General features: G+C 35.9%; 115 protein-coding genes, 3 tRNA genes, 1 other RNA gene and 4 other annotated features. Of the genes, 18 read left to right on the top strand and 101 right to left on the bottom strand.

Annotated elements, in window-relative coordinates; genetic code table 11:
- The 8 genes from ACFSW4_RS01915 to sigK form a co-directional block, all read left to right on the top strand.
- Positions 1–192, top strand: a 192-nt coding sequence (locus ACFSW4_RS01915; protein WP_377327115.1) for a hypothetical protein, incomplete at its 5' end; no start/stop codon positions are given.
- Positions 193–216: 24 nt separating this feature from the next.
- Positions 217–2,553 carry a Na+/H+ antiporter subunit A gene (locus tag ACFSW4_RS01910; protein WP_377327113.1) on the top strand — a complete coding sequence of 779 codons (2,337 nt, stop codon included), beginning with the start codon at positions 217–219 and terminating at the stop codon, positions 2,551–2,553.
- Positions 2,554–2,889, top strand: coding sequence for a Na(+)/H(+) antiporter subunit C (locus tag ACFSW4_RS01905; RefSeq protein WP_377327111.1), 336 nt, complete (start codon positions 2,554–2,556; stop codon positions 2,887–2,889).
- Positions 2,886–4,376, top strand: a complete 1,491-nt coding sequence (locus ACFSW4_RS01900) for a Na+/H+ antiporter subunit D (RefSeq protein ID WP_377327109.1) — start codon at positions 2,886–2,888, stop codon at positions 4,374–4,376. Before ACFSW4_RS01905 ends, ACFSW4_RS01900 begins: the two co-directional genes overlap by 4 nt.
- 6 nt (positions 4,377–4,382) lie before the next feature.
- A complete protein-coding gene (locus ACFSW4_RS01895; RefSeq protein WP_377327107.1) occupies positions 4,383–4,859 on the top strand; it encodes a Na+/H+ antiporter subunit E in 477 nt (158 codons plus the stop codon).
- Positions 4,859–5,164, top strand: a complete 306-nt coding sequence (locus ACFSW4_RS01890; RefSeq protein ID WP_377327105.1) for a Na(+)/H(+) antiporter subunit F1 — start codon at positions 4,859–4,861, stop codon at positions 5,162–5,164. Before ACFSW4_RS01895 ends, ACFSW4_RS01890 begins: the two co-directional genes overlap by 1 nt.
- Entirely contained in the window at positions 5,145–5,489 is a 345-nt protein-coding gene (gene mnhG, locus ACFSW4_RS01885; RefSeq protein ID WP_054755013.1) for a monovalent cation/H(+) antiporter subunit G, read from the top strand. Before ACFSW4_RS01890 ends, mnhG begins: the two co-directional genes overlap by 20 nt.
- Before the next feature lie 121 nt (positions 5,490–5,610).
- Complete coding sequence (gene sigK / locus ACFSW4_RS01880; protein ID WP_377327103.1) at positions 5,611–6,342, top strand: RNA polymerase sporulation sigma factor SigK; 732 nt, start codon at positions 5,611–5,613, stop codon at positions 6,340–6,342.
- 261 nt (positions 6,343–6,603) lie between these two features.
- On the opposite strand, the gene mtnN is transcribed toward sigK, so the two are convergent.
- From mtnN to ACFSW4_RS01790, 18 genes are all read right to left on the bottom strand, one after another.
- Positions 6,604–7,305: a 5'-methylthioadenosine/S-adenosylhomocysteine nucleosidase gene (gene mtnN / locus ACFSW4_RS01875; RefSeq protein WP_054755014.1), complete on the bottom strand. Its 702-nt coding sequence runs from the start codon at positions 7,303–7,305 to the stop codon at positions 6,604–6,606.
- A gap of 31 nt (positions 7,306–7,336) precedes the next feature.
- Positions 7,337–8,029, bottom strand: coding sequence for a YrrS family protein (locus ACFSW4_RS01870; protein ID WP_377327101.1), 693 nt, complete (start codon positions 8,027–8,029; stop codon positions 7,337–7,339).
- Between the two features lie 71 nt (positions 8,030–8,100).
- A complete protein-coding gene (gene greA / locus ACFSW4_RS01865) occupies positions 8,101–8,577 on the bottom strand; it encodes a transcription elongation factor GreA (RefSeq protein ID WP_377327099.1) in 477 nt (158 codons plus the stop codon).
- Positions 8,578–8,652: 75 nt separating this feature from the next.
- Entirely contained in the window at positions 8,653–9,276 is a 624-nt protein-coding gene (gene udk / locus ACFSW4_RS01860) for a uridine kinase (RefSeq protein ID WP_054755016.1), read from the bottom strand.
- Positions 9,277–9,287: 11 nt separating this feature from the next.
- Positions 9,288–9,926, bottom strand: coding sequence for an O-methyltransferase (locus tag ACFSW4_RS01855; protein ID WP_377327097.1), 639 nt, complete (start codon positions 9,924–9,926; stop codon positions 9,288–9,290).
- Positions 9,927–9,988: 62 nt separating this feature from the next.
- Positions 9,989–11,107 (bottom strand): endolytic transglycosylase MltG, encoded by a 1,119-nt coding sequence (gene mltG, locus ACFSW4_RS01850; RefSeq protein ID WP_377327095.1) that lies wholly within the window; start codon positions 11,105–11,107, stop codon positions 9,989–9,991.
- A 142-nt stretch (positions 11,108–11,249) separates the two neighbouring features.
- A complete protein-coding gene (locus tag ACFSW4_RS01845) occupies positions 11,250–11,528 on the bottom strand; it encodes a DUF1292 domain-containing protein (protein WP_377327093.1) in 279 nt (92 codons plus the stop codon).
- Positions 11,529–11,544: 16 nt separating this feature from the next.
- On the bottom strand, positions 11,545–11,961 hold the full coding sequence (gene ruvX / locus ACFSW4_RS01840) for a Holliday junction resolvase RuvX (RefSeq protein WP_377327091.1): 417 nt from the start codon (positions 11,959–11,961) through the stop codon (positions 11,545–11,547).
- 13 nt (positions 11,962–11,974) lie between these two features.
- Positions 11,975–12,229: an IreB family regulatory phosphoprotein gene (locus ACFSW4_RS01835; RefSeq protein ID WP_377327089.1), complete on the bottom strand. Its 255-nt coding sequence runs from the start codon at positions 12,227–12,229 to the stop codon at positions 11,975–11,977.
- 47 nt (positions 12,230–12,276) lie between these two features.
- Positions 12,277–14,922 carry an alanine--tRNA ligase gene (alaS, locus tag ACFSW4_RS01830; protein WP_377327087.1) on the bottom strand — a complete coding sequence of 882 codons (2,646 nt, stop codon included), beginning with the start codon at positions 14,920–14,922 and terminating at the stop codon, positions 12,277–12,279.
- Positions 14,923–14,983: 61 nt separating this feature from the next.
- Positions 14,984–15,191 (bottom strand) — a binding site (T-box leader).
- Positions 15,192–15,290: 99 nt separating this feature from the next.
- Positions 15,291–15,440 (bottom strand): hypothetical protein, encoded by a 150-nt coding sequence (locus tag ACFSW4_RS01825; RefSeq protein ID WP_377327085.1) that lies wholly within the window; start codon positions 15,438–15,440, stop codon positions 15,291–15,293.
- A gap of 18 nt (positions 15,441–15,458) precedes the next feature.
- A complete protein-coding gene (locus ACFSW4_RS01820) occupies positions 15,459–15,635 on the bottom strand; it encodes a hypothetical protein (RefSeq protein ID WP_279401584.1) in 177 nt (58 codons plus the stop codon).
- A 127-nt stretch (positions 15,636–15,762) separates the two neighbouring features.
- On the bottom strand, positions 15,763–18,072 hold the full coding sequence (gene recD2, locus ACFSW4_RS01815) for an SF1B family DNA helicase RecD2 (RefSeq protein WP_377327083.1): 2,310 nt from the start codon (positions 18,070–18,072) through the stop codon (positions 15,763–15,765).
- Between the two features lie 23 nt (positions 18,073–18,095).
- Positions 18,096–18,758 carry a tetratricopeptide repeat protein gene (locus tag ACFSW4_RS01810; protein ID WP_054753387.1) on the bottom strand — a complete coding sequence of 221 codons (663 nt, stop codon included), beginning with the start codon at positions 18,756–18,758 and terminating at the stop codon, positions 18,096–18,098.
- 128 nt (positions 18,759–18,886) lie between these two features.
- Entirely contained in the window at positions 18,887–19,999 is a 1,113-nt protein-coding gene (mnmA, locus tag ACFSW4_RS01805; RefSeq protein WP_054753389.1) for a tRNA 2-thiouridine(34) synthase MnmA, read from the bottom strand.
- A gap of 13 nt (positions 20,000–20,012) precedes the next feature.
- Positions 20,013–21,167: a cysteine desulfurase family protein gene (locus tag ACFSW4_RS01800; protein WP_377327081.1), complete on the bottom strand. Its 1,155-nt coding sequence runs from the start codon at positions 21,165–21,167 to the stop codon at positions 20,013–20,015.
- Positions 21,168–21,180: 13 nt separating this feature from the next.
- Positions 21,181–21,600 (bottom strand): cysteine metabolism transcriptional regulator CymR, encoded by a 420-nt coding sequence (gene cymR, locus ACFSW4_RS01795; RefSeq protein WP_054753391.1) that lies wholly within the window; start codon positions 21,598–21,600, stop codon positions 21,181–21,183.
- 156 nt (positions 21,601–21,756) lie between these two features.
- Entirely contained in the window at positions 21,757–23,052 is a 1,296-nt protein-coding gene (locus ACFSW4_RS01790) for a replication-associated recombination protein A (protein WP_377327079.1), read from the bottom strand.
- A gap of 190 nt (positions 23,053–23,242) precedes the next feature.
- On the opposite strand from ACFSW4_RS01790, the gene ACFSW4_RS01785 reads away from it, so the two are divergent.
- Positions 23,243–23,857 (top strand): RsfA family transcriptional regulator, encoded by a 615-nt coding sequence (locus ACFSW4_RS01785; protein WP_377327077.1) that lies wholly within the window; start codon positions 23,243–23,245, stop codon positions 23,855–23,857.
- 214 nt (positions 23,858–24,071) lie between these two features.
- Here the strand turns inward: ACFSW4_RS01785 and ssrS are convergent.
- The 10 genes from ssrS to ACFSW4_RS01735 form a co-directional block, all read right to left on the bottom strand.
- Positions 24,072–24,253, bottom strand: a non-coding RNA gene (gene ssrS, locus ACFSW4_RS01780) — 6S RNA.
- A 92-nt stretch (positions 24,254–24,345) separates the two neighbouring features.
- The gene (gene aspS, locus ACFSW4_RS01775; RefSeq protein ID WP_377327075.1) at positions 24,346–26,118 is read right to left on the bottom strand and encodes an aspartate--tRNA ligase; all 1,773 of its coding nucleotides are present in this window, start codon (positions 26,116–26,118) and stop codon (positions 24,346–24,348) included.
- Positions 26,119–26,130: 12 nt separating this feature from the next.
- On the bottom strand, positions 26,131–27,399 hold the full coding sequence (gene hisS / locus ACFSW4_RS01770; protein ID WP_054753393.1) for a histidine--tRNA ligase: 1,269 nt from the start codon (positions 27,397–27,399) through the stop codon (positions 26,131–26,133).
- Positions 27,400–27,468: 69 nt separating this feature from the next.
- Positions 27,469–27,694: a binding site (T-box leader), on the bottom strand.
- Positions 27,695–27,747: 53 nt separating this feature from the next.
- Positions 27,748–28,191 (bottom strand): D-aminoacyl-tRNA deacylase, encoded by a 444-nt coding sequence (gene dtd / locus ACFSW4_RS01765; RefSeq protein WP_054753395.1) that lies wholly within the window; start codon positions 28,189–28,191, stop codon positions 27,748–27,750.
- A 13-nt stretch (positions 28,192–28,204) separates the two neighbouring features.
- Complete coding sequence (locus tag ACFSW4_RS01760) at positions 28,205–30,400, bottom strand: RelA/SpoT family protein (protein WP_377327121.1); 2,196 nt, start codon at positions 30,398–30,400, stop codon at positions 28,205–28,207.
- 147 nt (positions 30,401–30,547) lie between these two features.
- The gene (locus tag ACFSW4_RS01755) at positions 30,548–31,060 is read right to left on the bottom strand and encodes an adenine phosphoribosyltransferase (protein ID WP_054753397.1); all 513 of its coding nucleotides are present in this window, start codon (positions 31,058–31,060) and stop codon (positions 30,548–30,550) included.
- Entirely contained in the window at positions 31,050–33,362 is a 2,313-nt protein-coding gene (gene recJ / locus ACFSW4_RS01750) for a single-stranded-DNA-specific exonuclease RecJ (RefSeq protein WP_377327072.1), read from the bottom strand. Before recJ ends, ACFSW4_RS01755 begins: the two co-directional genes overlap by 11 nt.
- Positions 33,363–33,427: 65 nt before the next feature.
- Positions 33,428–33,763, bottom strand: a complete 336-nt coding sequence (locus ACFSW4_RS01745) for a LapA family protein (protein WP_054753405.1) — start codon at positions 33,761–33,763, stop codon at positions 33,428–33,430.
- Between the two features lie 144 nt (positions 33,764–33,907).
- Positions 33,908–36,187, bottom strand: a complete 2,280-nt coding sequence (gene secDF, locus ACFSW4_RS01740; protein ID WP_377327070.1) for a protein translocase subunit SecDF — start codon at positions 36,185–36,187, stop codon at positions 33,908–33,910.
- Positions 36,188–36,220: 33 nt separating this feature from the next.
- On the bottom strand, positions 36,221–36,505 hold the full coding sequence (locus tag ACFSW4_RS01735; RefSeq protein ID WP_054753507.1) for a post-transcriptional regulator: 285 nt from the start codon (positions 36,503–36,505) through the stop codon (positions 36,221–36,223).
- Positions 36,506–36,624: 119 nt separating this feature from the next.
- Here ACFSW4_RS01735 and spoVB point away from each other — a divergent pair, with 119 nt between their 5' ends.
- Positions 36,625–38,169 (top strand): stage V sporulation protein B, encoded by a 1,545-nt coding sequence (spoVB, locus tag ACFSW4_RS01730; protein ID WP_377327068.1) that lies wholly within the window; start codon positions 36,625–36,627, stop codon positions 38,167–38,169.
- On the opposite strand, the gene ACFSW4_RS01725 is transcribed toward spoVB, so the two are convergent.
- Both ACFSW4_RS01725 and ACFSW4_RS01720 read right to left on the bottom strand, forming a co-directional pair.
- Positions 38,166–38,807 (bottom strand): DUF421 domain-containing protein, encoded by a 642-nt coding sequence (locus ACFSW4_RS01725; protein WP_377327066.1) that lies wholly within the window; start codon positions 38,805–38,807, stop codon positions 38,166–38,168. The two genes, spoVB and ACFSW4_RS01725, sit on opposite strands and share 4 nt — an antisense overlap.
- A gap of 71 nt (positions 38,808–38,878) precedes the next feature.
- Entirely contained in the window at positions 38,879–40,162 is a 1,284-nt protein-coding gene (locus ACFSW4_RS01720) for an ArsB/NhaD family transporter (RefSeq protein ID WP_377327064.1), read from the bottom strand.
- Positions 40,163–40,282: 120 nt separating this feature from the next.
- Between ACFSW4_RS01720 and ACFSW4_RS01715 the strand changes: the two genes are divergently transcribed.
- Positions 40,283–40,657 (top strand): TIGR04086 family membrane protein, encoded by a 375-nt coding sequence (locus ACFSW4_RS01715; RefSeq protein WP_054753407.1) that lies wholly within the window; start codon positions 40,283–40,285, stop codon positions 40,655–40,657.
- A gap of 43 nt (positions 40,658–40,700) precedes the next feature.
- Here the strand turns inward: ACFSW4_RS01715 and yajC are convergent, their stop codons facing one another.
- The 28 genes from yajC to ACFSW4_RS01575 form a co-directional block, all read right to left on the bottom strand.
- A complete protein-coding gene (gene yajC / locus ACFSW4_RS01710; protein WP_377327062.1) occupies positions 40,701–40,967 on the bottom strand; it encodes a preprotein translocase subunit YajC in 267 nt (88 codons plus the stop codon).
- Between the two features lie 15 nt (positions 40,968–40,982).
- Entirely contained in the window at positions 40,983–42,122 is a 1,140-nt protein-coding gene (tgt, locus tag ACFSW4_RS01705; RefSeq protein ID WP_377327060.1) for a tRNA guanosine(34) transglycosylase Tgt, read from the bottom strand.
- 19 nt (positions 42,123–42,141) lie between these two features.
- Positions 42,142–43,170, bottom strand: coding sequence for a tRNA preQ1(34) S-adenosylmethionine ribosyltransferase-isomerase QueA (queA, locus tag ACFSW4_RS01700; protein WP_054753409.1), 1,029 nt, complete (start codon positions 43,168–43,170; stop codon positions 42,142–42,144).
- Positions 43,171–43,186: 16 nt separating this feature from the next.
- On the bottom strand, positions 43,187–43,384 hold the full coding sequence (locus ACFSW4_RS01695; RefSeq protein WP_054753411.1) for a DUF2905 domain-containing protein: 198 nt from the start codon (positions 43,382–43,384) through the stop codon (positions 43,187–43,189).
- The gene (gene ruvB / locus ACFSW4_RS01690; protein WP_377327058.1) at positions 43,385–44,383 is read right to left on the bottom strand and encodes a Holliday junction branch migration DNA helicase RuvB; all 999 of its coding nucleotides are present in this window, start codon (positions 44,381–44,383) and stop codon (positions 43,385–43,387) included. It abuts the gene before it with no gap.
- 14 nt (positions 44,384–44,397) lie between these two features.
- Positions 44,398–45,006 carry a Holliday junction branch migration protein RuvA gene (ruvA, locus tag ACFSW4_RS01685; RefSeq protein ID WP_054753413.1) on the bottom strand — a complete coding sequence of 203 codons (609 nt, stop codon included), beginning with the start codon at positions 45,004–45,006 and terminating at the stop codon, positions 44,398–44,400.
- Between the two features lie 110 nt (positions 45,007–45,116).
- Positions 45,117–45,836 carry a YebC/PmpR family DNA-binding transcriptional regulator gene (locus ACFSW4_RS01680; RefSeq protein WP_377327056.1) on the bottom strand — a complete coding sequence of 240 codons (720 nt, stop codon included), beginning with the start codon at positions 45,834–45,836 and terminating at the stop codon, positions 45,117–45,119.
- 24 nt (positions 45,837–45,860) lie between these two features.
- Positions 45,861–46,619 carry a (S)-benzoin forming benzil reductase gene (locus ACFSW4_RS01675; protein ID WP_377327054.1) on the bottom strand — a complete coding sequence of 253 codons (759 nt, stop codon included), beginning with the start codon at positions 46,617–46,619 and terminating at the stop codon, positions 45,861–45,863.
- A gap of 53 nt (positions 46,620–46,672) precedes the next feature.
- On the bottom strand, positions 46,673–47,179 hold the full coding sequence (locus tag ACFSW4_RS01670; protein WP_377327052.1) for a YhcN/YlaJ family sporulation lipoprotein: 507 nt from the start codon (positions 47,177–47,179) through the stop codon (positions 46,673–46,675).
- Between the two features lie 52 nt (positions 47,180–47,231).
- A complete protein-coding gene (gene nadE / locus ACFSW4_RS01665; protein WP_054753418.1) occupies positions 47,232–47,990 on the bottom strand; it encodes an NAD(+) synthase in 759 nt (252 codons plus the stop codon).
- Between the two features lie 69 nt (positions 47,991–48,059).
- On the bottom strand, positions 48,060–48,623 hold the full coding sequence (locus ACFSW4_RS01660) for a LysM peptidoglycan-binding domain-containing protein (protein WP_054753420.1): 564 nt from the start codon (positions 48,621–48,623) through the stop codon (positions 48,060–48,062).
- Positions 48,624–48,755: 132 nt separating this feature from the next.
- Positions 48,756–50,048 (bottom strand): GTPase ObgE, encoded by a 1,293-nt coding sequence (obgE, locus tag ACFSW4_RS01655; protein WP_377327050.1) that lies wholly within the window; start codon positions 50,046–50,048, stop codon positions 48,756–48,758.
- 10 nt (positions 50,049–50,058) lie between these two features.
- On the bottom strand, positions 50,059–50,568 hold the full coding sequence (locus tag ACFSW4_RS01650; RefSeq protein WP_377327048.1) for a Spo0B domain-containing protein: 510 nt from the start codon (positions 50,566–50,568) through the stop codon (positions 50,059–50,061).
- A 130-nt stretch (positions 50,569–50,698) separates the two neighbouring features.
- Entirely contained in the window at positions 50,699–50,989 is a 291-nt protein-coding gene (gene rpmA / locus ACFSW4_RS01645; protein ID WP_377327046.1) for a 50S ribosomal protein L27, read from the bottom strand.
- Positions 50,990–51,003: 14 nt separating this feature from the next.
- The gene (locus ACFSW4_RS01640; RefSeq protein ID WP_054753424.1) at positions 51,004–51,336 is read right to left on the bottom strand and encodes a ribosomal-processing cysteine protease Prp; all 333 of its coding nucleotides are present in this window, start codon (positions 51,334–51,336) and stop codon (positions 51,004–51,006) included.
- Positions 51,337–51,348: 12 nt separating this feature from the next.
- Positions 51,349–51,657, bottom strand: a complete 309-nt coding sequence (rplU, locus tag ACFSW4_RS01635; RefSeq protein ID WP_377327044.1) for a 50S ribosomal protein L21 — start codon at positions 51,655–51,657, stop codon at positions 51,349–51,351.
- Between the two features lie 13 nt (positions 51,658–51,670).
- Positions 51,671–51,748 (bottom strand) — a sequence feature (ribosomal protein L21 leader region).
- Between the two features lie 187 nt (positions 51,749–51,935).
- A complete protein-coding gene (locus tag ACFSW4_RS01630; protein WP_377327042.1) occupies positions 51,936–52,781 on the bottom strand; it encodes a site-2 protease family protein in 846 nt (281 codons plus the stop codon).
- Positions 52,768–53,541, bottom strand: a complete 774-nt coding sequence (locus ACFSW4_RS01625; protein ID WP_377327040.1) for a peptidoglycan DD-metalloendopeptidase family protein — start codon at positions 53,539–53,541, stop codon at positions 52,768–52,770. Before ACFSW4_RS01625 ends, ACFSW4_RS01630 begins: the two co-directional genes overlap by 14 nt.
- A 129-nt stretch (positions 53,542–53,670) precedes the next feature.
- Positions 53,671–54,468 (bottom strand): septum site-determining protein MinD, encoded by a 798-nt coding sequence (gene minD, locus ACFSW4_RS01620; protein ID WP_054753434.1) that lies wholly within the window; start codon positions 54,466–54,468, stop codon positions 53,671–53,673.
- A gap of 1 nt (position 54,469) precedes the next feature.
- Positions 54,470–55,141: a septum site-determining protein MinC gene (minC, locus tag ACFSW4_RS01615; RefSeq protein WP_054753436.1), complete on the bottom strand. Its 672-nt coding sequence runs from the start codon at positions 55,139–55,141 to the stop codon at positions 54,470–54,472.
- A 36-nt stretch (positions 55,142–55,177) separates the two neighbouring features.
- Complete coding sequence (gene mreD / locus ACFSW4_RS01610; RefSeq protein ID WP_377327038.1) at positions 55,178–55,708, bottom strand: rod shape-determining protein MreD; 531 nt, start codon at positions 55,706–55,708, stop codon at positions 55,178–55,180.
- A 1-nt stretch (position 55,709) separates the two neighbouring features.
- A complete protein-coding gene (gene mreC / locus ACFSW4_RS01605) occupies positions 55,710–56,585 on the bottom strand; it encodes a rod shape-determining protein MreC (RefSeq protein WP_377327036.1) in 876 nt (291 codons plus the stop codon).
- Positions 56,586–56,603: 18 nt separating this feature from the next.
- Positions 56,604–57,638 carry a rod shape-determining protein gene (gene mreB / locus ACFSW4_RS01600; protein WP_377327034.1) on the bottom strand — a complete coding sequence of 345 codons (1,035 nt, stop codon included), beginning with the start codon at positions 57,636–57,638 and terminating at the stop codon, positions 56,604–56,606.
- A 204-nt stretch (positions 57,639–57,842) separates the two neighbouring features.
- The gene (radC, locus tag ACFSW4_RS01595) at positions 57,843–58,532 is read right to left on the bottom strand and encodes a RadC family protein (RefSeq protein WP_377327032.1); all 690 of its coding nucleotides are present in this window, start codon (positions 58,530–58,532) and stop codon (positions 57,843–57,845) included.
- Between the two features lie 149 nt (positions 58,533–58,681).
- Positions 58,682–59,527 carry an SPOR domain-containing protein gene (locus ACFSW4_RS01590; protein WP_377327030.1) on the bottom strand — a complete coding sequence of 282 codons (846 nt, stop codon included), beginning with the start codon at positions 59,525–59,527 and terminating at the stop codon, positions 58,682–58,684.
- Positions 59,528–59,667: 140 nt separating this feature from the next.
- Positions 59,668–61,383, bottom strand: coding sequence for a sensor domain-containing diguanylate cyclase (locus ACFSW4_RS01585; protein ID WP_377327028.1), 1,716 nt, complete (start codon positions 61,381–61,383; stop codon positions 59,668–59,670).
- Positions 61,384–61,422: 39 nt separating this feature from the next.
- Positions 61,423–62,709 (bottom strand): bifunctional folylpolyglutamate synthase/dihydrofolate synthase, encoded by a 1,287-nt coding sequence (locus ACFSW4_RS01580; RefSeq protein WP_377327026.1) that lies wholly within the window; start codon positions 62,707–62,709, stop codon positions 61,423–61,425.
- 54 nt (positions 62,710–62,763) lie between these two features.
- Positions 62,764–65,412, bottom strand: a complete 2,649-nt coding sequence (locus tag ACFSW4_RS01575; RefSeq protein WP_377327024.1) for a valine--tRNA ligase — start codon at positions 65,410–65,412, stop codon at positions 62,764–62,766.
- Between the two features lie 52 nt (positions 65,413–65,464).
- Positions 65,465–65,693: a binding site (T-box leader), on the bottom strand.
- 165 nt (positions 65,694–65,858) lie between these two features.
- On the opposite strand from ACFSW4_RS01575, the gene ACFSW4_RS01570 reads away from it, so the two are divergent.
- Positions 65,859–66,047: a hypothetical protein gene (locus ACFSW4_RS01570; RefSeq protein ID WP_054753452.1), complete on the top strand. Its 189-nt coding sequence runs from the start codon at positions 65,859–65,861 to the stop codon at positions 66,045–66,047.
- Here the strand turns inward: ACFSW4_RS01570 and ACFSW4_RS01565 are convergent, their stop codons facing one another.
- The 7 genes from ACFSW4_RS01565 to hemA all read right to left on the bottom strand — a co-directional run bounded on the left by ACFSW4_RS01565 (position 66,048) and on the right by hemA (position 73,885).
- Complete coding sequence (locus ACFSW4_RS01565; RefSeq protein WP_377327022.1) at positions 66,048–67,400, bottom strand: LysM peptidoglycan-binding domain-containing protein; 1,353 nt, start codon at positions 67,398–67,400, stop codon at positions 66,048–66,050.
- 280 nt (positions 67,401–67,680) lie between these two features.
- Positions 67,681–68,967: a glutamate-1-semialdehyde 2,1-aminomutase gene (hemL, locus tag ACFSW4_RS01560; RefSeq protein WP_054753459.1), complete on the bottom strand. Its 1,287-nt coding sequence runs from the start codon at positions 68,965–68,967 to the stop codon at positions 67,681–67,683.
- A gap of 15 nt (positions 68,968–68,982) precedes the next feature.
- Positions 68,983–69,960: a porphobilinogen synthase gene (gene hemB, locus ACFSW4_RS01555; RefSeq protein ID WP_377327020.1), complete on the bottom strand. Its 978-nt coding sequence runs from the start codon at positions 69,958–69,960 to the stop codon at positions 68,983–68,985.
- Positions 69,953–70,729: a uroporphyrinogen-III synthase gene (locus ACFSW4_RS01550; protein ID WP_377327018.1), complete on the bottom strand. Its 777-nt coding sequence runs from the start codon at positions 70,727–70,729 to the stop codon at positions 69,953–69,955. The genes hemB and ACFSW4_RS01550 overlap by 8 nt, the downstream gene beginning before the upstream one ends.
- Entirely contained in the window at positions 70,729–71,661 is a 933-nt protein-coding gene (gene hemC / locus ACFSW4_RS01545; protein ID WP_054753465.1) for a hydroxymethylbilane synthase, read from the bottom strand. The genes ACFSW4_RS01550 and hemC overlap by 1 nt, the downstream gene beginning before the upstream one ends.
- Positions 71,662–71,671: 10 nt before the next feature.
- Positions 71,672–72,499: a cytochrome C assembly family protein gene (locus tag ACFSW4_RS01540; RefSeq protein WP_054753467.1), complete on the bottom strand. Its 828-nt coding sequence runs from the start codon at positions 72,497–72,499 to the stop codon at positions 71,672–71,674.
- 15 nt (positions 72,500–72,514) lie between these two features.
- Positions 72,515–73,885, bottom strand: a complete 1,371-nt coding sequence (gene hemA / locus ACFSW4_RS01535; RefSeq protein ID WP_377327016.1) for a glutamyl-tRNA reductase — start codon at positions 73,883–73,885, stop codon at positions 72,515–72,517.
- A 196-nt stretch (positions 73,886–74,081) separates the two neighbouring features.
- Between hemA and ACFSW4_RS01530 the strand changes: the two genes are divergently transcribed.
- Positions 74,082–74,561, top strand: a complete 480-nt coding sequence (locus ACFSW4_RS01530; RefSeq protein WP_377327014.1) for a LiaI-LiaF-like domain-containing protein — start codon at positions 74,082–74,084, stop codon at positions 74,559–74,561.
- Positions 74,562–74,654: 93 nt separating this feature from the next.
- Here the strand turns inward: ACFSW4_RS01530 and yihA are convergent, their stop codons facing one another.
- From yihA to ACFSW4_RS01500, 6 genes are all read right to left on the bottom strand, one after another.
- Positions 74,655–75,239, bottom strand: coding sequence for a ribosome biogenesis GTP-binding protein YihA/YsxC (gene yihA, locus ACFSW4_RS01525; protein WP_377327012.1), 585 nt, complete (start codon positions 75,237–75,239; stop codon positions 74,655–74,657).
- 28 nt (positions 75,240–75,267) lie between these two features.
- Complete coding sequence (gene lon, locus ACFSW4_RS01520; RefSeq protein ID WP_377327119.1) at positions 75,268–77,526, bottom strand: endopeptidase La; 2,259 nt, start codon at positions 77,524–77,526, stop codon at positions 75,268–75,270.
- Between the two features lie 231 nt (positions 77,527–77,757).
- The gene (gene clpX / locus ACFSW4_RS01515) at positions 77,758–79,035 is read right to left on the bottom strand and encodes an ATP-dependent protease ATP-binding subunit ClpX (protein ID WP_377327010.1); all 1,278 of its coding nucleotides are present in this window, start codon (positions 79,033–79,035) and stop codon (positions 77,758–77,760) included.
- A gap of 233 nt (positions 79,036–79,268) precedes the next feature.
- Positions 79,269–80,555, bottom strand: coding sequence for a trigger factor (tig, locus tag ACFSW4_RS01510; protein ID WP_377327008.1), 1,287 nt, complete (start codon positions 80,553–80,555; stop codon positions 79,269–79,271).
- A 136-nt stretch (positions 80,556–80,691) separates the two neighbouring features.
- The gene (locus tag ACFSW4_RS01505) at positions 80,692–81,678 is read right to left on the bottom strand and encodes a hypothetical protein (protein ID WP_377327006.1); all 987 of its coding nucleotides are present in this window, start codon (positions 81,676–81,678) and stop codon (positions 80,692–80,694) included.
- 227 nt (positions 81,679–81,905) lie between these two features.
- Positions 81,906–83,363: an aldehyde dehydrogenase family protein gene (locus tag ACFSW4_RS01500; protein WP_377327004.1), complete on the bottom strand. Its 1,458-nt coding sequence runs from the start codon at positions 83,361–83,363 to the stop codon at positions 81,906–81,908.
- Positions 83,364–83,515: 152 nt separating this feature from the next.
- Here ACFSW4_RS01500 and ACFSW4_RS01495 point away from each other — a divergent pair, with 152 nt between their 5' ends.
- Positions 83,516–83,761 carry a DUF1450 domain-containing protein gene (locus tag ACFSW4_RS01495; RefSeq protein WP_377327002.1) on the top strand — a complete coding sequence of 82 codons (246 nt, stop codon included), beginning with the start codon at positions 83,516–83,518 and terminating at the stop codon, positions 83,759–83,761.
- Positions 83,762–83,782: 21 nt separating this feature from the next.
- Entirely contained in the window at positions 83,783–84,259 is a 477-nt protein-coding gene (locus tag ACFSW4_RS01490) for a DUF1189 family protein (protein WP_054753477.1), read from the top strand.
- A 130-nt stretch (positions 84,260–84,389) separates the two neighbouring features.
- Here ACFSW4_RS01490 and ACFSW4_RS01485 read toward each other — a convergent pair whose 3' ends face one another.
- The 6 genes from ACFSW4_RS01485 to ACFSW4_RS01460 all read right to left on the bottom strand — a co-directional run bounded on the left by ACFSW4_RS01485 (position 84,390) and on the right by ACFSW4_RS01460 (position 88,959).
- Complete coding sequence (locus ACFSW4_RS01485; RefSeq protein ID WP_377327000.1) at positions 84,390–85,997, bottom strand: DUF2326 domain-containing protein; 1,608 nt, start codon at positions 85,995–85,997, stop codon at positions 84,390–84,392.
- On the bottom strand, positions 85,981–86,214 hold the full coding sequence (locus ACFSW4_RS01480; protein ID WP_054753485.1) for an ABC-three component system middle component 7: 234 nt from the start codon (positions 86,212–86,214) through the stop codon (positions 85,981–85,983). Before ACFSW4_RS01480 ends, ACFSW4_RS01485 begins: the two co-directional genes overlap by 17 nt.
- Positions 86,214–86,969, bottom strand: a complete 756-nt coding sequence (locus tag ACFSW4_RS01475; RefSeq protein WP_377326998.1) for an ABC-three component system protein — start codon at positions 86,967–86,969, stop codon at positions 86,214–86,216. The genes ACFSW4_RS01480 and ACFSW4_RS01475 overlap by 1 nt, the downstream gene beginning before the upstream one ends.
- 566 nt (positions 86,970–87,535) lie before the next feature.
- Positions 87,536–87,709, bottom strand: coding sequence for a tyrosine-type recombinase/integrase (locus ACFSW4_RS01470; protein ID WP_377327117.1), 174 nt, complete (start codon positions 87,707–87,709; stop codon positions 87,536–87,538).
- A gap of 263 nt (positions 87,710–87,972) precedes the next feature.
- Positions 87,973–88,046, bottom strand: a tRNA-Arg gene (locus ACFSW4_RS01465).
- 49 nt (positions 88,047–88,095) lie between these two features.
- On the bottom strand, positions 88,096–88,959 hold the full coding sequence (locus ACFSW4_RS01460; RefSeq protein ID WP_054753487.1) for a fructosamine kinase family protein: 864 nt from the start codon (positions 88,957–88,959) through the stop codon (positions 88,096–88,098).
- Positions 88,960–89,053: 94 nt separating this feature from the next.
- Between ACFSW4_RS01460 and sda the strand changes: the two genes are divergently transcribed.
- A complete protein-coding gene (gene sda, locus ACFSW4_RS01455) occupies positions 89,054–89,200 on the top strand; it encodes a sporulation histidine kinase inhibitor Sda (protein ID WP_279401607.1) in 147 nt (48 codons plus the stop codon).
- Between the two features lie 146 nt (positions 89,201–89,346).
- A complete protein-coding gene (locus ACFSW4_RS01450; protein WP_279401608.1) occupies positions 89,347–89,469 on the top strand; it encodes a hypothetical protein in 123 nt (40 codons plus the stop codon).
- A 61-nt stretch (positions 89,470–89,530) separates the two neighbouring features.
- Here ACFSW4_RS01450 and ACFSW4_RS01445 read toward each other — a convergent pair.
- From ACFSW4_RS01445 to zapA, 22 genes are all read right to left on the bottom strand, one after another.
- Positions 89,531–89,607, bottom strand: a tRNA-Arg gene (locus tag ACFSW4_RS01445).
- Positions 89,608–89,627: 20 nt separating this feature from the next.
- Positions 89,628–89,701: transfer RNA gene (locus tag ACFSW4_RS01440), tRNA-Gly, on the bottom strand.
- 483 nt (positions 89,702–90,184) lie between these two features.
- Positions 90,185–90,775: an XTP/dITP diphosphatase gene (locus tag ACFSW4_RS01435; RefSeq protein ID WP_377326996.1), complete on the bottom strand. Its 591-nt coding sequence runs from the start codon at positions 90,773–90,775 to the stop codon at positions 90,185–90,187.
- A 13-nt stretch (positions 90,776–90,788) separates the two neighbouring features.
- Complete coding sequence (rph, locus tag ACFSW4_RS01430; protein ID WP_054753489.1) at positions 90,789–91,535, bottom strand: ribonuclease PH; 747 nt, start codon at positions 91,533–91,535, stop codon at positions 90,789–90,791.
- A gap of 127 nt (positions 91,536–91,662) precedes the next feature.
- Positions 91,663–92,466, bottom strand: a complete 804-nt coding sequence (gene racE, locus ACFSW4_RS01425) for a glutamate racemase (protein WP_054753490.1) — start codon at positions 92,464–92,466, stop codon at positions 91,663–91,665.
- Positions 92,467–92,468: 2 nt separating this feature from the next.
- Positions 92,469–92,945 carry a MarR family winged helix-turn-helix transcriptional regulator gene (locus ACFSW4_RS01420; protein ID WP_054753492.1) on the bottom strand — a complete coding sequence of 159 codons (477 nt, stop codon included), beginning with the start codon at positions 92,943–92,945 and terminating at the stop codon, positions 92,469–92,471.
- Positions 92,946–93,105: 160 nt separating this feature from the next.
- The gene (locus ACFSW4_RS01415) at positions 93,106–93,330 is read right to left on the bottom strand and encodes a helix-turn-helix domain-containing protein (RefSeq protein WP_091774439.1); all 225 of its coding nucleotides are present in this window, start codon (positions 93,328–93,330) and stop codon (positions 93,106–93,108) included.
- 105 nt (positions 93,331–93,435) lie between these two features.
- Positions 93,436–93,900: an acyl-CoA thioesterase gene (locus ACFSW4_RS01410; protein WP_377326993.1), complete on the bottom strand. Its 465-nt coding sequence runs from the start codon at positions 93,898–93,900 to the stop codon at positions 93,436–93,438.
- Positions 93,901–93,992: 92 nt separating this feature from the next.
- Positions 93,993–94,760 (bottom strand): succinate dehydrogenase iron-sulfur subunit, encoded by a 768-nt coding sequence (gene sdhB, locus ACFSW4_RS01405; RefSeq protein WP_054753496.1) that lies wholly within the window; start codon positions 94,758–94,760, stop codon positions 93,993–93,995.
- A gap of 15 nt (positions 94,761–94,775) precedes the next feature.
- A complete protein-coding gene (sdhA, locus tag ACFSW4_RS01400; protein ID WP_377326991.1) occupies positions 94,776–96,533 on the bottom strand; it encodes a succinate dehydrogenase flavoprotein subunit in 1,758 nt (585 codons plus the stop codon).
- A 47-nt stretch (positions 96,534–96,580) separates the two neighbouring features.
- Positions 96,581–97,201, bottom strand: coding sequence for a succinate dehydrogenase cytochrome b558 subunit (locus tag ACFSW4_RS01395; protein ID WP_054753498.1), 621 nt, complete (start codon positions 97,199–97,201; stop codon positions 96,581–96,583).
- A 151-nt stretch (positions 97,202–97,352) separates the two neighbouring features.
- Entirely contained in the window at positions 97,353–99,149 is a 1,797-nt protein-coding gene (uvrC, locus tag ACFSW4_RS01390) for an excinuclease ABC subunit UvrC (protein WP_377326989.1), read from the bottom strand.
- A 97-nt stretch (positions 99,150–99,246) separates the two neighbouring features.
- Entirely contained in the window at positions 99,247–99,561 is a 315-nt protein-coding gene (gene trxA, locus ACFSW4_RS01385; protein WP_054753499.1) for a thioredoxin, read from the bottom strand.
- A gap of 333 nt (positions 99,562–99,894) precedes the next feature.
- Positions 99,895–100,857 carry an electron transfer flavoprotein subunit alpha/FixB family protein gene (locus ACFSW4_RS01380; RefSeq protein WP_054753501.1) on the bottom strand — a complete coding sequence of 321 codons (963 nt, stop codon included), beginning with the start codon at positions 100,855–100,857 and terminating at the stop codon, positions 99,895–99,897.
- 29 nt (positions 100,858–100,886) lie between these two features.
- A complete protein-coding gene (locus tag ACFSW4_RS01375; protein WP_377326987.1) occupies positions 100,887–101,660 on the bottom strand; it encodes an electron transfer flavoprotein subunit beta/FixA family protein in 774 nt (257 codons plus the stop codon).
- A gap of 19 nt (positions 101,661–101,679) precedes the next feature.
- Positions 101,680–102,453, bottom strand: coding sequence for an enoyl-CoA hydratase (locus ACFSW4_RS01370; protein ID WP_054753503.1), 774 nt, complete (start codon positions 102,451–102,453; stop codon positions 101,680–101,682).
- Between the two features lie 12 nt (positions 102,454–102,465).
- A complete protein-coding gene (locus ACFSW4_RS01365; RefSeq protein ID WP_377326985.1) occupies positions 102,466–103,056 on the bottom strand; it encodes a TetR/AcrR family transcriptional regulator in 591 nt (196 codons plus the stop codon).
- 71 nt (positions 103,057–103,127) lie between these two features.
- The gene (locus ACFSW4_RS01360) at positions 103,128–104,837 is read right to left on the bottom strand and encodes a long-chain-fatty-acid--CoA ligase (protein ID WP_377326983.1); all 1,710 of its coding nucleotides are present in this window, start codon (positions 104,835–104,837) and stop codon (positions 103,128–103,130) included.
- A 284-nt stretch (positions 104,838–105,121) separates the two neighbouring features.
- The gene (locus ACFSW4_RS01355) at positions 105,122–107,464 is read right to left on the bottom strand and encodes an endonuclease MutS2 (RefSeq protein WP_377326981.1); all 2,343 of its coding nucleotides are present in this window, start codon (positions 107,462–107,464) and stop codon (positions 105,122–105,124) included.
- Positions 107,465–107,466: 2 nt separating this feature from the next.
- A complete protein-coding gene (polX, locus tag ACFSW4_RS01350) occupies positions 107,467–109,182 on the bottom strand; it encodes a DNA polymerase/3'-5' exonuclease PolX (protein WP_377326979.1) in 1,716 nt (571 codons plus the stop codon).
- 126 nt (positions 109,183–109,308) lie between these two features.
- The gene (locus tag ACFSW4_RS01345; protein WP_377326977.1) at positions 109,309–109,848 is read right to left on the bottom strand and encodes a CvpA family protein; all 540 of its coding nucleotides are present in this window, start codon (positions 109,846–109,848) and stop codon (positions 109,309–109,311) included.
- Between the two features lies 1 nt (position 109,849).
- Complete coding sequence (gene zapA, locus ACFSW4_RS01340; protein WP_054753505.1) at positions 109,850–110,113, bottom strand: cell division protein ZapA; 264 nt, start codon at positions 110,111–110,113, stop codon at positions 109,850–109,852.
- A 134-nt stretch (positions 110,114–110,247) separates the two neighbouring features.
- Here zapA and rnhC point away from each other — a divergent pair, with 134 nt between their 5' ends.
- Entirely contained in the window at positions 110,248–111,165 is a 918-nt protein-coding gene (gene rnhC / locus ACFSW4_RS01335) for a ribonuclease HIII (protein WP_377326975.1), read from the top strand.
- A 66-nt stretch (positions 111,166–111,231) separates the two neighbouring features.
- Here rnhC and pheT read toward each other — a convergent pair whose 3' ends face one another.
- Together pheT and pheS are read right to left on the bottom strand one after the other, a co-directional pair.
- Positions 111,232–113,658, bottom strand: coding sequence for a phenylalanine--tRNA ligase subunit beta (gene pheT, locus ACFSW4_RS01330; protein WP_377326973.1), 2,427 nt, complete (start codon positions 113,656–113,658; stop codon positions 111,232–111,234).
- A gap of 18 nt (positions 113,659–113,676) precedes the next feature.
- Positions 113,677–114,711 carry a phenylalanine--tRNA ligase subunit alpha gene (gene pheS, locus ACFSW4_RS01325; protein ID WP_377326971.1) on the bottom strand — a complete coding sequence of 345 codons (1,035 nt, stop codon included), beginning with the start codon at positions 114,709–114,711 and terminating at the stop codon, positions 113,677–113,679.
- Positions 114,712–114,843 lie beyond the last annotated feature (132 nt).

Here is a 114,843-nt window from a genome sequence, read left to right as displayed (position 1 = left end):
TTAAAATATTATAGTCCTAGCAAAAAAAGGCGCCAAACCATAAACTTTTCATGGTTGGTGCCTTTTTTACGTTATTTTAAGCTAGTTATGTCCCAGCCTCTTTTTTATAATTTAAATGAATGGTGGTTTTTCTTTTCATTAAGAGTTGAAAATCGTTATAATATTACTGTACCTTTAGAGAGATATACATAAACTGAAAGGATGGAAAACATACATATGGTTTATGCCGTTTTCGCACCACTTATATTTGCTATTATAATCCCTTTCTTAAGTCGACTTAAACATAAGATTCATACCGGCTGGTTAATCTTACCTATCCCCTTATTAATCTTTTTCTATTTTATCCAATTTGTTGGAGCAGGTTTTGAACCTGTCAGCCAATCAATTAACTGGATCCCATCACTAAATATTGCTATTGATTTTTATTTGGATGGGCTCAGTTTATTATTTGTCTTATTAATAAGTGGTATTGGAGCACTTGTAGTTTTATACTCAATCTACTATTTAAGTAAAGATGAGCAAATTGGTCATTTTTACACTTACTTATACATTTTTATGTCCTCTATGTTAGGGGTTGTCTTATCAGATAATGTATTCGTACTTTATACGTTTTGGGAATTCACCTCATTATCTTCGTTTTTATTAATTGGCTATTGGCATTATCGTGAAAAGTCACGTTATGGTGCTTTAAAGTCAATGCTTATAACAGTACTTGGTGGGTTTAGTCTTTTGGCTGGTTTAATTCTACTTACCCTTGAAACAGGGACTACTAGCATTAGAGGTATGATTGAACAAGCTGATGTGATTGTGAATAGTGAACATTTTATTTTTATATTAGTTTTTCTATTGCTTGGAGCATTTACGAAGTCAGCGCAATTTCCATTTCACATTTGGCTACCTGATGCAATGGAAGCGCCTACTCCAGTTAGCGCCTATTTACACTCTGCCACAATGGTTAAAGCGGGTATTTACTTAATGGCTCGTTTTTCACCTATTTTCTCTGAAGTTCCATTATTCTTTATCCTATTAAGCATATTTGGTCTTGTTACATTAGCATGGGCATCATATATGGCCGTTAGACAAACTGATCTTAAGGGAATACTTGCGTTTTCTACCATAAGTCAATTAGGTATGATTATGGCTATGCTTGGCTTTGGTACATCATACGCGGTATTTGCGGCTGTGTTTCATATCTTAAACCACGCAACATTTAAAGGAAGCCTATTTATGGTTGCTGGTATTGTTGATCATGAAACTGGAACTAGAGATATTCGTAAGTTAGGTGGGCTAATGACATTTATGCCAATATCGGCAACTTTAGCGATATTTGGTACTTTTTCGATGGCAGGCGTACCACTTCCATTTTTAAATGGTTTTTATAGTAAAGAATTGTTCTTTGAATCTTCACTACATTTAGGTGAGTATTCAGGAACCTTTGTTGAGACTTTAATCACTTATATTCCAATAGTTGCTGTGGTCGGTAGTATATTTACATTCATTTATTCCATGTATTTATTCTTCGGTACATTTAGAGGTAAATACCAAGAAGATGAATTACCTAAAAAACCACATGAAGCACCAATTATGATGTTAGTACCTCCAATGATTTTAGTTATTGGTGTCATTGTAATCGGGTTATTCCCAAACATTTTTAATCAGGCATTAATCTCACATTCAGCCGATGCTGTATATGGTAGTGACGTTGAAAAGCACGTTAAGTATTGGCATGGATTTGATAGTCCAGCATTTCAAATGTCATTAATTGTTGTTGGATTAGGTATTCTTCTATTCCTAACAAAAAAGAAATGGGAGGGTGTCTACCGAGTTCTTCCAGGCACTCTAAGCTTCAACAGAGTATATGATTGGACCGTTGAAAAAATAGAATCTGTTTCAAACAAGATTACAACTGCTTATATGACAGGGTCATTACGCTTGTATATGATCTTAATACTAACAGCGATTATTTCGATTACTGCTGGGACGATTTTAGCTACAGAAGGTTTTAATTTTAATATTGACGACCTAGCCCCTATTACAGCACCTGAAGTAATTGTTGCTGTCATCATGGCTGTAGCTGCTATCGGCACCACTATAGCAAAAAACAGAATTGCAGCCATATTAATACTAGGTGTCGTTGGTTATGGGCTATCTATTTTATTTGTTATGTACAGAGCGCCAGATTTAGCTCTTACACAATTAATCGTTGAGACCGTTACGGTCGTATTATTCTTATTATGTTTCTACCATTTACCTAATTTAAAAGCAGATACAAATTCACTTGCTAAAAGAGGTACGAATGTACTTGTATCTGTTGCTTACGGAGTTTTAATGTTTGTAATTGGTGTTACAGCTTATAACAGTCGTTTTGCTGAAACCATTGCAGACTTCTACATGGAAAACACTTATAAATTAGGTGGTGGTCATAATGCGGTAAACGTAATCTTAGTTGACTTCCGTGGTATTGATACATTGTTTGAAATAACCGTTTTATTCGCAGCAGCATTAGGTATATATGCTATGATCAAACTTCGCCGAAATAAGGGGGCGAAATAAATGGAAATTATTATGATTGTTTTAGCATCACTTCTATTTACAACTGGAGTTTATAACTTATTACAAAAACAGTTTTTAAGAATTATTATTGGTACGGCTTTAATTTCTCATGGTGCTCATTTATTTATTCTAACCATGGGTAAACTTAAACGAGGAGCCTCACCTATTGAGGCACATGGGGTTTCGAATTATACGGACCCCCTCCCTCAAGCTTTAATTTTGACTTCAATTGTTATTAGTTTTGGTGTTACTAGTTTTTTATTAGTTTTAGCCTATAGAACTTACAAACTAAACCACACTGACAATATGGAGAAATTGAGAGGTTCTGAAGAATGAATAACTTAGCTATACTTCCGATTGTTTTACCATTATTAGCAGGTATCATAGTAGCATTTATACCATCTAAGCTAAATTTGGTAAGAAAAATCGCTCAAACTTTAACCGTAATCTTTCTAGCTGTTGTTGGTTACATAGCCTGGACTGTTTTTAATGAAGGTATCATTGTCTTACAAGGTGGTGGGTGGGCTGCACCTTTTGGAATATCATTTGTTGCCGATTACCTATCCATACTACTAGTGTTAACGACATATTTAATCGCAACAGCAGCTGTATTTTATGCACCGCATTCATTGTCTAATGAACAAGAGACGTTTTACTTCTATACTTTTTATTTCATATTAATTTCTGGTGTATCCGGTGCATTTTTAACTGGGGATCTTTTTAACTTATTTGTATTCTTTGAAGTCTTACTTATGGCTTCATACGGCTTAATTGTACTTGGTAATGGTAAGGCACAATTAAGAGAATCATTAAAATACGTTCTAATTAACTTATTTTCATCCATGTTATTCGTTACAACAGTGGCATTCATTTACTCACTAGTTGGAACGGTTAACATGGCGCACATTGCTGAAAGAATTAATGATATTCCATCAGAACAACAAGGCATCGTAACTGGAATTGGAATTCTATTATTCTTTGTGTTTGCAGTAAAAGCTGCCGTATTTCCTTTATATTACTGGCTTCCAAATTCCTATGTTGTACCAAATCCAGTCGTATCAGCCTTATTCGGTGCGCTTTTAACTAAAGTAGGGATTTATTCAATCTTTAGAGTTTACACACTAATATTTGTTCATGATACGGGATTAACCCATAATCAAATTTTCATTTGGCTTGCCATGTTCACCATGATTTTCGGAGTTATAGGTGCACTTTCTACCAACAATGTCAAACTAATTGTCACTTATAACATCATTCCTGCAATCGGCTTTATTCTAATGGGAATTGGACTTTATTCAGAAGATGGTTTAGCTGGATCAGTCTATTATCTAATGCATGATATGGTTGTAAAAGCTGCACTATTTTTATTAATTGGAGCTCTAGTTGTAGCTGCAGGCACTAAGGATTTATCCAAAATGAGTGGCGTTATTCAACGATTCCCAGTCTTAGGTTGGTTATTTTTCTTAGGGTCCATAGTTCTTGCGGGAGTACCGCCATTTAGTGGTTTTATAGGTAAATTGCTTTTATTAAGAGGCGCTTTAAGTCAAGAGCAGTTCCCGTTAACCATCATCGCCCTGCTATCTAGTTTATTAATACTATTATCTATGATAAGAATCTTCATTCGCGGGTTTTGGGGCGAAAAGATGGAAGGCATGACCCAAAATAACCGCAAAGTTCACGCGTTAACAGTGCCCGCGGGACTACTTCTTACCGTTTCAGTATTCTTAGGTGTCGGAGCTGAATTTGTATTACCGTACGTGGACACCATCTCAACATATTTACTTGATCGTAGTGAATATATCTCTTCTGTATTAAAGGGGTGAACATAAATGGCTTTACAAATTTTATTAAACATCCTGATTGCTGTATTATGGATGTTTTTAACAGAATCATACAACTTCTTAACGTTCTTTACGGGTTATTTAATTGGTATGGCTCTTCTATTCTTTTTAAGACGTTTTGTCCCAGATGCTTATTATTTAGAACGAGTTTGGAAAATCATCAGTCTCATTCTTTTATTTATAAAAGAGTTAATCATTTCAACTTGGAACATTGTCAAACTTGTATATAAGCCTAAGTTAGACGTTGAACCTGGCATCTTTGCTTTACCTACTGAACTAAGAAGTAATTGGGAGATCACATTACTAGCTAATTTAATCTCTTTAACTCCAGGCACTTTATCAGTTGCTGTTTCGGATGATTATACAACCATATACATCCATGCAATGGATATGCCAGATGTTGAGGAAGAGATTAATGAGATTAAAAATACGTTTGAACGTGCAATTATGGAGGTGACTAGATAATGCTAAATGAATTCGGTAGCCAAATGTTAAGCATCGTGCTGATCATTTGTTTTATTACATTGACTGTATCAGTTTTTTTATTATTAATAAGAGCTATTATCGGTCCCTCCAATGCAGACCGAGCAGTTGCAATTGATACAATTGGCGTCAACATGATGGCGATTACAGCACTTGTAGCTATTCATTTAGTGACTGATAAATTAAATGACGTGGTCCTTCTAATAGGAATATTACTTTATATCGGAACCATTGCTGTTGCCAAATTTATTGAAAAGGGTGTTGTCATTGATCGAAATAATCATTAGTTTATTCTTACTGTGCGGAACTTTCTTTGTGATTTCAGGATCGATTGGCATGCTGAGATTCCCTGATATTTATACTCGTCTTCATGCGGTAACAAAGGCTTCAACATTAGGAGTGGCTGGAGTATTAATTGGAGCATTTATCTTCCTTTATTTTGAATATGGGATTATTAGCGGTAAATTAATATTAGGAATTATCTTCATCTTAATTACAGCTCCGGTAAGTGGCCACATGATCTCTAGAGCCGCACACCAATCTGGCGTTAAACTTTGGAAGCATAGTGTTCGTGATGAACTAAAACGTGACCAAGAAGAAAATAAAGCATAAGTTACAGTCGACTTGATGAAATCAGGTCGACTTTTTCTTTATGTACAGGCACTAAACCAAATACGCGACATACATTTAAATATAGGCGATTACCTATAATCTTTAATGCGGAGTTGGTGCCATGTACACACTGTTTAAAGTACTGACGATTATTTTTGAAAACCTTTATTTCTTTGCATCATATGTTAAAGGTAACGCTTTCCCTCAACCGTTAAGTAGAGATGAAGAAGAGGAATACTTAAAGCGCTGGGAACAAGATGGGGATCCCGAAGCTAGAAATAAGTTAATTGAACATAATTTACGGTTAGTGGCACACATAGCGAAAAAATATGAGAATAATAAAGAAGATCAAGAAGACCTAATTTCTATTGGAACGATTGGACTAATAAAGGGTGTTGAAAGCTTTTCAAGCAATCGGGGTACAAAGCTTGCTACCTATGTCGCTAGATGTATTGATAATGAAATTCTAATGTACTTAAGGACATCTAAAAAGTCTAATAAAGATATGTCCCTTCATGATCCAATCGGTCAGGATAAAGAAGGCAATGAAATTAGCTTAATTGATATTTTAAAATCGGACCAACCTGATTTAGTTGAAAAAATTCAGACCTCGATGGAAATTGCCAAAGTATTTAAATATATTGACCTGTTAGATGAGCGAGAGAAAGAAGTGATTGTAAAACGCTACGGGTTAAATGAGTTAGATGAACTAACGCAAAGGGAAATTGCCAAAGAATTAAATATATCTAGAAGCTATGTTTCGAGAATCGAAAAACGTGCCCTGATGAAAATGTTTCATGCCTTTTATCGTGATGAGCAAAGGAAAGAAAAACAAGATCCGAATTCTAATTAGGCAATCATCTATTCATTTATGGGATAAATGCATATGATAAGGTAGACCATCTAAATGAATGGAGGGTTCAATTATGTATTATGACAACTATCATTATGGTCCTCCTCAATATCCACCTTATCCTGTTTATCCGAATCATAATAGTTTTGCGAACTCCTTACTCATCGTGTCATTATTACTGCTATTAATTCTAGGCGGGTATTACCTCTATTTTTATAAATAAAAGCAACTTATACTTTTATTGTATAAGTTGCTTTTTTTCTAGTTATTAATTTGTTTTAAAATATTTACTATCATTTCTGCACTATTTCTCGCTGCTTTAGGCAAAAATTGATCAAAAGAAATGTTAGATTCTTTGCCAGCTACATCTGAAATCGATCTAATGATTAAAAATGGTGTTTGATACTGATAACAAACTTGCGCAATAGATGCAGCCTCCATTTCTAAAGCTTTTACTTCTTTAAGTCGATCAACAACACTCTTAACTCTTTCAGGATCAGACATGAATGAATCTCCTGTCCCGATCAACCCTTCCATCACTTGAATTGAAGGATCTAGATTTTGCGTAGAGGCCTTAGCATAGTCGATCAACATACGATCTGAAGGGTAGTGTTCAGGCATTTGTGGAATTTGCCCGTATTCATACCCAAATGCTGTTGCATCAGCATCATGGTGAATGACTTCGGTACCAATGACAACATCTCCTACGTTTAAGTTAGGATCTGTCCCGCCTGCAGATCCAGTATTAATCACATAATCAGGTTTAAAACGTTCATGAAGGATTGTCGTTGATAAAGCAGCATTCACTTTTCCAATCCCTGATTGTAATACGACAACTTCCTGATCAGCTAATATACCTTCATATAATCTACAATTCGCTACGACAATTTCTTGTTTTATGGTCATTTCAGATTTTAACCATTCTAATTCTTCCTGCATTGCTCCAATGATTCCTATTTTCATAATCCTACCTCACTTAAGTCTTCAAGTTGAATTAATTACCTTCTAGTTTCTGTTTACCGATATTTTCATAGAGTACTTCAACTTTTTGAGGCTGCCACCCTTCATTTTCAATCCATTTTAGAGGTACCCGGTAGTATTCGCCTGATGACTTATCTTCTACATAACCCGTAACTTGATCAGGAACACCACCGCTTTCTAACCACCAATAAGTCAAATTATTAGATGAAGAGTTAACAGCTTTAGCGATGGCACTCTCAATTTCAATACGGTCCTGAGAGCCACTTTCTAAATTAATTGAATGCGGCTCACTTTGTTCAGTAGGATAAGGTTCCCAGTTACCTTCTCTAACTTCTTTAACCTCTTCACTATCACCTGGCTTAACTTCTACATCTGTTTCTTCATCTTGATTTTCTTCTTCGGATTCTTCTTCAGTCGTTTCTTCTGAATTGCTTTCTTGCTCCTCTGAATCTGTTTCATTAGTCTCTTCGGTTGTTTCATCATTTTGTTCAGTGTTGTTTTGTTCCTCATCACCTGAAGCAGGTGTTTCTTCGTTTTGGGCTTGATTTTGTTCTTCTTCATCATCCCCGCCACCCAAAACAAACATTCCAATTAAAAACGCGGCAAGGCATGCTGCGGTAATGAGTAATGTATTCGTTAGTTTCGTGCTCTTTCTTCGCTTTTCGTAACGGTCAGATCTAGAACCATCAAAATTACCATTTGACATATTCTCAACCCCTTTTTGCTTAAATAATAATTTGTCCTACACGTATGGTGCAGGACAACGTTGAGTTCATATTATGAGACATCTACAATCTTAACATCAATTTCCCCACCAGGTGTTTGAACAGTTACTTGATCGCCCACTTTTTTACCTAATAGACTTTGTGCCATTGGTGAGTCATTAGAAATTCTTCCTTCAAATGGATCTGATTCGGCACTACCAACAATTTGGTATTCTTCTTCATCTCCATCAGGCAATTCAACAAACTTAACAGTTTTACCTAACTGTACTATGTCACTTGACTCATCATCATTCTCAATAATGACAGCATTTCGAATCATGTTCTCAACTTGAGCAATTCTTGATTCAACAAATGCTTGTTCATCTTTCGCAGCATCATACTCTGAGTTCTCGGATAAATCACCAAAACTTCTAGCTACTTTAATACGTTCAACCACTTCTGGGCGACGTACAGTTTTCAGTTCATTTAATTCTTGATTTAATTTCTCAAGACCTTCCTCAGTCATATAATAACTTTTTTCTTCAGCCATAATCTATACACTCCTTTGAATAATTACGAAATTCATATAATTAATTAAATTAATCTTGTCCATTTCTATGATTAATTATTTATTGATAATGCTTTCAATTTTCGTTGTTAAAAGGTCAATGGCAACACGATTTTGTCCACCTTCTGGAATAATCACATCTGCATATCGTTTCGCTGGTTCAACAAACTGTAAATGCATTGGCCTTACGACATTAATATACTGATTAATAACCGATTCAAGTGATCTTCCTCGCTCATTAATATCTCTCATTAATCTTCTAATAATACGAATATCTGCATCCGTGTCCACAAAAACCTTTATATCCATCATATTACGTAACTTTTCGTCTTCTAGTACTAAAATTCCTTCTAAAATTATAACTTCTTGTGGTTCAACCGTAATCGTTTCCTCAGCACGTGTATGCATTTCATAATTATAAACAGGTTTTTCAATGGATTGCCAGTTTTTAAGTTTATTTAAATGATCCACAAGTAAGTCATTATCAAATGCAAGTGGATGATCATAGTTCGTATTAAGTCGCTCCTCGAATGGCATATGAGATTGATCTTTATAATAAAAGTCTTGTTCCATCATTAGAACAGATGTATTTTTAAAATGATCACAAATTGCTCGTGTTACGGTCGTTTTACCAGACCCAGTTCCACCCGCAACACCAATTATAATCGGTTTATCTTTCACCACGATGTCTGTCACCTCTTCAATGCTATTGCTACACCATCCCCAGTTTCAACTACTGTTGTATCAAGCTCAGGATGTTTTATTAACCACTGATTAAATCGATCGATTTTCTCTCCTAATTTCATTAATCGTTTTCGGTCATCTTGCACTTCTTTAGAAACATAACCCTTAAACAGAACATTGTCAATAACAATGAGTGAACCCGTTTTTAAAAATGGTATCACTTTTTCAATGTAACTTTGATATTGTCCCTTGGCAGCATCAACAAAAACGAAATCAAATTGTTCATCTTTTAATTGATTTAAATATTGGTTCGCATCTTCTAAGATTAAATGGATACGATCAGTCATGTCTACTTTTTCAACATTTTTACTTGCGATGTGAAATCGTTCTTCATCTATTTCAATAGATGTAATCTGAGTTTCACAATTCGCTGAAGCCATTTGGATGGCAGAATATCCAATAGCTGTGCCAATTTCGAGTATTTGATTAGGTTTGTGAAGTCTGATTAACTGTTTTAACAGCTCAACTCCATCCCTTTCAATAATTGGAACAGAATGCAGAGAAGCATAATGTTCCATTTCTTCAAGCAATAGAGCTTGTTTATTCAAGCTATATAAATCTTGTATATACTGTTTATTTGTAGGCATCTTAATGCATCCTCTTTGAGTAAATATAAAATAGGAGAATGCGTTATGACACGCATTCCCTATTAGTCTTTAGGTGGACGATGTTCTTGAATATTCTTCTCGTGCCCTTTTAATGTTTCTGCATAATAAACTTCACCATCATAGCCAGCTACGAAATAGAGATAATTATGGTCCTCAGGGAATAACGCTGCTTGTAGAGCATTTTCTCTGAAATTTGAGATAGGACCAATTGGCAGACCTTTATTTTCATAAGTATTATAAGGTGAATCGACTTCAAGATCTTCATATAAAACGCGATCTTTATGTTCACCTAATGCATATAATACTGTTGGGTCTGTTTGAAGTGGCATTTCAGGATCATTATTCATACGGTTATAAAAAACCTCTGAGATCATTTTTCGGTCCTCTTCACTAACGGCTTCTTCTTCGATTAAGGAAGCCATCGTAATTACTTCATGAACCGTCATGTTTTTCTCTATAATGTCTTGTTGATAAGTCATGATACGTTTATTAGTTTGTTCTAGCATAAGGTTTACGACATGTTCAATAGTCGGGTCCTTTTCATAAAAAGGGTATGTTAGTGGAAATAAGTAACCTTCTAAAGGATACCTAATTCCTTTCTTCAAAATTTCATCCTCATTTAAAAGTTCAGGATATTTAACAATAAATGATTTAACAAATTTCTGTTTTTTCATTTTATTAAGGAATTCTTTTTTCTTAATTGAAGTCTCTTCAGCAAAAATGTCGGCTACCTGTTCAATTGTTGTGCCTTCAGGTATTGTTACAGTAAACAAAGGATCTACCAATATTTTACCAGTTTTTAACGATTCAACTATTTCACCTAACTTCATATTTTTAGCAAGCTTATACTCCCCAGCCTGAAAGCCTGTTTCATTATTGAATTTGACATAGTATTTAAAGACCGTCGCATTGTTGATGATGTTATTTTCTTCCAATATATTTCCTATCGAATCAATACTAGAGCCAAGGGGGATTTCAACTTCAATAATAGTATTGTCGTCAGGGTCTACTGGACTTAGCCCCTCAGAAATATATGTATAAGCCTTATAGCCGCCTGCACTTATCGTTATAATAAGTATTGTTAAAACTATAAAAATAATACGACGTGAAATTTTTGCTTCTTTTACCCGTTGTTTCTTTAGATCAGAATAACTACTCATCTATTTCCCCCCTACACCCGTAATATTATAAATTATTTTATAATATTTTTCTATATATTTTTTGTGAATTGTATTTTAATCCAAAAACAGGGAATAGCCTCAAAAGGGCTATTCCCTTTAAATGTTATTAAAAATACTTTTTCTACTCTTCATCCGAGTCTGTAAACGTGTTAAGCATTTCTTCAATCATATCCCACTCTTGATCTGTTTCAATTTGATAAAGAGTAAGGTCATCTTCATTTTGATCACTTTCTTCAAAACGAAATGCGAATACTTCTTGTTCTTCTTGCTCTGCTTGTTCAGCAGGTACAGCAACTAAGTAAGACTTTTCCGTTTCATCCACATCAAACGTAAAGAGAATATCAAATAAATGCTCTTCACCATTTTCATCCGGAATGATAATACGCTCTTTTTCGTCCATTCTTTTACCTCCTAAATTAATGGCCAGAATCTAAATAACTTTGTAAAATCATGACTGCGGCCATTTTATCAATCACTTTTTTCCGTTTCTTTCGACTGACATCAGCTTCTAATAAAACTCTTTCTGCAGCCATTGTCGTCAGCCTTTCATCCCAAAGCACAATTGGTATATCAAAATGTTCCTCAATATATTTAGCAAATGTTTCTGAGGACTGTGCTCGTTCACCAACTGTGTTATTCATATTTTTAGGATATCCTACCACGATTTTACTTATTTCATAACCTTCAATAAGTTCTTTTAAACGTGGTATGGCTGATTCATAATCCGACTCATCCCATTTAATGGTTTCTATTCCTTGTGCTGTAAAGTGAAGAGCATCGGATACAGCGACTCCGATGGTCCGTTCTCCAACGTCTAATCCTAAAATTTTCATATAAAAAGCCTCTTTATTTAGATTTCAAATAATGTTTTACCACTTCTTCTATAATCTCATCTCGCTCAACTTTTCTAATCAAATTTCTAGCATCTCGATGACGAGGGATGTATGCTGGATCACCTGACAGCAAATAACCGACAATTTGGTTAATCGGATTATACCCTTTTTCTTCTAATGATTCATACACTGAGTGTAGAATTTCATTAACTTTTTGTTCTTGTGAATCATCATTGAATTGGAATTTCATAGTGTGATCATTTGACATCTTCTCATAGACCCCCTCGTTAACTTCTACTTATATTATAAACTGAATTAAGATGAAGTTAAAACACTTTGTACATAATCTTTTGCTGCATTTAGTGCATCGTTAATATTTTCAGGCTGTTTGCCTCCCGCTTGAGCCATGTCAGGACGGCCTCCACCGCCTCCTCCACATTTCATAGCTGCTTCTTTAATAAGATGACCTGCATGCATACCTTGATCTATTAAATCTTTAGTCACACCAGAGGCTAATTGTACTTTACCGTCTTTTTCCATTGCAAGTAAAATCACAACGGAATCTAATTGATTTTTAAGATCGTCAACCATACTTCTTAGTGCATTCATATCATTGACACTTACTTGTTCTGCTAATAATGGTATTCCATTAACATCCTCAATTTTTTCTGTTATATTAGCGGATTCATAGTTGGCAATTTTAGCTGTTAAGGATTCCTTCTCTCGTTCTAATGATTTTAATTCATCATAAAGAGATTCAATTCTGCTTGGTATTTGTTCAGTTTTTGTCTTAAGTAATTTAGCAGCTTCATCTAATAGTCTCTCACGTTGCTCATAGTATTGATAAGCACCTTGCCCTGTTCTTGCCTCAATCCTTCGAGTTCCTGCTCCAATTCCTGTTTCAGTTACAATTTTAAATAATCCGACTTCTGCTGTGTTTTGCACATGACAGCCCCCACATAACTCTATACTGTAATCACCAACTGAAACAACTCTTACAACATCACTATATTTTTCACCAAATAAAGCCATCGCTCCCATTTGTTTTGCTTCATCTAGTGTCTTTTGTGAAATGGTTACGTCAATGGAATCCCAAATTTTCTTGTTAACAATTTGTTCGATTTCGTTTAATTCTTCAGTACTTACAGCGTTAAAATGTGAGAAATCAAATCGTAAACGATCTGGTGCAACTAATGAACCTGCTTGGTTAACATGATCACCCAAAACATCTTTTAAAGCCTGATGTAGTAGATGAGTCGCCGTATGGTTTTTTATAATTTGCTTTCTAAATTGTCTATACACAGCTGCTTTAACCTTTTGATCAACATATAAGGTACCATCTTCTACTTCTATTTGATGTAAGTTTTGCCCGTTAGGAGCCTTTTGTACATCAATGATTTGTGCTCGGCCTGTGTCAGTTTCAATGATTCCCTTATCAGCAATTTGGCCCCCACTCTCAGCGTAAAAAGGCGTTTCTTTTAAAATGACATACCCTGTCTCACCTACATTAAGTTCATCAATTGCTTTTTGTTCTGCAACGATGACTGTAATAGAGGACTCCACATTTAACGTATCATACCCAACAAACTCACTTTCATGATGAATATTTTGTAATACTTCACTTTGTACCTGCATAGAATCAACTTTTTGACGTGCTTCACGAGCACGGTCCCGCTGTTTCTTCATTTCTTCTTCAAAACCAGCTTCATCGATTGAAAATCCTTCTGCTTGCACATATTCTTCTGTAAGTTCCTTTGGAAAACCATACGTATCGTATAACGTAAAGACTTCATGGCCAGGAAACACTTGACTTCCCTTGCCTTTCTCTTGTTTCATCACTTTCTCTAATATTGCAAGACCTTCCTGAAGAGTTTCGTAAAAGCGCTCTTCTTCAGTTTTAATAACATTTTTTATAAAATCACTCTTGTTCTGAACTTCCGGGTAAAAGTCTTCCATGATTGAAGCAACTTCATCAACTAATTGATACATAAATGGTTCATTGATGTTTAACTCTTTCGCAAAACGAACAGCACGTCTTAGTAAACGTCTTAATACATATCCGCGTCCTTCATTTGAAGGTAAGGCACCATCCCCAATAGCAAATGCAACAGTACGAACGTGATCAGCCACTACTTTAAAAGCTGTATCTTTCTCTTGCGACTGACCATATTTTTCACCAGAAACAGCTTCTGTTTTCCGAATAATTGGCATAAATAAATCTGTTTCAAAGTTCGTCGGTGTGTCTTGAATAACCGATAAAACACGCTCGAGTCCCATACCTGTATCTATGTTTTTCTTTGGTAGTGGCGTATAAGTATCATCTGGATTGTGGTTAAACTGAGAAAATACTAAATTCCAAATTTCTAAATAACGTTCATTTTCTCCTCCTGGGTACAATTCAGGGTCTTTAGGATCATTCCCATATTTCTCCCCACGATCATAGAAAATCTCTGTGTTTGGACCACTTGGCCCCTCTCCAATATCCCAGAAATTTTCTTCTATGCGAATAATACGTTCCTCTGGGACACCTACTTGATCACGCCAAATAACATATGCTTCTTCATCTTCAGGATGAACGGTAACAGATAAACGTTCAGGTTGGAATCCTATCCATTTATCACTCGTTAAAAATTCCCATCCCCATTTAATTGCATCTTCCTTAAAATAATCACCAATTGAAAAGTTACCTAACATTTCAAAAAACGTATGGTGCCTTGCAGTAAAACCAACGTTTTCAATATCATTTGTTCTTATGGATTTTTGTGCATTGACGATCCTTGGATTATCTGGAATGACTCGACCATCGAAATACTTTTTTAACGTTGCAACCCCACTATTGATCCATAATAATGTGGGGTCATCTTGAGGTACTAGCGACCGGCTAGGTTCAACCGAATGCCCTTTTTCTTTAAAGAAATCTAAAAACATTTGTCTAACTTCAGCTGAGTTCAACTGCTTCATAACAAGTCCTCCCTGCATATGATTATTTAAGTAAATTAAAAAACGCCCCTACATGTAAACATGTAGGGACGATCATTTCGCGGTACCACCCTAGTTATAAGCAAGTAATTGCTTATCACTTGAGACATCTTAACGCGATGTATACGGTGGTGATTAACCACTCTCTGGAATAGCTTCAATAACCCTTTTCCTTAGCATTTCTTTCAGCTTATGAAATGCCTCTCTTTTAAGGTCGGCTGTCATTTACTCGGTTCCTTCTACGATTTCAAGTATATTTACTTTCAGTTATTATAGTTAACTAAATCGTTTCTGTCAAATGTATTATGTAAACGCTAACCCCTATTCAGGGATTAGCGTACAGCTTCAATCTAGAGATAACGTTTTTTTAACCTTTTTCCTGCTTTACGCATTCGCTTCATATAGCGATTTTTTTTTAACATTTTTGGGTTGTTTCGAATCATCCATCCCATAGCTGCACCCATTCCAACTTTAGCGCTGTTCGATATCACTCGGTTCAACGCCAATCACCAACCTTATTATCCGTTTTCATCCAAAAACAGATCATCTAAAGAAGAGAGTGAACCATCTTCTTCTATTTCACGTACATGCATGGCTCCGTCGACAAAAGCCATTTCAATAAAACAGTTCCAACAGTAATACTGCTCTTCACCAATTCTCCCGATATCAGAAGACTGACAATTTGGACACTTCATCGGACTTACTCCTTTTTGTATAATCTTTTGAAGTCTATAAACAACAGAATCTGCTGCTTAGTCCTCAGCTTTTCCAAATCATTTTTATCCTATACACCTTGTATAAGATAGTTATAGTTTACCTACGTTACATAAAATCATAAGGCGTAATTTCTTCCTCTTCTGATGTATTCTGTTCTTCAGTTGGTATGTCTTGCTCTAAATACTCCGCATCAGAAAACATCATTTGCATCCGCTCTACCAATGTCGTGTTACGTTCATAAGCATAATTTTTCTTAAGACCATCTATAAAAGCTTCGTAATCTCCACATATTAAAAGTGACGTTTTACTTCGTGTAATAGCGGTATAAAGTAATTTTTTAACTAACATTCGCTTAAATGCCTTTACAACAGGCATAACAACTATTGGAAATTCACTTCCCTGTGACTTATGAATCGAAATCGCATATGCCAGCATGATTTGGTTAAAATCTTGCTTCGTATAAGATACTTGTAGTCCTTCAAAATCAATAATCATTTCATCTTTTTTAGTTTCTGATTCATTTGGTTTTTTTATTGCAATAATTTCACCAATATCACCGTTATATACTTTTTTCTCAGGTTGATTTATTAACTGAATAACCTTATCCCCTGTTCTATAGGTTGTATCAAAATGAATGATTTCCCTTTTTTGACGATCTTTAGGGTTGAAGATCATTTGTAATTTACGATTCAATGCATGAATACCTACTTCTGTCTTGTACATCGGGGCTAATACTTGTATATCTTTCATCGTATAGCCTTTGTTAAGAGCTCTTTGAACAATTTGTTCTACGACATTAAGGGTATGTTCTTCACCGCTAGGTATAAAGTTAAAATCACCTGATTTTGACATATCCATATTCTCAACATTATCATTTTTAATATGATGGGCTAACTGAATAATATAAGAATCTTCTTTTTGTCTATATATTTCAGACAAGTGACTAACAGGAATTGCATTTGATTGTAATAAATCAGAAAGAACTTGTCCTGGTCCAACCGAAGGAAGCTGATCTTCATCACCCACTAGTATAACCTTCATATCTGAAGGAATCGCTTTAAAAAGAGAATTGGCAAGCCAGACATCGACCATAGAAAATTCATCAACTATGATGACATCTCCCTCTAGTTGGTTACCTTGATCGTATTCGAATGAATCATCACCTGACCAGCCTAATAAACTGTGAATCGTTTTAGCTTTTAAACCAGTTGCTTCAGAAAGTCTTTTAGCAGCTCGTCCTGTTGGTGCTGTTAAAATAAAACGTCTTTCTCTGCTTAGCTTTTTCTTAGGCTTAAACAGCTTTTCATAAGAAGAAATAATCCCTTTAACAACAGTTGTTTTACCAGTTCCAGGGCCTCCAGTTAATAACATGACTTTTTCATTTAAGGCTTTTTTTATGGCTTCATATTGTTCCTCACCATAAGAAAGACCTTCTACCTCTTCCATCTCACCAATGATTTTTAGAAGTTCACTTTCCTCAAATGATTCTTCGACTTCTATGTCCATAATCCTTTTTAATTGAGATGCAATACCTTCTTCTGAATAATATAGATGAGGTAAATACGCTCGGTTGTTTTCACTGACAAGTAAGTCTTCCTCTTCCAGATGTTTAATTCGCTCAGTAAAGTGTTCTTCAGTTAATCGTTGTTGTCTTTGATACAATAAACGGTTTGCTTTTTTCATTAACTCATTTTGGTCCATAAATACATGGCCATTCATGGATTCCAGTTCTAAAATATGAAGAACACCAGCTTCAATACGTGTTGGATGTTCCTCACCAATGCCTAATTCTTTAGCCATTTCATCGGCCCTTTGAAACCCAAAACCCTCAATTTTAAACACAAATGCATATGGATTATCATTTAGTTGTTTAATGGTCTCTTCTTCAAAGGCTTGATATATTTTCTGAGCTAGCTGTAAACCAATTCCATACTTAGCGAGTTCTAGTGCAACTTGTTCAAACCCTTGATTGGTTCTCAAATCTTCTCTTAATCGGTTTTTCATTTCTTCGTTTAAACCTGGTACTTGATCAAGTGCCTGTTCGTCTCTCAGTATTTGATCTACAGCACTTAATCCTAGTGTGTTTACAATTTTTTTAGCAGTCTTTTCACCAATTCCGTAAAATAAATCACTTGAGAAATATTTAACTAAACTGTCCTCATCTTTAGGCATTTCTTTTTCATATGTAAATACTTGGTATTGCTCACCAAATTTAGGGTGAGTTTTAAGAGTTCCGTAAAAAATGTATTCATTACCATATGTTAATGGTGGGAAATGACCCTTCACGACAAGCTCATCTTCTTCTATCTCTTCGTTCGTTTCAACAACAGAGACTGAAGCAATGGAAAATTGTTCCTCAGCTTTATGAAAGATCATATGATTTAATTTAGCTTTTACATAGCCTGCTTCACTCATTGCATTCAGCCTCCTTTTTTTACTTAGTGTTCATTTAACATATCTTCAACTTGCTTTTTGCCATGCCCTGCTAAGACATGTTCAGGCTGTATTTTTAGAGCTTGATTAAAGTGATCAAGTGCATGATGAGGCTCTTCTTTATATAAATAAGCGACTCCTAGATTATAATGAGCATCACTGTGCTCCTCATCTAATTTTAAGACATGCTTAAATTGATTAAAAGCCTCTTCAATTAAATTAGCATAAGCAAGTGATAACCCGTATTGAAACTGAATGTCAACATCTTCTTGCTCCAGTTCGCTCGCTCGTTGTAGGTACGGCAGAGCTAATTTAGGCTGCTCCTGATTCATTAGGGACATGCCAAGCATTAAATAAACGTCAGCTTCATCCAGTCCTTGTTTAATCGCATCCTGAAATTCCTGTGTCGCCTCCGAGTACTGTTCTTGTTCAAAGTAAACATTACCCAACCCATAATGGGCTGTTGGAACATTTTCGTCTAATTCTAATGCTTTTTCAAAAAAGCGTTTAGCACGGTCATATTCTTTAATATGTGTCAAAAGATTTCCAAAATTAATATAACCTACTGGATCTTCAGGATGCTCTTCTATATGCCTGTTAAACAATTTCGCCGCTTCTTCCATGTTCTGTTCTTTCATATATTGTAAACCTTGTTGAATATAGTCCACAAGTCCACTCTCCTTTCTTATAAGTAGAAAAAGTCACCACATCACCATGTGCTGACTTTTCTAGCAATCGTTAAAAGAACTACAGTTTATATTATGCCTTTAAACTTACAAACCTTAATTTAGCGCTATTACGCCAAGTGTTTCACAGGTTGTTCATTTTTATAAACTCGTTCAATCGTACCGCCGCCAATACAAACATCATCATCATAAAATACAACTGCTTGACCTGGTGTAATGGCACGTTGTTGTTCATCAAACTGAACCATTAATGATCCGTCTTTTTGCGGGTAAATCATGACAGGGCATTCTACTTGGCGATAGCGGAATTTTGCTTTACAACTAAATGGCTCGGAAAAGTCACCATCGATTAACCAATTGATATCAATTGCTTCCAGTCCATCTGCATATAAAGCATCTTGGTTATATCCTTGACCAACATATAGCACATTATCTTCTAAATTCTTACCTACAACAAACCATGGTTCACCTGAGCCACCAATTCCAAGGCCTTGTCGTTGCCCGATTGTATAGTACATTAAACCATCGTGCTGTCCTTTTACTTCTCCATTTAATGTTCTCATTTCACCAGGCTGTGCCGGTAAGTACTCACTTAAGAATTCTTTAAAGTTTCTTTCACCGATAAAACATATACCCGTACTATCTTTCTTCGTTGCTGTTGCTAAGTCATGTTTTCTAGCGATTTCCCGTACTTCTTTTTTCTCCATATGCCCAAGTGGGAACATAATTTGAGGCAAGATTTCTTTTGGTATCTGATTTAGGAAGTATGTTTGATCTTTATTATCATCAACACCTTTTACCAATTCATGCTGACCATTACGTTCGCGTACTTGAGCATAATGTCCAGTTGCCAAGTAATCTGCACCTAATGACATGGCATGATCTAAAAAGGCTTTGAATTTAATCTCCTTGTTACACATGACATCTGGATTTGGAGTGCGACCGGCTTTGTACTCATCTAAGAAATAAGTAAAGACTTTATCCCAATATTGTTTTTCAAAATTAACTGCGTAATAAGGAATGTCTAGTTGATTGCACACTCTTACAACGTCTTCATAATCTTTTGTTGCGGTACATACACCAAATTCATCAGTATCATCCCAGTTCTTCATAAAAATTCCTACAACATCATAGCCTTGTTGCTTTAATAACAAAGCAGTAACAGATGAATCAACGCCGCCAGACATACCTACAACAACTCTTGTGTTTGCACGATCCTTCATAATATTCACCACCTTATACATTTGAAGATAAACGATTAATAATTAATTCAATACGATCAGCCACTTGTTCCATTTCTTCTACAGTGTTGTCCATACCAAAGCTAAAACGAATAGAATTTCTTAACTTTGGGCTATTTTCTCCATACATAGCTTTTAGAACATGAGATGGATCAATAGACCCAGCCGTACAAGCAGAACCTGATGAAACTGCTACCCCTGATAAATCTAAGTTCGTTAGAAAAATTTCAACATCCATGCCAGGAAAACTTAAATTTAAAATATTTGGTACCCTTGCATCTGTATCTAAGCTTCCGTTAACTTGATAGTCAACTTTTTTATAATCTAAAGCACTAATTAGACTCTCTGATAATTGCTCGTAATGTTTGACTCGGCTTAACCTTTGCTTTTTTAATACGTCTACAGCTGTTTTAAAGCCTTCAATAGCCAAAGTGTTTTCTGTACCGGAACGCCATGTTCGCTCTTGTTCACCACCAAAAACACGCTGAGCAATATTAAATCCCTCTCGCTTATATAGGAAACCCACGCCTTTAGGACCGTAAATTTTATGAGATGATGCTGTCATTAAATCAATCTTGAGTTCTTCAACATCGATCTCCTCAACTCCATATGCCTGAACAGCATCGGTATGGAATGGAATATCACGACTTCTAAGCAAGTTACCAATCATTTGGATTGGTTGTTTCATTCCCGTTTCGTTATTAACGAACATAATAGTCGCAAAGATGGTATCTTTTCGAAGAGCCTTCTTTACGTCCATAATGTCAACGACTCCATTTTCATCAACAGGTAAGTATGTGACTTCGAACCCTTCTTGTTCCAGTTGTTCACAAGGATGCATGACCGCATGGTGTTCAATTTGTGTCGTAATAATATGGTTACCTTTATCACGATTAGCATATGCTAATCCAAAAATGGCAAGGTTATTAGCTTCTGTACCTCCACTTGTAAAAATAATTGATTCATAATTAGCATTAATGCTTTTAGCCATGGTCACTCTAGCTTCATCTAAGCGTTTTCTGCTCTCACGACCATAATGATGAATACTTGAAGGGTTGCCGAAGCTCTCTTCCATAACCTTACGCATGGTATCTTTTACTTGTGGATGAATAGGTGTTGTTGCAGCATGATCTAAATAAATTCTATTCAAAACATATCACCCTTTAAATGTAAAACATATTTTCTTCCTGATAATTCGTATCATTATATTCTATTAAATCTTGTAGAGTAGTTTGTTCTAATACATCTCGAACGGCATCACGAATTCTCTTCCATAATTCACGTTTTGACGGTTCATCATCGTCCATTTCTTCTACAGGACGAATCGGACCTTCTAATGTTCGAATAATATCTGCAGCTGTTATTTGTTTCGGCTCTCTCGTTAACAAATATCCACCTTTGGCACCGCGGACACTTTTTACTAGACCCGAATTTCTTAAAGGAGCAATTAATTGTTCTAAATAATGTTCAGATAAATTATACTCTTTGGCAATCGCCTTTAAAGGTAAAGGCTGGTCACCATAATTTTTAGCTAATGCAATCATAATGGTAAGACCATAGCGCCCTTTTGTTGAGATTTTCAATGGATGGGCCTCCCTTAACTTAGTCTAATCTATAGTTTAACATTTAATAGAGCTTTTTGAGAAAAACTTAATGGTACATCATATTACACCGAACAGCTTTGATATAAAACCAAATGTCATTATAGCACGAAGAAGGTCGGCGTGCATTTCTAATGTTTAAGACTTCTTCTTACGTTTTTGTTGCTTTAATTGATTGAGCTTATCGTATACATTTTTATAACGCTTCTCTTCTCCTAAATCTTTAGGGTCGTAGTATGACATATGACGGATCGATTCTGGTAGATACTCTTGATAAACCCAGCTATTTGCATAATTATGTGGGTATTTGTACTCCTGACCATGCCCTAATGTTTTGGCTCCTTGATAATGAGTATCTTTCAAATGATCTGGTACATCTTCAGTTGCGACCTTTTGAACATGTTTAATTGCCTTATCTAACGCTTTATACGCTGTGTTTGATTTTGGTGATAAGCATAATTCAACCGTTATAACGGATAGAGGAATTCTCCCCTCTGGAAGCCCTAGTCGTTCAACTGATTGAATGGCTGGCAATACTCTAGAACAAAGCTGCGGGTTAGCTAAGCCAATGTCTTCATAGGCTATAACTAATAACCTCCTTGAGATCGCTTCTAAATCACCGCCTTCTAATAACCTCGCTAAATAATAGAGCGCTGCATCAGCATCACTACCACGAATACTCTTTTGAAAGCTTGACAATAAGTTGTAGTAAATATCACCTTTATTATCATGAGAAAAACCTTTATTCTTAATACAATACTCAACTGTCTCTTGGGTAACGACAATGCCTTCTTCAGTCTCATCTGAAGCAAAAACAATATCTTCTAACAATGACAGAGCTGTACGGCCATCACCAGTAGTTTCAGCAATTGAAGCTAATAAAGATTCATCAATTTGTACGTTTAATTCTCCAAGTCCTTTTTCATCATCTTTTAAAGCTCGTTTTAATAACTGGATAATTGCTTGTTGATCTAATGGTTTTAACTGTTTAATCTGACCGCATCTTGAACGGATAGCATGGTTCACGCTATGAAATGGATTTTCTGTCGTTGCACCTATTAACGTGATAACACCTTCTTCTAATGCTTTTAATAATGAATCTTGCTGGCTTTTATTAAAGCGATGGATCTCATCTATAAATAAAATAGCGTTATTAGTCATACGTGCTTCACTTATAATCCGTTCAACATCTTTTTTACCGGCAGTTGTTGCATTGATAGCGAAAAACTCTTTATTCGTTGAACCAGATATAGCAAAAGCTAAGGACGTTTTACCAGTTCCGGGTTCACCGTACAATAACATTGAAGGCACATGGCTTTTTTGAATCATTTTATATAATGGTGTATTTTCACCTATAATTTCATCTTGCCCAACAACTTCTTCAATTTTCTCAGGTCTCATTCGATAAGCTAATGGTTCTTGATAGAGCATCATGATTCTCCTTTTTATAGCAAACTCCTATAGTTTCCTATTTTACTATAATCAACTAGTGCATTGCGAATAGTATATTTGATAGGAATACTCTTACAAAATAACTAACTATAAATTTTTATATGTATATATTGAAACAATCTTGCACATGATAGAAATAGAAGACTATCAAATATAAAAGGAGATGAAAATCGTGGTAAAAGTACGACAAGATGCTTGGTCTCATGAAGATGATCTATTATTAGCTGAAACTGTCTTACGCCATATTAGAGAAGGAAGCACTCAGCTAAATGCTTTTGAAGAAGTTGGAGACCAATTAAATCGTACAGCTGCAGCATGCGGTTTTCGTTGGAATGCCGAAGTTCGCCAAAACTATGAAAAAGCAATAGATTTAGCAAAAAGACAACGAAAACAACGTAAGCAAGCTGAAAAACATAAACTTCAAGGTTCTTCAAACTTGAAAACAGTTAAACGAAAACCTACTTATACATCAACGCAGGAGCATCCATCGATAGATTCGATTATTGCTCAATTACAAGAACTTAAATCAGATGACTTAAGGGTAAGTTCACAAGAAGCTGATAAGCTAAAAGAAGAAAACGAACGCTTAAGAGGCGAAAAAGAAACGTTAGAAAGTGAACTTGAAAGAATGAATAAGGATTACCAAGCCTTACAAGAGGATTATCAAACATTTATTTCTATTATGGAACGTGCAAGAAAGATGGTTGTATTGGATGAAGATTCATCATTATCCTCACCAACGTTCAAAATGGAGAAAAACGGAAATTTGCAGCAAATCGCGAAGTAAATTAATGCATCATTACTTCGCGATTCATAAATGAATAGAAAATAATACAGAAATGCCTCCCTATCCTGCGTTCATTCGCAGGATAGGGAGGCATTTCTTTTTTTCCTCATATTTCCCTTAACGGTCGTCATGCAAGTAATTAGTTTAGAACGCAAATCAAAAACGTCATTCATGATTTAATCATCATAAATGACGTTGATATTTAACTATGTACTACAATCCCAATTGTGCCGTTGATCTGGTTATAGTTTTGAACCCGCTCCAAGCAGGTGGGTGCCCTGTTCCGCGTTTTGTAAGTCCTCAGCGAGGCATTTACGCTGCACGGAAACACCAGGCTCCCTTTTCTATAAGTGTTCGGTCAAAACATCTGAAGATCAACGAACACATTAGGATTGTTTGTGTTCATTTGTTTGTGTAATTGAATAATAGCATAATACATCTTTCAATTCAAGCTCAGACAAGTAGTAAAATCGATGTATTTTTTTCCTTTATTCGTTGGCTTTTCCAGTTAATTTTAGATGCAATTCTTCAAGTTGAGTACTACTCACAGCTGATGGAGCATCCGTTAACAAATCAGAAGCTGATGCAGTTTTCGGGAATAAAATAGTATCTCTTAAGTTTGATTTACCAGCAAGGATCATGACAAAACGGTCCAAACCTAAAGCAATTCCTCCATGTGGCGGAGCGCCGAATTCTAATGCTTCTAACAAGAATCCGAATTGTTCTTCCGCCTCTTGATGACTAAACCCTAGAGCCTTAAGCATTTTCTCTTGTAGTTCTTTTTCATAAATACGTAATGAACCGCCGCCAAGTTCAAATCCATTTAATACAACGTCATAAGCTTGAGCCTTAACATTCGCTGGGTCTTGCTCCATCTTTTCAACATCCTGCACTTGTGGCATGGTAAATGGATGGTGAGCTGCATGATAACGACCTTCATCTTCATCATATTCAAATAGTGGCCAGTCTGTCACCCACAAGAAGTTAAACTGGTTATCATCAACTAAACCTAGGTCTTTACCTAATTTAAGCCTTAATGCACCAAGACTATCCGCAACCACATTCGATTGATCCGCTACGAATAGTAATAAATCCTGATCTTCAGCACCTAAATGCTCAGTTAATTGTTCTACCTCATTTTGTTCAAAAAACTTCGCAATTGGCCCTGTGAACTGTCCGCCATCGACTTTCATCCATGCTAAACCTTTAGCGCCATAAACTGCTACGTGTTCCGTTAATTTATCGATATCTTTTCGTGAGTATTGACTCGCAGCACCTTTAACATTAATAGCACTGACCTTACCTCCAGATTCTACAGCTCCCTTAAATACCTTAAATCCACTATTAGCAACAATTTCGCTAACATTAACGAGTTCTAATCCAAAGCGGGTGTCTGGTTTATCAGAGCCATAACGTTCCATTGCTTCATCATATGTCATACGAGGAAAAGGCTTTGGAACCTCTACACCTTTCACCTCTTTAACAACAGCTGTTAACATATCTTCAGTCATATGCATAATCTCTTCTTGATTCATAAATGATGTTTCGATATCAAGTTGAGTAAATTCCGGTTGTCTGTCAGCGCGTAAATCTTCATCACGGAAGCATCTCGTGATTTGGAAATAACGCTCATAACCAGACACCATTAAAAGTTGTTTAAATAATTGAGGTGATTGGGGAAGGGCATAAAATTCCCCTGGGTGAACACGACTTGGTACTAAATAGTCACGTGCGCCCTCTGGTGTACTTTTTGTAAGCATTGGGGTTTCCATTTCTAAAAACCCTTCACCATCTAGGTATCGACGTAATGCTTGAGATGTGTGATGCCGTAATTTCATGGTTTCTTGCATTTCTTGTCTACGTAAATCTAAATAACGATATTTTAATCGGATTTCTTCTGTTGCATCTGTCTGATTCTCAATTTTAATTGGTAAAGCCTTGGATTTATTTAAAATGGTCACTTCAGATGCATAAACTTCAATTTCACCCGTTTTCATTTTAGGATTAACCGTTGAATCATCACGTCTTTTTACAGTTCCTATCACTTCAATCACATATTCGCTTCTTAATCTTTCAGCGATTTCTAATGCCTCTTGGTTTACATCTGGATTAAACACCACTTGCACAATTCCTGAGCGGTCTCTTAAATCTACAAAGATTAAACCACCTAGGTCACGTCTTTTTTGAACCCACCCTTTTAATAAGACATGTTCATCTACATGCTGAGTGGTTATAGTTCCACATTGTGTACGACTTTGCATCATGTTGCCTCCTTAAAATCCTGATTTTATCTCTTTTGCGATTTGATCCGTTTCTACAGTTTTTTGGTCTCCGGTTTTTAGATTTTTAACATTTGCAACACCATTAGCTAATTCTTCTTCTCCTATGATGACGGCATATGTCGCTCCTACACGATCGGCTGACTTAAACTGACCTTTCACTTTCTTATCTAAATAGTCTTGATCTGCTTTAACACCCGATTTTCGCAGCTGATTTACAACATTAGATGATGTGTATTTGGCTTCATCACCAATAGCAATAACAAAACAATCAACACTTTCATCTTTATCTAGGTTCACGCCTTCTGCATCTAATGCCATTATTAAACGTTCGATACTAAGTGCAAAACCTATTCCAGAAATATCAGGGCCACCTAATTCATCAATCAAACCGCTATATCTGCCGCCGCCAGATAACGTTGTAATCGCACCAAAACCTTCAGCTTCACTCATAATTTCAAATGCTGTGTGCGTATAATAATCCAATCCTCTGACCAACGTGTCATCAACAACATAGGAAATTCCCATTGCATCTAAATGCTTTTTAACACCTTCAAAATATTGAGAAGACTCTTCATTTAAGTAGTTTAAAATAGATGGTGCTGTTTGCATCGCTTCATGATCCCGGTCGACCTTACAATCTAATAATCGTAATGGATTTCTTTCAAGTCTGTTTTGACAATCTGAACATAGGTCTTCTTTCACTGGCTTAAAGTGTTCAATTAAAGCATTACGATGAGCTTCCCTGCTTTCTTGATCACCTAAACTGTTTATAACTAACTTTAAAGACTTTAAACCAAGTTCTTGATAACAATCCATCGCAAATGCCATTACTTCAGCATCTATTGCGGGGCTCGCACTGCCAATTGCTTCAATACCAAATTGAGTAAACTGTCTTGTACGTCCTTGCTGTGGTCTTTCATAGCGGAACATTGGTCCAATATAATAAAGCTTTGCAGGCTGTGCTGGAGAACCGTGCATTTTATGCTGAACATATGCACGTGCAACGGAAGCAGTCCCTTCTGGTCTTAGCGTTAAACTTCTACCGCCACGATCTTCAAATGTATACATCTCTTTCTGAACAATGTCCGTTGTATCGCCAACACTTCTTTGAAACAACTCCGTGCGTTCAAAGATCGGCGTTCTTATTTCTTTATAATTATAAACCTGAGCTAAATGATTTAGTTTATCTTCAATTACTTGCCACTTTTTTGTTGCTTCTGGTAATAAATCTTCTGTACCTCTTGGAACATTAATATTCATAAAGCTCCTCCTCTAAATTCTTAATCTTTTTTTAAATTAAAAAAGTCCCTATCAAAGTTTCTGTTCTTTGATAGGGACGAGATCACCCGTGTTGCCACCCTGATTAGAATGGTAGATCACCATTCTCTCTTCATTATGTAACGCTTCTCGCGACCTTCACCTACTACAAAAATTGGTTCGATGCGGCACCTCTGGAATGTCTTTCATAAAGCAAACAATTAGGTTTATTTCCAGCCAATGATAAACCCTCTCTGTAATGTTTAATCTTTACTACTCTTTCCTTCATAGGTTTTACTTATTTAAATGTTTTAACTATCATATGATGCAATTCATAATATGTCAAGACGTTTATTCATTCGAATCCAAAATTAACGTGACAGGTCCATCATTCATAAGTGATACTTGCATATACTCCTGAAAGACACCTGTTTCAACATCTACATCCTGTTCTCTCACTAACTCATTAAATTGTTCATACATGTCATTAGCAAAATCAGGCTTAGCTGCCTTCATAAAATTAGGACGGCGCCCTTTACGGCAATCTCCATAAAGCGTGAATTGAGAAATGGAAAGAACTTTTCCGCCGACATCTTTTACCGATAAGTTCATCTTTCCCTGATCATCTTCAAATATTCTTAAATTAGACACTTTGTCTGCTATAAATTTAAGGTCTTTCGCGGTGTCTTCATGTGTAACACCTAATAATACAACCAAACCATTATCGATTTTGCCCTTTATTTCACCATTTACAGTAACAGACCCTTCTGTAACCCGTTGAATAACTGCTCTCATTATATCTGACTCCTTAGTGCACAGTTCGTTGAACAGTAAAGACATCTTTAATTTGTTTAACACGTTCGACAACTTTCTTGAGATGTTCAACGTTATGAATCAAAATGGTAAGATGAATCGTAGCCATCTTATTACGGTCTGACTTCCCGTTAACTGCAGTTATGCTAGTGTTCGTTTCATTAACAACCTGCAGAATTTCATTTAACAAACCGCTTCGATCAAATCCGGATATCTCTAGATCAACACTGTAGCTCTTTTGATTATTTTGCTGTTGATCCCATTCGACTTCAATTAACCTTGTTTCATCTTCATTCACGATATTAGGACAATCTGTTCGGTGGACTGAAACACCCCGTCCTCTTGTAATAAATCCTACAATGTCGTCACCTGGTACCGGATTGCAGCACTTCGACAAACGAATAAGTAAGTTATCAACGCCTTTTACAAAAACACCTGAACCAGACGATCTTCTACGTCTGTTCTCGACTTCTTGTTGTACCTCTTTAATCGTGTTTTCTAGGTCAGTTGCTTTTTCTTGTTGTCTAAGCTTTTCAGTAATTCGATTCGCAACTTGCTGAGCAGTAACACCTTGATATCCAACCGCTGCATATAAGTCTTCCTCGTTATTAAAATGGAACCGATCTAATGCTAATTGTATATTCTCTTCTGTTAACACTTCTTTAGGCTGGAATCCTAGGTTTTGAATTTCCGCTTCAACCGATTCCTTACCTTTTTTCACATTTTCCTCACGTCGCTGCTTTTTGAAAAATTGTTTAATCTTATTTTTAGCTTGCGATGTTTGTGTGATCTTTAACCAATCTTCTGAAGGTCCATAAGAATGTTTAGATGTCAATATTTCAAGAATATCACCGGTCTTAAGCTTATAATCAAGTGGCTCCATTTTGCCATTAACTTTAGCACCAATTGTTTTATTTCCGACTTCAGTATGGATACGATAAGCAAAATCTAATGGTACTGAGCCTCGAGGTAACTCAATGACATCGCCATTAGGTGTAAATACATATACCATATCTGACAGAAAATCGACTTTTAATGATTCCATAAACTCTTCAGCATCATTTGTTTCATTCTGCCATTCTAATATTTCTCTAAACCATGCCAGTTGTCGTGACATGTCTTCTTGCTTATCTGCACTTGTCTTACCTTCCTTATAAGCCCAATGTGCCGCAATACCGTATTCAGCAATCTCATGCATATCTTGCGTTCTAATTTGTACTTCTAACGGCTCCCCTTTAGGTCCAATAACCGTAGTATGGAGTGATTGATACAAATTAGGTTTTGGCATGGCAATATAATCTTTAAATCTGCCAGGCATAGGTTTCCAGCATGTATGAATAATTCCTAATACGGCATAACAATCTTTTATACTTTTTACAATTACTCTCACAGCTAATAGATCATATATCTCATTAAAGTTTTTCTTCTGATGCACCATCTTTTTATAGATACTATAAATATGTTTAGGGCGACCAGACATCTCAGCTGAAATATTTACATCACCGAGTTGTGAATTAATTTCATCAATTACTTGCTCTATATATTGTTCACGTTCTTCACGTTTCTGTCTCATCAGATGAACAATTCGATAGTATTGTTGGGGATTCATATAACGCAGAGCTGTATCTTCTAATTCCCATTTAATTGTAGAAATACCTAAACGGTGCGCTAATGGAGCAAAGATCTCTAACGTTTCATTAGCGATACGGCGCTGTTTTTCTTCTGGTAAATGAGATAGAGTTCTCATGTTATGTAAACGGTCAGCTAACTTGATTAATATGACCCGAATGTCTTTAGCCATAGCAATAAACATTTTGCGATGGTTTTCTGCCTGCTGAGCTTGTTTTGATTTGTATTTAATTTTTCCTAATTTAGTCACACCATCTACTAATAAAGCTACTTCTTCACTAAATTCTTCTTTTAAATCATCAAATGTGACATCAGTATCTTCAAGCACATCATGCAAGAAACCACTTGCAATAGTTGAAGGGTCCATTTCAAGTTCTATCAAAATACTCGCTACTTGAACAGGATGAATAATGTATGCTTCACCGGACTTTCGAACTTGTCCCTCATGTGCTTGTTCTGCATAATTATAGGCATGACGAATCATAGCCGTATGTTCCTCATTTAAGTAACGGCTTGCCTCTTCTATAACTTCTTCAATTGATTTTGTTGGATGTTTAGCCATACGATCACCTAGTCGCCTCAAAAAATTCTCGTCCAATAGATTAGCTTTTGTTATATTATTAATAATATATCGAAAATTGTAAAGCCAAAAACTAATTAAAGTATATAATACCGGCTGACTTATTAATGAAGTCCAGCCGGTACTTGATTAGTACTGCATTAAAGTTAATATATCGTAATCATTAATCTTGTCTCGACCATCTAAATAGGTTAACTCAATTAGAAATGCGCATCCCGCAACTTCACCGCCTAATTGTTCAACTAAATTAATCGAAGCTTCTACGGTACCACCCGTTGCGAGCAAATCATCTACAATTAAAACTCGTTGACCTGGTTTTATAGCATCTTTGTGAATCGTTAACACATTTTCACCGTACTCTAAACCATAATCAACCTTGATGACATCACGCGGTAACTTTCCTTCTTTACGAACTGGAGCAAATCCAACTTCTAGAGCGTAAGAAACCGGGCACCCAACTATAAATCCACGTGCTTCAGGTCCGACAACGAGATCAATATCTAACTTACGTGCATACTCTACGATTTCATCTACAGCAGATTTAAAAGCTTTCCCATTATCCATCAATGTCGTTATATCTTTAAATTTAATACCTTCTTTTGGCCAATCCTCAACTATTGTAATATACTCCTTATAATCCATGCACAACTTCTCCTTCCTTCAACTGAGGCTGCATTTTCGACAACATCCAGTTTTTAAGTTCATCGTGTGTCGAATAGTATAATGTTTTTTCAACCTCAATCATCTGCATCTGGTCTTGATATGTTTTCGAACTTGTTAACGGTTGTTGTTTCACGTTTGTATTTAAACGAATACTACCATTCTTCATTGTAACAAAATTCAATTCAAAAAACACTTGCAGCATAAAATCTAGCTGTTTAATCTTCCAACCTTTTGCTTGTGCTAATTGATGTTTTTGTTCATTTTTAATAACTTGATGTTGACTGAGTGTTTTATACAGTGATTTAAAATGGTCACGATTCGGTCTTGAAGTAAAGAATTGATCATCAGTATTTTGAAAACATGCAAAGATATTGGTAAAAAGATTCTGTCTTAGCACTTCATCTAATTCATTTAATGAAGATGGTAAATCAATTAGTACAAGTTTAGAATGGTTCTTTAACCTTTCAAAAAAACGACCCTTTTCTTTCGCAAAATCTAATACATCTATATCTAATGACTGAGTATTGCCTCTAAAGCTTATGGCCACAGCGTCTTTAGGAAAGTTAATGTATTGTAATTTTTTACCTCTATAATCAAATACTTGAGCTTCTAGACAACGAAGATCTTTTAGTTTTAATTGTAACTTTTGTTTGCCATTCCATTCGTTTAATTCAATTTCACCTACAACATCAATTAAACTACCTGGTGATAGACAATCTGCTACATCGCCAATCTGAAACCCTACCATTTCAATCGTTTCAGATCCACTTAGAGCGCGAATTTTAACATGGTTTTTCTTAGCACCAATTTTACGAGCATCTAATAGTGTTAACCCATTCAGTTGAAAATAAGGTTTCTCGTTCCCCATTCCATAAGGCGCTAAATGAGTTAATTGCCTTGGGAAATCTAAATCCACTTCATCCCAAATGATTTCATCTTCAACATCTATGACGGGTTGAAAATCGTCATCTTTTAATATTTGTTTAGCTTGTTCATTTAAAGCTTGTCTTAAGTCATCAATTTGGTCTATAGCTACTGTCATTCCGGCAGCTTGTGCATGCCCACCAAATTGTAAAAATAAGTGGCGGACGTCCATCCCATTTTTAAATATATCATAAGCAGGTATACTTCTCGCGCTACCTTTTGCTTCACCTTTTTCTGGGTCAATCCCTAATACAATTGTTGGCCTATGATATTGATTGACGATCCTTGAAGCAACAATTCCTAACACGCCAGGATTCCAGCCCTCTTTTGCGATGACAATGACATGATCGTCAGCAAAATGACTCTCAATTTCTTCAATTGCTTCATCAACTAGCGTTGAGACAATCTTTTGTCGCTTCTTATTTATCTCATCAATTTCTTGAGCCATATCTTCAGCAATTAACGCATCTTCTTCGAGTAAAAGATCGACAGCTAACGTCGCATCTTGTAGCCTTCCAACAGCATTTAATCTAGGACCAATAACAAATCCAATAGAATCTTCGGTCATGTCATCATCTATTTTACCAATTGCTTTTAGAGCGTTTAGACCCGCATCGTTTGTGTTCCTAAGAACATCCAATCCTTGCTTTACAATCACACGATTTTCACCTTTTAAAGGCACAAGGTCAGCAACAGTACCAATGGCAGCTAATGCAAGTAAGTCTTTAGGTAATTCTCCTAAAAGTGCGTGCGCCACCTTAAATGCGACACCGACACCCGCCAAATAATCAAAAGGATAATCTTCTGATAAACGAGGGTGGATGATCGCATAGGCATCAGGCATTTCGTCCTGCTCTTCGTGGTGATCTGTGATGATTAAGTCAATTCCAAGCTGCTTAGCTAACTTAGCCTCATTTGGAGCAGCAATTCCTGTATCAACTGTAATGATTAAATCAATTCCGGCTTGGTGCGCTTCCATAAACGCATTTTCATTCGGGCCATACCCTTCTGTGAATCGATTGGGTATATAGTAATGAACTTGTGCTCCTAAATGACGAAGTGTTCGTACGAGTACAGCTGTTGATGTCACACCATCAGCATCATAATCTCCAAAAATTAATATTTGTTCTTGCTTCTCAATCGCTTGTTTAATTCGTTCTACAACTTTAATCATGTCAGAGAACAAAAAAGGATCATGCAAATCATCTAGACTCGCATGAAGAAACTGATTGGCTTCCTCGGTTGTTCGTATCCCTCTTTTAACAAGCATTCTTTTTATCACGTTTGAAAATGGTAAATCTATATGTGGTGTATCTTCTACTTTATGTAAGATCCATTTCGTTTTACTTTCTAACATAAGTTCACCCCTGACGAAATTCATTATACTAGAGCTCATCAGGGGTATCAATGAAGATATTATGATTACTCAGGATTTTCTTCTTCCAGTTGATTCATTTGCTTTTGTTCTTCTTTCTCTCTTTGTTCAGTTTCTTTCAAGGATTGGTTAGCTGATTCTAACCTATCATTTTCAACTTTAAGCCATTTGACCTCTCGTTTCAGCTGAAAAATTTTAGAGAAGCTAAAGCCGACGATTAATAGGGCTCCCATCAATACTGATAATAAAATAACTAATATTAAAGGCGCATTCGTTTTGATGAATAAGAAATCAACTTCTACAGACTCTACATTGATAATAGCAAAAATCGAAATAATAAGTGCAAACACTAGTGACATGATTATCCATGATTGTTGTTTCAAAACCTCACCTCCAGCTTGTTTAGTTCTTTAATTATGCTTTCCCTTAAGTTGGATTAATTAACCAAAAACAAACGTTAATAGTTTTTATTATAAAAGCTGTCTATAAGTGTTATTACAACTTATAGACAGCTTAATGATCTTTTATTAAACTTGTGGACCTTCTGGCTTTTTCTTCTTTCTGTAGTCAACTGGTTTTTTGTCAATATTTTTACCTCTCCATACTAACCAAAGTTGTGCTGCTAGGAATAGAGAAGAATAAGTACCGGCAATTAAACCAACGATTAACGCGAAAGAGAAATACGTAATGGCCTGAGCCCCAAAGATAAACAGCATTAATGCCGCAAAAACGACCGTTAAAACAGTATTGAAGCTTCTTGCCAGAGTTTGCATTAAACTCTTATTGACAACATCACCTAGCTGTTTAAACGTTTTGACTCGTTTCTCTAAACGAAGGTTTTCCCTAATCCGATCAAACGTGACAATCGTATCGTTGATCGAATAACCAACAATCGTTAAAATAGCAGCTATTATGACAACGCTAAATTCAAACTGGAAGATACTAAATAAAGCTAGTATGAAAAAGGCGTCGTGTAATAGTGCAATGATTGCAGTAATGGCAAAGAACAGCTCAAACCTAAAGGCTACATAAATGATAATACCTATAGAAGCATAAATAACAGCTTTAACGGCATTCATCGCAAGTTCCTTACCTACTTTTGGCGTTACTGTACTGACATTTGGTTCGTTTCCGAACTGATCAACAAAATATGTGTTAATCTCGGCTATTTCTTCCTTACTTAAGACATCTAACCTTGCGATTCCAATCTCTTGGTTATCACCAGCTAATACAACTTGTTCAGGTTCATAGCCCAATTGATTAAAGTGTTCTTCAACTTGTTCTGTAGTAAGTGGTTGGTCTGCTAATACTTCTACACGCGATCCACTTACGAAATCTACACCTAAGTTAAGGCCTCTAAATAACAAGAACCCTGCTCCAATGACGATTAACGCAATAGAGATGATAAAGAATTTTTTTCGGTGTTGTACAAAATTAAATGTTTTACCAAAGAAATGTGGTTTGACTTCTTCATTCTTCGCAATGTCATGTATATGATCAGGTTTAACACCAAACCATTTCGGACGTTTGTTTAAGTACCTGCTCTTAACCCATAGTCCAAGTAAAAGTCTTGATAAGAATACAGCCGTGATAAAACTTAATATAATACTGATGATTAACATTGTCGCAAACCCTTTAACCGAGCTTGTTCCAAAGACAAATAACACAACTGCTGCTAGTAATGTTGTAATATTAGCATCTAAGATCGTTGCTAAAGAGCGTTTATTACCTGCACTAAATGCAGCCTGTATCGATTTACCAGCCTTTAATTCCTCTTTAATCCGTTCATAAGTTATGATGTTAGCATCAACTGCCATACCTACCCCTAATACTAACGCAGCAATTCCAGGTAATGTTAATACACCATTGATTAAATTAAAGACGAGTAAAATTAAGAAAATATAAGTTGTCAACGTAATCGATGCGATAACACCAGGGAATCGGTAATAAGCAATCATATATAGGAAAATTAAGATAACACCTATGATGCTTGCAAATACCGTTTTATTTAAGGCTTGTTCACCAAACTGTGCACCTACTGATACAGAGTAGATTTCTTTAAGGTCTGCTGGAAGAGATCCGGCATTTAATAAGTCAGCAATTTTTTTGGCTTCTTCAACCGTCTCAAATCCATCAATCATTAAATCAGTACCAGCTATTGGCTCTCCATTTTTAAACCCAGGCGCGGTTAGAATTTTACCTTGATCAGGCTTATTTATTTCTTCTTCAAATGTGTTGTCTTTTTCATAATCCATCCATATGACCATTCGCCCATCTGGACCGTATTTTTCAAGAATGGTCGAGGAGACGTCATATAAATTTTCATATTCACTGCCTTCAAATTCACTTTTTAGTTGAAGTGTAACAACTGGCAGGTTTGTCTCTGGGTCAAAGTCTTGTTTGGCACTTCCCGAAACAATTTGTGACCCATCAAAGTAAAATTTATCTTCAGTATCTCTAAATGACAATTTAGCTGTCGTCGCTAAGATCTCTCTTGCTTCATTAGGGTTATCAACACCAGCTAATTGAACACGGATCCGGTTGTCACCCTCAATATTAATTCGAGGCTCATTGACACCTAGAATATCAACACGTTGATAAAGTGCTTCTACGACTCCATCAAGCATCTGATCGGTAACTTCTTGACCCTCTTGCTGTGGTTCAACTTCATATAAAAGTTCAAATCCACCTTGAAGGTCTAACCCTAAAGGTATATCTTTCGCAATTGAATTGGTTGTTGAGCCAATTATGCCACCTAATATGATGACGATTAGAAAAAAGGCTATAATTCGGCCTTTTCTACCCATATGTATGTCCCCCTACTCTTTCTGGTAATTTATTTATTTTTGCGGATTATTTAATGCGTCAATTTGTGCCATTAAATCATTGGCTTGCTGGCTTTCAACGGTTAAATAACTCATGTACATACTTCCGCTTAAATGTAATATATCTTGAACCACTTGGAACAATGGCAAAGTTCGTTCCTTTTTCCATACTTTTTTCTTTAAGCATTCCCACACTTCATATTCATTTACACCACTATAACCTAATAATTCTAATTCACTGACTTTACTTTCTAACACATCTTTAATGTATGGTTTCCATACGTCCACATGCTGCACCATTGGTTCCAAGTAAAAAGCCCCCTTTATTTACTAAAAGTCGATGTCATGACTTGTACACCTTTTAGCATATACATTATTGTACCGAATTTTCATCTTTTTGAGAAGGTAGGCATTCAGAAATGTCAAAACAAACATTTATTAAAGGTGCTCTAATTTTAATTGTTGCAGGTATGATCAGCCGATTATTAGGCTTTATTAATCGTATTGTGTTAGCAAGACTTTTAGGTGATGAAGGTGTTGGAGTGTACATGCTAGCCCTCCCAGCACTTTTTCTCATGATCACTCTGTCTCAAATCGGCATTCCAATCGCTGTATCTAAATTAGTCGCAGAAGCCACCATTCAAAATGACCAGAGGCGCGTTAGAAGAATCTTGTTTATATCCTTTGCCATTACAATAAGTCTAAGTATTGTGCTAACTATTTTATTTATTCTTTTGGCTCCAATCGTCTCAAACCACTTACTATTAGATGAACGCACCTATATTCCAATGCTAATGATTAGTCCAATAATTCCAATAATAGCTGTTTCCTCAGTACTCAGAGGTTATTTTCAAGGAAAGCAAAACATGAAACCACAAGCGATTGCTCAAGTGATCGAACAAGTCATCCGAATTGGACTTGTCTTTACGTTCATCCAGCTGATGCTACCTTATGGAGTCAGTTATGCAGCAGGTGGTGCGATGTTCGCTGTTGTATTAGGAGAACTCGCTTCATTAGGCTTTATGTATTACTGTTTTAAGACTGACAAACAACGGCCTGTATCTATATTCTTCAAAAAACATTTGGATCAACTCAGACAAACTTTTAACGATATTATGACGATTGCGTTACCGACAGCGGGAACTAGATTAATTGGCTCTGTAACTTATTTCTTAGAACCTATATTTGTATCACAAAGTTTAGTCATTGCAGGATATACCATTGCTCAAAGTACAGCAGCATATGGTCAGTTAACAGGTTACGTTTTACCACTGCTTCTTCTTCCAACGTTTATTACTCATTCGTTGTCAGTGGCCTTAATACCTTCTGTAAGTGAGTTTAATGCACTAAATCATCAGAACTCCGTGCACTACAGAATTAGACAAGCTCTAAGGTTATCTTACGCCTCTGGTGGGGTTGTTACAATCATCTTTATGTTATTTGCCCATCCAATCTTAAATTTAATATACGGAAATGTTAATGGGACCCAGTTCCTCACATTCATGGCACCATTCTTCTTACTCTTATATTTCCAAGCACCTTTGCAGGCCGCATTACAGGCACTAAACTATGCAAAACAAGCCATGGTAAACAGTTTAATCGGCTCAGTTGTTAAATTATCGACCTTGTGGTTACTTGCAACTAAGCCTTCATTCGGAATTGAAGGTGTTGTCATATCAATTATAGTTGGAATATTAGTCGTGACACTTTTACATTTTATAACGCTTTACAAAACCATTAAGTTCTTAATGCCATTTTCATTAATAGCCAAAATGGCTGGATTATTGATCATCATCTATGTAATTGGGAATAAACTGCAAGAACTTTGGACAACCGAAACGAATGTGATTCCTTTATTAGCTGCCATTTGTATATTAGTTGGGATCTATTTCATTGGTTTGATTGTATTACAAATTGTGTCAAAAGAAGAGTGGGACCAGCTCAAGAAACGAAGTAGACGTTAATCTTTAAAATCAAGAAACAACTTATTATTAGACCCTATTTGAGCAAGTGAAATATGTTTAATATCATGAATTCCTTTATTCCTTAACATTTGATAAAAATCTTCTTCTGTTAAATCAAACGCCTGAAGACCATTTTTTTGAAGCTCACCGTCAATCACGATTGGTTCGATTGAAGACGGTGGGTTATCTTTTTTTTCAAACACAGAAAGCTTGCCACTCGTCTCAAGAATGGCAAGCTCAACCTCTCCAATATCAATGACCCCATTTTCACGTAGTTGCACTAACAAATCATCCATATTATAACGCTGCTTTTTCATTTCACGTTCGTCAATATTTCCATTATTAATAATAATGGATGGACGCCCATCTAAAAACTCTCGAATCCTAGTACTTTTTAAAGAAACGTATGCACTAATCAACTGAACGATTAACAGGACAGCCATAGGTGTTAGTAGGAGTAAAAATGATTGATCAGTGTTTTCTACAGAGAAAATGGCAATCTCAGCTAATAAAACAAAAACAACTAAGTCCATAATACTCAATTCACCAATTTCTCTCTTACCCATTAATCTGAAAACGATGAAAATGGCGATATATATTCCTAGTGTTCTTAAAGTCAGTGCCCAAATATCAACCATTACCTTTTGCCACCCTTTAAGTGTAGTAACCTTTATTTTAACCCAGGTGACAAAGAGTATGCAGGACAGGTTTATAAGAAGTAACGTAATAATATATAAACTGTTGAAAGAACTAAGGATAATAAGACAATCATGAGTCCATAAAACATAAACTTAATAAAGTGTATTTTCTCACCATGAGTACTTGCAATTCCGGCTACAACGACATTAGCTGAAGCACCTAATAATGAACCATTACCGCCCAAGCATGCCCCGAGTGCTAGTGCCCACCATAAAGGATCAATGGGTTTTACACCAAAAGATTGAAACTCTTCTATGACTGGAATCATCGACGCAACATACGGAATGTTATCAACAAAACCCGAAAGAATCCCTGCAGACCATAAAATAACGAGTGATGACGTTAATGATTCTCCTTCCGTCCAGTCTATGAATGTATAAGCAATCTGATCTATAATTCCAGCCTTCTCTAGTCCCCCTACTAGGACAAATAAACCTACGAAGAAAAATAAGGTAGTCCACTCAACTTTTTGAAAAACAATGTCACTTGACTCGTCATTTTCAGAGATTAATAACATTAACAGTGCAGACAAGATCGCTATAGTAGTTAATTCTATATGCAAAAAACCGTGCAGGGTAAATGCAATGATCGTTAATAGTAAAATAGTAAGCGATTGATATAAAAGCGGTGTCACTTTAAGTGATTCTGATGGATTAAGTTTATGAATAAGTTCTAATTCAACAGACTTACTTTTTGATAGAGAATTTCTAAACATCACGTACAGAAGGAACATGGTAAACGTGTGAATAATGACAACAATAGGTCCTAGATGGATTAAAAAATCAAGAAAATCAAAATATGGTACAGCTTGACCTATCATAATATTTGGTGGATCCCCGATCATCGTTGCAGTCCCACCAACATTGGAGCTAATGATCACATTAACTAAGTATGGAAATGCTCTTAAGTTCAATTGTTTAATCATATGAAGTAATACAGGTACTAACAATAAAACAGTCGTTACATTATCAAGTAGTGCAGAACCAACAGCTGTTAAAATCCCAATCCAGAAAAACAACGCAACAGGTTTTCCGCTTACACGTTTGATCATCCATAGTGCAATAAATTCAAATATACCAGTCCTTTGAGTTATGGAAATCATGACCATCATTGAAAATAATAAGGCAATCGTACTCCAATCCACATATGAGGATAACGCTTCATCCCAGGAAAAAACGCCAAAAAGAACCATTAATGCTGCTCCAGTTGCCGCTATGAGAGCTCTATTGATCTTGTCCAATAAAAGAAAGATATAACTAATTACAAAAATTGATACAACAATCATCGCTTCCATGATCTAATTCTCCTTTACGGTTTGTCCCTTACAAATAAATACGTCTTTTCTTGGTCAAACATGCATATTTTATATTAGACAAGTTGCCAATTGGGCGTATTTTCATAAGGAGGGAATAAAATGGGTGAGCGAATGAAAGCTAGTTTCATAGGTGTCGTAGCAGTTATCGGTTTAATGTTACTTGGAAGTCTGATCATCGCATTAATTGTTAACTTTATGGACTTTTCAAAATCTGGATTTCAGTGGTTAAGTTTTATCGTCAGCGTACTAATACTTATGGTAGGTGGTTTTATAGGAGGAAGAAAAACAGAAGAAAAAGGCTGGTTAACAGGAGCAATCGTAGGAGTCATCTATATTATTGGTATTATGCTGTATCAATTCCTAGCACAAAATTCTTGGATCTATTCAAATCAAATGTTGTACTTCTTAATTTTCGTACTAGCTGCAGTCGTTGGTGGTATGTTTGGAGTTAACTTAAAGAAAGCGACAAATTAAAGAAATGAAAAAAGAGCCGCTCAATCAGAGTCGGCTCTTTTGATTAGCTAGACTGAACGACTTCACGCACAGCTGAACGATCGTATGTAAGTTTCGTTCCATCATGTACTTCTAGAACTAATGTGCCTTCATCTAAAGCATGTACAGTACCATGAAGACCACCAATTGTTATGATACGATCTCCCTTTTGTAGGTTTGTTTGCATCTCTCTAACTTGCTTTTGGCGCTTCTGTTGCGGACGAATCAAAATTAACCAAAATAACAAAATAAATAACACTATAGGTAATATGCTTCCCACGATGCCTTCCATTACAATTCCTCCTTTCTAGAAGTTCTTTGCATTAGGTTTATTAAAACCATATTGATCAAAAAATTGATCGCGAAAATCGCCTAAACGATCTTCTCTTATGGCTTCCCTCACATCACTCATTAATTTTACCAAAAAGTACAGGTTATGATAAGTCGTAAGCCTTATTCCAAGCGTTTCATTCGTTTTAATCAAATGCCTGATATAAGCTTTCGTGTAGTTTCGGCATGTGTAACAATCACAATTTTCATCTAATGGTGTAAAATCTCTAGCATACTTTGCATTTCTGACTACTAGACGGCCATTTGATGTCATACAAGTACCATTTCTCGCAATACGAGTTGGGAGGACACAATCAAACATGTCCACACCGCGAATGGCTCCGTCTACTAGTGAATCAGGAGACCCTACTCCCATTAAGTAACGTGGTTTCTCATTTGGTAGCAGAGGTGTTGTAAATTCTAAGACGCGATTCATAACATCTTTAGGTTCACCAACTGATAATCCGCCAATTGCATACCCAGGAAAATCTAATGATAGCAAGTCTTGAGCACTTTGTTTTCTAAGCTCTTCGTATTCCCCGCCTTGTACAATTCCAAATAATCCTTGTTGTTCAGGCTTTTGGTGAGCTTCAAGGCAGCGTTCAGCCCAGCGGCTTGTCCGTTCAACCGAAGATTTCATATAGTCGTAGGTGGCAGGATAAGGTGGGCATTCATCAAATGCCATCATAATATCAGAACCTAATGAATTCTGAATCTGCATGGCGCCCTCTGGTGATAAGAAGAGCTTTTCGCCACTTAAATGATTTCTAAAGTGAACGCCTTCCTCTTCTATCTTTCTCATATCACTCAAGCTAAAGACCTGAAAACCTCCAGAATCAGTAAGGATAGACCCATCCCAGTTCATAAATTGGTGAAGCCCACCTGCTTCTTCAACAATATCTTCACCAGGCCTAAGCCACAAATGATAAGTATTCGATAGTATTATATTCGCTCCAAGATCCTTCAATTCCTCCGGAGCCATTGTTTTTACTGTTGCTAGAGTACCAACTGGCATAAAAACAGGTGTTTCAAATGAGCCGTGTGGGGTCGTCACACGCCCCAAACGAGCTCCTGTTTGTTTACAAGTTTTGATTAACTCATACTTAATTGCTGTCATATTATTTAATTCACCTTCATTATAAAATTAGCATTGCATCCCCAAAGCTAAAGAATCGATATCGTTCACTTACAGCTTCTTCGTATGCTCTCAAAATAAACTCTCTATTCGAAAAAGCACTAACTAACATAATTAATGTTGATTTAGGTAAATGGAAATTTGTAATCATAGCATCAATTGCTTTAAATTGAAATGATGGATAAATAAATATATCTGTCCAACCACTTTTTTCTTTGAACTCTCCCTGTTCATCTCGAGCAATCGTTTCCAAAGTTCGGACAGATGTGGTTCCGACTGCAACAATTTTCCCATCATTTTGTTTAATCTGATTTAGCAACTGGGCTGTTTCCTGCGTCATATGATAAAACTCTGCATGCATATCGTGTTCTTTAATATTATCCACTTGAACAGGCCTAAACGTACCTAGTCCAACGTGTAAAGTGATATAAGCTATTTTTACCCCTTTAGCTTTAATTTGTTCTAATAATTCTTCTGTGAAATGTAACCCGGCTGTTGGGGCAGCTGCAGAACCTACTTCTTCAGCATAAACGGTTTGATATCGATCTTGATCATCTAATTGTTCTTTTATATACGGAGGTAGAGGCATTTCGCCTAGTTGATCTAATACCTCTAAGAAAATCCCCTCATATTCAAAACGGATCATGCGACCACCGTGTTCTTTAATTCCAGTACACTCGGCTTTTAACAAACCGTCTCCAAAGGAAAGCTTTGTTCCCACCTTTACTTTTTTTGCAGGCTTTACGAGTACTTCCCACTCATCATTTTCTAATTGTGTTAATAGTAACAGTTCTACTTTGCCGCCCGTTTCTTCTTTTTCTCCAAATAAACGAGCAGGCATAACCTTAGTGTTATTAAGAACGAGGCAATCGCCAGATTTCAAATAATCTAAGATATCATAAAAATGTTTATGATCAATCGTTTCTTGATGCCGATTTAAAACCATTAGTCTGGAACTTGCACGATCTTCTAAAGGTGTTTGTGCAATTAACTCCTCTGGCAAATCAAAATCAAAGTCTTCAATATTCATGTTGTATCCCTTCCCTCTATCTAAACCTACCAATGACAAAGAATATTAAACTTAATATAATACTGATGACGATGGAAGTCACGATTGGAAAATATACGGTTGTATTCCCTTTTTTAAACGTTATATCTCCTGGTAGCTTTCCGATAAAACTCCAAGAAAAACCTACAATGATCAAAACGATCCCAACTGTCACCAAAACTTTACCAAAATCCATTTACGGCTGAACCTCCCGGTCAAAGTGTTCATAAGCCTTAATTGTTGCCACACGCCCTCTTGGAGTTCGCTGTATAAAACCTTGTTGAAGTAGAAATGGCTCATACACATCTTCAATCGTTTGCGACTCTTCACCAATGGTTGCAGAAATGGTGTCTAACCCCACAGGACCACCTTGGAATTTATCGATAATACCTAATAAATACTTGTGATCTATGTGATCTAAACCGGCCACATCCACCTGAAGCATTGATAATGCCTTTTGTGTCGTCTCAAATGTAATGGAAGACTCTTCTCTAACCTGCGCAATATCCCTTACTCGTTTTAATAACCTGTTTGCTATACGAGGTGTTCCTCGTGAACGAGAAGCAATTTCATTCGCTGCATCTTCATTAATTCCAATTTCAAATATATCAGCAGTTCTCTTTATAATCATGCTCAATTCTTCCATATTATAAAACTCTAATCGGCTTAATACACCAAAACGATCACGAAGAGGTGCTGATAGTAAACCGGCGCGAGTTGTTGCTCCAACTAATGTAAACGGCGGAAGTTCTAACCTAACTGATCTTGCTTCAGAACCTTGTCCAATCACAATATCTAAAACAAAATCTTCCATCGCCGGATATAATATTTCCTCAACTGAACGCGGCAGACGATGAATCTCATCAATGAATAAGACATCACCCGCTTCTAAAGAAGAAAGTATAGCAGCTAAATCCCCCGCTCTCTCAATGGCAGGACCAGACGTTGTTCTAAACTGAACCCCCATTTCATTTGCGATAATGGAAGCCATGGTTGTTTTCCCTAATCCAGGGGGTCCGTACAATAACACATGATCTAGAGGTTCTTCACGCATTTTCGCCGCTTCAATAAAAATACTTAAGTTTTCTTTAGTTTTGGATTGTCCAATATATTGCGCCAGCATGGTAGGACGCAAACTTTGTTCAACAGCTTGATCATGGTGCTGAAGTTCACCAGAGACCATTCGATCATCCATTTATTTCACCTACTTTAACGCATTAATAGCTGTAAGCCTTTTTTCACAACATCATCAGTCGAACTAGCATCAAAAGCTTTTAGTTGATTTGATACACGATTAACTTCTTTAGATGAGTAACCTAATGCCTTTAACGCTTCAATAGCTTCATCATAATATTCGCTCTGACCTGAACCGACGACATGTACATCAATTGTGTCGGTTTCAACGGTTACTGTCATCCATTCACTAACCTTACCTTTTAGGTCCAAAATAATTTGGCGAGCCGTTTTCTTACCAACACCAGGATATTGTGTGATAAACTTCTCATCTTCACGTTCGATGGCGAGCGCAAAGTCATTCACACTTGTTTGTCCTACAATATTCATGGCATGTTTAGGCCCTATACCTGATACATTTAATAATTTCTTAAATAATTCTTTTTCTTCCTCTTTTTTAAACCCATATAATAACTGAGCATCTTCTCTTACATGTAAATATGTATAAACTTTAACTTGTTGGTTAAGTTCAGATTGAAAACGATACGGATTGGCGCTTAATAACTCGTAACCTATTCCCATGACATCAATAACTAAATAATCGTCTTTGATCTCAACTAATTCCCCTTTTATATACGAATACATAACGTCCTCCTATGAACAAACGTTCTATTCACATTTTAACATGATTTAAAACATAAAGAGAATAAAATGTGAAAACCTCCCCCGAGCGGAGAGGTTTCATTAAAAGTTAGCTATTGCATATTGTGATGCACTTCTTGAACATCATCTAAATCCTCTAACATATCCATCATTTTTTCCATTTTGGACTGTTTATCTTCATCTAAATCTGTATAGGTGTCAGGAAACATAGAAAGCTCAGCAATTTCAAGAGGATATGATTCTTTTAACGTATTTTTTACATTTTCGAAATCATCTACGGTTGTGTAGATTTCATATACTTCATCAGTTGATTCAATTTCCTCACAGCCAACTTCAATAACTTCTAGCATAAATTCTTCCTCGTCAGATTCAATATCGTCACGTTTGATCACGATATATCCTTTTCGGTGGAACATAAAAGATACGCAACCATTTTCCCCAAGGTTTCCATCATGCTTTGAAAAGGCGTGACGAACTTCCGAAGCTGTACGGTTTTTATTATCCGTTAGCGCTTCTACCATCACAGCTACGCCGCCTGGACCATATCCCTCATAAACGATTTCTTCATAGTTTTCCCCATCAACGTTTCCTGTTGCTTTATTAATAGCCCGTTCAATATTATCATTAGGCATATTATTGGCTTTAGCTTTATCAATAGCAAGACGCAATGCTGAATTTGTTTCTAAATCACTGCCACCTTGCTTTGCAGCCACATAGATTTCTTTTGCTAATTTCATAAAAATTTTCCCGCGTTTAGCATCTTTCGCATTCTTTTTATGCTTAATATTATGCCACTTTGAATGACCTGCCATCGTTTCTCACTCCCCTAAAAACAATTACTTAACAAGATCATAGACACTATATATTTTACCATTTTCGATTTCAGATGGTTTTCCAATTAATTCTGTAAGGATATCAGCTACTTCTTTAGGACTTCTTAACTTACCTTCTTCTTTATACTGTTTAAATTGATCGACTAATTTAAACTGATCTTCATCTGAATTGCGAATTTCTTCCTGCATACTTGTATCCATTATACCAGGACTAAAGGCGATGTGAAGATCTTTTGAGCCTGCCTCCTCTGCTTCTAGTGCAGATGTTTGTGTGTACATATTTACAGCAGATTTTGTTGAGCAATACGCGTTCCAACCATACATAGGTCGTTCCCCTGCACCTGATGACACATTAACAACAAATAAGCGTTCTGTATTAATATGTTTTTTCATCGTGTTAACAATAATCATTAAAGCTGTAAGATTAACTGAGATATGTTTTGCTATATCGTGATTCTCAATTGCACCTACAGGACCTATCGGATTTACCATGCCTGCGTTATTAACAATTAGTAGTTCTTCTAATTCATCTTTATGTAATTTTGTAACGATCTCATGTAAGACATCATTTAATTTCTCTAAATCACTTAAATCACAAGAGTGGTGATAATAAGATTGTCTGTTTTCATTAGCTAAATTTTTAAGTTCATTCGTTTTTCGTTTTCTTGAAATAGTAAATAAATTGTACCCTTTAACCAATAAATTTTTAGCTGTTTCTTCTCCTAAACCTCTTGATGCCCCTGTTACGATTGCAAATTTCATATTCATTTCCCCCATTTCATTATGTAGACGAAAAGGAGTAAACCTCCTTTTCGTTAATCCTTTTTACGATCTTCAATACGATTATGAAACTCTTCATCCACATTAATGGATATATCTGTTCTACCAGTTATATTTTCTACTACTTCTTTTACTTTTTCAATAGCTTCTTCTTCTTCAACTCGACTTGCTATGGCTATCGAGACATAAATTTGCCCCTCTGTTACAGCGACACCAGCTTCCCTAATCTCACGTAAGTTTCTTAATTCATAATATATTTGACGGTTTTGTTCATTTTGTTTTTGAAATTTTTTATCCCTTATTCTCTCACTGTTATCTGTATTTCCTAATGATTCTTCAGTCTGACGCTGCTTATAATATTCATAAGCATTCGGATACATATTATAACGTATTTTCTCTTCCGTTGATGGCTCTTGTTGCTGGTCAAACTGAATCTGCGTTGTTTCTTCACCGTCTGAGATACTTTCGTCTTTATTAGGGTTGACAAAGGTACAAGCACCTAACAGAACTAAACTCATTAAAAGGACCCATTTTTTAAACAATGAAAACACCTCCATATTCATTAGTTTGAAATAAGAGGTGTTTCTCATTCGTTTAATCTAATGTGAAATGATGGAAATCTGGTGGTGATGGTGGCAAAGCTCTTTTATGAGCTGTACGTTCATGCATTTTCAAAATTAAATTTTCTTCATCTTCATTTATTTTTTCACCACGTAAAAATGCATCAATCGTATCATAAGACACGCCCATTTCACCTTCATCTGTTTGGCCTTCCCATAACCCTGCACTTGGGGCTTTGTTAATAATGCGATTAGGAACTCCTAATTCCTTGGCCATTTCACGAACCTCAGTTTTAGTGTAATGAAGTAATGGTACTAAATCTACTCCACCATCGCCATACTTAGTAAAGTAGCCTGTATACCATTCTGCGGCGTTGTCTGTACCGACCACTAAATAATTATAATTGGTTGCAATGGTGTATAACGTACTCATGCGTAAGCGTGCTCTCAAGTTTGCATCAGCCAATTTCTTACGATCTGCATTCAAATCACTTTTAGCATTAATTTGTTCTTGAATATTGTTAAAAATTAAGTCGTGACCCTCCGTTAAGTCTACAGTTAGAGAGTTAATACCTGAACCTTCTACAACAAGATTAGCATCTTCCTCGTCTTTACCATCACTTTTACAAGGCATCAAAACACCTAATGAATTATCGGGAAATGCTTTTTTAATTAGGTATGCGACAACAGTCGAATCAATGCCGCCACTTAATCCAACCATTAGTCCATTTACATTTGCTTCGTCTACTTTCATTCTCAGCCACGTAACTAATTGCTCGATATGTTTTTCCATTCGCTAATCCCCTTTTACGCCAAATACTGTTTTATATTTTAGCACAAGTGATTTAGCTGATACAAAAGTTTAGTAATAGTAACCACCGCACCCACATGGGTTATACGGTCGGTAAAAATAATTCGGATCTGTATAGCCATACGGGTAAGGATTCATATTTGCGTATGGATTATAAGCATTTGCCATAAATTGACGCTGATCATATTGAAATGGCATTGTTGTTTGTACTGGATAATGATATGGATACATTTGAGTTGGTTGTGGGTCTACAGGAACCCAGCCTTGAAAGTCGTCGGGTAAAAATTGCTGAATAAATTCGTTGTCCTGATCATCTTCCATTGATGTGATTAACTTATCGGTCAACACAAATTCATCTTCTTTTACTCGCGGAAGTACTTTCGGTCTGTTCGGATTATGTGGTGGCGTCATACGCTTGTTGGTCACGTCTATACTAGGCTGAGTCATTTGCTTTTCTTCTTTTTTATCTAACGGTACTTTTACCTTCATTTTAGGAACTAGTTCGTTTGAGTGATCCAAATGCCTATTCATCTCAATTAGTTCTTCTGATGAAATACCATACTTCTGTGCAATGGTGTTAAACGTTTCGTCCTTTTGCACGACATGAATTCTCATGGTCATACTCCTTTCAGTTTATAATTCCCATTAACACATTATGCAAAAGCTTAAAATTGTTGAGTCAAATGCCTAAATAAAATAAGACTCGAACAGATTTATCATCATTGTTCGAGTCTTTTTATATACACCTTATTCGATAAACTCAAATTCAAAGTCTAATAAGCGAATTGTATCTCCATCTTTAGCGCCTTTTTTACGCAATGCTTCGTCCACACCCAAATGCCGCATTTGACGAGCGAATCGTCTAACTGACTCATCACGATTAAAGTCCGTCATTTTAAAGATCTTCTCAATCGTTTTTCCTGAAATAACATAGGCACCATCTGGATCTCTAGTGATATGAAGCGTATCATCGTCTTTCTCGAATTTATAAATGACACGTTCATCAGTTTGTTCTTCTTCATTCAGTGTTTCAAAACGATCCTTAGGAATTTGTTCTAACTGATCTGCAATGGCAAAAAGTAAATCTCTAACCCCTTCTTTCGTCACAGCAGAGATTGGAAAAATAGGATAATCCTCTTGTAATTGCTCTTTAAATAACTCTAAATGCGCCTCCGCATCTGGCATGTCCATTTTATTAGCGACAATTAACTGAGGTCTTTCCATCAACCTTTCATCATATTGCTTTAACTCTTCATTTATTGTGACAAAGTCCTCATAAGGATCGCGGCCTTCTAAGCCAGACATATCAATGACGTGAACGATAACACGAGTCCTCTCAATGTGTCTTAAAAATTGATGTCCTAACCCAACACCTGAGTGCGCACCTTCGATTAAACCGGGGAGATCGGCCATAACAAAACTACGGTCATCTTCTGTTCTAACCATTCCTAAATTTGGTGCAAGCGTTGTAAAGTGATAATCAGCTATTTTAGGTTTCGCAGCACTTACGACTGAAAGTAAGGTTGATTTACCAACACTTGGGAAACCGACTAATCCGACATCTGCCAAGACTTTTAATTCTAATTTAACATAGAGCTCTTCGCCTGGTTCACCGTTTTCAGCTAATTCCGGAGCACGATTACGGGCATTCGCAAATCGAATGTTCCCTCTACCACCCCTGCCGCCTTTAGCAATGACTGCACGCTGTTTATGCTGGGTTAAATCAGCAATTAAATCTCCTGTATCAGCATTTCTAATAGTTGTACCTGGAGGAACTGGGACAACTAACGGATCTGAGTTTTTACCATGCATTCCTTTACTCATCCCGTTTTCACCACGAGTGGCCTTAAAATGCTTCTGATAACGGAAATCCATCAATGTATTTAATCCCTCATCGACTTCAAAAATGACATCACCGCCACTACCTCCGTCACCACCAGCTGGTCCACCCATTGGTTCATATTTTTCACGACGAAATGCAACTATTCCGTTACCTCCGTCACCTGCTTTTACAAATACCTGTACCTGATCGACAAACATAAACTCTCACCTACTTATAAGTAAATACAAATGAAGTTGTATCATCATGCTTTAAGACATCTAACGTTCCATAACCATTAAATGTAGGTTCTACCGGTAAATCAATATCCTTAATTTGATACTTAATATACCATTTATTATCAAAATTTATTTGAATGAACATATGTACTTGAGTAAAATCATTAAATTGTTGTTTTAAATAATGTGTCAGCAGCTTGCCATCATGAACTAAAAGATGATCGAATTCCTCGATTGACTGATGGTTATTTTCTACTTCCCAGTTAATATTGAAATCACGTTCATTTAACTTTAAATTAATTAACCAAAAAACAAACTGAGGAGCCTGTATGGTTTGTAAAATCCGTTCATTTTTAAGCTGATTTATTAGAACTTGAAGCTTCTCACGAGAAACATCATGCTGACCCATACCAGCATATCCATCGACTAACTGAAGTTGATTCAATAAGTCATGTCGATAGACTCTTAATAATTGCAAAACATCATCTAATTCAATTTGCAATATGCTCACCCCAACCCTTTTTATCCTATCATACCATAACTTACCTTTAGCAAATTACAAGAGTTGGAGAAAGTTTCTAAAATGAATAAAAGCTGACCCTTAAATGAGTCAGCTTTATAAATTCAAGTTATTATGCTTCTTGTACTTCTGGGTATACGCTAACTTTTTTACGGTCACGACCGTAACGCTCAAAGCGTACAACGCCATCAACTTTAGCAAATAATGTGTCGTCGCCACCACGGCCTACGTTTTCACCTGGATAAATTTTAGTACCGCGTTGACGATATAAAATTGATCCACCAGTTACTTGCTGGCCATCAGCACGTTTAGCTCCAAGACGTTTAGACTCTGAGTCACGTCCGTTTTTGGAACTACCTTGACCTTTTTTCTGAGAGAAAAATTGTAAATCTAGACGTAGCATCGGAATGCACCTCCTTATTTTTCAGAGATGGAAATATATTGGTGATAATCTCTTTCAATCGTTTGGAATGTAACATACATCCCTTTTAATAACGTTTGGGCTTTGTCCTGCTGTTCATCAGACATCCTTTCAGGTAAGAGCAACTTAAGGTAACCACCTTCAGCCCCTTGCTCAATCTCAGGTTCAATCTGACAAATCTCTATAATTGAATTGGCTGCTCCAAATGATACAGCCGAAACAGCTGCACACACTAGATCATGTCCATGTGGTCCACTATCAGCATGGCCACTCAATTCAAATCCTTGAATGGTATCAGTTGAATCTTTAAATATAATTAATTCAATCATGAGACAAGACCCTTACGCATTAATTTTATCGATCGTCACTTTAGTATAAGGCTGACGGTGACCTTGTTTACGCTTGTAGTTTTTCTTTGGTTTGTATTTAAATACAGTAATTTTACGGCCTTTACCTTGTTTTTCGACTTTACCAGTAACAGTTGCTCCATCAACTAATGGAGAGCCAACTTTTACTTGGTCGCCACCAACAAAAAGGACCTTGTCAAACGTTACTTCTTCACCTGCTTCAAGATCAAGCTTTTCGATGAATACTGATTGACCTTCTTCAACTTTGATTTGTTTACCACCAGTTTCAATAATTGCGTACATCTTCTGCACCTCCTCATAGACTAAGACTCGCCATCGAGGTACTTACAAAAAGGTAAGTTTAAAAACCTCTTCTGAGCGGTTGTAGCAGCGGGTGCTACATTTATGCATAACAAAGTAAATAATAGCACGTAATAAAAAAGATTGTCAACCTTAAACATGACATTAATAGTTGATCTTTAGCTGCTAACCGATTTTCATTTTATTAAAAATAAGTGACTTTTGTAAAGAATTAAATTTACTTAAATCATTAAAAATAGCCACCTTGATATAAAAGGCAGCTATGCGTCCTTAGCATAAATATGATTTAATAAACGATCAGGTGTGTTTTGTGTAAATAATAACTTAAGACACTCTTCTTCAGGAATTGGCTTTTCATCTTGTCCGACATAAATATAGTGGTAACAATCTCGTTTAAAATGTTTTACAATTTCACCAACAGCCATTTCCGATTTTACTCTGAGTAGTTCGATGTTTAGTTCTTTTGATTCTGTTATAAAGTATCGACCTAATAAATGCTTTAATAATAAAATATGTTTATTTTTATAAAGCAACCAGTTATCAAGCAATAAAAATATTGATAAGAATGTTAAATGAATGCTTGTCCAAGCCATGAAGTACAAACCAAGATTTATAATAGCTATAATCGCCATTGATGCCAACGACATCCAGACAATTGCTTTTTGGAAAGGGACTAATTTAGATACTCCTAAAAATAATATTCTTCCCCCATCTAAAGGTAAAACAGGTAACAAATTAAATAATAATATGACAGTATTCACTATCCATAATTGATCTAAAAACACATGTTCAACATGATATCCGTCCATGACAAGTAAAACAATATAAATCCAAATGTGCTGAAGAGGTCCAGCGATGACCACCCAGAACTCTTCTTTACTAGGTCGATTATAAAAGTCATCTGTTTCCATGACGCCACCAAACGGCCAAACCATTAGCCGCGTAATGTTCCACTTATAATACTTAGCAGTTAAGTAATGACCTAGTTCGTGAATAATAATTATGATAAAGAATGCAATCATTTCAAGAAATAACCCAAGAAAGTAACTTCCAATTAAAAGAAGCAATAATAGAGGATGGAATTGAATAGTTTTATTCCGTAACATCCATGTCCCCTAATATGAACTGAGTAGGGTCAACGAATTGATTGCCTTCTTTTACAGCAAAATACATATTAGAATAACCAACTAATTCATCTGGCTCAATTTTACCAATAGTTTGACCAGGTGAAACAAATTGATAATGAAAAACATCAATGGTTTTGAGATTACCGTAAACCGATTTTCTACCATCCTCATGCTGAATAATAACCGTATTTCCCGTTTCATCTTTCTTGCCTGCAAATAAGACTGTTCCTCGATCTAATGGGTAAATGTTTTTAGGCTCAGTCACTTCAATGTAAATACCATCTTCATAATCTTTTACATGATCCACTTGTACACCGGATACCGGAATAGACTGTACCTCTTGGCTAACCATTCTACCATCATCTCTACCAAAGGATAAAAATGACGTAGCAAAGTGTTCATCATACCAGGCTTGTACTGTCGCAAATGGTAAATCTTCAGTTAAAGCGTCGTTTACAACAGGTTTAAGTTGATTAAGAACAGGCACTTGAGCTTGATATATAAATAGGGTTAGAAATACGATAATCGCTGACCCTAAGAACTTGACCATTACTTTTGTTGATCTTGCCGAATCCATACCTAATCCTGAAGAATCAGCTTTTGGATATGAAGTAAAACCATGTCGTTCTTCATCTTCTAATAGAGGATTGTAACTAGATGATGTTCGATTACTTAATTTATTTTTCTGCGTTTTTCTTTTAGCAATATTACTACGAATTTCTTCTAATTTACGACTCATCTCTCACCATTCCCTTTCTAGTTTGTACTAGCTTATTCAAGAAATATGAGAGATATGATAATTTTAGTTGAGTTACATAACAAACGAGACACCGAATGACAATTGTCCATTGCAGTGTCTCGTTAATATTTACTTCATTCCTAATAACTTTTTAACTTTGGTCATAAACCCTTTTTCTTCATCTAAAGACATTAGCGGAACAGATTCACCCAAAATACGTCTCGCAATGTTTCGGTAACTAATTGAAGCTTTGGTATCAGGCTGGAATGCTACGGGAACACCATGATGTGAAGAGCGAATAACATCTTCATCATCTAAAATAATCCCTAATAATTCAATTGATAAAGTTGAAACTATTTCATCAACACTTAACATATCTCCGCTATCTACCATATGTTTACGAATACGGTTGATAATTAAAAATGGAGAGTTCTTTAATTCTTCTTGTTCTAGTAAACCAATGATTCGGTCAGCATCACGAATACTAGATTTCTCAGGGGTTGAAATCACGATGGCTTTATCTGCACCGGCGACCGCATTTTTATACCCTTGTTCAATTCCTGCAGGGCAATCAATTAATATATAATCATAATCAGGTTTTAACTCTTCAACCAATTCTGCAATTGCTTCAGGTGAAACCTCGTTCTTGTCGCTCGTTTGCGCAGCAGGCAGAAGATGTAAGCATTCAAAACGTTTATCTTTTACAAGTGCTGATTGTAATTTACAACGACCTTCGATTACATCAATTATATTAAAAATAATTCTATTTTCTAACCCTAAAACTACATCTAAATTTCTTAGGCCGATATCCGTATCTATAAGACAAACCTTTTGTCCCATTAATGCTAAAGCAGTCCCTATATTCGCTGTTGTAGTTGTCTTACCTACTCCACCTTTACCAGATGTGATTACAATTGATTCACCCATATTACAATCCCCTTTCAAATACATCCAATAGTTTTGGACGTAGTTTTTGTATATGCTGAAGTTGCTCTAATTCTATTTGTTCTGTTGATGAATTTATAAATGCAAATTCTCTTGGAGAACCTTCTACATCATAATCTGGTGCACGACTGATTTTTGAAGCAATTCTGATTTGGTTTGGGTGCATATAAGAAGCAGCTACTATGCAATTCTCATCACCTTCTACACCAGCATGAGCAATTCCTCTTAATTTCCCAAGAACAAAAATATTACCTGTTGCCAGCACCGTCCCGCCTGGATTAATATCACCAATGATTAATGCATCACCTTTAACTTCATGTACTTGACCAGATCTTATGGTTTTCATCACCGTTTTAACGGTCGTGTTTTCATAAAGCTCATAAGCATCTTCTCTAGTTATGACGTAAGATTCAATATCTTTAACAGTTAAGTCACTGTAATCATCAATTAAATTAAATAAAAGTTGCCTTTGATCTTCACTTAAGAACCTATATTGGCTATGTATAGTGATTTCAGTTGCTCCTGAAGAGTTATTTGATTGTAATTTATTCTTCAATTCATCTAATACCCTTTCAAACGAACACTGATCATCTAAATAGACAACAATTCCATTATTGGTTCCTTTCATCGTTACATAATGGTTCCACTCTGCCATATCGGTACACCCCAATTTTGTTCCACCAATAATTAATTACTTTATTTGTTGGTCTTCTTCCTGCCATTTTACTAAACGTTTTGAGAAAAATGGGTAAATAATTAATAAAAATAATAGATTACTTAATGTTGTGGGGATTAATCTTAATTGCATAAAATGCTGTACAGTTATTTCTACTTGTCCAACCAAGGAATATACAAAATAAAGAATAAACTCAGCCACAATAATACTTAATGTCACTAATAATAAGCTTACAATAAAGTTTTGTTGTAATAATTTTGTTAATAAATGAATGAAATATAATGCAATCCCATAAGCTAAAACATATACTCCAGCTAAATCTGTATAGACTAACTCAAACATTAAACCAAAAATAACACCATTAATAATCCCATGATAAGTATGTGCCCCATCATAGAAAAGTAAAATGAGTAATGAGAATACTAAAATCCAGTGAGGAATATATATTAAATTAGATGTGACGATAGATGTTGGAATAAAACGTACCGCAACACTTTCTAGAATTAAGAATATCATTAATGTTAAAGGAAGGTAGAGGAACCTCATTTTACTCCTCCTCTTCCGCTTTTTCTTTATCTATTGCTGGAGAGTATATATCACGGTCAATTACCATAACATGATTAATATCAACTAAATCCGCTGCAGGTTTAATATGGGCGATTTTAGTTAACCCATATTGATCCAGTTCCACTGAAGACACCTCACCGATTAAAAGGCCTCTTGGAAAGACACCACCCATACCTGAGCTAATAATCGTTTGTCCAACTTCAAGCTGTCCACTATCCGTCATATCCCTAAAAATTAAAGTACCAGTTTCGTCATCATAACCCTCAACCAGACCAAAAACTTCTTCATTCCCATCAACTACAGCAGAAATTCGATTATCTTCATCAAAGCCAGATAATAATTGAACAGTCGAAGTCATTTGTGAAGCGCCAATAACTTTACCGACCATGCCACTAGCGGTTGATACAGCCATATTGGGTTCTACACCATGCATACGCCCTCTATTAATTTTAACCTGTTCAAACCACTGTTCTGGACTTCTTGAGATGACCGTAGCTTTGATCGGTGTGTAGTCACTGATTGCTTTTTCGATCTCGATTAACGAGCGCAATTCTTTATTTTCTTTTTCTAATTCATTCACTTGAAATGCTAAAGTTTTATAATCTTGAAGTTCCTCTTTTAAAACTTGATTTTGTTTAAATACATTTTGAACTTCATCAATATTGTCAAAAAAACCAATTACATAATTCACAGGTTGATACACTATATTTTGAAAAAATCCTACTGTATCAGATATAAATTGAACTCCAATGTTTGATTGTTCATCTGCTTTTAAAGAATAACCGATCATGGTTACCACTAATATGATTGCAGTAAATAGTACGATTAATTTACGTTTCCTCAAAAATGAAGGCATAAAATGTAGCACCTACTCTTAATTAAGTATGTTTCTTCTTGCGATTGTTGGTGAATTTTTAAAATGGTCAATATAATCTAATGATTTTCCAGTTCCTAATGCCACACAGTCTAACGGCTGTTCAGCAATATATACAGGAATATTTGTCTTTTCTTTAATTACATCATCTAAATAGCGAAGCATTGCACCACCACCAGTGAGAACAATTCCAGTATCCATTATATCAGCTGCTAATTCTGGCGGAGCATTTTCTAATGTTTCAACAACTGCTTTAATCATATCATCAATTGTGTCTGTAATAGCTTCTACCACTTCAGAGCTAGTAATAGTCTCAGTTTTAGGTAAGCCAAAAACCGTATCACGGCCTCTGATTTCCATATTATTTTCTTCATCTGTTTTCTTAGCTGCACCAAGTTCTATCTTGATTTTCTCAGCAGTCGATTCACCAATAATTAAGTCTTTCTCTTTTTTTACATAATACAAAATTTGTTCATCAATTTCATCTCCAGCCGTACGAATGGATTTGCTCGTTACAATTCCACCTAATGAAATAATGGCGACTTCCGTTGTTCCACCGCCAATATCTACAACCATACTTCCGGTTGCGTCCCATACACTTAAATCTGCTCCAATTGCTGCAGCAAATGGCTCTGAAATTGGATAAACATTCTTAGCTCCTGCTTGTTTAGTCGCATCTATAACAGCACGTTCTTCAACCATTGTAATCCCGGATGGAACACAAACCATAACATTCGGTTTATTAAACCAGGACTTACTGTTCACCTTTCCAATGTAATAATTCATCATGGATGATGTTGTATCATAGTCAGCAATAACTCCATCTCTCATTGGTCTAATAATCGATAAAGATTCAGGAGTTTTACCAATCATACTTTTGGCTTCATTTCCTACGGCAGTGATCTCATTTGTTTGATTATTAATCGCAACAACCGATGGCTCCCGTAAGACAATTCCTTTACCTTTAACAAATACTAACGTATTTGCAGTTCCTAAATCAATGCCGAAATCTCGGCTGAATAAAGATGAGCCCATTACAATCTTCCTCTCTGATGACTTCATTTGTTACTTTAAAAATATGTAATGGTTTAACAAAACATGAATAAGCGCCACCATATTTGTCCAAAATATATAGTTGGCGCTACATTAAAGACTCTATTTTATTATACGAAAAAATATAGAAAATAGATAGAGTTAACCGGGGCAAAAATATGGGATATTATGACTAAATTTGTAGACCTATAAATATCCTTTTTCTTTTAGTGAAATAAATTTCTGGTCTCCAATAACAATATGATCCAGTAATTCAATTCCTAATACTTTGCCAGATTCAAATAAACGCTTAGTCACGTGAATGTCTTCATTGGAAGGTGAAGGGTCGCCGGAGGGGTGATTGTGGGCACAAATAATTGAAGCTGCCGACCTTTTAATGGCTTCTTTAAAAACCTCTCGAGGGTGTACAATAGAAGAATTTAAACTCCCTATAAAAATCGTCTGTCTATGAATCACTTGATTCTTAGTATCAAGATATAAGGCCACAAAATGTTCTTGCTTTAGATTTCTCATCTCTTCCATTAAGAAGTTGGCACCATCTTCCGGACTACGTACAGTATATCGGTCACCAACTTTAAAGGTGTGAAGTCTTTTTCCCAGTTCTATGGCTGCTAGTAATTGAACAGCTTTGGCTTCACCTATACCCTTTATTGACGTAAATTCAGCAATGGATGCATCTTTTAATAATGATAGACCTTCAAAATGAACGAGTATTCTTGTTGCTAAAGATAAAGCTGAAGTTCCTTTTGTACCGCTACCTATTAAAATTGCGATTAATTCTTGATTTGATAAAGCTTGTGGTCCAGCTTGTATAAGCCGTTCTCTTGGGCGGTCGTCTTTTGGAACATCTCTAATAAAAATAGTATCAATGGTCATCATATTCCTCCTTCTACAAATATAGTCTTATGATAAACAGTTGAATTGTTTGTCACAACATATAGAAAAACACGATTTCTCTAATTCAGAAATCGCGTTTTCTTAAGTAATTTATATTAAAAACAACACAAAAATACTAAAAAATTAAATTAGGCTAAATTTGTATAAAATAAATGTAAGTTTAACAGAATAGTTTTCCTGATAAATTCTTTGTGAGTTTCATCATTGGCGTCAGCAAGTTGATCTTTTAATGTTGTTATTTTATTTAATTTATTAGTTTCCTGTAGCTCACCAGGTTTATTATTAACCCATGCATTTAATTGTTCCATCCAAGCCTCATCCATTTCAGTTTCACTGAGGAGTGTTAATCCTTGGTTATACCAATCTATATTCTGATCATTCACTTTAACGTTTAACGCCTCAACATTCCAAGATTTATAAAAGAAATGTTCCATATAAACTAAATCATTTGATTCAAGCCAGTCTGTAATCGAAGACTTCTCGGACTCAGAGGAAATTAAATGACTAATGACATAAAACTGACCATTTTGTTCTTGAATGGTTGCTGGAATAGATTGAGGTTGTAGTTTTTTCTGAATTAATTCTTCAGCGTTAGCTTGATTTGAGAACATACCGAATTGAATGACTTCAAATGCACTGGCGGGTTTAGATAACGTTGATCCGCTCACTGCTTGTTCACCAACAGGTTCATCTGAAGATGGTTCTTCATCATCTGTTTCAGTTGTGGCAGCAGGTAAAGTGTCTGGAGTTAAGTCAGAAAAATAATAAATTAATCCTGCTCCAAACAATACCCCTAATAAGACAGCTAAAAGGATCGGCTTAACCATTTTTGCCATAGCAGAATTGCGATTAAATGTTAAAAAAGATGACTGCGATTTTTTGTTTTTTGGCGTTAAATAATACTCTAAATCATGCCTTTTATGGTTTTGGTTGTCCTGATTCATGGTTACTCTAACTCTTTTTTGCTCGTCCATTTTCATACCACCTTGTCCCGTGTTGGTATGAGAGTATCACAGTCTTTTTAAAAAATTAGCCAAAACTTGTCATAAGACTTCGACAATTTCTTTATGTAAAGAAAAAAGTGATTTCGACATATCGAAATCACTCTCACTAATTAAACAATTGATGCAACTTTATTTTTACCGTTCCGTTTTGCCCCTACGTACATTGAACGATCAGCATTTCTGATTAACTCTTGTGGTGTTTCGCATTGATCAGGGTATGTAGAAACACCTATACTTGCTGTGACGTTAATCTCTTGAACCTCGACATTTCCATCAATAGTTTTATATAGAATAAACGGTTCACTAGCAATTGAATATCGAATGTCCTCTGCAATTTGTATCACATCATTGTGGGGCATACCTTTAATTAAAACTGTAAACTCTTCTCCCCCGTACCTTGCGATAATACCATAATGTCCAAATAAACGTTCTAGGCGATTCGCAAGTTCAATTAACACTTCATTCCCAGATTCATGCCCGTGTTCATCATTAATCGCTTTAAAAGAATCAATATCTAAAATAATGACAGATAAGTTCTCTTTGATGCCTTTTGCTTCTAAATCTTTAGCATATTCATCAATATGCTCTATGAAATAACGATAATTATACAGATTAGTTAATTGATCACGTTGACTTTTCGTTTTCGCTGATTCATAGTGACGAGCATTTTCAATGGCAACTGATAAAAAGTTAGCCAGAATTTCTAATAACATTAAATGGTATTTCTCATAAGCGTTAAGTTCATTCGAACTAACTGTCAACACGCCTACAATTTTTCCGCTTCGTTGGATTGGAACTCCCATGACACTCTTAGTTTCATCAGGAAGTTCTTCAGGGTTCAATTGATCAATGTCTTTCTTTCTCATCATCATTATACTTTTTTCACGCTCATAAACCGACCCAGCAAACCCTTCACCACGAAATAATTTTAGATCCTTTTTAAGCTGATTTCCTTCTTGGTCCATAAACCTTATTAAGTCCATCATTCGACTTTCATTGGATACATCAAACACATAAATATTAGAAGCTGGAATTAAATATTTTATTTCATCAAGAAACGTATCTAGCACACTTTTCACATTTAAACTTTTTGAAAGTTCATGGCCAATCTCACTTGTTGTATGTAAATACTTATTGATGAGTTGAGTGTTATGGTAATAAGAAAAGACAATCGACAATAAGATGAATGGTACTCCGACGAAAAAGACGGCGATTGCTTCAATTTGAACATACATTAAATAAAGCACCAGACCCAACGGAAAGGCAAGAAGGGTTGCTCCTGAATCAATTAATAAACTTTTTGGATAAGCAAGTAGGTTCTCACCATGCATGTACCATTGAAATACAGATAAAAAGATCTGATTGACAAGTATAATAGCTACGATATAACCAACGAGAGGTATTACTTGCTCAACTGTATCAAACGTTAATATGCCATGAGTTCCGCCTAACGCATAATAAACCCAAGCAGAGATTACAGATGTTAACAAAAACATAGTTGAATTAGTCGGTATACGGTGTGCTTCATCTTTTTTGAGATTAATTTTTACAAACAATACGACTAGCGATAATTGAATTAAAATTAACTCAACAAAAAGCCCAAAATATAGAAACGCAGCCAAACTTACACCATTACTAAAAAATACTGTAATGTTCCCAACTTTTATAGGGAAAACGGCAACGGCACAAATGACAATGGCGAACGCTAATAAATCCAACCATTGTTCACTAAAATCAGGCTTAAATTCCATATATGCATATGTAACAAGAGACGGAAAAGCGACTAACCATATAACCCACATTGTTATAACTTTTGATTTCGCCATAAGTAACCCCTTCATTTCCAATATAAGATCTTAATTCCTTTACTCAAGCAAATAACGTCTAACCTCTGATATAAAATACAATGATCCTGTTATAACTAAGACTTCGTCAGTCTCTTGTTGTCTTAAAAATTCTTTGACTGTGGATTTCCAATTTTCAGAAACTATTATATCACATTTATAGAACTTTTGTAATAGTTCTTTTGAACTATAACTTTTCATGAAGTTAAAAGATGTAACGCTAACATGATCAAAATGACGTTTAAGTTGATGTATGATTGGTTCAATAGGTTTCCCTTTTATAACTGAAACTAGTAATCTAACTTTGGACGGATCATACCGTTTTTGAATGGTATCAACCAACTGCTCAATTGCTTCTAAATTGTGTGCTCCATCCAGTATAATCTTTGGTTGTTTATTAATAACTTCATACCTTCCGACCCATGTCGTTTGTTCTATACTCTTTATAATCTTCTCTATTGAAACAGAAAAACCTTCTAATTCACTTAATTTTTTAAAAGAATAAATAGCTAAAGTTGCATTTTCCACTTGATGTTTTCCACTCATTGACAAGACCAGATTGTTAATTGATAAATCGTCAGAATTAAAATTAAAACGTTCACCTGTTTCAAGCGATTCATTCCATGTATAATCATAATCTTTATGTAACTGATAAATAGGACTACCGCATTGTTTGGCACGTTTTTCTATCACGTGATACGCTTCTTGCCTAACCTCGTTTGTAACAATTGGAATGTTAGATTTTATAATGCCAGCCTTTTCAGATGCAATCTCCTCTATACTATTACCTAATATATCCATGTGATCATAACCAATCATGGTAATAATCGATAATAAAGGACTAACAACATTTGTGGAATCTAAACGTCCTCCCAAACCCGCTTCAAAAATCGCATAGTCCACTCGTTGATCTTTAAAATATTGCAATGCGATACAGGTAATGATTTCAAATTCTGTAGGCTTTCCAAATTGGGTATGCCCCACTTCTTCACAGAGGGGTTTTAGTTTTTCAACGTAATAGACTAATTGATCTCCAGGAATTGGTGTACCATTAATACTCATTCGTTCATTGAACAGTTCGATATAAGGTGAAGAAAACGTCCCAACTGTGTAATCATGATGCTGAAGCATTTGCTTTAAATAGGATAATGTCGACCCTTTACCGTTGGTTCCTGCAATATGAATGATCTTTAAATCTTTTTCAGGATGATTTAGTTTGTCTAAAAGGAGTTTCACTCGATGTAAGCCGGGTTTCATTCCAAACTTGAGCTGTTCTCTAATCCAATTAATCGCTTCTTTTTCGTTCATAAATAATCCTCCATATAATAAATTGCCTGCTAAAAAGCAGGCAATTCAACTGTATTATGATACATCTTCAAGTTCTTTTAGACGTTCTTTCACAAGCTTTTGTTTTTCTAAATAATCTTTCTCTTTTTCTCGCTCTTCTTGAACAACATGCTCAGGAGCTTTGCTTACAAAGTTTTCATTTGCAAGCTTCTTTTGAACACGTTCCACTTCTTTATTCCATTTATCTAATTCAGTTTTTAATCTTTCAATTTCAGCGTCAAGGTCGATTAACCCTTCAAGCGGGAAGAAGATTTCTGCTCCAGTTACAACAGCACTTTTCGCTTGATCAGGTATATCAATATTCGTTGCAATCGTTAACGTCTCTGGATTACAAAAACGTTCTAAATAATGCTTATTACGAGTTAATTCATCTACAATTTGATCGTCATTAGCTTTAATTAAAATCTTAATTTCTTTAGACATTGGTGTATCTACTTCTGCACGAACGTTACGAACAGAGCGAATAATGGATACTAGGCGTTGCATTTCCTTAGATGATTGTTCATTATTAAATTCCGAACGAACTTCTGGCCACGAGCTTGTGACAATAGATTCCCCTTTGTGTGGGATGTGCTGCCAAATCTCTTCAGTTATGAATGGCATGAACGGGTGAAGCATACGTAAAATGCTATCTAATGTAACAACTAATACTGAACGTGTTGTTTGTTTTGCTTCTTCATCATCACCATATAACGGTAGCTTAGCCATCTCAATATACCAGTCACAGAACTCATCCCAGATGAAGTTATATAAGTGTCGACCCGCTTCACCGAAGTCATAGCGATCAATATTTCGTGTAACATTTTCAATCGTTTCATTTAACCGCGTTAAAATCCATTCATCAGCTAATGACTTCTTCTTCGTTAAATCAATATCTTCATATTTAAACTCACCAAGATTCATCTGAACAAATCTTGAAGCGTTCCAAATTTTATTAGCAAAATTCCATGTGGCTTCGACTTTTTCCCAGTGGAATCGTAAGTCCTGCCCAGGTGATGAACCAGTTGATAAGAAATAGCGCAGAGAATCAGCACCATATTTGTCAATCACATCCATTGGATCAACACCATTACCAAGTGACTTACTCATCTTGCGACCTTCTGCATCTCGCACTAAACCATGCATAATGACATCCTTAAACGGTCTTCTGTTTGTGAACTCAACCGATTGGAATACCATACGAGCAACCCAGAAAAAGATGATATCATACCCTGTCACTAAAGCATCTGTTGGGAAGTAACGCTGATAGTCTTTACTCTTTTCATCTGGCCAGCCCATTGTTGAAAACGGCCATAATGCAGATGAGAACCATGTATCTAATACATCTTCATCTTGCTCCCAATTCTCGATATCTTCTGGTTCTTCCCTGCTAACATATACTTCACCTGTTTCTTTATGATACCAAGCTGGTATTCTATGCCCCCACCAAAGCTGCCTTGAAATACACCAGTCACGAATATTTTCCATCCAGTTTAAATAGGTATTTTCAAAACGTTCTGGTACAAAATTGACTTTATCATCTGTTTTTTGCAGTTCTACCGCTTGTTTAGCTAATGGGTCCATTTTAACAAACCATTGAGTGGATAAATAAGGTTCAACAACGGCACCACTACGTTCCGAATGACCTACTGAATGTTCATGTTCTTCAATTTTAAACAAAACACCATCTTCTTGTAGGTCTTTAACTAGTTGTTTACGGCACTCAAAACGATCCATACCTTTATATTTATCAGCATTTTCGTTCATCGTTCCGTCTTCATTCATTACTAAAATGCGCTCTAGATTATGTCGGTTACCAATTTCAAAGTCGTTAGGGTCATGGGCTGGTGTGATTTTAACCGCACCTGAACCAAATTCCATATCAACGTAATCATCGGCAATGATTTCAATCTCACGTCCAACAATTGGTAGTACTACTTTTTTACCAATAAGATGTTTATAACGTTCATCTTCTGGATGAACGGCAACAGCTGTATCACCTAACATTGTCTCTGGACGAGTCGTAGCAATTTCAATATAACCTGAGCCATCTTTTAAAGGATACTTCATATGATAAAAAGCACCTTTGACATCTTTGTAAATAACCTCAATGTCGGATAAAGCAGTTTGTGTACTTGGATCCCAGTTAATAATGTACTGTCCACGGTAAATAAGACCTTTTTCATATAAAGTCACAAATACTTCTTTTACTGCATTTGATAAACCTTCATCCAATGTAAAACGTTCTCTAGAGTAATCCAGACCTAACCCTATTTTTTCCCATTGCTTACGAATAAACGATGCGTACTCTTCTTTCCAGTCCCATGAGCGCTCTAAGAATTTTTCACGTCCTAAATCATAACGCGAGACACCTTCTTCACGAAGTTTTCCTTCTACTTTTGCTTGCGTAGCGATCCCTGCATGGTCCATTCCTGGAAGCCACAGCACATCGTACCCTCTCATACGTTTGTAACGTGTAATAATATCTTGTAATGTCGTATCCCAGGCATGCCCTAAATGTAATCGTCCTGTTACATTTGGAGGCGGAATAACTACTGTGAATGGCTCCTTAGATGCGTCATCTTTTGCTTCAAAAAACTTTCCATCTACCCAAAACTTATAGCGACCTTGTTCAACCTCTTGAGGGTTGTACTTAGGAGCCATTATGTTTTGCTCTTCTGACATAAAAGACCCTCCTTAAAGTTTTATAAAATAAAAAAATCTTTTCATCCTTTATAGAAAGGACGAAAAGATTGACTTCGCGGTACCACCTTAATTCACATCTGATTTATCTGCACAGATGTGCGCTTCATTAATCTAACGGTTTTCCCGTGTTCACCTACTTAAGTTCAATGAACCAGCTAATTCAGAGCGACCTTCCAAGCCTTCATTCCGAGGAAACTCTCAGCTTACGTTTCCATCTCTGTCAGAATCCAACCTGTACTCTTCTCTTACAGCCTTTAACTATTATGATTTTGTTATTATTGTATACGTATTTTATACAAATAGTCAACGAAAATCAACCATTATGTCATGAAAATAAAAAAGTGGGGCGTATGCCCACACTTTTAAACTAAAATATTAACACTTTCCTCAAAACATCATATCGTGTAATAGAGAGGAGGAGACTAATGGCTAGATATTACCGCTACCGCTTACCACCTTGGGCAAGGCACTGTATATTTGTCATCGAAAAGTGTACGTTACCTATCATGATTTTCCAATTAGTTAGAACATTACTATTTCCATCCACACTTGATGTCTTTTTATCTGGTTTATTAGTGGGTCTGTATATTGCCTTTTACTTAGAGTGGATCTAATCATTTATATGGAACATACAATACATCGCCAGTTTTGAGCTGATGGTCGTCATCTAAACCATTTAACCGTTCAAGCTGAGAAACGGTAACACTATAGGAATTAGCAATGGATTCAAGCGTCTCGTTCTCTTGAACAAACCTCATTTTTACACTGACTTTTTCAGGTTCTTGTTCCTCTTCTCCATCACGGAAGAAATTAGATAGATAATTTAGGCCAAACATTTTCTTCTTAGGTTTTTTAGCGTTATCTTCTTCTTCCATATGGTCGTCATCATATTGATCTTTACTTGATTTTTGATTAACTTCCGGAGACGCATCTTTCTTTTTACTTTCTTCTTTTTCAGCTTCAGGCTTTGCCTCTTGTTTCTTAGCTTCTTCTTTTTCTTTTTTCTTGGTTTCTTTTTTCTTAACTTCTTTTTGTTCTTTTTTCGCCTTTTTAGTTTCTTCTTTCATTTCTTCTTGTTTGGCTTCTTTCTCTTTCTTCATTTCTTCTTGTTTTGCTTTCTTCTCTTTTTTCATTTCTTTCTCTTTAGCTGGTGCTTTTTCTTCTTGTTTAGCCTCTTGTTTAACTTCTTCTTTAGGTTTATTCTCTAGATTTTCTTTACCAGATGGGGCATTTGGCGCTACATTTTCTTTTGATTCTTTAGCTTTAGGTTGTTCTTCGGCCTTAGCCTTTTTCTCTTTATTATTGAAGAACTCTGTAAAAGATTGTGTCTCTTTTTTATTCCAAAACTCGCGTCCCTTTTTCTGCTCTTCTTCAGTTTCTTCAGGCTCGTGCATCATTTCTTCCTGAGGTCGTAATTCTTCTTCATAATGCTCTTCATCTTGCTCTTGTTCCTCTTCATCAAAGCTTGGAATCTCTTGTAATTGAAAATCAGAGTTTACTTGTTCATCCTGTCGCACTTCCTCTAGATCTTCTAAGACTTCAACATTAGCTAGACGAATTTTGGCATAGACGTGTAACGACTTTGGTTCTGGTAATTCATAATCAAAATACTCAATTTCAACATCTGGTTCACCTGTTTCATTAACACGATTCACTGGAATAGTAATATCTACTGGAATCGGATACTGAAAAGTTGTAAATCCGTTATCAAGAGCTTTCACTTGCTGAACATAATTCTCATCATCATCGTCTTGATCCATAATATACATTGGTTCTTCTCGTGGTAAAGATTGATAATCCCCAGACACCATCAAAACACCACGCAACTGGATGTAGCTAGATTCTTTTAATATATTAACATCCGGTTGAATGGAAATGCCGTACAAATCATCGATCTCTTCACCTTGGCGAAACGTAATTTCTTCGTGCAAATCGAATAGAAAGGGTTCATTTCCGTTATAATTCACGACTCATCCTCCTCACAAAAATATCCTTTACCAATACATATATGACAACTTGTTTTTAAAAAGAACTTTTCTAAGATATTAAAGTAAAAGATTAACAATGTGGCGGGAGAAGAAGTCTGGTCAATGTTGAATATAGAACTATAAATTGTTCAACCAAATGAGTAGATTCACTGCTACTATGGGTGTTTTTCGTATTTCTATAAGTGTCTTTTTCTCTTATGTATGTGTCCCCTTCCATTCATAAAGAAACCACACAGCAAGAGTGCTGTGTGGCCTTAACTTAACCTTTATATTGTTTAAATGCTTGTTCTGCTGCATGGACCGTCTTCTCAATGTCTTCATCTGTATGGGCTGTAGATAGGAACATTCCTTCAAATTGTGAAGGTGGTAAAAAGATTCCTTGTTCTGCCATTAGTCGATAGTATTCTGCAAACCATTCTAAGTCTGATGATTTGGCAGTTTCAAAGTTAATAACTTCTTCATTAGTAAAGAAGAAACCAATCATTGAACCTGCACGATTTACCTGTAATGGCACGCCATATTCTTCAGCAGCTTTTTTATAACCTTCTATTAATCGATCTGCTTTTTTATTAATCTCTTCATAAGATTGATCGCTTAGTTGATTTAAAGTCTCATAACCCGCTGCCATGGCTAGTGGGTTACCAGAAAGAGTTCCAGCTTGATAAATATCTCCAGCTGGGGCAATTCGTTCCATAATTTCACGCTTACCACCGTAGGCACCTACTGGAAGTCCGCCGCCAATAACTTTACCTAGACAAGTTAAATCTGGTGTTACACCAAAGTGTCCTTGAGCGCAGTTATAGCCAACGCGGAACCCTGTCATAACTTCATCAAAAATAAGTAATGATCCATTATCTTCAGTAATGTCTCTTAAGAAGCTTAAAAATTCATTTACAGGAGGTACAACCCCCATATTTCCAGAAACAGGTTCAACAATTACAGCTGCAATATCCTTACCATATTCTTCAAAGGCATATTTCACACTTTCTTGGTCATTATAAGGTACCGTAATTGTGTTTTGTGCGATCGAAGCAGGTACTCCTGGGCTATCAGGTAGACCAAGAGTTGCCACACCTGACCCTGCTTTAATAAGTAATGAATCACCGTGCCCGTGGTAGTTGCCTTCGAATTTAAGTATTTTATCTCTACCTGTGTAACCACGTGCTAAGCGCAGGGCACTCATAGTCGCTTCTGTTCCTGAGTTAACCATACGAACCATTTCAATTGAAGGAACACGATCGATCACTAACTTTGCTAATTTGTTTTCGTATTCAACGTTTGCTCCGAAGCTTGTCCCTTTTTCTAATACTTCCTTAAGTTGTCCAACAACTTGATCATCAGCATGACCAAGAATTAATGGTCCCCAGCTTAACACATAGTCGATGTACTCATTTCCATCAACATCATAAATTTTAGACCCTTTACCTTCTTCCATGTAAATAGGATCGATATTAACAGAATTAAACGCTCTAACTGGAGAATTTACCCCGCCTGGCAGTAAATCAACCGCTTCGTTAAATAATTCTTGTGATTTTTCGTAACCCATTTAATAACCTCCTTCTTATTGCTTAAGCCATTTTGCGACATCTTTTGCGAAATAAGTCATAATTAAATTAGCGCCTGCTCGTTTCATTGAGGTTAATTTTTCTAAAACAATTTGTTGTTCATTAATCCAGCCGTTTTGAGCGGCAGCTTTGACCATAGAGTATTCACCGCTGACGTTATAAGCCACAATTGGCACATTATAACGGTCTCTGACTTCTCTCATTATATCTAAATAAGTCATAGCAGGCTTCACAATTAGAAAGTCTGCACCTTCCATAATATCAGATTCAGCTTCTCTCTGTGCTTCAAGACGGTTTGCTGGATCCATTTGATAGGTCTTACGATCGCCAAATTGCGGAGTACTGCCTGCAGCGTCTCTAAATGGACCATAAAATGCTGAGGCATATTTAATAGCGTAAGACATAATAGGAATATTCTCAAAACCAGAATCGTCCAAGCCCTTACGAATAGCTGCAACAAAACCATCCATCATATTGGAAGGAGCAATAATGTCTGCCCCAGCCTTTGCTTGCGAAATAGCCGTTTTAACTAATAAAGGTAATGATTCATCATTATGAACGTATTGGTCATGAATCACACCACAATGTCCATGGTCTGTATATTCACACAAACATGTATCCGCCACAACTAGTACATCTGGATAGTTTTCTTTTATAAAACGAGTAGCTTTCTGGATAATTCCTTCGTCATTATAAGCTTCTGACCCTACTGAATCTTTAACATCTGGTACTCCAAATAAAAGAACTGCACGAATACCCAATGAGACAACTTCATCCATTTCTTCGGATAACCGATCTAAGGAAATTTGATAAATGCCTGGCATCGAAGGTACTTCATTTTTTTGCCCTTCTTCTTCTAAAACGAAAATAGGATAAATTAAATCTTCGGTTCTTAAATGAGTTTCTCTAACTAAAGCTCTCATACTATCAGAACTTCGAAGTCTTCTATGTCGATCAAAATTTAAATCACTCATCATCATTCTCCTTTATAGAGTAATAGTGAACCACAGCGTCGGATAATCCTTCCAGTGTAAAAACTTCAGGGACAATTGTATTAGTGAAACCAGATTGTTCAGCTTTTTCTCTTGTTGTCTCTCCAATACAAAAGCAAGGTTTGATTAAATAAGCCTGATTGATCCCAACTAACTTTTCGAATGCATTAACAGAAGAAGGCGATGTGAATACTAATCCATCTACATTTTCAGTCAATTCTTGATTTATAATGCTTTCTACTTTGTGATTCACAACAGTCCTATAAACAATCATTGTATCGTATGGAATATTTGCACGATCTAACTTGTGATCAATCACATCACGAGATAAATTACCTTTTATGAGTAACACATGCTTTGGTTTCATGTCACTTATAAACGAATGACTAAAATGTTCAGCATCATAAATTTCTGGTAAAAAATGAGCTTGTACGCCATATTGTTCTAAAGCTTCTTTGGTCTTTGAGCCAACGACAGCCTTTTTAATATGTTGAATTTCACTAGGCGAAATTGCGTGATTGTCTAAAGTTTCAAAAAAGTACCGAACACCATTTGCACTTGTAAAAACGACCCAATCAAATTGATTAAATTGATTTATAGTCTCACGATGAGAAACAGATTCCTCTAACTCAAAAGTAATTAAAGAATAAGCAATGACGTTTACACCATGTTCTTTAAGTGGAACGATAAAATCTTGAGCTTTAGCAAATTCACGAGAGATAAATAAGGTCTTCCCCTTTAATTGAGACATTATTGCTCTCCAAGTTCCTTTTTAGCTTCCTCAACTAAGTCTTTAGCCCCTTGTTTAATCAGTTCATTCGCTACTTCTTCACCAGCTTGAATAGGGTCGTTAGAAGTACTCTGTGTTTTAAGAACGGTTTTGCCGTCTGATGAAGACACTAAACCAGTTAAAGTAATTTGGTCTCCTTCTCTAATTGCGTATGCTGCAATTGGTACAGAACAACTACCTTCAAGCATACTTAAAAATTTACGTTCGGCAGAAACGGTTGTTGCCGTGTATTCATCATTAATGTTTGACAATAATTCTTTCAAATCGTCATCACTCTCACGGCACTCTATCGCAAGTGCACCTTGACCAACTGCAGGTAAACTTACTTCTGGTTCTAAGTATTGTGTAATTAATTCAGTTGACCAGCCCATTCGTTTTAAGCCGGCTGCAGCTAAAATAATGGCATCAAAATTCTCTTCTTTTAGTTTTCTGAGTCTCGTTTCAATGTTACCGCGAATCCAATGTATTTTTAAATCTGGTCTGTAAGCTAAAATTTGAGCCCCTCTACGTAGACTACTAGTTCCAACCACAGCTCCTTCTTTTAAATCATCTAACTGAACATGATCATTGGATATAAATGCATCACGGTGATCTTCACGTTCAGGAACACACGCAATTTCGAGACCCTCTGGAAGTTGTGAAGGCATATCCTTCATACTATGTACCGCCATATCAATTTCATGATCAAACATAGCTTGTTCAATCTCTTTTACAAAAAGGCCTTTCCCGCCAACTTTAGATAACGTTACATCTAGAATTTTATCTCCTTTAGTAACGATCTTTTTAACTTCAAATTCATAATCTTTCGTATGTTTCTTCAGCTGCTCAATAACCCATTCAGTCTGGGTCATTGCTAAATTGCTTCGTCTTGAGCCTATTACGATTTTTCGCATCGTAAACCTCCTAATTAAAATGAAAATTTGATAATAATGAGAATAAGAAATAATTTAAAAACAATATCGCAAATGCCATCGTATTCGCATGCGCTAAATCTTTTCCAACTGATTTATTCACAACTTTTCTATAGATGATAAACCCATATAAAATAATGACAATAAATGAACCAATCGTTTTTGGGTCAATCCAATAAAATAGCTCGTTGGCCATATATGCCCATACAACTCCTAATATAAGAGAAATGAACAATAAAGGTGTTGAAATAATGATTAATAAAAATGACCATTCTTCCATTTGCCCTAAACGACCTAACTTTTTAAGTGTCCGTCCCCACTTTTTCTCCTTCAACATCTTAAATTGTAATAAATATAAGACAGAAAAAGCAAAAGATATTGTAAACAGCGTATAGGATAAGAATGCTAGCACAATATGAAATAGCAATAATTCACCTATAAACTGATCTCCAAACGTATTACCACCACTTGTTAAATGTGAAACTAAAAAGACTAACATAATGATGAAGCCAATCACATTCATCACAAACACTAAAAAGTCAACTTTAAAAAAGTAATTGACTACTACGGATACCAAGAGTATTAACCAAGCATAAAAATAAAGACCTTCCGTTATACTCAGTATAGGCAATGTCCCTGTAATATAAATCTCTCTAAATAAAAAAATGGTCTGTAAAAACCAAACCAATAAAAGTAACCAGAAGGCCATTTGATTGGCCTTCCGGTCTTGCTTAACAAAATCATAGAAATACATCATTAAACTTAATCCATATAATATAACGATTAATTCATAAATTCTTAAGTCTTCAAAGGCACTCATGTGAGTTTCCCCTTATTAACGATGTTGAATCGCTTGTATTAAGCCTGATAAAGGTAATGAACGACTAACTTCCTCATGAGACTGATGTTTTGAATTTTGTTTTCTAAGCTCCTCTTCAACCTCATCGTCAATGCCAAACACTCGAATAAATAATTTAAGCATATCATCCGCATGCTCTTCTCCAGCCATTTCTTTAGCTTGAAGAATTGGTTCTTTAAGCATTTGATTAATAATACTTTTCGTATGTTTATTTAATACCTTTTTCTCACGAGCCGTTAAATCAGGCATTTTACGTTCAATGGATGCCATTGTTTGTTCTTGAATTGTTAAAGCCTTTTTACGTAGAGCTGAAATAATTGGCACAACACCTAATGTTGTTAACCATTCTTCAAACTCATCCATTTCGGCTTCAATCATTTCATCAATTTGAGCTGCCGCCTTTTGTCTTTCTGATAAGTTTTGATCAACAATGCCTTGGAGATCGTCTATATCATATAAAAAGACACTATCTAAATCATTAATGGCGGGATCAAGATTACGCGGAACCGCAATATCTACAAGAAAAATTGGCTTCCCATTTCTCTTTTTAATAAGTGAAGACATTTGTTCCTTAGTCAGTACATAATCTTGAGTCCCGGCAGATGTAATTAGAATATCAGCATCTTTTAATGTGGACTCAAAATTCTCTAAAGGAATGGCTTCACCATTAAAGCGATTCGCAAGTTCTTCAGCTTTTGAAAATGTTCTATTAACGACAGTTACACGATCAACACCACTGCCGTGTAAATTTTGTACAGCTAATTCACCCATCTTGCCAGCGCCTAAGATGACAACGTGTTGATTCTTTAAATCGCCAAAAATAGTTTTCGATAATTCTACAGCTGCATAACTAATAGATACCGCATGTTCACCTATCTCTGTATCACGATGCCCTTTTTTAGCTGCAGTAATCGCCTGCTTGAACAATTGATTAAAGATGAGTCCTGAAGCCTCACGCACTTGCGCAACATGAAATGCTTGTTTAACTTGTCCCAAAATTTGAGTTTCACCTAAAACCATGGAGTCTAAACCAGCTGATACACGGAATAAGTGGCGAATTGCATCTTGATCTTCATAAATCTCTACATGTTTTGTCACTTCATCAAGATCCACATCGAACCAATTTGATACGAAGCGCTTCACATAATAACGACCAGTATGCAACTGGTCTGCCACAACATATAATTCCGTTCTGTTACAAGTTGAGACGATAACATTTTCTAGGATGCTCTTTTCTTGATTCAGAGCAACCATCGCATCGCCTACTTGATCCTCTTTAAAAGCTAACTGTTCCCTTAATTCAACTGGGGCTGTCCGATAGTTTAAGCTTACTACTATGACATGCATACCCTTCACCCCTTATCTATACGAACCATTCTTATAATGTTAGTATACCAATAAAGTCGTTTTTATTACGTTTAAAAACATGAACATAATATGAAAATTTGTGATAGTATTAATTTAGAATAATTATTATCTACTAATACAAGGTTAACACATGGCCATTTAGCCTTCAAGAAAACTGATTTTAGGAGCGTATCTCATGAACCAACAAAAATCTTTTTTAGGTATTATTCTAATTGGAATCGGTATTTATTTCTTATTACAACAATACTCCATCCCATTTTTATCGCGTTTTGATACGTGGCCAACCATACTTATCATATTAGGAATCGCGTTCTTATTCAATGGTTATACACAAAAACAACATGATAGTATTTTCCCTGGAGTCGTTTTACTCGGGTTAGGTATTCATTTTCATGCACTGACACATTCCGTACAATGGATTGACCATTGGGGTATGTATACCTTAATTATTGGATTTGCTTTTTTATTACGTTCTCAAAAAACAAACCAAGGTATGGTGATCGGTCTCATATTTATTATCATTTCATTTATGGCCATTACATCTATTGCAATGCCTGATTGGTTCAGTTGGTTTGATTTTGTGTTTGTGCAGCTCGAGAAGTTTTGGCCAATCCTGCTCATTCTAATCGGAAGCATTTTATTATTTAAAAAGTAACATCTTGTGAGGTGCGAAATTTATAAATTTCCTCCAAACAAAAAGGACTTTCTCAGCCACTTTTTGCTAAGAAAGTCCTTTTTCAAACTCATACTATGAAATAAACCCGCTTAAATGTCTCCAAGCTTGATCCTTACCTTCACCAGTCTCGGCAGAAAAAGCAACCAGTTGGTCTTCTGGCTCTAAATCTAACGCTTCCTTAATAACTTTATAATGCTGATCTCTCTTGGCCTTTTTTACTTTATCCAGTTTTGTCGCCACAACCAAAACAGGAAGTTCAAAATGCTTTAAAAAATCATACATAATAATATCATCTTCAGTAGGAGGATGGCGCATATCAATCAGTAAAACCGTTGCTTCAAGAGTTTCCCGCTCTTGGAAATACTCTTCCATCATTCTCCCCCAAGCTTCACGTTCCTTTTTTGACACTTTGGCGTAACCATATCCAGGTACATCTACAAAAAAGAACGACTCATTGATCTTATAGAAGTTAAGAGTTTGTGTTTTACCTGGTTTTGAAGAGGTTCTCGCTAAGCTTTTACGCTGAATCATCTTATTGATAAAAGATGATTTACCGACATTGGACCTGCCTGCTAATGCAATTTCAGGCAATCCGTCATTCGGATATTGTTTTTTACTAACAGCACTTATCACAATTTCAGCCTGTGTTACTTTCATAATAAATTCTCCTTAGGAACAACACGTATTACTGTTTATTAGGTAGTAGAGCATGTTCTAGTACTTCATCTAAATGTTTAACTTTAATAAATGTTAACCCTTCTCGAACGCTTTCCGGAATTTCTTCTAAATCTTTATCATTCTCAGCTGGCATAATAATGGTCGTTAAACCAGCACGATGGGCGCTAAGTGATTTTTCTTTTAAACCACCAATAGGGAGAACTCGACCCCGTAATGTGATTTCACCTGTCATACCCACTTCTTTACGAACAGGTCTTTCAGTTAAGGCAGACACGAGAGCTGTTGCCATCGTAATACCAGCAGATGGCCCGTCTTTTGGAGTTGCACCTTCTGGGACGTGTATATGAACATCATATTTTTCGTGAAAATCTGGTTCTATTTCAAGCTCATCTGCACGTGAACGAATGTAACTAAAAGCAGCTTGAGCTGATTCTTTCATAACATCACCAAGTTTACCGGTAAGGGTTAATTTACCCGTACCTTTTGATAATGAGATTTCAATGGATAGCGTATCGCCCCCTGCTTGTGTATAAGCAAGACCAGTTGCAGCTCCAATTTGATCATCGACTTCAGCTTGTCCATATCTAAAACGCGGTTTTCCTAATAGTTCGTCTAATTTTTTCTCTGTTACAACCACTCGTTTCTTCTCTTCAGCAACGATAATTTTGGCTGCTTTACGGCAAATCGATGCAAATTGACGCTCTAAGTTACGCACACCTGCTTCACGAGTATACATTCTAATCAGTTTTAAAATGGCTTCATCACGGATTTGCAGTTGCCCTTTTGATAGACCATTTTCTTTAAGCTGTCTTGGAAGAAGGTGTTCTTTTGATATATGAAGCTTCTCAAGCTCTGTATATCCCGCAATTGAAATGACTTCCATACGATCAAGTAATGGACCAGGAATTGTCTGTAAATTATTAGCAGTTGCAATAAACATGACTTTCGACAAATCATATGGTTCTTCAATAAAATGATCGCTGTAAGAATGGTTTTGTTCAGGGTCTAACACTTCTAACATAGCCGATGATGGATCGCCTCTGAAATCACTTGCCATTTTATCAATTTCATCTAATAAAAAGACTGGATTAATGGTTTCGGCCTTTTTCATTCCTTGAATAATGCGTCCAGGCATAGCACCTACATAAGTTCGTCTGTGACCTCGAATTTCAGCCTCATCTCTTACGCCACCTAACGATGCTCTAACAAAATGGCGATTGATCGCTCGTGCAATGGACTTTGCTAGTGACGTTTTACCGACACCTGGTGGTCCCACTAAGCATAAAATAGGGCCTTTTATAGAATTCGTTAATTTTTGAACTGACAAGTATTCTAAAACGCGTTCTTTAACTTTATCTAAACCATAGTGATCTTCATTCAAAATTCGCTCAGCTCTGTTAATTTCTAAGTTATCTGTTGTTTCATTTGTCCAAGGTAACGAAACAAGCCACTCAATGTAGTTACGTATAACTGAACTTTCAGCAGATGTTTGAGGAACTTTCTCATAACGGTCAAGTTCTTTTAAAGCAACGTTTTCAATTCGCTCAGGCATATTAGCTTCATCTATTTTTTCTTTTAACTCAGCCACTTCGCCAGTTTTTCCATCTTTTTCACCAAGCTCTTTTTGAATCGCTTTTAGTTGCTCCCTTAAATAATACTCACGCTGGGTTCGTTCCATTGAACGTTTAACGCGTTGACCAATCTTTTTCTCCATACTTAAAACTTCTTTTTCATTATTAATTAGTTGAATAATGAAATCGAGTCGTTCAGGTATATAGACTATTTCAAGCACTCGCTGTTTTTGTTGGATTTTTAATGAAAGATTGGAACTAATCATATCAGCAAGGCGACCAGGTTCATCAATATCTTTTACAGAATCAAATGTCTCCTGATTTAACTTCTTTGATATTTTAGTGAATTCATAAAAATCATTAATGAGCATTCTCATCATGGCTTGTTGCTCAAGGTTCTCACCTTGCTCATCGTCTAGTGATTCATACTCAACAATAAAAAAGTCATCTTCTTTATTGAAAGCTTGTACTTCTGCACGATGTAAGCCTTCAATTAAGATTCGCCTTGTTCCATTTGGTAGCTTAACCATTTGTTTGATTTCAGCAACAGTTCCAGTTTGGTAAAGGTCGTCTTTTGTTGGCTCATCTAAAGACGTTTCTTTTTGAGTTGCTAACAGTATATGATGGTCTTTCATCATAGCATCTTCTAAAGCTTTTATTGATTTTTCTCTTCCTACATCTAAATGCATAACCATTGATGGATAAACAACAACGCCACGCAATGGTAGGAGGGGGATATCTGTATGTTTATCTGTTCCCAATGATGAACACCTCCAAGATTTTCCGTACTTTAATCATATAGAATTCCAATCATGTTGTAAATTGTTCTTATGCTTTAAATAAACCACTCTTATTATGTACTAATTATTAGAAATAAATAAACTCGCCAAGCTGGCGAGTTTATTTAAGGCCTAACTGTTTGAGTTTTAAGCACTTTCTTTAGGCTCTTCATTCTGATCAATTACCGAACCATCCTTCATGACTAACTTTGGTTTACCGTTATCGAGTTTGACTGTATCTTTTGTAATAATACATTTCTCAATATCATCACGCGAAGGTAAGTCGAACATCACATCTAACATAATACCTTCAATAATGGATCTTAACCCACGCGCTCCTGTTTTTCGTTCAATGGCTTTATTTGAAATTTCACGTAAAGCTTCTTCTTCAAATTCAAGCTCTACATCGTCAATTTCAAATAACTTTTCGTATTGTTTAACTAGAGCGTTTTTAGGTTTAGTTAGGATTTCAACTAATGCATCTTCATCTAATTGTTCAAGGCTTCCGATTACTGGAAGACGGCCAATGAATTCTGGAATTAATCCATAGCGTAATAAGTCTTCAGGAAGAACCTTTGTTAATAAATCTTGTTCATTGACATTGGCGTTATTTGCTTCAGCACCAAATCCAATGACTTTATCACCGAGCCTACGTTTAACAATTTGATCGATGCCGTCGAATGCACCACCAACCACAAATAAGATATTAGTTGTATCGATTTGAATAAATTCTTGATGAGGATGCTTACGTCCGCCTTGAGGTGGTACGCTTGCTTGTGTACCTTCAAGAATTTTTAGTAAGGCTTGTTGTACACCTTCACCTGATACATCTCTTGTAATTGACGGGTTCTCGGATTTTCGAGCGACCTTATCAATTTCATCGATATAAATAATACCTTTTTCAGCTTTTTCTACATCATAGTCTGCTGCTTGAATTAGTTTTAGTAAGATGTTCTCAACATCTTCACCTACATAACCCGCTTCAGTTAATGACGTTGCATCTGCAATAGCGAAAGGTACATTAAGAATTCTTGCTAATGTTTGTGCAAGTAATGTTTTACCACTACCTGTTGGTCCAAGTAATAAGATATTACTTTTAGCCAATTCAACATCATCGTTTTTTACATTATTTGAATTAATACGTTTATAATGGTTATATACCGCAACTGACAAGGACTTCTTCGCTTTTTCTTGACCAATCACATAATCATCAAGGATTTCACAAATCTCCTTAGGTTTTGGTACATCTTTGAATTCTTCCGTATCTGTTGAACCTAATTCTTCTTCTACAATTTCAGTACAAAGGTCAATACATTCATCACATATATAAACGCCTGGTCCTGCGACTAACTTACGCACCTGATCTTGCGTCTTTCCACAAAAAGAGCACTTAAGTTGCCCTTTCTCTTCATTAAATTTAAACATTATTTCACCCCATAAAAATCAAAGTTTTATCTGTATGTTAACTAGATGTCATATTATTGTTTGTATAAATGAATTCCGTAATTCTCATTATGTACTTGAAAATTAAATTAGTCAAAAGAAAAACTTACAATCATCTTATGCTTTGTTTTTGAAAAGTTACACACCTTTTCCGAATATGTAGATGTTACTTATTGAAAAACAAGGCACGTTCAACACGCGCCTTGTTTTAATTATTATATAGTTTTGCTTTCTTCAACTAAGAAGTCAATTGCTTTTTTCATTTTAAGATCATCTTTAAGCATGTCAGTATTTCCGCCTAACATTTGCTTTAAGTTATCAACATCTGTGTTGTACATAGAGGCCATTTGTTCTAATTCTTTTTTAACGTCTTCTTCTGTTACCTCTAAGTTTTCAGCTTCTGAAATAGCTTCTAAAGTTAGATTAGTTTTAACACGTTTCTCAGCGTCATCTTTCATTTGTTCCTTAAGCGCATTTTCATCTTGGCCAGTGAACTGAGCGTACATGTCTAATGATAGACCTTGCATTTGTAGACGCTGCTCAAATTCCTGCATCATACGATCAAGTTCTGAGTCAACCATTGCTTGTGGAATGTTCATTTCTGAGTTGTCAGCTGCTTGATTAACTAGTGATTCACGTTTTTCAACGTCAGCATCATTTTTCTTCTCTTCTTCTAAACGTTCACGAGTTTTATTTCTTAACTCATCTAACGTTTCTACTTCTTCATCAACATCTTTTGCGAACTCATCGTCAAGTTCAGGTAATTCTTTTGTTTTAATGTCATGAATTTTAACTTTGAATGTAGCTTCTTTACCCGCTAACTCTTCTGCTTGATAATCTTCTGGGAATGTTACAACAACATCTAGTTCTTCTCCAGCTTCTTTACCAACTAGTTGCTCTTCGAATCCAGGAATGAACTGACCAGAGCCAATTTCTAATGAATGGTTTTCTGCTGCTCCACCTTCAAAAGCTTCGCCATCAACAAAACCTTCAAAGTCAATAACAGCTGTGTCACCTTCTTCGATTGTTCCTTCTTCTTTAACAACTAGCTCTGCTTGTTTTTCTTGAAGTGATTTTAATTCTTCTTCAACATCTTCATCTGTGACAGTTGTATCTTTTTCTTCAACTTCAAGACCTTTATATTCACCTAATGTAACTTCTGGCTTAACCGTTACTTCAGCAGTAAATACTAATGGTTTTCCTTTTTCAATTTGTTCAATATCAACATCAGGACGATCAACCGGAGTAATACCTGCTTCTTCAACTGCTTTCATATAAGCATCAGGTAAGACAATGTCAACCGCATCTTGATATAATGCTTCAACACCGAAACGTTTTTCGAAAATATTACGAGGTACTTTACCCTTACGGAATCCAGGTACCTGCACATCTTTAACTACTTTTTTAAAAGCTTGATCTAAGGCTTTATCAAATTCATCAGTGTCGACTTCAAACGTTAAGACACCTTCATTGCCTTCTTTCTTTTCCCATTTTGCTGACATAAAAACTTCCCTCCAAAAAACTATTTATTCCAATATTTTTTACATAGCGATCATTAAATCTCACTATTCATGCATAATGCAACCACTATATTATAACATAGAAATTTATCCGTTCAATAATCTAAACTAGAAAATGTCAATCCTCAATTTGAGAGAAATATAATTTTTCTAGTTGCTCAATCTCATCCATCCACTTCCTAGTATTTTCAGTTATGTATGTAGGGTGTTCGTCTTGATTTAAATTCAAATATTTCTCAGCTAATTTAGATACCGCTTCAGCGATTTCACTCGGTTCAGCATCAATAGGCGTTAATGGGTATAAAATATACAAAAATCGAAACAAAATCTGCTTTGTAAATTGGTATAGAGTAGGATCATCATGTTCAATTTCTTCTAATTCTATTAAACAAGTCTTTGCAAATTCTGTTTCTAGTACATCAGGTAATTCATAAGGCTTTATCCACTTAGACCGATCAAATTTAACAATTTCAATTTGATCTTCAATGCCTTCATCTATACACCATTGTAAGATACCAGTTTTAATAACTGGATTAAGCTGAGCGTCACTTAAATATGGTACTAATCGATCTAAATATGGTTCAATTGAATGTTTACGATGGTATGATAGCAAATTCCATTGTTCCTGGAAATTACCACCTTCGAGTGAATCCAAAAAATGTTCCATGTGTTCGGACGAATCTCGCTTAGGAGTTTGCTCTTGAAACTGTTTACTCATATCATACAATTGTTTAAATGGCTCTTCATATTCAACTGGGATGGATTCATGATTTTGAATTTCATCTAAGAGATCAACGAGTTCGGCATATTGACTATTTTGAAATAAGATCGTCAAATAAATATGTAAATACTTATAATAATTCTCATCATCTTCTCGCATCAGTTTCCGGCAGAGACCAATTGCTTGCTCATATTGACTGGTTTCAATTAAACAAATTACTTTTGCCGTTAAAATATCATTTGATGCTTCATCGAACGATTCTAATTGCTCAATATGTAATAAAGCTTCCTTATAATTCTTATGTTTCACTGCTTCAAACGTCTTTGCCTCTAACTCTTTTCTCCATCCCGGGAACATGACGACGTCTTGTTGTTCATAATCCATAATAAAACCATCCCGTCTTAAATAATTTCCCTGTTAACATAATCTACCCATAATCACCTCATTAAAAACATAATGTGTAACCTGTAATTAAAAATTACAGATACCTATTTATCTATATCATACATGATTACGGTTCTATTTAACACAAAAATAAGGCCAAACTCTTAAGTTAAATTGATAAACTAAGAGTTCCAGGCCTCTTTGTACAAATTGAATCAATTAAAAGTTTAGAAAGGATATTCACGATATTCTTTTTGAATCGAAACCCATTTTGTCATCGTAAATTCTTCAACAATCCACGGATTACCAAAACGACCTAACCCGCTTTCTTTAGCGCCACCAAATGGTACTGTTGGGTGATCATTAACGGTTTGATCATTTATATGGGTCATACCACTTTCCACTTGACGTGCTAATTCCTCACCTTCAGTTAAATCCTCAGTAAAGATAGCTGAGCTTAATCCGTAAGGTGTGTCGTTAGCCATTTCAATTGCCTTATCATCAGATTCGGCCTTTATAATGGTCGCAATAGGTGAGAATAATTCTGTTTGCGCAAGCTCACTACCATTATCAACGTCAATAAATACAGTCGGCGTAAGTAAATTTCCGTCCCTCGACCCTTCTAATGCCACCTTGGCCCCGGCATTTTTAGCATCTTCTATAATCTTCGAGGCTTTATCAGCTTGCTCTTCATTAATAAGTGGCCCCACAATCGTTTCTGGATTAGTCGGATCTCCGCATGGAATAGCCTTAACTCGTTCAACAAACTTTTTTACAAACTCATCATAATGATCGTGATGGACAATAAAACGGTTTATGGACATACAAATTTGTCCTTGGTGAATAAATTTACCAAATACCGCTGCATCTACTGCCTTATCAACATTGGCATCTTTTAAAACGATAAATGGATTATTTCCCCCAAGCTCTAATGCTACACGTTTGAGCATACCACCAGCTATTTTACCTATATGTTTACCAACAGGTGTCGACCCTGTGAAACTAATAAGCTGTGAATGAGGACTTTCTAACATAGCATCACCAATCTCATCAAGATCTGTTAATAGGCAATTAAACACACCTTTTGGTAACCCTGCATATTCGAACGCTTTTGCAATAATCGAACCTCCGGACATCGCTGTTTGCGCATCTGGTTTATGAACCACACTATTACCAAGAGCAATCGCAGGTGCGATCGTTCTCATTGATAAGTTCATCGGAAAATTAAATGGTGATATTGACGTAATCACACCAAGTGGTAATTTGTGAACACGGTTCACTCGGTTCTCTATACCCGCAGGTACTTCTTCTACTTTGTCTAATTCATCAGGCATGGTCAATGCTTCCTTAACCAACCCTATTGTTAAATCAACTTCCACATTCGCCTTTATGACACTCCCACCAGTTTCTCTAGTGATGATATCAATTATGTCATCACGATTCTGTTCATAAAATTCAATGACTTTATTTAATACTTGCTTTTTCTCTTCAGCAGATGTTTTAGCCCAACTCTTCTGTACCTCTTTTGCTTTTAAAAAAGTATCTTCTAACTGATTTAATGTCGCGAGCTTAATCGTTTGTAACTCTTCTCCGTTATACGGATTTTGATTATTAAACGTCCGGCTACTCTGCCCTTCAACCCACTCTCCATTAATAAAACTTTTATTTAAAGTTGTAAAATCCAACTACCACACCTCTTTCTTGTCATTTAGACAAAACTTATTCTTCCAACTTTTTGTCATCATTATTCAAACATAAAAAGTTGCACAAACTACAAAGAGGCTTTATAATTATAATTTTGAAAATGATTGTTTAACTAGAAAGGAGGAAAGCAGCTATGGGTCTTGTTGTAGTCGAAATCTGTGACGGAAATCTAATCGCTCAAGTTAACTTAGAGGAAATACTGGAGGAAGAATATCCAGAAGTGGCAGTGATAGAAAATAGCTGCCTTTCCTTCTGCGGACTTTGCGCTGTTAGACCTTACGCATTAGTCAACGGCAAAAGAATCTTTGGGAAAGACACTGAAGATGCCATAACTAAAATTAAAAAAGCCATTGAAGACGAATTAGCAGTCTTTTTCTAATAGTGAGCGGAGGGGCGACGAGTGAAATTAGGTACGATTCTTAAAAACAGTTTATTACTACCTAAGAAAGATGCTTTGTTTAAATTAAATCGCATGAACATGAGAGATACACTCGTGTTCATCAACCTATTATTTTTAATTTTATTCTTACCCGATGCAATAAGATTTGTTCAGAATGTTAAAGATACAAACGGTTCGATCCCAGATGTTGTGATTATTCAAGTGGTTTTCTTGTATCCAGCTTTAACGATCTTTTTAACCACATTAATTGTTACAGCTTTAGCTGGTATTTCTTATTTAATTAGAAATAGTTTAAATAGAAAACTAGCTTATCATCAATTATGGAAAATGACATCTTATGCTTTAACTTGGCCAATCATCATTTTCTTGTTCATTAAAATTTTTATGTTAAATTTGTTATTTATTTTAATATCCATTGTCATATTTCTTTATTTAATAACAAAAATGATTTTGATTTATCCTAAACGCCATAAGTAAAAGGCCTGACCAGTACGAAACTGATCAGGCCTTTTTAACGTCCCAGGAGAGATTCGAACTCCCGACCTACGGCTTAGGAGGCTGACATTATACTCTTCCAAAAAAGGATCCTACTACCATATCCTTCCTTTTAGTTGCTACTATCTCTCCAGTCTAAAGTAGTCAATAAATTATTCTCTGATAATTGAATAACTTTATTCTTTTTCAAAGTATCTTGAGTTTCTTTGTTATACATGTTTATTAGATCAATCGCTATAAACACTTGTTTAGACATTGAATTATAAAAATCAATGATTTGCTCTACTGCTTCTTTTTCAATGTTTTTAAACAAGAAAGAATCATGAATGATAAATGGTAGTCTAGTTAGTAATAATACAGCTAAATCAAATATCAATAAGTTTGAGTATGCTTTACCAGTACCAGTATTATTAGATATTTTGTATTCATATGATGTGTATGTTAAATCTAATTTAGGAGCACTTCTTTTATCCTCATGAACTAAATCATTTACCTCCTTAATCTTTGAATTAATTTCTTTCTCTATATCTTTTACTATCTTTTCTTTTATTTCATCAAGATCTTGTTCCTTAGCCTTTACATCTGACTTAATAACAGACAACCTTAAATAGTATTCATTTTCTAATTGTAAATTCTTTATTTCTGAGGTATGTTCAATTAACTTATCAATAAATACATTAAGCTCCTCATCAGGGTTTAATAATTGCTCTTGTCTGGAATTTAATTCGCTAATTTCTTTATCTAATACCTTAATCTTTCCATTCAATTCTTTCCTCGCTGTTTTTAGTTCATTACTTAGTATAGAGCTGATACCATTGTGAAAGGATTCTATATCAGTTAATTTTTCTATATTGACATTAGGGAAGAAATCTTTAAGGTTTTCAAACCCAGCATCAGCAGATTTCTTTATTTTTCTATTTGTCCTATTTAATCTAGACCTAAGATATTCTCGCTCCTCAAGCAACTTATTTTTTTCTTCCCTCACTTTAATTAACTCATCAGAGACTATTTCGCTAACATTTATAGAGGGACTGTAAGCCTTCTTACCAACCTTTTCAATCTCCTTAGTAAGTCTTTCAATTTCTTTTAAATTCTTTTCATATTTCTTTTTTGTGATCTTAGGAATAAATTTAAAATTACCTGCTTTATTCAATACTTTCTTTTTACTTTCTAATGTCTTTAATTCCTTATCTTCATTAGCAATCTCCTCATATTTGTAAAACAGCTTGATTAGGTTTGAAACTGTTTCACTAAACTTTTGATTCGGTACATTATGGAGAGGCTTTTTTACATCATGATTATTTTTGCCCCACACTCTTGAGAAAGTGCTAACAATAGATCTAAAAGTTAAATAATCTGATTCTAGCTTGTACAAACTCTTTAATTTTTTTGTAAAATCCCCAACCTTCATCTGATCTAATTGCTCATAATTGCTGTTACTTTCATATACTATATCTGGCTCCTCAGTGCCCCTAATAAAGTAGTATTCAACCCCATCAAATTCAAACTTGAATAAGAAATCATGATGACCTAATTTTTCTGCCATATCCTTGTTATGTGAAGTATATGTATTACCACCAAAAACAAAATCTACAATCATTAGTAAAGTTGATTTACCAATTGAGTTTGAACCTTTATTGTCACCTAGCACTACATTTAGACCTTTTTGAAATTCAATTGCTTCCTCTTGAAATATTTTACTCTTAATTTTTGTTAACATATGAAACTACTCCTTTATCAAAATCCACTTTGACAGCATCAAGCAGATATAATACATCAAGTGAATAAATAAATTCATCTATTTCTTCAAATTGATCTCTTGTGCTGTAATACAAATCCTTAATAGTTATTTCACCATCTACTAAATACTCTAGAAGAATTGTTATCTTTCCAATCACTGACTCACTAAACCTAGTTACTTTACTTGGTAATAGCATTAAAACACCTCACAATTCTGAATGAAAAAGGAAATTATTATTCCACACGCACCTAAAGAGCTATTGCCTGTTACTTTGGATAACCACTCAGTTAATTGAGTGTAAATTACTTCTTGCGAGGTTTCTGTTTTTGTTAATGTGCTATAAAAAAGACTTACTTGTAAAGCTATTCTATGGAATGATTGCGGATAATTGCTATCTAACTGGCGAAATTGCTCTTGAATATATAAGTAGTAATCTCTTATTTCATTCCTTATCCTTCTTTTTGTTATAGGAGTTAGAGATTTATCTGCTTTTTCATCTAACCTTAAAGCATTCATCTCCAATTGCTGAGAATATCCTTCACCAAAGCCCTCTACTAGCGTAGTAATTACTTCTTTAATTTCATTCTCAATATGGTGATCATGGTACTTTGTCCTTGTTTCATTCTTACTCAGAATATTTTTCTTAATGCTAAATAATTCTCTATATTCTTCTACTGTTCTAGGATTATCAAATTCTTTATGACAATCGCGACATAAAGCAATAATATTATTTAAATGATTTACATCCTCATGTAATTTTTTCTCACCCTTTAACAGTTTCTTTTCCTCTTCTGTAGGGTTAAGGGGATATATATGAGCACCTTCCCATCTCTTATATTTCCTACCTTTTTTTTCATAAATAAGAGGCTTAGCACAAATTGGACATAAACTGTCAACTTCAGAAAGTAAAATTGCATTCTCATGCTTGCCTAGGGGTTTTCTTTCAGCCATAAAACTCACACCACCTTTAATACAAAAGTACAACTTAGTACAATATTCGACAAAACCATAAAAAATCCTCTTTTTACCAAATAATTAAATAAAAAAGAAGCTAGAATTACTGCTCTAGCTCCGCTGATTGTCCTTTATAGTGTATTTGCATATCAATCTCTGCCTTGTGATTTCCAACCCTCTTATACTCAATCTTGTCTATTACAGATGACAACAATAGATTCATTTCTTTTGCTTCTAAGTTTAACTCACATTTTAAACAAGCTCTTAGCCTGATTAAGACAGCCTCTAGCTCTTTTACTATTTCACCATTATCCTACTATTCAATTTTTCTAACTGTACCTCAGTATGCTCTCTTTGAGCTTTTAACTGCTTTTTTTAATTCTGTGCATCTTCTTCAGTAAAAATTTCAGCGATATAATCTTGATGAACCTTTTTGATACTTGACTTGATACTCTTTAGATTGTTAGTTAATACATTTTTCTCATCTAGAGGATTACTCTTAATTTCCTTAAAAGTTTATTACTATCCTCTAGGTAAAGTAACACTATAAACCCTACAAAAAGCTAGTAGAAGAAAAATTCTCTCAAGTTATCAATAACTTCCTCAACATCTATATCCAAGTATTGAGTAGTAACTGCTAGGCTTGAATGCTCAAGAGCTTTTGATATTAAAGCAAGATTTACCCCCTTGCCCAACAAGCTATTTGCATAACCTCTTCTAAGAGCATGAGGGTTAATATTCTAGAGATTATAGCTCTTTGCATATTTGCTTAATTGTTTTGAAATTGCATTGTTAGTTGATTTTGTTTTTAATGATGTCCCTTTACAGCTAATAAATAAATTAGAAATCTTTTCACCATATTGAGATCTTAATGGAGGTACTAAAACTATGCAGGAATATTGTAGGGAAAAAAGATGCCACACAGAGTTATAATCTGCGTTAGCATCCTTTATCTGTGCAAAACCCTAGTTAAAAAGGTTTAGCACAGATAGTTTGTTAACGTCCCAGGAGAGATTCGAACTCCCGACCTACGGCTTAGGAGGCCGTTGCTCTATCCTGCTGAGCTACTGGGACAGACACTTATTTATTAAACCAATCATTAAGAGATTTTTCAAGCCCTTTTTTATCCAGCATACTTATCTAAAACACGGTCCACTGCGGAACCATACATCTCACCAAAAATATTTAAATGAACAAGCAAATAATATAATTGATATAACTCCTTAATATCATCATAGTAAGAGCTTAATGGATAAATTTCTTGATAGGCTTGATAAAACTTCTTTGAAAATCCACCAAATAGCTCTGTAAACGCTATATCAAAATGCCTGTCACCATATAAAAATGAAGGATCAATTAAATAAGGTTTACCATTAGATCCTGTTAACCAGTTCCCACCCCATAGATCACCATGTAAATAAGTGGGTTTAATTTCTTTTGGAATAAACTGATTTAAATCAGTAATAATTCTTTCTAACTTCTCTCTTCGCCTGCCAGTTAAGCTACCAAGATCAACCCCAATTTCAAGCTGAGTTTTTAACCGACATTCTTTATAATAGTCCACCCATTCATTATAGAGTGTGTTTGGTTGTTTAAGTGTACCTATATAAGTGTCATGATGAACACCATGCCTAGCTGCGTTAGTTTGATGCAATTTCGCCAAACCTTGACCCAATTCATATTCAGTGTTTGAATTTTTTTCACCTTCTACCCATTCCATAACTAAATAAGCTCTCCCTGGTTGATCTGAATGTGCGTAAACTTTAGGAACTTGAATAGTCTGGGTTGATCTAATTAATTCTAATCCTTCTTTTTCATAAGCAAAGAAATTTTCTGGTGCATTCGGGTGATGCTTGATGAAATAAGTTTGACGTGCTGTTCTTACAAAAAAGCTTTCATTGATTGAACCACCACTAACAGGTTGTTGACTCACGATATCACTTTTGTCTTGTGCATGATGTAATGCCATTTGAATAATGTCTCTCATTACAATTCACCCTATTTAACTAGATTATGGTTTATATTCTAACAAAAAGGGTATGTTGTTGGTAACAAAGTCGTAAGTAAAAGGGGTGGAATGGATGCATTTTTTAAATAATGACCAATTAATCAGTGCATATATCAAATCCATAAACCTTGAATTAGAACTAGATTTCATCGAACTATTAGAGCAAGAATTATATATGAGGAAAATTAACCCTGATACAGTCAGGCTTATGATTGGTTAAATATAGTACTGCTGACTCTCGCTTTTTATAGTGAGAGTTTTTTGTTTATGATCCTTTGCTCAATTTTACGAATGATTTTTTGTTAATTGATAAAGATATAATTAAGAATTAGACAAATAGTTTCGGAATATGGAGGGCTTACAAACATGCGAGATACTTTCTTTATCGTGCTCTTAGTCTTTGCGATCTTGAATTTAATTGCAACAGTCGTCACAAGTATGGTTATATCTTCAATCACACAGCAACCAAAACCTGAGCAATCAAAATAATTAGGAACATAAAAAAAGCTCAATCTCTTAATGGCTAAAGAGATTGAGCACATTTTTAAAATGGCGTCCCAGGCAGGATTCGAACCTGCGACCCACAGCTTAGAAGGCTGTTGCTCTATCCTGCTGAGCTACTGGGACTTATGTATTAAAACAAAAAATGGAGCGGGTGATGGGAATCGAACCCACGACATCAGCTTGGAAGGCTGAGGTTTTACCACTAAACTACACCCGCATAATATGTAGTAAATAATAATTATGTAACTGACGCATCTAATCTACTAACACTATGCCCCTGCATCTACCAGTTTATTCGAAGATGTTTTATGCTTCGGGGCAACTCGTAGCAAACTCATAGTAGTTTTGCTCGTCACTACACCCGCATAATATGTAGTAAATAATAATTATGTAACTGACGCATCTAATCTACTAACACTATGCCCCTGCATCTACCAGTTTATTCGAAGATGTTTTTATGCTTCGGGGCAACTCGTAGCAAACTCATAGTAGTTTTGCTCGTCACTACACCCGCATAATATGTAGTAAATAATAATTATGTAACTGACGCATTCAGTCTACTGATCACTATGTCCATTATTTAAATGTATCTTTATACATTTCTGTTGCGGACAAGAATTATTATATAAAAATTTCCTCGCACATGTCAACCTATATTAAGAATTAATTTAAGAAACTGGGTTATCTCCCCAGCTTCTAATTATAATAAATCTTTTATTTGTTTCAGCATTTGGTCTAAGGCATATTTTCGATGACTAATCTGATTCTTTACCTCAGGTCCTAGTTCAGCCATAGTATGATTATAACCATCTGGAATAAATATAGGATCATATCCAAAACCTTCTGTACCTTCTGGCGCTTCCGCGATCCTTCCTTCACAACGACCTTCAGATATAATCGTCTCTTCTCCAGGTCTCGAATAAGCGATGACAGATACAAAAGCAGCGTCACGATTGTTATTACCGTCTAAATTACTAAGTAATTTCATCATGTTATTGTCATCATTTTTATCTAAACCTGCATAACGTGCAGAGTAAACACCTGGCTCTCCATTTAAGGCTGTAACTGTTAAGCCAGAATCATCCGCCATAACCGGCACATCATAAGTTTTAGAATACGTATCAGCTTTTAGCCTAGCATTCTCTTCGAAGGTAGTTCCTGTTTCTTCAACATCCCCTACATTTTCAAATGCATCTATCAAACTCACCATCTGAATATCTAATGAATTAAACATTTCTTGAAATTCTTTTATTTTCCCTGGATTTGTTGTTGCCACATAAACCTGCTTCATAGCTTACTCTCCTTTACTTTCCTTCACCTATTCGTTCTGCAACATCACCAAGTGCATCCTTTTGTATGGAGAACAATTCATTAATTCCCTTTTGAGCTAATGAAATTAATTCGTTTAATTGGTTAGGAGAGAATGTAGCTTCTTCACCTGTTCCTTGTAGTTCAACAAATTCATTTTGATCAGTCATGACAACATTCATATCAACTGATGCTGTTGAGTCTTCTTCGTAACATAAATCAAGGATTGAACTTCCCTCTTCAGTAACACCAACTGAAGTTGCGGCTAAGAAATGTTTAATCGGCATTTTTGAAATCTTCTCTTCTTTTAATAGCTTGCCACATGCTAAAGCAACAGCTACAAACGCCCCCGTAATAGAGGCGGTTCTAGTTCCTCCATCTGCTTGGATAACATCACAATCTACCCAAATCGTACGTTCACCAATTAAATCAAGGTCAATGACCGCTCTTAAAGCTCTACCAATTAAACGTTGAATTTCCATAGTTCGGCCTGATACCTTGCCTTTTGAAGACTCTCGAATATTTCTTTGCTCAGTAGCTCGAGGTAACATCGCATATTCAGCAGTGATCCAGCCTTTACCTTGACCACGCATAAATGGCGGCACACGATCTTCAACACTTGCGTTACAAATGACTTTTGTTTCTCCTACCGTGATTAATACAGATCCTTCTGGATGTTTTGTAAAATTAGTAATCATGTTAACTTCTCTTAATTGTTCGGCAGTTCGGCCGTCAGTACGCATATAAATCCTCCTGAACTAACTAAATATAATTGCAAATTTATTTTATTCTAATTACCTGTTTCTAAACACCACGCACAGTATATCATAAAAAAACTTATACTTCATTGCCTTGAAGTATAAGTTATGGCTAGGATAAAGTAATTTGTTTTAAAGAAGCACTCTTTAACTGAAATATTTCCTCTTTTAGATGCTGAAATACATTTAAACTTCCTGTAGTAAGTATGACGGGTTCTTCCAGTTTACCTTCTAGTGAATTGTACATATTATAAAATGTTAATAACGTACTTACTTCAAAACCTGTCTCTACAGCTGATGAAAGAACTGTAATTTGTTCCCCTACTACTTCTTCAATTAACGGTTGAATAATCGGGTAGTGAGTGCAACCTAAAATAAGCGTATCAAGATTAGGGTGGTCTTTAATGAATTCTAGACTTTCCTTCACGATTTCTAAAGCTCCAGGCTCTGTAAATTGCCCACTTTCAATTAATGGGACAAACTTAGGGCATGCTACTCCAACTGTAGTCAATGAAGGTTTAATACTTTTTAAAGCCGTTTCATATGCTTTACTTTTAATCGTGTTCTCTGTTCCAATTATTCCAACATGATTCGTCTTCGTTGCCTTAATGGCTGCCCTAGCTCCTGGTTCAATTACTCCCACTACAGGAATCGGAAGCTGCTCTTTTAACTGATTAATCACTAAAGCTGTTGCGGTATTACATGCAATTACTAACATTTTAATATCAAATGTCATGAGGTGTGTTACCATTTCCCACGTATATTGAATCACTTCATGTTCTTGTTTCGGACCATAAGGACATCTTAATGTATCACCTAAATAGATAAATTTTTCTTTTGGCAGTTGCCTTTTCAACTCATGTAATACAGTTAATCCACCTACACCAGAGTCAATAACCCCTATTGGTTGTTCCAAGTTCATTCTCCTTTATCTAGATGTTTCGAATTCTCTTCATGGAGTTTCATTTCGTCAAATAACTTAGACATCAGTATGTGTAATGACTTAATTTCATCTTGAGAAAAAGATTGTAGAACCTCTTGTAAATATAGTTGCCTTTTTTCAACGACTTCATGAATGATTTCTTTACCTTTATCTAATAAATGTATTCTTACTACACGACGATCTCTAGGATCACGAACACGCTCAATTAGTCCGTTTTTCTCCATACGGTCAACTAAATCAGTAGTGGTACTAAAAGCTAAATACATCTTTTTAGACAATTCACCAATCGTCAAATCTCCCGAATCTTTTAACCACTGCAGCGCAACAAATTGAGGTGGTGTAATCGGGTAATGATCTAAAATTTCACGACCTCTTTGTTTAATGATATGCGATATGTAACGAATACTTTTTTCCAATTCAGTAATCGTTTTTGCATCGATCGTTGATTGCACAGGATTTCCTCCTCAAAAAAAGTCTATGTACATATTCTCACGTTTTTTGTAGAAAAATTCAAGTAAATCCTTGTTTTTGTCATCTTAATTTAAGATTTAACAATAACTGATGTATAAGTCTTGAAAGTAAAGGAACCGGCTAGTTTACAGCCGGTTCAAATTACAGCTGAATCTCGCCAAGTCGAATCAACTCGACAACAGCTTGAGAACGCCCCTTCACTTGTAATTTTTGAATGGTGTTTGAGATATGATTTCGCACAGTCTTTTCTGAAATAAACAATTGTTCAGCTATTTCCTTAGTTGTCTTATCCTGTACAAGCAATTCAAAAACTTCTCTTTCTCTTTTGGTCAGTATATTAGTAGGACGATATTTTTTGCTATCCAAACGGTAACCCCTCCTCTATCAAAGAGTGAGCTACTTGTTCCTTATGAGGAATTACTTAGTCATGATAGTTTATGTAAAAGACCTTAATTTGGTTCAAACATTTAACTACATATTTACAGATTCTCTTAATGTTGATAGTTGTGCCCTCTGGTGATCGTCAAATGGTACTGATCTTCCCGTTTTAGGATTAATTTGAACTACTGTTCCACGCCCCGTGAGACAAAGTTCACTTCTCTGATTAATCGCCATGTAATGTATATCAACCGAACTATTACCGACATTTGATGCTTTAACATAAATAGATAATTCATCACCAAAAAACACTTGCTTCATGTAATCACACTTTAAGTCACCAACTACTGGTACTTTATTTTGTTCTTCAGCTAGGTGTCCGAATAAGTTAAGGTGATTAAAATATTTTATTCTTGCTTCCTCAAAATAGATAAAAGGTGAGACATTATTCATATGGCCAAACATATCCGTTTCAGAAAAACGAATCTCAATTTTTGAAGAAAACTTAAAGTCTGCTCTCCATTGATTTAAATCTTCGATGTAACTAGGTAATCTCATAGCGTTGCCCTCCCAGAAAAATGAATACTCATTCATTTTTTATTTTAAATGAGGGGCTGACTTATTTCGTCAGCCCCTTTAAATGATTAGTCTTAAACTTGTTGATCACTACCGAAGAAGTTTCTGAATGAATTTACAGTAGCTTCACGGTTAAGTGCTGCGATTGATGTTGTAAGTGGAATACCTTTTGGACAAGCCTGTACACAGTTCTGTGAGTTACCACAGTTCTGAAGTCCACCGTCTCCTGTTACAGCATCCATACGTTCCGCTTTATGCATGGAACCGTTTGGAGTAGAGTTGTGTAAACGAACTTGTGATAAGGCAGCTGGACCAATAAAGTTAGATTTACTGTTAACATTAGGGCAAGCTTCTAAACATACACCACAAGTCATACATTTAGATAATTCATAAGCCCATTGACGCTTGGTTTCTGGCATTTTTTCACCAGGACCTAAGTCGTGCGTACCATCAATTGGAGTCCAAGCTTTCACTTTCTTAAGTGAATCAAACATGCGACTACGATCAACAGCTAGGTCACGAATGACTGGGAAAGTATCCATTGGTTTTAAGCGAATTGGTTGTTCAAGTTGGTCAACTAAAGCTGTACAAGACTGTCTAGGCTTTCCATTAATGTTCATGGAACAAGCACCACAAACCTCTTCTAGACAACCCATTTCCCAATGTACAGGTGTTGTTGGTTCTCCTTTAGCATTTACTGGATTTCGTCTAAGTTCCATTAATGCAGAGATCACGTTCATATTACGTCTATATGGTATTTCGAATTCTTCTTCGTAAGACTGTGAATCAGGGCTATCCTGACGTTGTATAATAAGTCTTACTGTTTTTGTTTCTTCCGCCATCAGTTTTACCCCCTTTTATTTTGATTTAGAATAGTCACGCTTACGAGGTTCGATTAGTGAAGTATCAACCTCTTCATAAGTAATATCTGGACCATTTTTCTCAGGGTTAAAGCTAGCTTTTGTTGTCTTTAACCACTCTTCATCATTACGTTCAGGGAACTCAGGCTTATAATGTGCCCCGCGACTTTCATTACGATTATAAGCACCGATTGTAACAACTCTTGCTAATTGAAGCATATCTTGAAGCTGACGAGTAAACATGACACTTTGGTTACTCCATCTAGATGTATCAGCAAGATTAATATCTTTCCAGCGTTCCATCAGCTCGACAATTTTCTCATCTGTCTTCTTGAGCTTTTCGTTTTCACGAACCACTGTTACGTTATCCGTCATCCATTCACCAAGTTCACGGTGTAACTGATATGGATTTTCACTACCTGAAGTCATGTTCATTAAACCTTCAAATTTCTCTTGTTCTTCTTTAAGCTTTTCATCAAATAATGAAGAAGTTTGATCATCAGCAAGTTCATCTAAACCATCAATGTACTTAACAGCGTTAGGTCCAGCAACCATACCACCATAAATACAAGATAGTAATGAGTTAGCACCTAAGCGGTTAGCACCGTGGATTGTATAATCAACTTCACCCGCTGCAAACACACCAGGAATGCTTGTCATTTGATCAAAATCAACCCATAAGCCACCCATTGAATAGTGTACAGCTGGGAAGATTTTCATTGGAACTTTACGTGGATCATCTCCAACGAATTTCTCGTATATTTCAATGATTCCACCTAACTTAACATCTAACTCTTTTGGATCTTTGTGAGACAAGTCTAGGTAAACCATGTTTTCCCCGTTAATACCTAGCTTCTGATTAACACAAACATCAAAAATTTCACGTGTTGCAATATCACGTGGTACTAAGTTTCCATAAGCAGGATACTTCTCTTCTAAGAAATACCAAGGCTTACCATCTTTGTATGTCCAGACACGACCACCTTCACCACGAGCCGATTCACTCATTAAGCGGAGTTTGTCATCACCTGGAATAGCTGTTGGGTGAATTTGAATAAACTCACCATTCGCATAAGCTGCACCTTGCTGATAAAGTCTAGAAGCTGCAGAACCTGTATTAATAACAGAGTTAGTAGATTTACCAAAGATAATTCCTGGACCGCCTGTTGCAACAATCACTGCGTCTGCTTTGAAAGCTCTCATTTCGTGAGAACTCAAGTCCTGCGCAATGATACCGCGCGAGCGCCCATCGTCATCTAAAATAGAAGAGATGAATTCCCATCCTTCATATTTTGTTACCAATCCGTTCGCTTCATGGCGACGCACTTGTTCATCTAAAGCATATAAAAGCTGTTGTCCTGTTGTTGCGCCCGCGAATGCAGTACGGTGATGCTGCGTCCCACCAAAACGACGGAAATCTAATAGTCCTTCTGGTGTACGGTTAAACATAACACCCATACGTTCTAACATATAAATAATTCCCGGAGCTGCGTCACACATAGCTTTAACTGGAGGTTGGTTCGCTAAGAAATCTCCCCCATATACCGTATCATCAAAGTGTTCCCAAGGTGAGTCACCTTCACCTTTCGTATTAACGGCACCGTTAATACCACCTTGTGCACAAACGGAGTGAGAACGCTTTACTGGAACAAGTGAAATTAAATCGACGTGTACACCAGCTTGAGCAACCTCTATTGTTGCCATTAAACCAGCTAAACCGCCGCCCACAATAACGACATTTTTGTTATTACTCATTATGTTGTTTCACTCCCTTATCAATCCAAATACAATTTTATTAACTATTAAGAACCTGAAACAAAAGCAATTAATGATGAGATTCCCATATAAGTGAAAATCGCAAATACACCAATGGTAATGTAAGTCATAATAACTTGTGATCTTGGAGTTACTGTTAATCCCCAAGTTACGAAGAATGACCATAATCCATTAGCAAAGTGGAATACAGTTGAAATAACACCAACAATGTAGAACCAGAACATAAATGGTTCAGATAGAATTGTTGACATTAAATCGAAGTTAATCTCAGTTCCATAAATCGCATTCGCTAAACGTGTTTCCCAAACGTGCCATACAACGAAAATTAGCGTAATGATACCTGTAATACGTTGTAATACAAACATCCAGTTACGGAAATATCCAAATTTAAACGAATTTGGAGAAGCCGTAAACGCGATATAAACCCCATAGATTGCGTGGAATAATAGAGGTAAATAAATTACAACGATCTCTAATAATAGACGCAATGGTAGGCTTTCCATGAAATGCGCAGCAGCGTTAAAAGCTTCTGGACCATATGTAGAAAAGTAGTTTACAACCAGGTGCTGCATTAAAAATAATCCAACAGGTATGACACCTAATAAAGAGTGTAGCCTGCGATAAAAGAACTCACGGTTTTCCGCCATGTGTTACCCCCCTCGTTTTGTGTAAAATAATCTTTCTTAAAGACATTCATAAAAAGTAAACATGACATGTTATATTGTACTTCTAACAAATTAAAGCGTCAAGAAATCCTTACCAACAAACTGGCGTTTTTCTACATATTTCTACATAACGTTATTCTTGTTCATCCCCATTGTTTTCATTCAAGAAATACGTTTGGATATTCTCAGCTATGTTAGCAGGTATTCCTAGCTTTGCCATCTCATCAGTCGTAGCATTTTTAATGTTGTCGATTGAACCAAAGTGTTGGACTAATAAGCGTTTTCTCTTTGGTCCAATACCTTCGATCTCATCCAAACTAGATTGAATCGCACTCTTTCCTCTAAGTTGTCTATGAAATGAAATCGCAAAACGGTGCACTTCATCTTGAATTCGTTGAACTAGGTAAAACGATTGATCATTTCTTTTTAGTGGAACAGGCTCAGGTGGATCTCCATATAGTAATTCACTTGTTTTGTGCTTGTCGTCCTTTGCCAAACCACAAATAGGGATATCTAACCCTAGTTCATTTTCTAATACATCTTGTGCAGCTGACATCTGACCTTTTGAACCGTCCACCATGATTAAGTCAGGGAGTGGCTGTTGCTCTTTTAATACCCGTTTGTACCGCCTTCTAACCACTTCTCTCATCGTTTCATAATCATCAGGGGATTCTACAGTTTTAATCTTATATTTTCGGTAATCATTTTTCTTTGGTTTACCATCTACAAAAGATACCATTGCCGATACTGGATGAGTACCCTGGATATTAGAATTATCAAACGCTTCAATTCTGTGAGGGGTTTCTATATTTAGGATTTCACCTAACTTTTCAACTGCTTTAATCGTGCGTTCTTCGTCTTGTTCAATCAGTGAGAACTTTTCATTCAATGAAATTTGGGCGTTTTCCATTGCTAATTCTACTAGGTCCTTTTTCTTGCCTCTTAGTGGTGTTTTAACTTTTACCCCAAGGACTTCAGATAACAATTCCTTGTCACTACCTACTGGTAAATAAACTTCTTTAGGTTTAATATGGTTTGAATGCTGGTAAAACCTTGCTATATAACTAATAAATGATTCTTGAGCATCATTATAAAACGGGAATAATGACACATCGCGTTCTATTAATTTACCTTGTCTAATAAAGAATACTTGTACACACATCCATCCTTTATCAAAAGCAAAACCAAATACATCTCGATCAGTTAAATCTTGAAGATCCATTTTCTGTTTCTCCATGACACTTTCAATATGTTCAATCATATCGCGATATTCTTTTGCCTTTTCAAAGTCTAGATTTTCTGCAAATTGATGCATTTTTTCTGTGATTTCATGTTTGATTTCTTTATGTCCACCGCTTAAAAACGATGTAATCTTTTGAACCAATTGTTCATTTGTTTCCTTACTCACAGGATATTCACAAGGCCCCAGGCATTGATTAATATGGTAATATAGGCAAACACGCTTTGGCATCACATTACATTTCCTTAATGGATATAACCGATCTAACAGTTTTTTAGTTTCTCTAGCTGAATAGACATTTGTATAAGGACCAAAATATTTACCATTATCTTTTTTAACTTTTCTAGTTACGATAAGCCTCGGGTGTTCCTCGTTGGTAATCTTTAGGAATGGATAGCTTTTATCATCTTTAAGCATGACATTATATTTAGGGTCATACTTCTTTATCAAATTCATCTCTAAGATAAGCGCTTCCATCTCTGAAGATGTAACGATATATTCAAAATCATAAATTTCATTAACTAAACGTTGGGTTTTAAGATCATTGGCACTCGTGAAGTAAGAACGAACACGATTCTTTAATAATTTTGACTTACCAACGTAAATCACTTCACCTTTTTTACTTTTCATTAAATAGCAACCGGGCTTATCTGGTAAAATTGCTAATTTATCTTTAATGTGATCAGCCATCAATTAACACCTCATATTATGTGAGATAGCTCTATTTTATCATGAGTTAGGTAAAGCATAAAAAGAAGAGCCAACATCAGTTAGCTCTTCTTAGTTATTATGCATGTTTTTGTACGAATTGTTGTAGAGCATCTTTTGGCTGGAAGCCCATTGTTTGGTCAACTTTTTCGCCATCTTTGAATAAGATTAAAGTTGGGATGCTCATCACACCGTATTTTTGTGCTGTTTCTTGGTTTTCGTCAACGTCTAGCTTGACGATTTGTACTTGGTCGCTCATTTCTGAATCTAATTCTTCTAAAACAGGAGCGATCATTTTACACGGGCCACACCATGCTGCCCAGAAATCTACTAATACTAGACCATCTGAAATTTTTTCACCAAAATCTTGGTCAGTTGCTTTTACAATTGCCATAGTTAAATCCTCCTCAATTTCAATTGTATCGTAAGTATATCACGCTAAATCTTATCTTTGCCAATACTTTGTTTCTCATTACAATATATTGTTACACAATTATCAAACGTGCATTTAATTAATAAAGAATTATGTTGGTGGAAGACTCTTCGCTTTCCACGGGCAACGCTTCAGCCTCCTCGTGAGCTTCGGCTCACTGCGGGGTCTTCAGCTGTTGCTTTTCCCGTAGGAGTCTACGAGCCTCCACCAACATTTAACAATCCATATAAAAATTAACCTAAGCTCAAATAAAGAGTTCTTTACCTAACCTAAGGTAAAGAACTCTGAAAAATATTACTTAACTTGTAGTGCTTTTAGTTCTTCAGTTAGTTTAGGTACAACATCAAATAGGTCACCAACAATACCGTAGTCAGCTACATTAAATATGTTAGCTTCTGGGTCTTTGTTAATAGCTACGATTACTTTTGAGTTAGACATACCTGCTAAGTGTTGGATGGCACCTGAAATACCACAAGCAATGTATAAGTCTGGTGTTACGACTTTACCAGTCTGACCGATTTGTAATGAATAATCACAATAACCGGCATCACAAGCACCTCTCGATGCACCCACAGCAGCACCTAATACATCGGCTAATTCATGTAAAGGCTCGAAACCTTCTTCACTTTTAACACCACGTCCACCAGCTACAATGATGTTAGCTTCTGATAGATCAACACCATCAGATGCTTTGCGAACAACATCTTTAATGATTGTTCTTAGATCTTTAATATCGACATCTAGTGAAGAAACTTCACCTGAACGGCTTCCATCAATCTCAAGCGGCGCAATATTGTTCGGACGAATCGTAACAAATGTTTTTCCATCTTTAATGGATTTTTTCTCAAATGCTTTACCCGAATAAATTGGACGTAAGAACTGATCTCCTTCGATTCCAGTAATATCAGAAATTAGTCCGTTGTCTAGTTTACTTGCAAGTCTTGGTGAAAGATCTTTACCTGCTGAAGTATGACCCATTACTAAACCGTCTGGATCTTCCTGTTCAATAACGGCCATAGCTGCTTGAGTATATGCATCAGAAGTATAGTTAGATAGACTATCATGTGATACTGTCACAGCACGATCCGCGCCGTATTGGATCATTTGGTTTGCTGCATCTTCTAAATTTTCGTTACCTAATACAACTGCTACAACTTCTGCACTCTCATCAATTTGACGCGCAGCAGCAACTGTTTCAAAAGAAACGTTACGTATTTCACCATCTTTTAATTCTGCAAATGCTAATAGTTTAGTCATAATTCATTCTCCTTTCTACACCTGTCAAATTAAAGTACCTTTGCTTCAGTTCTAAGTAGTGATACAAGTTCTTTAACTTGTTCATCTGTCTCGCCTTCTAACACCTTACCAGCTTCTTTTTCAGGTGGAAGGAAAACGTCAACTGTTTCTGTTTTCGCTTCAACATCATCTTCATCAAGATCTAAATCGTCAATTTCTAATTCTTCTAATGGTTTCTTCTTAGCTTTCATAATACCTGGTAACGAAGGATAACGTGGTTCATTTAAACCTTGCTGACAAGTTACAAGTAGAGGTAGCGAAGTTTCGACTTTCTCTTCGTCACCTTCAACATCACGAACGATATTAACTGTATCGCCATCAATATTAAGTTCAGTAATTGTAGTAACATAAGGCATATCTAAACGGTCTGCTAATCTAGGACCTACCTGACCACTAGCCTCATCAATTGCCACATTACCTGCTAAAATTAAGTCAACATCCTTGTCTTCGAAATAAGCTTCAAGGATACGGGCTGTAGTATACTGATCCCCTTCTTCAAGGTCATCTTCAGTATTAATTAGAACTGCCTTATCGGCTCCCATTGCTAATGCTGTACGCAGTTGTTTTTCTGATTCTTCATCACCAACTGTTACGACTGTTACTTCTCCACCATGTTCATCACGAACTTTAATAGCTTCTTCAATCGCATATTCATCATATGGGTTTATGATGAATTCAGCACCATCTTCTTCAATAACCCCTCCGCTAATTTGAATTTTCTCTTCTGTGTCAAACGTTTTCTTCATTAGTACATAAATGTTCATAGGATTACCTCCTTCAAGTCTATTGATCTTTAAAATTAGGTTTACGTTTTTCTATAAATGCTGCAATCCCCTCTTTTGCATCAGAATTGCCGAACACTTTACCAAATTCGACAGACTCCGCCTCAACACCTTCTTTAAATTGAGAAGTTTGTGCAAATGGTAATAATTTCATAACGGCGTTGATTGAAGGACCACTCTTACTAGCAAATTTATTTGCTAGTTTCATAGAAAATGAATCTAATTCATCTTCTTCTACTGCATGATTTGCTAATCCTAAACTAGCGGCCACTTCACCACTTATTGGCTCACCAGTTAAAACCATTTCATAAGCTTTTGGTATTCCAACATATCTTGGTAACCTTTGGGTACCCGCGAAACCTGGTATGATTCCTAAGTTCAATTCAGGTAGACCTAGTTTTGCTTGCTTTGTCACTACTCTTACGTGACATGCCATCGCTAATTCAAGGCCACCACCAAGAGCGGCTCCATGAATTGATGCGATTACTGGAACATGAAAATGTTCTATCCTACTAAAAAGATCTTGTCCCTTTTTCGCAAGTGCTGCGTAATCGCTTTCACCTTGAAGTGTTGTAAATTCTTTAATATCTGCACCTGCGGAGAAAAACTTACCTTCACCTTTTAGTACAACCGTTTTAATCGTTGAATCTTTCTCAACCTCATCTAAAACAGTTGATAGGTCTTGAAGGATGCCTGATGATAAGGCGTTTGCTGGAGGGCTTTCAATTGTAACGATTGCTACATGTCCTTCCTTGTTCCAAGTTAAATGCTCCATCAAGACAACTCCTTATGTTTGATGTATTTTAAGGCCATTTGCAATGATGAAATGAACCTCTTTAGCTTGTTCGACTAGATCATATCTTTGCTCTTTCATCACCCAGTTTGTTACCACTTCATCAAGTGTACCAAAAATAACTTGACGCACTAATTTGACATTTAAATGAGAATGAAATGATCCATCTTCCATTCCTTCCTTAAGAATTTGATCCATTACTCTTAAGTATCCTTTTAAAACGTCATTAATCTTCATGCGTAATTCTTTTTTGGATTGCCTTAGTTCTAGCTGAGTAACAATGGCAAGTGAGGGATCCTCAGATAGCTGACGAAAATGCATCTCTATGAGATTGTAAAGCTTTTCATCAGCTGAATGATGATCGACAATAACATCTTCAATTCGTGAAATAAACTGCCCCATTTTTTCTTGAAAAACAGAAACAAGTATATCCTCTTTATTTTTGAAGTATAAATAAATTGTGCCATCTGCGACGCCAGCTCGCTTAGCAATCTTAGAAACCTGTGATGCGTGGTAACCATTTTCAGCTATAACTTCTACGGCTGCATCAATAATTTTTTTATATTTTGGTTTATTGTTCTTCATAATAGTACTCCTTGAAACTGAATGAATGGTCATTCACTTATCATAATATAAGCAAATTGAATTGCTGTCAACTAAGATGTTGAATTTGCCTCTTCTGTTTTCATTTTTTCTTTCTCTTCATCCACTAATTTTCTTCTAAGAATTTTTCCTACAGCTGTTTTTGGTAATTCTGTTCTAAATTCATATAGCTTCGGAACTTTAAACGCTGCTAGGTTCTCACGACAATATTGATTTAATTCTTCTTCAGTTAGTTGTTCGCCATCTTTTAATACAATATACGCTTTAACCGTTTCACCGCGATAAGGATCAGGAATTCCTGCGACAACTGCTTCTGCAATCGACTCATGCTCATAGAGTACTTCTTCAACTTCTCGCGGGTATATATTAAACCCACCTGCGATAATCATATCCTTTTTACGGTCAACTACATAGAAATAACCATCTTCATCCATGTATCCCATATCACCAGTTAATAACCAGCCATCTTTTAATGTGTTAGCTGTGTCATCTGGTCGGTTCCAATAGCCTTTCATAACTTGAGGTCCTTTAACGGCAATTTCACCAACTTCACCTATAGGTAATTCTTCTAGAGTGTCGGATTTAAAGATTTTCGCATCTGTATCAGGCCAAGGGAGTCCGATTGTACCTGCTCTTCTGTTTTCATAAATTAAGTTAGAATGGGTTACAGGGGATGATTCAGTTAATCCATATCCTTCAACCAATTTACCTCCAGTTACCTTCTCAAAACGTTGCTGAACCTCTACAGGCAGTGGTGCAGAGCCACTTAAACAAGCTTCTATTGAAGACAAATCATAATTTTTTAATTTAGGATGATTTAATAGCCCAATATAAATTGTCGGTGCACCCGGGAATAATGATGGTTTTTGCTTCTCTATTAATTTTAACACTGTATCAACATCAAACTTAGGTACTAATACCATCTTCTGAGCCATCATCACTGACAAATTCATAACAGCTGTCATACCGTACACATGGAAAAACGGTAATATTCCCAAAACGACTTCATTAGCATATTCAGCTTTATACACCCAATGACGAGACATTTGTGTATTCGAAACTAAATTCAAGTGTGTTAGCATAACACCTTTTGGAAAACCAGTCGTTCCACCTGTGTATTGTAAGAGAGCAAGATCTTCTTGGGGGTCTACGTCATAGGCTGTATAATCCGTACTCGCTTCTTCTAACATCTTCGTCCATACATGTGTATCCCCTTTATGTTCTGGTTTTACAACGATGTTATATTCTCTTTTTTGAATGAAAGGATAAACTAAATTTTTGGGAAAAGGCAAGTAATCTTTGATACCGGTTACAATAATGTGTTCTAAATCTGTATCATCTTTTACATTATTCGCTCTAGGTAACAAAATATCTAAACAAACTAGGAATTTTGCACCAGAGTCTTTTAACTGGTATTCCAATTCACGTTCCGTGTATAACGGGTTGGTTTGAACCACAACTGCTCCACCTAACAGTGCACCATAGTACGATATAACGGATTGTGGTGTGTTCGGAAGCATGATCGCAACGCGGTCACCTTTTTCTAATCCAAGTCCTTGCAGATAACTTGCGAATTTCTTTGCAGAGTTAAAAACCTCTTCATAAGTTAACTCTTTCCCCATAAAATGAATAGCCACTTTATCCGGAAACTTCTCTGCAGCATCTTTTAAGAAATCCTGTAAAGGTCTTTTGTCATATTCAATAGACCTAGGAACCTCTTCAGGATAGTTCTTAAACCACGGTTTTGATAAATCTACCCCCACTATTAACAGCCTCCTTTAGTATATACTAATTAATATTATAAACAATAATTCGACAAAATTAAAATAATTATTCTAATTATCAGATAAAAAACAAATATAAAAAAGTAGTTCACGAGACCTATAAACCTTACTGTGCTTCGTGAACTACTTTAATATTAGCTATAAATTAAAAAGATGACCCCAACAATGATGAATACGATTGCAACAACCATTAACACCTTTGCCAATGTTTCCATAAAATATTTACCTCATTTCATACATATGCCATTCTCTAACTAATTAGACTATTTAAGTTCTAAAATTGTAACACCACTTCCACCTTCATTTGGATGGCCAAATCGTTTTCCTTTAACTGAACGGTGTTCATCTGCAAAATTTTGAACAGCCTTCATAAGAGCTCCGGTTCCTTTACCGTGTATAATAGAGACTTGATGATAATTAGCTAATAACGCTTCATCTAAATATTTCTCTAAACGTTGAAGTGCATCTTCATAGCGTTCCCCTCTTAAGTCTAATTCAGGCTTCACATGATAAGCACTACCTTTAACCGATGCAACTGGCTTTGTTTTTAAAGGATCTGGCCTTTTGATAAACTCAAGTTGTTTAGTAGGTACTTTCATTTTTAATATACCAAGTTGTACTTCATACTCATGATCATTTTTTTGTTCTACAATGTGGCCGTTTTGGTTAAATGAGAGAACATGAACTTCATCTCCTGGCTGAAACTGATGAATCGTTTTAGATTCCTTCCTAGGCTCATTTTCCTTGTCTTTAAATTGTTCTTTCTGATCTGATAATTTCTTTTTCGCATCAATAAAGTGATGCTCTTTCACTTGAGCTTGATCTTTCATTGACCGAATTTCTTCTAGTATGGCCTCCGCTTCATCCTCTGCTTTATCAACAATCGTGCGTGCTTTTTCTTTAGCCTTACTCATATGCTGTTCTTTATGTTTAATATATTGTTCGTACTCTCGTTTTAAACTATTGTGTAGTTCTTGTGCTTCAATTAAATATTGATTGGCTTCTTCAAATCGGCTTTCTGCCTGACGCCTTGATTGATCAAGCGAAGTAATCATATTTTCAACCGATCTTGAATCTTCATTAACCATTGATTTGGCCTTTTCGATAATACCTTCACTCAATCCTAATCGCTTAGAAATATCAAACGCATTACTACGTCCTGGTACACCTAGTAATAGTCGGTATGTTGGTTTTAACGTCTGTACATCAAATTCAACCGAAGCATTAATCACATCTTCGCGATTATAACCATAAGCTTTGAGTTCTGGATAGTGTGTCGTCGCAATCACTCGTGCTTGTCGTTCAATCACATAATCCAAAATTGCCATCGCAAGTCCAGCACCTTCTTGAGGATCTGTACCTGCGCCTAACTCATCGAACAGCACTAACGAATTATGGTTAACATCTTCTAATATTTGAACAATGTTACTCATATGTGAAGAAAACGTACTTAAGCTTTGTTCAATTGATTGTTCATCACCAATATCCGCAAAGACATGATCAAATACAGCTAACTCACAACCATCCAAAGCAGGTATTTGTAAGCCAGATTGAGCCATTAACGTGCAAAGACCTACCAGCTTCAAAGTGACTGTTTTACCACCTGTGTTCGGTCCAGTAATAACAATTGCTGTGTAATCTTGTCCAATTTCAATATCATTACTAACGACCTCATCGTTTGAAATGAGAGGGTGCCTTGCTTGCTGCATTTTAATAAACCCGTTTTGGTTCATTTTCGGTTTAGCTGCTTTAAGCTGTCTTGATAATTTACCTTTTGCTACGATGTAATCAATTTTTTGAAGAAGGTCGACATTATGTCTTAATTCTTCTGAGTCAGCCTGAACGTAACTCGTCAGTTCTCGTAAAATTTTCTCAATCTCTTGCTCTTCAGCAAGTCTTGCTTCTTGTAATTTATTATTTAAGTCGACGACTGCTTGAGGTTCTATAAATAACGTTTGTCCTGACGCTGATTGATCATGAACAATACCCCCAAAAGATGACCGATATTCCTGTTTAACTGGTAACACATAACGGTCATTACGAATCGTTACAATGGAGTCTGATAACATATTACTTTTTGATTTAGTAAAAGAATCTAGTTGGTCACGTACACGACTTTCATAAGTTCGAATTTGATTTCGAATTGTTCTAAGCTTACTAGATGCCCCATCCATAATGTGACCATGATCATCAACGCAATTTTTAATTGAACGTTCTAGCTGATTTAACGTCACAAGCTCATCTATATAGCCTTTTATAATTGGTAGTGACTCTTCCTCTAAACTTTCGATAAAACTCTGTAACTGTTTGACGGCATATAACATATTAGCGACACTCATTAATTCATTAGCAGTTAAGGTCCCGCCAATTTCAGCTCGTTTAATCGCTGGTCTTATATCACTTATTCCGCCTAAGGGTACATGACCTTTTAAACGCAAAATCGTTACCGCTTCATCCGTTTCCTCTTGCCACTGAACAACTTCATCTAAATTAGTTGACGGGAATGTTTTTAAAGCGAGCTCTTTACCTAAGCTTGTAGCTGCATGTCCTTCTAGCCACTCTTTTATTTTCTTAAATTCTAATTGATTAAGGATTTTTTCATTCACTGTTAATCACCTTTTTTCTGCTTTAAAAAACCTAACAATTGATCTAAATTCCACGTATTAACGACAGAGTCTTTCATAATCATACCTTTGCGTGCAGCTTGTACTCCTATTTTCATATCATCTAACATTTTAAAATTATGAGCATCTGTATTAATGGCTATTTTAGCTCCTTGATCTTGCGCAACTTTTAACCAATCCCAAGATAAATCTAAACGATTTGGGTTCGCATTTAATTCAATAATGGTGTTCGTTTCGGCAGCACGTTTAATAAACTGTTCTAAGTTTACAGAATAACCATTTCTTTTTCCAATCAATCGACCTGTTGGATGAGCAATCATATCTACGTATGGGCAATCGATTGCTGCCATTAGACGCTCCATGATTTTCTCTTCAGACTGGTTAAAGCTTGAATGAATGGATGCGATCACAAAATCTAGTTGACTTAAGAAATCTTCACTAAAGTCTAATTCTCCATTTGGTAATATATCCATCTCAATTCCAGAGAGAATAGTTAAATCAGAATGGCTTTCATTCCACTCTTTAATTTTGGCCTGCTGCTCTAATATTCGTTTTTCGTTAAGACCATTAGCAACGCGTAAAAACTTAGAGTGATCCGTAATAACGATATACTCATAACCTCTTTCAATAGCTTTCTTTGCCATTTCATCGATAGATTGTGCACCATCACTCCAAGTAGTGTGCATATGGAGGTCACTACGAATATGTTGTAAATCAACCAATTCAGGTAGGGAATTAAGTTCACACTCTTCTCCAGTCTCCCGTACTTCTGGTGGAAGGTAAGGTAGATCTAGAAACTCGAAAAAATCTTTCTCAGTTAAAAATGTGTGAATTTTCCCCGATTCGGATTCTTCAATACCGTATTCACTTATTTTATAGCCCTTATCTTTAGCAATACGTCTCATTTCAACGTTATGATCTTTAGAGCCTGTAAAATGGTGTAAGGTTGTAATAAAGTGATCTGGCTCAATTAATCTAAAATCTACAGATAAGTTCCATTCTCCATCGACCAACACAGTCACTTTAGTCGTTCCTTTAGAAACAACTTCTATAACATTCGGTAATTGAACAAGTTGTTCTGCTACTTGTTCTGGTTGTTCAGTTGCAACAATAAAATCAAGATCCTTAACTGTTTCTTTTAACCTACGCAGTGAACCAGCAATGGAAAAATCTAATATATGGTTCATCTGTCTGAGCCTAGCTTCAATTTCCTCTTTAATTGGAATAACATAAGAGACCGGTAGTCGCTCTGGACGTAATTGAGCGTCGTCTAAAGCTTTTAGAATCTTCTCAACTGATTTTTTCCCAAATCCACTCATCGTCTCAACTTCACCGTTTTCACACGCTTTACGCAACGTCGCTTCGTCGATGACGCCAAGCTCTTGATACAATCTAGAAAGCTTTTTCCCGCCAAGACCCTGTATTTTTAAAAGAGGAATCAACCCTTTCGGAACCTCTTCAGTTAACTTACTTAATGTTTCTGTTTGACCATTGTTAATAAACTCTTCAATGATCGCTTTGGTTCCTTTACCAATTCCAGATAAAGCACCAAAATCATCAATTTCATTTAAGGAGCGGTCGTCCCTCTCCAACGCTTGAGCTGCTTTTCGGTAAGCTGATATTTTAAAGGCGTTCTCACCTTTTAGTTCTAAGTAAGTCGCAATTGTCTCTAAATGTTTAATTACCTGTTTTTTATCCATTTATAGTAACCACCTTTAATTTTAGCGATAACTACCTACGCTCATTTTATAGTCGAAACTAGTTCAAAACAAATCATACACAAAAGAAAGAGGTTGACTCACCATGATGAGTTAACCCCTCTTTGATCAGTTTACGGTTGTAAACCATTTATCTTTTAATTGTTCCGAAATAACCGGAGTTTGTTCGATCATAAATGTTGCAAGAGCAGAGTCGTTAACTAAATCTTGAACCATTCCTACAGGAACAAGTGATGCAAAGAATAAAATTACAAATAAAATGACATACATTTCTACAAAACCTAAAATCGCACCAAGTAAATTATTCACACTGTTTAAGATGGGGAGGTGAGCAACAAAATCTAGCAAATTGGCTATAATTTGCATAACAATTTTGACCACCATAAAAATAACGATAAACGCAACCGCGTTATAGAAAGCATATTCTAAATCTACTGAATTAAATACTTCTCCCCAGAAAGATTCTTCACTTAATTCAGGATATGGAATCCACAGCTCCAGGTGAGCACCTAAATCTCTAAAATACATTAATGCGATCACAAAAGCTACGATAAAACCAGTAATATGTAGTATTTGTAAAATGAATCCTCTTTTTAAGCCAATTAAAAAACCTAATATTAATAGTATTAAAAGTATTAAGCTAACCATTTTATCGTCTGTTTTTCTTCCTTTCTTTCTGTACTAGTGCGTTGTATTCTTCTTTTAATTTTAAATAATCACTCATGGTATTTAGAGCAGTTAGTACAGCTAATTGTGATGTATCTAAAGAAGGCTTCACATAACGTAGCTCTTCCATTTTCTGATCCACAAGGCTTGCGACCATTTTAATATGTTCAGTAGACTCTTCACCGACAACAGTAAATTTACGATTACTTATTTCGACTGTGATTCTATTTTTGCTTGACTCTGACATCACGAGTCCTCCTCAAATACATTTCTATTCCATATAGTAACACGTTTTAATAGAATTGGGAAAGTAGATTATAAGGATTCATAGATATTGGCACAATGATATAATAAGAATAGCACAAACAAAGGAGCAAAAATATGGGACAAACTGTTATTAAACTAAAACCAGAAGAAATGAAAAGATTAGTTAACCACTATTCACCTTACCGTGAATCTAATAAGCCACCTTATTCAGTGCTCAGCGCTACACTAAACGGTTGCAAAATTACAGCTTATGAATCCGGCAAAGTTATGTTCCAAGGTGCTGATCATCATAAGGAAGCGAGTAAATGGGGAACGAGTAGTAAAACTAACTCTAAATCAGCTAAAACACCGACAAAAAATGTTCCAGATTTTATAAATCGAGATCACATCGGATCTGATGAGGCGGGTACAGGTGATTATTTCGGACCCATCACAGTAGCGGCTGTATACGCAACTGAAAGGCAACAGGCTTTACTAAGAGAATTAGGTGTTAAAGACTCCAAAACCATGAAAGACCCAACCATAAAATCAATTGTTAAAGATATTTTAAAAACAGATATCGTTTATAGCTCACTCACGTTAAATAATGAAAAATATAATAAATTACAGCGCCGTGGGTGGTCTCAAGGACGAATGAAAGCTTGGATGCATCATCACGCAATAAAAAATGTATTAAATAAGTTAGACGGTTCCATTAATCCAAGCGGTATTCTAATAGACCAGTTCTGCAAGCCTGAAATTTTTCATAATCACGTTAAAGCAACAGGGGAAACGTCTCATACTGGATTAACCTTTATGACGAAAGCAGAGAGCTACTCAACGTCCGTTGCAGCTGCTTCTATGATTGCGAGATATCGATTTATTTATGAAATGAACCGGCTCTCAAAAGATGTTGGCTTTGAACTGCAAAAAGGAGCCTCAAAAGTCGTTGACCAGCAAATTAAAAGAATTATTGATATAAAAGGTCAAAATTACTTAAATCAAGTTGCGAAAGTACATTTTGCAAATACTCAAAAAGCTCAAGCAAAATAATATAAAAGAGAAACACCTATCAACTATTTTTCAAGTTTCTGATAAGTGTTTCTCTTATTTTATACATTAACCTCTTAGCACTGCATTGTATTCATTTTCTAAATGTTTAACAATCGCATGTCTTGCTTCCTCAATTTCTTCATCTTTAAGTGTACGGTCATCATTCTGGAAGAGTAAATTAAAGGCAATTGATTTCTTACCTTCTTCCATATGCTCACCTTGATAAACATCAAAGACACGTACCGACTCTAAATGAGGCTGACCTTGATCAAGAATCGCTTTTTCTAATTGTTTAGCTGGTAGTTCACGATCAACGACGAACGCTAAATCTTGAGCAATCGCCGGATACTTCGTAATCATACGATAAGATTCTTGACCAGTAACCGCGTTTAATACACGATCTAAATTTAAATCGAATACATAAGTTTCATCTAAATCATACTCTTTTTGTACTGAAGGATGGAGTTGGCCAACATAACCAATGACCTCTCCATTTAGTTTCATTAGTGCCGTACGACCTGGGTGCATACGCTCTAATTCAGCTTTTTCAAACACAACTTCGTCATCTAATAAATGGTTAAATAAACCTTCTAAGATGCCTTTGATCACAAAGAAATCAACTGGTTTCTTTTCACCTTGCCAAGGGTGGTTTTCCCATAGACCTGTCACAGCAGCTGCCACTCGTATGTTTTCGGAAGGTTGTTCACCCTTTTGTTCTTGTAAATAAATGGAGCCGACTTCATAAAGTGCGACATTATATTGGTTCCTTGCAACATTATGCTGAACACTTGATAATAGCTCAGGTAAGGCACTTAATCTTAGATGGCTGTGTAAATCTGTCATAGGCAGTGCTAAGCCGACTGGTTCATAACCTTGATTCTTAATTTCTGGGCTAACAAATTGATTAGACCATTCTTCTTTTGTAAGTGAATAAGTTAAAGATTCATTCAGACCTGCTTTTTGTAAATAATGGTTCACTTCTCTAAGCAGTTTCTGGCGTTTTGTTAGGCCACCTTGTTTCATCACCCCAACTGGTAATGTATATGGAATACGATCGTAACCATATAATCGTGCTATTTCTTCTACCATATCTTCTTTGATAGCAATATCCTGTCTGCGTGCTGGAGCTTTCACCGTGAATGTTTCGCCATCCACTTCAAAATCAAATCGTAATCGTTCTATAATATTTTTCATTTCATCAACTGTAATGTCCGTACCGATTTTTTGATTAATTTCTTTAGCATTAAACGTTACAGTCTCAGGTGTCCAATCAGTAGATCCTGCTTCAACTAGTTCACCGAGTACTTTCCCTCCAGCGACTTCAACTAATAGTTCAGCTGCTCTTGTCGCTGCTTCTTTAACACGAGTTATGTCAATTCCTTTTTCAAAGCGCGCACTTGCTTCGCTTCGTAGTCCATGATCTTTAGAACCTTGACGAACAACCCCTGGGTTAAAGTATGCTGCTTCAAGAAGAATCGTTGTAGTATTATTTTGAACTTCCGAATCTTCTCCGCCCATAACACCAGCAATTGCATGGGCTTCATGACCATTAGTAATGACAAGGTGGTTGGATGATAATGTACGTTCTTCTCCATCTAACGTCTTAATAGTCTCACCGTCTTGGGCCATTCGTGTGACAACCTTTTTAGAGCCAAATCGATCATAATCAAATGCGTGCAACGGCTGGCCATATTCCATTAAAACATAGTTCGTTACGTCTACTACATTATTAATTGGGCGGATACCTGCACTTATTAATCGATTTTGTAACCAAAGCGGTGATGTTTGTATGTTAAGGTCCCTAATAATCCATGCACCATAATACGGATTAGCCTTCTCATCTTGAATCTCAACTGAAACATACTCACTTGAAAGCTCCTGTTCCATGAGTACATCTGGTTCAGGCAGTTTTATCTCTTTTTCATAAATAGCTGCAACCTCATAAGCGACACCAATCATACTTAAGCAATCAGATCGATTTGCTGTCAGTTCAATCTCAATAATTTCATCATCAAGATTTAATAATGGGCACGCCCGCTCCCCAGCATTAACCTCTTCGTTAAAGACATAAATACTATTTTTAAATTCTTCTGGTACATTTTTTTCATCAAAGCCTAACTCTTGTAGAGAGCAAATCATACCTTCTGATGCTTCACCACGCAGTTTAGCTTTTTTAATTTTCATGCCACCCGGCAAGCGTGCTCCAGGCTTAGCAACAATAACATGCTGACCTTCTGACACATTCGGAGCTCCACATACGATTTGTGAAAGCTCACCTTCTCCAACATCCACCTGACACAGGTTTAATTTGTCTGCATTCGGATGCTGAACACATTCCTTAACATAACCTACGACGATTTTGTCATCATTTAAAATAGGTCCTCTAACCTCTTCTACCTCGAGCCCACTCTTTGTCATTGCCTCAGCTAAATCATGAGTATTAATTTCATCTAAATCAATGTATTGTTCTAACCATTTTCTTGATACTAACATCTCTTATTCACTCCTCCCTTATACCCCATGGAATTGCTTTAAGAATCGAACATCATTCGTGTAGAAATGACGAATGTCTTCAACACCATACTTCAACATGGCAATTCTCTCTGGACCCATTCCAAAAGCAAATCCTGAATATTTCTTTGAATCAAAGCCTGCCATTTCAAGTACATTTGGATGAACCATACCTGCTCCCAAAATTTCGATCCAGCCTGAACCTTTACATACAGAACAACCTTCGCCGTGACAAATTTTACAAGAAATGTCCATCTCAACAGACGGTTCTGTAAAGGGGAAAAAGCTCGGGCGCAGGCGAATGGCACGATCCTCGCCAAACATGTGTTTAGCAAACGTATTTAATGTACCTTTCAGATCACTCATCCGAATATTTTCATCAACGTATAACCCTTCAATTTGCGTGAACTGGTGTGAGTGCGTGGCATCATCTGTATCACGGCGATACACTTTACCAGGACAAATAATTTTTACTGGACCTTGGCCCTCATGCTTTCTAAGTGTACGCGCTTGAACTGGTGAAGTTTGAGTACGCATTAATAATTCTTCCGTAATAAAGAACGTATCTTGCATATCACGAGCAGGGTGGTTCTTAGGTAAATTTAGTGACTCAAAGTTATAGAAGTCCGTCTCGACTTCCGGACCTTCCGCAACCGCGTAACCCATACTTGTAAATAGATCTTCAATATTACGAATCACATTTCTTAATAAATGTGGTCCACCTGCTTGAACGGGACGACCAGGTAGCGTGACGTCAATTGATTCTTCTTTTAGTTGTTGTTCTAATGCAGCTTGTTCTAATTTAGTTTGTTTGCTCTCTAATGCTTCAGTTATTTCGTCTCGTACTTCATTAGCTAATTGCCCTATAACGGGACGTTCCTCTTTTGAAAGCTTCCCCATCCCTTTTAAAACTTCAGTTATTTGACCTTTTTTCCCTAAGAAATAAACTCTCACGTCTTGAAGCTTTTTTTCATCAGCAGCAGATTGGATTTGTTCCAACGCTTCATTTTTAATTTCTTTTAATCGTTCTTTCACCCTTGATCCTCCTCATATTTTTATTCCAAGTAAATATCCGCCCGTAGAACGGGCGGTTTTAGTTTCGCCCTATAAGGGCACATTACCAACATGCCCCTAAAGGGGCTTTTTTAATGACCGTCAACCGTTTAA

It is taken from the genome of Piscibacillus salipiscarius (genome assembly GCF_042685285.1).
Lineage (GTDB): Bacteria > Bacillota > Bacilli > Bacillales > Alkalibacillaceae > Piscibacillus > Piscibacillus salipiscarius.
This window is presented reverse-complemented; position numbering and strand designations above follow the sequence as displayed.

Bases quoted from the DNA above. Each gene is read 5' to 3' on its own strand.
- mreB (WP_377327034.1), bottom strand. From the start codon at position 57,638: ATGGGCTCATCTTTATTCAGCCGAGATTTCGGCATTGATTTAGGAACT.
- ACFSW4_RS01495 (WP_377327002.1), top strand. From the start codon at position 83,516: ATGGGTCTTGTTGTAGTCGAAATCTGTGACGGAAATCTAATCGCTCAA.
- ACFSW4_RS01410 (WP_377326993.1), bottom strand. From the start codon at position 93,900: ATGAGATTACCTAGTTACATCGAAGATTTAAATCAATGGAGAGCAGAC.
- yihA (WP_377327012.1), bottom strand. From the start codon at position 75,239: ATGAAAGTAACACAGGCTGAAATTGTGATAAGTGCTGTTAGTAAAAAA.
- ACFSW4_RS01370 (WP_054753503.1), bottom strand. From the start codon at position 102,453: ATGGAGCATTTAACTTGGAACAAGGAAGGACATGTAGCAATCGTTACA.
- mltG (WP_377327095.1), bottom strand. From the start codon at position 11,107: ATGAGTAGTTATTCTGATCTAAAGAAACAACGGGTAAAAGAAGCAAAA.
- minD (WP_054753434.1), bottom strand. From the start codon at position 54,468: ATGGGTGAATCAATTGTAATCACATCTGGTAAAGGTGGAGTAGGTAAG.
- ruvB (WP_377327058.1), bottom strand. From the start codon at position 44,383: ATGGATGATCGAATGGTCTCTGGTGAACTTCAGCACCATGATCAAGCT.
- hemL (WP_054753459.1), bottom strand. From the start codon at position 68,967: ATGGGTTACGAAAAATCACAAGAATTATTTAACGAAGCGGTTGATTTA.
- ACFSW4_RS01855 (WP_377327097.1), bottom strand. From the start codon at position 9,926: ATGCCTACAAATAAACAGTATATACAAGATTTATATAGCTTGAATAAA.
- ACFSW4_RS01550 (WP_377327018.1), bottom strand. From the start codon at position 70,729: ATGTCTCAATTAAAGGGGAAGACCTTATTTATCTCTCGTGAATTTGCT.
- clpX (WP_377327010.1), bottom strand. From the start codon at position 79,035: ATGTTTAAATTTAATGAAGAGAAAGGGCAACTTAAGTGCTCTTTTTGT.
- ACFSW4_RS01375 (WP_377326987.1), bottom strand. From the start codon at position 101,660: ATGAACATTTATGTACTAATGAAGAAAACGTTTGACACAGAAGAGAAA.
- ACFSW4_RS01660 (WP_054753420.1), bottom strand. From the start codon at position 48,623: ATGAGAATTCATGTCGTGCAAAAGGACGAAACGTTTAACACCATTGCA.
- sigK (WP_377327103.1), top strand. From the start codon at position 5,611: ATGTACACACTGTTTAAAGTACTGACGATTATTTTTGAAAACCTTTAT.
- rpmA (WP_377327046.1), bottom strand. From the start codon at position 50,989: ATGCTACGTCTAGATTTACAATTTTTCTCTCAGAAAAAAGGTCAAGGT.
- hemA (WP_377327016.1), bottom strand. From the start codon at position 73,885: ATGCATGTCATAGTAGTAAGCTTAAACTATCGGACAGCCCCAGTTGAA.
- secDF (WP_377327070.1), bottom strand. From the start codon at position 36,187: ATGGGTAGAAAAGGCCGAATTATAGCCTTTTTTCTAATCGTCATCATA.
- ACFSW4_RS01910 (WP_377327113.1), top strand. From the start codon at position 217: ATGGTTTATGCCGTTTTCGCACCACTTATATTTGCTATTATAATCCCT.
- alaS (WP_377327087.1), bottom strand. From the start codon at position 14,922: ATGAAGCAGTTGAACTCAGCTGAAGTTAGACAAATGTTTTTAGATTTC.
- dtd (WP_054753395.1), bottom strand. From the start codon at position 28,191: ATGAGAGCAGTTATTCAACGGGTTACAGAAGGGTCTGTTACTGTAAAT.
- ACFSW4_RS01380 (WP_054753501.1), bottom strand. From the start codon at position 100,857: ATGACTAAACTATTAGCATTTGCAGAATTAAAAGATGGTGAAATACGT.
- mreC (WP_377327036.1), bottom strand. From the start codon at position 56,585: ATGCCTTCATTTTTGAGGAAACGTAAATTAATCGTACTATTTACTGCA.
- ACFSW4_RS01460 (WP_054753487.1), bottom strand. From the start codon at position 88,959: ATGAGAGACATTATTCAAATGGCATTACATCATGCACAAGACAAAAGT.
- minC (WP_054753436.1), bottom strand. From the start codon at position 55,141: ATGGCAGAGTGGAACCATTATGTAACGATGAAAGGAACCAATAATGGA.
- sdhA (WP_377326991.1), bottom strand. From the start codon at position 96,533: ATGAGTAATAACAAAAATGTCGTTATTGTGGGCGGCGGTTTAGCTGGT.
- rph (WP_054753489.1), bottom strand. From the start codon at position 91,535: ATGCGTACTGACGGCCGAACTGCCGAACAATTAAGAGAAGTTAACATG.
- ACFSW4_RS01835 (WP_377327089.1), bottom strand. From the start codon at position 12,229: ATGTCAAATGATCACACTATGAAATTCCAATTCAATGATGATTCACAA.
- mtnN (WP_054755014.1), bottom strand. From the start codon at position 7,305: ATGAAAATAGGAATCATTGGAGCAATGCAGGAAGAATTAGAATGGTTA.
- hisS (WP_054753393.1), bottom strand. From the start codon at position 27,399: ATGAATATTAATGTTCCAAGAGGTACAGAAGATTTATTACCAGAAGCA.
- ACFSW4_RS01450 (WP_279401608.1), top strand. From the start codon at position 89,347: ATGCGAGATACTTTCTTTATCGTGCTCTTAGTCTTTGCGATCTTGAAT.
- spoVB (WP_377327068.1), top strand. From the start codon at position 36,625: ATGTCAAAACAAACATTTATTAAAGGTGCTCTAATTTTAATTGTTGCA.
- ACFSW4_RS01435 (WP_377326996.1), bottom strand. From the start codon at position 90,775: ATGAAGCAGGTTTATGTGGCAACAACAAATCCAGGGAAAATAAAAGAA.
- hemC (WP_054753465.1), bottom strand. From the start codon at position 71,661: ATGCGAAAAATCGTAATAGGCTCAAGACGAAGCAATTTAGCAATGACC.
- ACFSW4_RS01395 (WP_054753498.1), bottom strand. From the start codon at position 97,201: ATGGCGGAAAACCGTGAGTTCTTTTATCGCAGGCTACACTCTTTATTA.
- tgt (WP_377327060.1), bottom strand. From the start codon at position 42,122: ATGACAGCAATTAAGTATGAGTTAATCAAAACTTGTAAACAAACAGGA.
- ACFSW4_RS01540 (WP_054753467.1), bottom strand. From the start codon at position 72,499: ATGAGTGCCTTTGAAGACTTAAGAATTTATGAATTAATCGTTATATTA.
- ACFSW4_RS01755 (WP_054753397.1), bottom strand. From the start codon at position 31,060: ATGGATTATAAGGAGTATATTACAATAGTTGAGGATTGGCCAAAAGAA.
- ACFSW4_RS01575 (WP_377327024.1), bottom strand. From the start codon at position 65,412: ATGTCAGAAGAGCAAAACATAATGGCTCCTAAGTACAACCCTCAAGAG.
- ACFSW4_RS01505 (WP_377327006.1), bottom strand. From the start codon at position 81,678: ATGGATTATGAACAACAAGACGTCGTCATGTTCCCGGGATGGAGAAAA.
- ACFSW4_RS01905 (WP_377327111.1), top strand. From the start codon at position 2,554: ATGGAAATTATTATGATTGTTTTAGCATCACTTCTATTTACAACTGGA.
- sdhB (WP_054753496.1), bottom strand. From the start codon at position 94,760: ATGGCGGAAGAAACAAAAACAGTAAGACTTATTATACAACGTCAGGAT.
- ACFSW4_RS01625 (WP_377327040.1), bottom strand. From the start codon at position 53,541: ATGAGTCGTAAATTAGAAGAAATTCGTAGTAATATTGCTAAAAGAAAA.
- ACFSW4_RS01845 (WP_377327093.1), bottom strand. From the start codon at position 11,528: ATGGACGAAAAAGAGCGTATTATCATTCCGGATGAAAATGGTGAAGAG.
- recD2 (WP_377327083.1), bottom strand. From the start codon at position 18,072: ATGAGTGAAGCAGGCTATGTAAAAGCTAAATTAAATCATATGATCTTT.
- ACFSW4_RS01725 (WP_377327066.1), bottom strand. From the start codon at position 38,807: ATGGTTGATATTTGGGCACTGACTTTAAGAACACTAGGAATATATATC.
- obgE (WP_377327050.1), bottom strand. From the start codon at position 50,048: ATGTTTGTCGATCAGGTACAGGTATTTGTAAAAGCAGGTGACGGAGGT.
- zapA (WP_054753505.1), bottom strand. From the start codon at position 110,113: ATGTCAGAGTCAAGCAAAAATAGAATCACAGTCGAAATAAGTAATCGT.
- ACFSW4_RS01760 (WP_377327121.1), bottom strand. From the start codon at position 30,400: ATGGCTAAACATCCAACAAAATCAATTGAAGAAGTTATAGAAGAGGCA.
- aspS (WP_377327075.1), bottom strand. From the start codon at position 26,118: ATGCAAAGTCGTACACAATGTGGAACTATAACCACTCAGCATGTAGAT.
- ACFSW4_RS01640 (WP_054753424.1), bottom strand. From the start codon at position 51,336: ATGATTGAATTAATTATATTTAAAGATTCAACTGATACCATTCAAGGA.
- recJ (WP_377327072.1), bottom strand. From the start codon at position 33,362: ATGTTAGAAAGTAAAACGAAATGGATCTTACATAAAGTAGAAGATACA.
- ACFSW4_RS01790 (WP_377327079.1), bottom strand. From the start codon at position 23,052: ATGATGCTCTATCAAGAACCATTAGCTTATCGAATGAGACCTGAGAAA.
- queA (WP_054753409.1), bottom strand. From the start codon at position 43,170: ATGAATATTGAAGACTTTGATTTTGATTTGCCAGAGGAGTTAATTGCA.
- ACFSW4_RS01675 (WP_377327054.1), bottom strand. From the start codon at position 46,619: ATGAAATTTGCAATCGTAACAGGGGCATCAAGAGGTTTAGGAGAAGAA.
- trxA (WP_054753499.1), bottom strand. From the start codon at position 99,561: ATGGCAATTGTAAAAGCAACTGACCAAGATTTTGGTGAAAAAATTTCA.
- ACFSW4_RS01630 (WP_377327042.1), bottom strand. From the start codon at position 52,781: ATGTTACGGAATAAAACTATTCAATTCCATCCTCTATTATTGCTTCTT.
- ACFSW4_RS01475 (WP_377326998.1), bottom strand. From the start codon at position 86,969: ATGGCTGAAAGAAAACCCCTAGGCAAGCATGAGAATGCAATTTTACTT.
- ACFSW4_RS01895 (WP_377327107.1), top strand. From the start codon at position 4,383: ATGGCTTTACAAATTTTATTAAACATCCTGATTGCTGTATTATGGATG.
- yajC (WP_377327062.1), bottom strand. From the start codon at position 40,967: ATGGAAGGCATCGTGGGAAGCATATTACCTATAGTGTTATTTATTTTG.
- radC (WP_377327032.1), bottom strand. From the start codon at position 58,532: ATGACCATTGATACTATTTTTATTAGAGATGTTCCAAAAGACGACCGC.
- hemB (WP_377327020.1), bottom strand. From the start codon at position 69,960: ATGAGTGATTTAAATTTTGATCGACATAGAAGACTTCGAAGTTCTGAT.
- uvrC (WP_377326989.1), bottom strand. From the start codon at position 99,149: ATGGCTGATCACATTAAAGATAAATTAGCAATTTTACCAGATAAGCCC.
- ACFSW4_RS01590 (WP_377327030.1), bottom strand. From the start codon at position 59,527: ATGGACGAGCAAAAAAGAGTTAGAGTAACCATGAATCAGGACAACCAA.
- pheT (WP_377326973.1), bottom strand. From the start codon at position 113,658: ATGTTAGTATCAAGAAAATGGTTAGAACAATACATTGATTTAGATGAA.
- rplU (WP_377327044.1), bottom strand. From the start codon at position 51,657: ATGTACGCAATTATTGAAACTGGTGGTAAACAAATCAAAGTTGAAGAA.
- ACFSW4_RS01695 (WP_054753411.1), bottom strand. From the start codon at position 43,384: ATGGATTTTGGTAAAGTTTTGGTGACAGTTGGGATCGTTTTGATCATT.
- rnhC (WP_377326975.1), top strand. From the start codon at position 110,248: ATGGGACAAACTGTTATTAAACTAAAACCAGAAGAAATGAAAAGATTA.
- tig (WP_377327008.1), bottom strand. From the start codon at position 80,555: ATGTCAGCAAAATGGGAAAAGAAAGAAGGCAATGAAGGTGTCTTAACG.
- ACFSW4_RS01890 (WP_377327105.1), top strand. From the start codon at position 4,859: ATGCTAAATGAATTCGGTAGCCAAATGTTAAGCATCGTGCTGATCATT.
- lon (WP_377327119.1), bottom strand. From the start codon at position 77,526: ATGGTTATGCATTTAGATGTAGGAAGAGAAAAATCAATAAAAGCTTTA.
- ruvA (WP_054753413.1), bottom strand. From the start codon at position 45,006: ATGTATTCGTATATAAAAGGGGAATTAGTTGAGATCAAAGACGATTAT.
- mreD (WP_377327038.1), bottom strand. From the start codon at position 55,708: ATGAGGTTCCTCTACCTTCCTTTAACATTAATGATATTCTTAATTCTA.
- polX (WP_377326979.1), bottom strand. From the start codon at position 109,182: ATGGATAAAAAACAGGTAATTAAACATTTAGAGACAATTGCGACTTAC.
- nadE (WP_054753418.1), bottom strand. From the start codon at position 47,990: ATGGAAAAACATATCGAGCAATTAGTTACGTGGCTGAGAATGAAAGTA.
- ACFSW4_RS01485 (WP_377327000.1), bottom strand. From the start codon at position 85,997: ATGTTAACAAAAATTAAGAGTAAAATATTTCAAGAGGAAGCAATTGAA.
- ACFSW4_RS01900 (WP_377327109.1), top strand. From the start codon at position 2,886: ATGAATAACTTAGCTATACTTCCGATTGTTTTACCATTATTAGCAGGT.
- ACFSW4_RS01365 (WP_377326985.1), bottom strand. From the start codon at position 103,056: ATGAAGAACAATAAACCAAAATATAAAAAAATTATTGATGCAGCCGTA.
- ACFSW4_RS01345 (WP_377326977.1), bottom strand. From the start codon at position 109,848: ATGGTTAGCTTAATACTTTTAATACTATTAATATTAGGTTTTTTAATT.
- greA (WP_377327099.1), bottom strand. From the start codon at position 8,577: ATGGCTGAAGAAAAAAGTTATTATATGACTGAGGAAGGTCTTGAGAAA.
- ACFSW4_RS01820 (WP_279401584.1), bottom strand. From the start codon at position 15,635: ATGAAGTGTCCAAATTGTCAGTCTTCTGATATCGGGAGAATTGGTGAA.
- ACFSW4_RS01570 (WP_054753452.1), top strand. From the start codon at position 65,859: ATGGCTAGATATTACCGCTACCGCTTACCACCTTGGGCAAGGCACTGT.
- mnmA (WP_054753389.1), bottom strand. From the start codon at position 19,999: ATGAAGGATCGTGCAAACACAAGAGTTGTTGTAGGTATGTCTGGCGGC.
- ACFSW4_RS01870 (WP_377327101.1), bottom strand. From the start codon at position 8,029: ATGTCAAATGGTAATTTTGATGGTTCTAGATCTGACCGTTACGAAAAG.
- ACFSW4_RS01715 (WP_054753407.1), top strand. From the start codon at position 40,283: ATGGGTGAGCGAATGAAAGCTAGTTTCATAGGTGTCGTAGCAGTTATC.
- ACFSW4_RS01530 (WP_377327014.1), top strand. From the start codon at position 74,082: ATGAACCAACAAAAATCTTTTTTAGGTATTATTCTAATTGGAATCGGT.
- ruvX (WP_377327091.1), bottom strand. From the start codon at position 11,961: ATGAAAATTTTAGGATTAGACGTTGGAGAACGGACCATCGGAGTCGCT.
- ACFSW4_RS01585 (WP_377327028.1), bottom strand. From the start codon at position 61,383: ATGGCGAAATCAAAAGTTATAACAATGTGGGTTATATGGTTAGTCGCT.
- ACFSW4_RS01720 (WP_377327064.1), bottom strand. From the start codon at position 40,162: ATGGAAGCGATGATTGTTGTATCAATTTTTGTAATTAGTTATATCTTT.
- ACFSW4_RS01580 (WP_377327026.1), bottom strand. From the start codon at position 62,709: ATGAACGAAAAAGAAGCGATTAATTGGATTAGAGAACAGCTCAAGTTT.
- ACFSW4_RS01680 (WP_377327056.1), bottom strand. From the start codon at position 45,836: ATGGCAGGTCATTCAAAGTGGCATAATATTAAGCATAAAAAGAATGCG.
- ACFSW4_RS01735 (WP_054753507.1), bottom strand. From the start codon at position 36,505: ATGGTGCAGCATGTGGACGTATGGAAACCATACATTAAAGATGTGTTA.
- ACFSW4_RS01480 (WP_054753485.1), bottom strand. From the start codon at position 86,214: ATGCTATTACCAAGTAAAGTAACTAGGTTTAGTGAGTCAGTGATTGGA.
- sda (WP_279401607.1), top strand. From the start codon at position 89,054: ATGCATTTTTTAAATAATGACCAATTAATCAGTGCATATATCAAATCC.